This is a genomic window from Sphingomonas sp. Ell38C01, assembly GCF_055231975.1.
In genome coordinates this window covers 1,899,212-2,011,414 of the sequence record NZ_JBUYVA010000001.1, presented here as the reverse complement: position 1 = coordinate 2,011,414, position 112,203 = coordinate 1,899,212, and the positions used below count along the sequence as shown (strand labels likewise).

The following is a 112,203-nucleotide window of genomic DNA, read 5'->3' as shown; positions in this document are numbered from 1 at the left end:
ATGCCGGTTTCCGCGATTTCGCGAAGAAGGCGCTCGCCGAGTTCCTGCCCGACGACCGCAAGGACAAGGACGCGATCGCCGCCTTCCTCGATCGCCTGTCCTACCAGCCCGCCGATCTGTCGGACCCCAGGAGCTTCAAGGCGCTGGCGGACAAGGTCGGCGACGTCTCGGGCGGCCTCGCCATCTACCTGTCGACCGCGCCGTCGCTGTTCGAGCCCGCGGTCGAGGGCCTGCGCTCGGTCGGGCTCGCCGGCGACACCGTCCGCGTCGGCCTTGAAAAGCCGCTCGGCTACGATCTCGCCTCGTCGAAGGAGATCAACGACACCGTCGCTTCCGCCTTCCCCGAGGAGCGGATCTTCCGCATCGATCATTATCTGGGCAAGGAGACGGTCCAGAACATCCTCGCGCTGCGCTTCGGCAACTCGTTCTTCGAGCCGGTCTGGAACGCGCGCGGGATCGACAACGTCCAGATCACGATCAGCGAGACCGTGGGGCTCGAGGAGCGCGCGGGCTATTACGACGGCGCGGGCGCGCTGCGCGACATGGTCGCCAACCACATCCTCCAGCTCGTCGCGCTCATCGCGATGGAGCCGCCCGCGCGCTACGACATGAACTCGGTCCGCGACGAGAAGGCCAAGGTCTTCCGCTCGCTGCGTCACATCACGCCCGAGGACGTGCCCCACTGCACCGTCACCGGCCAGTATAACGGCGGCGCGATCGGCGGCGAGATCGTCAAGGGTTACGACGAGGAACTTGGCAAGGACTCGAACACCGAGACGTTCGTTGCGATCAAGGCGCATGTCGACAACTGGCGCTGGCAGGGCGTGCCCTTCTACCTGCGCACCGGCAAGCGCATGGCCGCGCGCCGCAGCGAGATCGCGATCCAGTTCAAGCCCGTCCCCCACTCGATGTTCTCCGGGCGCGGCGGGCTGCTCCAGCCCAACATGCTCGTCATCCGGTTGCAGCCCGAAGAGTATATTCAGCTCCTCGTGATGGCCAAGGAACCCGGGCTCGACCGCGAGGGCGTCCGCCTGCGCGAGGTGCCGCTGAAGCTCAGCCTCGACGCCGAATTCGCGGGCAAGCGCCGCCGCATCGCGTACGAAAGACTGCTGCTCGACCTGATCGAGGGCGACCAGACGCTGTTCGTCCGCCGCGACGAGGTGGAGGCGCAATGGGCGTGGATCGACGCGATCCGCGAAGGCTGGGCCGCCAACGGCACCAAGCCGAAGCATTACGCTTCGGGAAGCTGGGGGCCCAGCGCCTCGATCGCGCTGACAGAGCGCGACGGCGTCACTTGGCAGGACGATTGATTGTTACCATCCGCCCCCGTCCCCGTTCGTGTCGAGTAGAGACCGAGCGTGGTCGAGGGCTCGTATCGAGACACAGGTCCCTCGATATGCCGTCTCGACTTCGCTCGACGGCTACTCGGGACGAACGGAGTGCAAGCAAGATGACCGAGATCGAATGGTGGGAGTATGACGACGCGGCCGAGATGGCCGAGGCCGTCGCGGGGGATATCCAGTTCGTCATCGAAAGCGCGATCGACGCGCGCGGCGCCGCCGTCATCGCGCTGCCGGGTGGCAAGACGCCGGTGCCGATCTACGCGAAGCTGGCGCAGGCGAAGCTCGACTGGAAGCGCGTGACGATCGTGCCCACCGACGAGCGCGTCGTGCCCTTGGGCGATCCGTTGTCGAACGTCACGATGATCGCCAAGGCCTTCCTGCCCAAGGGCGCGCGCGTGAAGCCGATCGTTCCGGAGGCGAATAAGGACTATAAGGCCGCGGGTCGCTCCGCCGATGCGCTGATGCAGGATCTCCACTGGCCGCTCGACCTGTGCCTGCTCGGCGTCGGCGGCGACGGCCATACCGCGTCGATCTTCCCCGGTGTCGATTTCGACGAGGCGCTCAACGGCCCCAAGGAGCGTCGTGCGCTCGGCGTCCTCCCCGATCCGTTGCCCCCCGAAGCCCCGGTCGCCCGCGTCACGCTCAGCCGCGCAGGGATCGTCTCCGCGCGCGCGCTGATGATCGCGGTGACGGGCAAGGCCAAGAAGACCGTGATCGAGAACGCGATCTCGGAAGGTGCCGGCTCGCCCTACCCGATCGGCCGCGTGCTCGCGGACGTCGAGCTGCCGGTGGATATCCACTGGGCGCCGTGATCTCGTAACCCCCTTGTACCCCCGCGAACGCAGGGGCCAGTCTGGACCCCCGCCTTCGCTGGGGTACATCGGAGACCAGACCATGAACCCCGCCGTCCGCGCCGTCACCGACCGCATCATCGAACGCTCGCGCCCCACCCGCGAAGCGTATCTCGCGCACATCGAGCGCGAGCGAGCGACGTGGATCGGGCGCCCCTCGCTCGGTTGCGCGAACCTCGCGCACGCCTATGCCGGCACCGAGGAGGACCGCGAGGCGATGAAGGCCGATCGCGGCATGAACATCGGCATCGTCACCGCCTATAACGACATGCTCTCCGCGCACGCCGTCTACTACCGCTACCCGGAGCTCATGAAGGTCTGGGCGCGCGAGGTCGGCGCGACCGCGCAGGTCGCGGGCGGCGTCCCTGCGATGTGCGACGGCGTGACGCAGGGCTATCCGGGCATGGAGCTGTCGCTGTTCAGCCGCGACACGATCGCGCTCTCCACCGCGATCGCGCTCAGCCACGCCACGTTCGAGGGCGCCGCGCTGCTCGGCATCTGCGACAAGATCGTGCCGGGCCTGCTGATGGGGGCGCTCCGCTTCGGCCATCTCCCGATGGTACTGATCCCGGGCGGCCCGATGCCCACCGGCATCCCCAACAAGGTGAAGGCGGCGGTGCGCGAGCGTTTCGCGGTCGGCGAGGCGACCCGGGACGAGCTGCTCGACAGCGAGATCCAGGCGTATCACGGCAAGGGCACCTGCACCTTCTTCGGCACCGCCAACACCAACCAGATGATGATGGAGGTCATGGGCCTCCACATGCCCGGCGCAGCCTTCGTCAATCCGGGCACGAAGCTGCGCCAGGAACTCACCCGCGCCGCGACGCACCGCCTCGCGAGGATCGGCTGGCGCGGCGACGACTATCGCCCGCTTGGGGCTTGCGTCGACGAGAAGGCGATCGTCAACGCCGCGGTCGGCCTGCTCGCGACCGGCGGCTCGACCAACCACCTGCTCCACGTTCCCGCGATCGCGCGCGCTGCGGGGATCGTGATCGACTGGGAGGATTTCGACCGCCTGTCCTGCGCCGTCCCGCTGATCGCGCGCGTCTATCCCAATGGCTCCGCCGACGTGAACGCGTTCGAGGCCGCGGGCGGCATGCCCTACGTCATCGGCCAGCTGCTGGACGGAGGGTATCTCCATGGTGACATCCTGACGATCAACGAAGGCGGGCTGGCCGCCTCCGCCAACACCGCGATGATGGACGGCGACACCCTCGCCTGGACGCCCGCGACCGAGAGCGGTGACGACACCATCATCCGCCCCCACGACGCGCCCTTCTCTCCCGATGGCGGCATGCGCATCCTGGCGGGCAATATCGGCCGCGCCTGCATCAAGGTCTCCGCGGTCGAGCGCGACCGCTGGATCGTCGAGGCCCCCGCGCGCGTCTTCCACGACCAGCTCGACGTACTGGCCGCGTTCGAGCGAGGCGAACTGCACCACGACGTCGTCGTCGTCGTCCGCTTCCAGGGTCCCCGCGCCAACGGCATGCCCGAACTCCACAAGCTCACCCCACCCCTGGGCGTCCTCCAGAATCGCGGGTTCAGGGTCGCGCTCGTCACCGACGGCCGCATGTCGGGCGCGTCGGGCAAGGTGCCGTGCGCGATCCATTGTTCGCCAGAGGCGCTCGGGGGCGGCGCGATCGGCCTCATCCGCGACGGCGACCTGATCCGCGTCGATGCGATCAACGGCACGCTCGACGCGCTGGTCGACGCCGCCGAATGGTCCGCCCGCACGCTCGTCGCCACCCCCGCCCCCGCGGTCGGCATGGGCCGCGAGCTGTTCGGCATGTTCCGCGGGCTGGCGGACGAGGCGGAAAAGGGGGCCAGCGCGGTGCTGGCGGGCGCGGGGCTCTGATCGCGCACCACCCCTGACCCGGTCGGGAACTTGCCGGTTCGCGAACAATGACTGGTCGACCGGCGCGGCATGGTAGATGCCGGGACAAGGCTCCCCTGAGCTCCACCGAAGGGGCCGGCATGACGGAGAAGGCATGATGCAGGTCGTAAGCGTAGACATCGGCGGGACCCACGCCCGCTTCGCGATCGCCAAGGTCGCAGGCGGACGGGTCGTCTCGCTCGCCGACCCCGTCACCTTGAAGACCGCCGAACATGCCAGCCTCCAGACCGCCTGGGAGGCCTTCGCCACCCAGCACGGTGCGCCGCTTCCCGACGCGGCCGCGATCTCGGTCGCGTCGCCGATCACCGGCGACGTGATCCGGCTGACCAACAATCCGTGGGTCATTCGCCCGTCGCTGATCCCCGAGCGGCTCGGCGCGCGCACCTACACGATCATCAACGATTTCGGTGCGGTGGGCCACGCGGTCGGCCAGCTCCCGCATGACGATTTCATCCATCTGTGCGGGCCCGATACGCCGATCCCCGCCGAGGGCGTCACCACAGTCTGCGGCCCCGGCACCGGGCTCGGCGTCGCGCAGGTGTTCCGCAAGGGCGGCGCGTACCATGTTCTTCCAACCGAGGGCGGGCATGTCGATTACGCCCCGCTCGACGGAATCGAGGACGCGATCCTCAGGCGCCTTCGCCAGAAGTACACGCGCGTGTCGACCGAGCGCGTCGTCGCCGGCCCCGCGATCGTCGCGATCTACGAGACGCTCGCCGAACTCGAGGGTCGCCCCGTCCCCAGCCGCGACGACAAGACGATCTGGACCGAGGCGCTCGACGGCAGCGATTCGATCGCGCTCGCCGCGCTCGACCGCTTCTGCCTCGCATTGGGTGCGGTCGCGGGTGATCTCGCGCTGGCACACGGCGCGAACGGCGTCGTCATCGCGGGCGGACTCGGCCTGCGCATCAAGGACAAGCTGATCCGCTCCGGCTTCGACCAGCGCTTCGTCGCCAAGGGCCGGTTCCAGACGATGATGGCCGGGATTCCCGTCAAGCTCATCACCCATCCCCAGCCCGGCCTGTTCGGCGCCGCGGCCGCCTTTGCCCAAGAACATACACAGGAGCAGCCCACGTCGTGACCGACATCGCAGAAATCATGCGCACCAGCGCCGTCATCCCCGTCCTCGTCATCGACGACGTCGCCACCGCCCGCCCGCTCGCCGAAGCGCTCGTCGCCGGCGGCCTCAGGGTACTGGAAGTCACGCTGCGCACTCCCGCCGCGCTCGACGCGATCCGCGAGATGAAGCGGGTCTCCGGCGCGATCGTCGGCGCGGGCACCGTCGTCTCGACCGAGCAGTTCGCGCAGGTGATGGACGCGGGCGCGGAGTTCATCGTCTCGCCGGGCCTCACCGAACGGCTCGCCGATCCGATCATCGCCAGCGGTGTCCCCTTCCTCCCCGGAATCGCGACGGCGGGTGACATCATGCGCGGGCTCGATCTCGGCCTCACGCACTTCAAGTTCTTCCCCGCCGAAACCTCGGGCGGGCTGAAGGCGCTCAAGGCCCTCGCCGCCCCGTTCTACCAGTGCCGCTTTTGTCCCACCGGCGGCATCACAGAGGCAAGCGCGACGGATTGGCTCGCGTTCGAAAAGGTGCTGTGCGTCGGCGGAAGCTGGGTGACGCCGGCCGGCGCGTCGATGGCGGATGTCGAGGCGAAGGCGCGGGCCGCGACCGCGCTGCGGTGACGGGTTGTTCATTCCTCCCGTGGCATGAGGGGGGATGTTCGAGTTTCGCTTCGATGCCGATGCGCGGGTGATGCATGTGCGGGCCGAGGGATTCTGGTCCCTCGCCACGCTCGCCAAATTCTCGGTGGCCGCGCTCGCGGTGTTCACCAGGACCCGCCTGTCGTCGGGGCATTTCGCGACCGTCATCGATTGCCGCGCCTTCCCGATTCAGGCGGGCGAGGTCGCCAGCGGCCTCGAGCTCCTGTCGCAGAAGAGCGCCCGGATCACGACAGGCCCGGTCGCGACGGTCGTCGCCGCCAATCTCAACCGGATGCAGGCGAACCGGATCCTGTCCACCGCCCAGTTCCGGACCTTCATCGACTGGGACGAGGCGCTCGCCTGGATCGATCGGGAATGGACGCCGCTGCGCCGCTGCGCCTGACCGCGGACGCGCCTGCGCGCTACATCTCCCCGCGCGCTTTCCGGATCGCATACCATTTCGCGACGTTCGCGTTATGCTGCTCCAGCGTGTTGGCGAACACATGCCCCCCGGTCCCGTCCGCGACGAAGTACAGCGCGTTCGACTGCGCCGGGTCGAGCACGGCATCGATGCTCGCGCGCCCCGGATTGGCGATCGGCCCCACCGGCAACCCCGCCTCCGCATAGGTATTGTACCCGTTCTTCGCCTGAAGTTCGGACCGCAGGATCCGCCGCCCGAGCGGACGCCCCTTGGTGATCGGATAGATCACCGTCGGATCCGCCTGCAACGGCATCCCGCGCTTCAACCGGTTGCCATAGACCGCCGCGACGGTCCGCCGCTCGGACGGCTTGCCCGTTTCCTTCTCGACGATCGAGGCGAGGATGATCGCCTGCCCGGGAGTCGTCACCGCGATCCCCGGCTTGCGCGCCTTCCACGCCTCCGCGAGATAGTCGCGCATCGCCGCCTGCATCCGTGCCAGCACCGCCGCCCGCGTATCGCCACGCTGGAACGCATAGCTGTCGGGCAGCACCGACCCCTCCGCCGGCACCGCGACGTCGCCGACGAGCCCGTCCGCCTTCTCCAGCGCCTCGTGCACCATCACCGATGGATACCCCTCGGGAACCGCGACCAGCCGTTGGAGCGTCTTGCCCGCCTCCAGCATCGCAAGGATGTCCGCGGCGCTGGCGTGCGCGGGCACGGCATATTCACCCGCCTTGATCGGCGCACCCGATCCGAAGATGCGCGCGAACACCCGAAACCGGCGCGCGGAGACGATCGCGCCCGCCTGTTCAAGCTCATTGGCGGCAGCCGCGAGCGACGCACCTTGCGGCACGACGACGCTCACCGGCTTGTCGGCAGGCCCGGTGCCCTTCCACTGCTGCCCGACCACGACGACCGCAAGGATCGCGAGCAGGCCGAGAACGATACCGAGACAACCGACTTTGCGCATCACTTACCTTTTGTACCCCCGCGCAGGCAGGGGTCCAGACTGGATCCCCGCCTTCGCGGGGGTACATTATGCCGCCGTCAAATCGCCTTCATCACCAGCGACGCATTGGTCCCGCCGAACCCGAACGAGTTGTTCAGCACCGCCTTCACCTGCCGCTTCTTCGCGACATGCGGGACGAGGTCGACCCCGGCGCAGCCTTCGTCGGGATTGTCGAGGTTCAGCGTCGGCGGCACGATCTGGTCGCGGATCGCCAGGATGCAGAAGATGCTCTCGACCGCGCCGGCGCCGCCCAGCAGATGCCCGATCGCCGATTTCGTGCTCGACATCGATGCGCCCGACAGGTCGTCGCCGAACACGCGCTTCGCCGCGGCCAGCTCGATCGTATCGGCCATCGTCGAGGTCCCGTGGGCGTTGATATAGTCGATATCGGACGGCTCCATGCCGGCCTTGCGCAGCGCCATGCGCATGGCGATTTCCGCGCCCTTGCCCTCGGGATGCGGGGCGGTGACGTGATAGGCGTCGCCCGACAGGCCATATCCCACCACCTCGGCATAGATCTTGGCCCCGCGCGCCTTGGCGTGCTCATATTCCTCCAGCACGACGACGCCCGCGCCCTCGCCCATCACGAAGCCGTCGCGGTCCCGATCATAGGGCCGGCTCGCCTCGGTCGGACGATCGTTCATGCTCATGTTGAGCGCGCGGGCCTGCGCGAACCCTGCGACGCCCAGCGGGTTGATCGTGCTTTCGGAGCCGCCTGCCAGCATGACGTCGGCATCGTCGTCCTTGATCATCCGCGCCGCGTCGCCGATCGAATGCGCGCCCGTCGAGCAGGCGGTGACGACCGCGTGATTCGGCCCCATCAGGCCGTATTTGATCGAAACCTGACCGCTGATGAGGTTGATGAGCCGACCATGGACGAAGTGCGGGCTAACCCGGCCCGGACCGCGCTCGTGCAGATTGACCGATTCGAGCTCGATCCCCGGCAGCCCCCCGATGCCCGAGCCGATCGATACGCCGGTGCGCAGGCGATCTTCCTCGCTCATCTCGGTCAGGCCAGCGTCTTCGAGCGCCTGCGAGGCCGCGTCGATGCCGTAGATGATGAACGGATCGACCTGGCGCTGCACCTTGTGATCGACGCGCAGATTGGGGTCGAAGCCATATTCGTGCCCCGCCGGCTTCACCTCGCAAGCGATCCGGCACTTCTGGTCGGACGCATCGAAGCGCGTGATCGGACCGGCGCCCGACCTGGCGGCAAGCAGGTTGGCCCACGCCGTCTCCACGTCCGCACCCAGCGGTGTGACAAGGCCCAGTCCGGTTACGACGACACGCCGCATGGCAACTCCAATCTCTAACTCAAAACAAAACGGCCCCCCGCCCTCTAGCCGGGGACGGAGAGCCGTTCAAACGCAGCCCCTGAGGCGACGTTGGGCCTTAGGCCTTGTGCTCGTCGATATAGGTGATCGCGTCCTTCACGGTCGTGATCTTCTCGGCGGCGTCGTCGGGGATCTCGACGCCGAATTCCTCCTCGAACGCCATGACCAGCTCGACGATGTCGAGGCTGTCGGCGCCGAGGTCGTCGATGAAGCTCGCATCCTCGGTCACCTTTTCGGCTTCGACGCCGAGGTGCTCGACGACGATCTTCTTCACGCGGTCGGCGGTCTCGCTCATGGCATTCCCTCTTCAACTTGTGGGGGTTCGTGATTCCTGAACGCAGGTAGAACGCGCATCGGTCCGGCGCAAGCCTTGTGAGGCTACACCATCGCCATCCCGCCGTTCACATGGATCGTCTGGCCGGTGACATAGCCCGCCTCGCGGCTCGCCAGATAGACGACCGCGGCGGCGATGTCCTCGCCCGTTCCCAGGTCGCCCGCCGGAATCCGCGCGGTCAGCGCCGTCTTCTGCGCATCGGGCAGCGTATCGGTCATCGCCGACCGGATGAAGCCCGGCGCGACGCAGTTGACGGTGATGTTGCGCGACGCCAGCTCCTGCGCCAGCGCCTTCGACATGCCGACCAGCCCCGCCTTCGACGCGGCATAGTTCGCCTGTCCCGGATTGCCCGTCTGCCCGACGACCGAGGTGATCGAGACGACCCGCCCGAACCGCGCCTTCATCATCGGCCTGGCCGCCGCGCGGATCAGCCGGAACGCCGCCTCCAGGTTCACGCGGATGACGGTGTCCCACTCATCGTCCTTCATCCGCATCGCCAGGTTGTCGCGCGTGACGCCGGCATTGTTGACGAGGATGTCGAGCCGCCCGCCCAACGCCGCCACCGCCTGCGGCACCAGCGCGTCGACCGCGGCCGCGTCCGACAGGTCGCACGGCACCGCGACGTGCCCCTCGCCGCCGAGCGACGCCCGGAATGCCTCCAGCTTCTCCACATTCGACCCGGACACCGCGATCCGTGCGCCCTGCGCCGCCAGCCCGCGCGCGATCGCCGATCCGATTCCTCCCGAAGCGCCGGTCACCAGCGCAGTCATGCCTGTCAGGTCGAACATCGTGTTTTCCTTCGTCACAGCGTCTTCAGCATCGCTTCGATATCGTCCATCGACACCACGCTCGTCGCGGTCGCGTCCGGGGCGATGCGCTTGACCATCGGGGTCAGCACCTTGCCGCCGAACTCGACGAACTCGGTCACGCCTGCGCCCTGCATTGCGAGCACAGACTCGCGCCACCGCACCATGCCCGTCACCTGCGCCACCAGCGCCACGCGGATCTCGCCCGGCGTCGCGATCGGCGCGGCGTCGACGTTGCACCACACCGGCACGAACGGCGCGGACAGGTCCGCGTCGAGCAGTGCGTTGTCCATCACGTCGGCGGCGTCCTGCATCAGCGCGCAGTGGAACGGCGCGGAGACGGGCAGGATCACCGCGCGCTTCGCGCCCATCTCCTTGGCGAGCGACACCGCCCGCTCGACCGCGACGCGGTGGCCCGAGATCACCACCTGCGACGGGTCGTTGTCGTTGGCGACGGTGCACACCAGCGTGCCGCCTCCCTCCGCCAGGATCGAATCGACCGCCGCGCCCGCGATCGTCGCCGCCATCTCCAGATCCGCGCCCAGCAGCGCCGCCATCGCGCCCTCGCCCACCGGCACCGCCGCCTGCATCGCCGCGCCCCGCGTCCGCAACAGCCGCGCGGTCGTCGCCAGGTCGAGCGCGCCCGCACCGCACAGCGCGCTGTACTCGCCGAGCGAATGTCCCGCGACATAGTCCGCCTTGTCCGACAGCCGGACCCCGCCTTCGGTCTCGAGCACCCTCAGCGTCGCGATCGCGTTCGCCATGATCGCGGGCTGCGCGTTCTCGGTCAGCGTCAACTCCTCGACGGGCCCTTGCGCCATCAGCCGCGACAACGACTGGCCAAGCGCGTCGTCGACCTCTTGGAACACCGCGCGCGCGACCGGGCTGGCCGCCGCGAGCGCCTGCCCCATGCCGACCGCCTGGCTGCCCTGCCCCGGAAAAATGAACGCACGCATGACCGATCCTCTCACCACTTCGTGCTCCGCGCCCTAGAAAGCTGAACGAAGCTCCGCAAGGTGGGACACCCCGCGACACTTTCGCGGGCGGGGTGGGACGGGTCTGATACAACTCCCTCCCATCTTCATTCCAGACGCCGGCCAGCCCGGCGCCTTGGATCACATGGGAGTGAAGATCATGAAGACCTTTCTGATGAGCGCGATCGCCGCCACGCTGGCCTTCGGCCCCGTCATGGCGACCGCAGCCGAGGCGGCACCGCAGCATCGCACCGTGACGACCGTCAAGGAACGCCCGAACGGCCGCACCGTCGTTACCACGCGCACCGTCCAGCCGCGGGGCTGGCGCGCCGGCCAGCGCTTCGATCGCCGTCAGGCGACCAACTACCGCGTCGTCCGCGACTTCCGCACCTATCGCCTCGCCGCGCCGCCGCGCGGGCATTACTGGGCGCGCTCGGGCCGTGACGCCGTCCTGGTCCGCAACAACGGCACCGTGGTGCGCGTGATCGGCGGTCGCTTCTGACTTGCCTTTCCACAAACTTCCACTAATTGGCACAAAGCCGGGGTGGGAAGCACGCGCTTCCTGCCCCGGCGTGCATTTGATGAAGACAGCCGGAGGGGCATGGCGAAGGGCGCCATGTCAGCGATCGGCCAATGAAGGAAGAAGCATGGCTCTTTACGAGCACGTGTTCCTTGCGCGCCAGGATCTGGCACAGGCGCAAGTGGACGCGCTGGCGGAAGCCGCCAGCAAGATCGTCACCGATCACGACGGCAAGGTCATGAAGACCGAGAGCTGGGGCCTGCGCAGCCTGGCGTATCGCATCGCCAAGAACCGCAAGGCGCACTACGTGATGCTCGAGATCGACGCCCCCGGCAACGTGGTCGCCGAGCTGGAGCGCCAGACGCAGATCAACGAGGACGTGATCCGCTACATGACCGTCAAGGTCGACGAGCTGGAAGCCGGCCCGACCGTGATGATGCGCAAGCAGGAGCGCGACCGTGAGCGTCGTGGCGATCGTGAAGGCGGCCGTGACGGCGGCCCGCGCGGCGATCGTGGCGACCGCCCCGATCGTGGCCCCCGTCGTGACCGTGAAGAGGGAGCCGAATAATGGCCCGTCCGTTTTTCCGCCGCCGCAAGTCCTGCCCGTTCTCGGCCAAGGATGCCCCCCGGATCGACTACAAGGACGTCCGGCTGCTCCAGGGCTTCGTGTCCGAGCGTGGCAAGATCGTCCCCTCGCGCATCACTTCGGTGAGCGCGAAGAAGCAGCGCGAGCTGGCTCAGGCCATCAAGCGCGCGCGTCATCTGGGCCTGCTGCCCTACGTCGTTAAGTAAGGAGTCCTGGATATGGACGTCATTCTGCTTGAGCGCGTCGAAAAGCTCGGCGCCATCGGCGACGTGGTGAAGGTCAAGGACGGCTACGCCCGCAACTTCCTGCTGCCGAACAAGAAGGCGCTTCGCTCCAACGAAGCCAACCGCAAGGTGTTCGAGGCGAACCGTGCCCGCATCGAATCAGACAACGCGACCCGTCGCGCCGATGCCGAGAAGGACGCGGGCTCGTTCAAGGACGCGCAGGTCACGCTGATCCGTCAGGCGTCGAACACCGGCCAGCTCTACGGCTCGGTCGCGGTGCGCGATCTGATCGATGCGCTGAACGCCGATGGCCACAAGGTCGCCAAGTCGGCGATCGTCCTCAACAAGCCGATCAAGTCGATCGGCGTGTACGAGGTGAAGGTCGCGCTGCATCCCGAGGTGTCGGTGACCGTCAAGGTCAACGTCGCCCGTTCGCCCGAAGAGGCCGAGATGCAGGCGCAGGGCGTCGACGTCATGTCGGCGATGTTCGAGAAGGACGAGGCCGGCTTCGTCGAGGATTACGATCCCAACGCCGAGCCGGGCGCGACTGCCGAAGTGCAGTCGAACCCGTCCGACGAGGAGCCGGCGCAGGGCTGACGCTCCACGTCGTCCCTGCGGACACGAAAAGGCCTCCGGGAGCGATCCCGGAGGCCTTTTCGTGTCCGATGGAAGCTCACGGTCGACCCGGAAAGCCATCGTCATCCCGGACTTGATCCGGGATCCGGCTTCTTCTCTCCGAAGCGACCAAAAGCCGAGCCGCGGATCGGACGCGAACCGAAGTCTCGAAACACCAGCGACAGACGCCTCAAGGACACGCCACGCACGCCCCGATCACCGCAGCCAGCGGAACCAGCGCGAACAACAAAGGCATGATCGATTTCATCGCTGCACCCGGTAAAGACGGTAGGATTTCAGCCCGCGAAATGCACCATTGCCCCGATTGGTTGCACGAAACCGGCCACGCATCTGTCCCGCTCCGGCACGTTCCGTGCCATAGCGCCCCGATGTCGTCCCCCCTCGCCACCGTTCTCGACGTCGAACGCTCCTTTAGCGGCCAGCCCTGGCGCTGGCGCGCGCTCGCCGACGACCAGCGTGACGGGCTCGTGCCCGACGATCTCGTCACGACGCTCCTCCTCGCCCGCGGCGCGACGCGCGAGGATCTCGATCGCCACCGCACCCCATCGATCCGCGCCTTCATGCCCGATCCCTCGATCTTCCGCGACATGGACGCCGCCGCCGCGCGCCTCGCCGACGCGATCGCGGCGAACGAATCGATCGCGATCTTCGGCGACTACGACGTCGACGGTGCCACCTCCGCCGCGCTCCTGTCGCGCATCCTGCGCGATCTCGGCATCACGCCGCGCGTCTATATCCCGGACCGGATGACCGAGGGCTACGGACCGACCGAGACCGCGATGCGCCGCCTCGCCGCCGACGGCGCCACGCTGATCGTCACCGTCGATTGCGGCGCGCAGGCGTTCGAGGCGCTGGATGCCGCCCGCGACGCCGGCGTCGAGGTCGTCGTCGTCGATCATCACAAATGCGCCAGCGCGCTCCCCTTCGCGCGCGCGGTCGTCAACCCCAACCGCCTCGACGAGGGCGAAGGCGCCGCGCACGGCCACCTCGCCGCGGTCGGCGTCTGTTTCCTGCTCGCGGCGGCACTCGTCCGCACGCTGCGCACGCGCGGCGCCTTCGCCACCCGCGCCGAGCCCAGGCTGCTCGACCTGCTCGATCTCGTCGCGCTCGGCACCGTCGCCGACGTCGCACAGCTCCGCGGGCTCAACCGCGCCTTCGTCGCGCAGGGGCTGAAGGTGATGGCGAACCGCCGCAACATCGGGCTCGCCGCGCTGATCGAGGCCTCGCGCCTCACCCGCGCGCCGACCTGCACGGACCTGGGCTTCGCGCTCGGCCCCCGAATCAATGCCGGTGGCCGTGTCGGCCGCTCCGATCTCGGCGTCCGCCTGCTGACCACCGACGATCCCGCCGAAGCGCGCGCGATCGCGCAGGAGCTCGACCAGCTCAACGAGGAGCGCCGCGCGATCGAGGCCGGCGTGCAGGAGGCCGCCGAGATGATGCTCGGCACCCCCGGCGCGGTCACCGTCGTCGCGGGGCAGGGCTGGCACCCCGGCGTCATCGGCATCGTCGCAGGCCGCCTCAAGGAAAAGCTGTCGCGCCCGGCGGTGGTGATCGCGATCGACGAGCACGGCATCGGCAAGGGCTCCGCGCGCTCGATCCCCGGCGTCGATCTCGGCCAGGCGATCCTTGCCGCGAAAGAGCACGGTATCCTCATCGCTGGCGGCGGACACGCGATGGCCGCGGGCCTGACGATCGACGCCGCGCGCATCCCGGATCTAGCCGCCTTCCTCGAAGACCGCCTTGCGGCCGCGGTCGCGCGGGCAGGCGATTCGCGCGCGCTTTCGATCGACAGCGTCGTCGCACCCGGCGGGGTCACGCCCACGCTGGTCGACGCGCTCGAGGTCGGCGGCCCCTACGGCACCGGCTGGCCGCAGCCGCGCATCATCGCGGGGCCGGTGCGAATCGTGAAGGCCGACATCGTCGGCACCGGCGGGCATATCCGCCTGATCGTGGCGGGCAATGACGGCCGCAGCCTGAAGGCGATGGCCTTCCGCGCCGCCGAAACCCCGCTCGGCCAGGCCCTCCTCGCCGCCCCACCCCACCGCCACCTCTGGATCGCCGGCCGCATCCGCCGCGACGACTGGTCGGGCCGCGACACCGCGGAGATGCATGTCGACGACGCCGCCTGGGCCGACTGAATCCGCCGCGCACATCGCGCTTGACCCCGCCCCCCCATTTCCGTACCCGGCCTCGGCACGCCAACGGCGCGGCCCCTTCGTCTAGCGGTTAGGACGCGGCCCTTTCACGGCTGAAGCACGGGTTCGATTCCCGTAGGGGTCACCAGCCGCGGAAATCAGCGGTTCTTGACGATGCGACTTTTCCCGTTTGCCCCTGCCGGCGCCGCGAGCTTGCCCCCGGCATTGCCCACACGCGCCAGCTTCGCCCGTCGCGCGCGTTTTCCGTACTGATCGCCGGTGGGCGCCGTGCAGCGACCGCCGCCCGGTCAGTCGCCGCGCGCCGCCTTCCAGTCGCGCCGGATCTTCTTGGCGAGGCTCCATTTGTGCACCTCCGTCGGACCGTCATAGATGCGGAATGCGCGGATCTCGCGGAACACCTGCGCGACGATCGTGTCGTCGGTCACGCCCGATCCGCCCATCACCTGCACGCATTTGTCCGCGATGCGCATCAGCGCCTCGCTGACCGAGACCTTCGCCATCGAGCTCTCGACCGTCCCCATCGCACCCGTATCCAGCACGCCCGCGCACCAGTCGATCATCAGCTCGGCCTGTTTCAGGTCGATCAGGTTCTCCGCCAGCATGAAGCCGACGCCCTCGTGATCGACCAGCGGCTTGCCGAATGCGTGGCGCCGGTTCGCATAGTCGGTCGCGATCTCGTTGGCGCGCACGCACGCGCCGTACCAGCGCATGCAGTGCGACAGCCGCGCCGGCGCCAGCCGGATCTGCGCATAGCGAAACCCTTCGCCCGCATGCCCCAGCATCTGGTCCGCCGGGACGCGCAGCCCGTCGATCCGCACGGTCGCGTGGCCGCCGGGCATCGAGCTGTCGATCGTGTTGGGCACGCGCTCGATCGTGATCGCGGGATCGGGCAGGTCGACCAGGAACAGGCACGCGCCTTCCTCCGCCTTCGCCATCACGATACCCACCGTCGCGCCGTCCGCGCCGGTGATGAACGCCTTGCGCCCGTCGATCACCCAGTGGTTGCCGTCGGGGCGGCACGTCGTCTTCATCATCGACGGGTCGCTGCCCGCCCCGCCCTCGCTCGCCGGCTCGGTCATGAAGAACGCCGATCGCGCGCGCCCCTCGACCAGCGGCGCGAGGAAGCGCGCCTTGACGTCGTCGCTGCCGACCTTGCCCAGCAGGTACATGTTGCCCTCGTCGGGCGCCGCCGTGTTGCACGCCAGCGGGCCCAGTGGCGACAGGCCGGTGCGCGCAAGGACGATCGCGGTCTCCCGCTGCGACAGGTGCGCGCCGTCCGCCAGGATGTGCGGCGTCAACACGCCCGCCGCACGCGCCTTTCCGCGCAGTTCGTCGACCAATGCGTCGGTCGGGCAGTCATGATGATCGCGCCGGGGATCGCGCTCGTACGCCACGACGACATCGCGGACGAACGCCTCCACCCGGTCCGCGATCGCCAGCGTCCGCGCCATCCCGACGCCACTCATCGACCCGCAGCCTTGCTCGACGGAATACCCAATGCATCTCTCCCCGGCCGATGTCGCCGGGTGATGGAAACCGGGCTTTCGAATACCTAAGTCCGGGTTGATTGCACCGCACCGTCAGGCCGGTCAATAAGGTGCCGACGCGCCGCAGCGACAGGATTTCCATGATGCCGACCGACAACCCGCTTCTCGACACGCTCGCGTTGCCGCGCTTTCCGGAGATCACCGCAGACGGAATCGCCCCCGCGCTCGACGCCGCACTCGCCGAGCACGAGGCGACGATCGCCGCGATTACCGCATCGCGCCCGACCGCTTTCGAGGCGGCGTGGTTGCCGCTGGAGCGCGCCGACACCGCACTCGACGCGATCTGGTCCACCGTCGCGCACCTCCACGGCGTCGCCGACACGCCCGCACTGCGCGAGGCGCACGCCGCCGGGCAGGCACGGCTGGTCGAGAACGCGATGAAGGTCGGCCAGAACCGCGACCTGTACGACACGCTCGTCGCGCTGTCCGCGTCGCCCGATTTCGCCGGGCTTCCGCAGGCCGACCGGGTCGCGGTCGAGCATGCGATCCGCGACTTCACGCTGTCCGGGGTCGCGCTCGACGCGGCGGATCGCGAACGCTTCGGCGCGATCTCGGTCGAGCTGTCAGCACTCTCGACCGAGTTCGGCAGCGCCGTCCTCGACGCGACCGAGGCGTGGAGCGAACACCTCACCGACGCCGCGCTGCTCGCGGGCATATCGGCGGCCGACCTCGAGATGTTCGCCGCCGCCGCGCAGGCCGCCGGCCTCGACGGCTGGCTGGTCACGCTCCACCAGCCCAGCGTCGCCGCGATCCTCACCTTCGCCGAGAACCGCGACCTGCGCGCGCGCGTCTACGAGGCCTTCGGCACCCGCGCTTCGGATCGCGGCCCGCACGCCGGCCGGTTCGACAATTCCGCCCGGATCGCACGCATCTTCGAACTCCGGCGCGAAGCCGCACAACTGCTCGGCTTCACCGATCCGGTCGAACTGTCGCTTGCGACCAAGATGGCGCCCAACGCGGGCGAGGTCCTCGCCTTCCTGCGCGACCTCGCCCGCCGTGCGAAGCCCGCCGCCGAGCGCGACCTCGCCGAACTCCGCGCGTTCGCGTCCGCCGAACTCGGTATCGACGATCTCCAGCCCTGGGACGCAGGCTTCGCCGCGGACCGCCTCAAGCAGGCGCATCATGCGCTCGACGAGCAGGAGATCCGCGCACATTTCCCGGTCGAGCGCGTGATAGAGGGCTGGCAGGCGCTGCTGACCCGCCTCTTCGGCATTCGCCTGGTCGAGCGCGCGGACGTCGCGACCTGGCACCCCGACGCGCGCTATTTCGACGTCGCCGACGAAGAAGGCAGCGTCTTCGCGGGCCTCTATGTCGATCTCCACGCGCGCGCGGGCAAGCGCGGCGGCGCGTGGATGGCGCAGGCCCGCGCCCGGCTTCGCGACGGCAACGTCGCGACCCGCCCGGTCGCTTACCTCACCTGCAACTTCGCGCCGAAGGGCGCGGAGACGCCGTCGCTGCTCAGCCACAACGACGTCGTTACGCTGCTCCACGAGACGGGCCACTGCCTTCACCACCTCTTCACGCAGGTCGACCGGCCGAGCATCGCGGGGACCAGCGGCGTCGAGTGGGATGCGATCGAGCTTCCCAGCCAGCTGATGGAGGACTTCGCGTGGGACCGCACCGTGCTCACCGGCATGTCGGGCCATCACCGCACCGGCGCGCCGCTCCCCGCGGACCTGTTCGATCGCATGGTCGCCGCGCGCCGCTTCCAGTCGGGAATGTTCATCGTCCGCCAGGTCGAATTCGCGATGTTCGATCTGCTCCTCCACCTCGGCACGATGGGCTCCGACCCGATCGAGGTGATCGAGGCCGTGCGCGACGAAGTGTCGGTGATCCGTCCTCCCGAATGGCACCGCTTCCCGCATGCGTTCAGTCATATCTTCGCGGGCGGCTATGCCGCGGGCTATTACAGCTATCTGTGGGCCGAGGTCCTCGCCGCGGACGGCTTCCTTGCGTTCGCCGAAGCCGGGCTGGTGGATCGTGCGACCGGCGACGGCTTTCGCGACGCGGTCCTGTCGCGCGGCGCCACCCGCCCCGCCGCGGAGAGCTTTCGCGCGTTCCGCGGGCGCGATCCCGATCCCGCCGCGATGCTCGTCCGCCACGGACTGGTATAGCCCGAAGGCGTCGGTCCGGAACAATATCCGCGCCGACGCTGTTCTCCTGCAAGCGTATCGCGTTCCCTCAATCTACCGCGCCTGACCGCCCCTCTCCAGGGTGCGCCGTCGGGCATTTGCAAGGATCAGACCCATCATGAGCGATCACGGCGAATGCGCCATCTCGCGACGAGGCATTCTCGTCGGCAGCGCGGCGACCGCGGCCCTGACCGCCGTGCCGGTCGCGCACGCGCAGACGCCCCCCGCCCCCGCCGCGCCGGTGATGGCGAAGGTGTCGATGCAGGTAAACGGCAAGCGCCGCACGCTCGAGATCGACACCCGTACCACCCTCCTCGATGCGCTGCGCGAGCATCTCCAGCTCACCGGCACCAAGAAGGGCTGCGACCATGGCCAGTGCGGCGCGTGCACCGTCATCGTCGACGGCCAGCGGATCAACGCGTGCCTGTCGCTAGCGGTGATGCACGAGGGCGACGACGTCACAACGATCGAGGGCCTCGGCACGCCCGACAAGCTTCACCCGATGCAGGCCGCGTTCGTCGTGCATGACGGCTACCAGTGCGGCTACTGCACCCCCGGCCAAATCTGCTCGGCGGTGTCCGTGCTCGAAGAGATCCGCAAGGGCATCCCCAGCCACGCCACTGCGGACCTGACCGCGAAGCCGCAGCTCTCCGACGACGAGATGCGCGAGCGGATGAGTGGCAACATCTGCCGCTGCGGCGCTTATTCCAACATCCTCGACGCGATGGCCGACGTCGCCGGGCAGAAGGCGGGAGCCAAGGCATGAAGCCCTTCAGCTACGAACGCGCCACCTCCCCCGCCGCCGCGGCAGCCGCGGTTGCGCGCACGCCGGGCGCGAAGTTCATCGCGGGCGGCACCAACCTGCTCGACCTGATGAAGCTTGAGATCGAGACGCCGCAGCACCTGATCGACGTCGGCGGCCTCGGCCTCGATACGATTGAAAAGACCGCGGACGGCGGCCTGCGCATCGGCGCGCAGGTCACCAACACCGCGCTGGCGTCCGACGCGCGCGTCCGTCGCGACTACGGCGTCCTGTCGCGTGCGATCGTCGCGGGCGCCTCGGGCCAGCTCCGCAACAAGGCGACGACCGCGGGCAACCTGCTCCAGCGCACCCGCTGCCCCTATTTCTACGACACCAACCAGGCATGCAACAAGCGCAAGCCCGGCTCGGGCTGCGCCGCGATCGGCGGGTATAGTCGCCAGCTCGGCGTGGTCGGCACCAGCGAGGCGTGCATCGCCACCTATCCCGGCGACATGGCCGTCGCGATGCGCGTGCTCGACGCCACGGTCGCAACGGTCGACGCCGCCGGCAAGACGCGCGCGATCCCGATCGCGGACTTCCACCGGCTTCCCGGCACCACGCCGCATGTCGAAACCGCGCTGGCCCCGGGCGAGCTCATCACCGCCGTGACGCTGCCCAAGCCGATCGGCGGCACGCACGTCTACCATAAGGTCCGCGACCGCGCGTCCTACGCCTTCGCGCTCGTCTCGGTCGCCGCCATCGTCCATAAGGACGGCTCGGGCCGCGTCGCGATCGGCGGAGTCGCTCCGAAGCCATGGCGGGCCGAAGCTGCCGACGCCGCAATGCCGCAGGGCGCGAAGGCGGTCGCTGCGCGCCTCTTCGCCGGTGCGAAGCCGACACAGTACAACGCATTCAAGGTCACCCTCGCAGAGCGCACGCTCGCAGCCGTGATGGCGGAGACGAAAGCATGAAGTTCGACACCCCCGCCGGCACCAACCCGATCGACCAGATGAAGGTCATCGGCAAGCCGACCGACCGGATCGACGGCCCGCTCAAGACGACCGGCACCGCACCCTACGCCTATGAACGCCACGATGTCGCACCGAACCAGGCGTATGGCTATGTCGTCGGCGCCGCGATCGCCAAGGGCAGGATTGCATCGATGGATACCGCGCAGGCGAAGGCCGCGCCCGGCGTCCTTGCCATCGTCACCGCTGCGAACGCCGGCAAGCTCGGCAAGGGCAAGATGAACACCGCGAAACTGCTCGGCGGCCCGGAGATCGAGCACTATCACCAGGCGATCGCGGTCGTGGTCGCGGAAACGTTCGAACAGGCGCGCGCCGCCGCCAACCTGATCCGCGTCGACTATGTGCGCGCCAAGGGTGCGTACGACCTCGACACCGCGCTGAAGACCGCCCCGCTCAAGGGTGACGAGGGCAAGCCCCCGGTCGACCGCGTCGGCGATTTCGAAACCGCGTTCGCCGCCTCCCCGGTGAAGCTTGACGCGCGCTACACCACTCCCGATCACAGCCATGCTATGATGGAGCCGCACGCCAGCATCGCGGCGTGGGACGGCGACAAGGTCACGCTGTGGACGTCGAACCAGATGATCGCGTGGGGCAAGGGCGAAGTCGCCGCGACACTCGGCATCGCGCCCGAGAATGTCCGCATCGACAGCCCCTATGTCGGCGGCGGGTTCGGCGGGAAGCTGTTCCTGCGATCCGACGCGCTGATGGCCGCGCTCGGCGCGAAGGCGGCGGGTCGCCCGGTCAAGGTCGCGCTGCAACGGCCGCTGATGGTCAACAACACCACCCACCGCCCCGCCACCGCGCAGCGCATCCGCATCGGCGCGACGAAGGACGGCAGGATCACCGCGATCGCGCATGAAAGCGGCTCGGGCGACCTTCCCGGCGGCGGTCCCGAGACGGCTGTCGCCCAGACCAAGCTGCTCTACGCGGGCGCCAACCGGCTGACCTCTATGCGCCTCGCGGTGCTCGACCTGCCCGAGGGCAACGCGATGCGCGCGCCCGGCGAGGCCCCCGGCCTCATGGCGCTCGAGATCGCGATGGACGAGATGGCGGAGAAGCTCGGGATCGATCCGATCCGCTTCCGCGCCATCAACGACACCCAAGTCGATCCCGCCAAGCCCGAGCGTAAATTCTCGCAACGCCAGCTCGTGAAATGTCTCGAGGACGGCGCGGCGAAGTTCGGATGGAGCGCGCGCCAAGTGAAACCGGGGTCGGTCCGCGACGGCCAGTGGCTGGTCGGAATGGGCGTCGCCGCCGCGTTCCGCAACAACATGGTGATGAAGTCCGCCGCGCGCGTGTCGCTGGACGGCAACGGCCGCGTCGTCGTCGAAACCGACATGACCGATATCGGCACCGGCAGCTATACGATCATCGCGCAGACCGCCGCGGAGATGATGGGCGTCCCGCTCGACAAGGTGTCGGTCCGGCTCGGCGACTCGGACTTTCCGGCCTCGTCGGGGTCCGGCGGCCAGTGGGGCGCGAACAGTTCGACCGCGGGCGTCTACGCCGCCTGCGCGAAGCTGCGCGATCAGGTCGCGCAAAAGCTCGGCTTCAACGCCACCGACGTCGCCTTCGCGGATGGCGAGGTGCGCGCGGGCAACCGTCGCGCCAAGCTGGCCGACGCTGGCGCGATGACCGCGGAGGACGCCATGGAGTATGGCGATCTCGACAAGACGTACCAGCAGTCGACCTTCGGCAGCCATTTCGCCGAGGTCGCGGTCAACGCCTATACCGGCGAGACGCGGATCCGCCGCATGCTCGCGGTCTGCGCGGCGGGGCGCATCCTCAACCCCAAGTCGGCGCGCAGCCAGGTGATCGGTGCGATGACGATGGGTGCGGGCGCCGCATTGATGGAGGATCTCGCGGTCGACAAGCGCTTCGGCTTCTTCGTCAACCACGATCTCGCCGGCTATGAGGTGCCCGTCCACGCCGACATCCCGCATCAGGAAGTGATCTTCCTGGACGAGGCCGATGCCATGTCCTCGCCGATGAAGGCCAAGGGCGTCGGCGAACTCGGCATTTGCGGCGTCGGTGCGGCGATCGCCAACGCGATCTACAATGCCACCGGCATCCGCGTGCGCGACTACCCGATCACCCTCGACAAGTATCTCGACAGGCTGGCGATCGCCTGACGCTCCTTCCGTCATCCCGGCCCCGCGCCGGGATGACGGGAATCTTCAGGCGCCGACAGGCCTCCCCCGCCCCACCAGCGCCGCGATTGCCGGCAGCACCAGCAGCGTCAGCACCGTCGCCGTCACCAGCCCCCCGATCACCACGGTCGCGAGCGGCCGCTGCACTTCCGCCCCGGTCCCCGTCGCCAGCGCCATCGGTACGAAGCCCAGGCTCGCGACCAGTGCGGTCATCAGCACCGGCCGCACCCGCTCCATCGCGCCGCCCAGAATCGCATCCGCACTATCCATCCCTTCGCCGCGCCGCTTCGCGATCGCCCCCATCATCACCAGCCCGTTGAGCACCGCCACTCCGGACAGCGCGATGAACCCCACCGCCGCCGTGATCGAGAACGGGATCCCGCGCAGCAACAGCGCGAACACGCCCCCCGCGAGCGCCATCGGCACCGCGCTGAACACGATCGCCGCTGGCGCCGCCCCGCCAAGCGCGAGATACAGCAACGCGAAGATCAGCACGAAGCACAGCGGCACGACGATCATCAGCCGCGTCCGCGCCGATTGCAGGCTTTCGAACGTCCCGCCCCAGTCCGTGTACATTCCCGCGGGCAGCGCCATCGCGCCGACCTTCGCCTGCGCCTCCGCGACGAAGCCGCCAAGGTCGCGCCCGCGCACGTTAGCTTGCACCACCACCATCCGCTTGCCGTTCTCCCGGCTGATCTGGTTCAGCCCCTCGGCATAGGCGAACCGCGCGACGAGCCGCAGCGGGATCGAATCGACATGGCTCCCGTCGCTCGGCAGCACCACCGGCACCGCGCCCAGCGTCTCCAGGTCGTCGCGCTGGACATCGGGCAGCCGCACGACGACGTCGAACCGCCGGTCGCCCTCGTACAAGACCCCCGCCTCGCGCCCGCCGAGTGCGGTCGAGACGGTGTTCGCCACTTCCTCCACGCTCAGCCCGTATCGCCCGGCCGCCTGCCGATCGATGCGGATGTCGAAGGTCGGCGCACCCGCGGTCTGCTCCGCCTGCACGTCCGCTGCTCCCGGAATGCTGCGCAGCATTGCCGCCACCTTCTGCGCCTGCGCGCTCATCACCTCCAGGTCGTCGCCATAGATCTTGACCGCGACGTCGGAGCGCACGCCCGCGATCAGTTCGTTGAAGCGCATCTGGATCGGCTGCTGGATCTCGGTCCGGTTGCCGATCAGCGGCTTCATCCGCGCCTCGATACGGCGCAATATGTCCGCCTTGCTGCGCACCTCGTCGGGCCATTCGCTCTGCGGCTTGGGGATGATATAGGTGTCCGACGCGTTGGGCGGCATCGGATCGGTGCCCAGGTCCGCGTTGCCGTTCTTGGAGAACACCAGCGCCACCTCGGGCAGCGTCTTCAGCGCGTCCTCGATCCGCCGCTGCATCTGCGTCGACTGGTCGATCGAGGTCGACGGAATACGGAAGTTGGTGACGGTGATGTCCTTCTCGTCGAGCTGCGGCATGAACTCCTCTCCCAGCGCGCCGAACCCCAGCACCGCGGCGACGAGCACCGCGACGCCCCCCGCCACGAACGGCACCGGCCGCGCCACCGCCCGCGCCAGCACCGGGGCATAGCGCGCCTTGAACCAGCGGATCGGCCGCACCTCGGTTTCGCTCACCCGCCCGGTCACGACGATCGCGATCATCGCGGGCACGAACGTCAGCGACAGCACGAAGGCGGATGCCAGCGCCAGCATCAGCGTGATCGCCATCGGTGCGAAGGTCTTGCCCTCCACCCCCTGGAACGTCAGCAGCGGCACGAAGACGAGGAAGATGATCGCCTGCCCGTACACCGTCGGGCGGACCATCTCCTGCGCCGCCAGCGTCGTCTCCGCCAGCCGCTCCCCGCGCGTCAGCAGCCGCCCCTCGTGCGCCTGCCGCTCCGCCAGCCGCCGCAGCGCATTCTCGACGATGATGACCGCCCCGTCGACGATCAGTCCGAAGTCGAGCGCGCCGAGGCTCATCAGGTTGCCCGACACGCGTAGCGCGTTCATGCCCGTCGCGGTCATCAGCATCGTGATCGGGATCACCGCCGCGGTGATGAGCGCCGCGCGCACATTGCCGAGCAGCAGGAACAGGACGACGATGACGAGTAGCGCGCCCTCGATCAGGTTCTTCTCCACCGTCGCGATCGTCGCATCGACCAGCTTGGACCGGTTGTAGACCGGCGTCGCGATCACATCGGCGGGCAGCGTCCGGTTCACCGCGACCAGCCTGTCCGCCACGCGATTGGCGACGACGCGGCTGTTCTCGCCGACCAGCATCAGGATCGTCGAGATCACCGCTTCCGACCCCATCAGGCTACCGGAGCCGGTCCGTACGCCCCCGCCGATCACCACGCGCCCGACGTCCTTCACACGCACCGGAACCCCGCCGCGCGTCGCGACCACCGCATCCTCGATGTCGGCGATCGACTTCAGCCGCGCATCGGTGCGCACCAGAAAGCTTTCGCCCGCCCGCCGGACATAGTTTGCCCCCGCCGACAGGTTCGCGCGCTCCAGTCCGTCTGCCAGCGCGGTCACCGACAGGCCATAGCCTGCCAGCGCGCCCAGATTGGGCTCGACGACATATTGCTTCACATAGCCGCCGTTCGAATCGACCCCCGCGACCCCCGCCACGCCGCGCATCTGCGGGCGGATGATCCAGTCCTGCACGGTGCGCAGATACGCCGCCTTCGCCAGTTCGGTGGTCAGCCGCTCGCCCTCGGGCGTCAGGTAGCTGCCGTCGCGCTGCCAGCCGGGCCTGCCCGGCGCCACCGTCGCGCCCTTGCCGCGCGGATGCCGGAACGCGACCGAATACATGAAGATCTCGCCCAGCCCCGTCGCCAGCGGGCTCAGCCGCGGCTGAACGCCCGCGGGCAGGCCGTCGCGCGCCTGCGCCAGTCGCTCGGTCACCTGCTGGCGGGCGAAATAGATGTCGGTCGCATCGGTGAACACCGCGGTCACCTGGCTGAACCCGTTGCGCGAGATCGACCGCGTCATCTCCAGGCCCGGAATCCCCGCCAGCGCGGTCTCGACCGGAAACGTCACCTGCTTTTCGATATCGGTCGGCCCCAGCGCGGGCACGAAGCTGCTGACCTGAACCTGCCGGTTGGTGACGTCGGGCACCGCGTCGATCGGCAGCTTCGTGATTTGCCACGCCCCCAGCCCGACGATCAGCAGCGTCACGAACGCGACGATCCACCGTCCACGGACCGAGGCGGAGAGGATGCGCGCTATCAATGCTCCTCTCCCTCGGACTTGCCGAGTTCGGCCTTCAGCAGGAATGCGTTCGCCGCCGCGATCGGCGTGCCGGCCTTCAGCCCCGCGATCACCGCGACCATCCCTGCGCTGCGCGCGCCCGTCTGGATATCCTGCGCGCGAAACCCTTGCGGCGTCCGCACAAACACCACGCTGCGCGCGCCGAGCGTCTGCACCGCCTCCTCCGGCACCGCGACCCCGCCGCGCGCCGCCTCGCCGCTCGCGAAGATCCGCGCCTGCACCAATTGCCCGGGTGCGAGCACGCTGCCCCCCGCACTTGGCGCGATCACCACCGTGCCGGCACGGCTCTCGGGATCGACGACCCCCGTCGCCGCGCCGACGCGCCCCGCGATCGTCCGCCCGTCGGTCGTTACCAGCTCGACCAGGTCGCCGCTGCGCACCCGTGCCGACTCGCCTACCGGGATGCTCGCCACCACCTGCAACCGCCGCGGATCCGCAACCCGGAACAACGCCGTTTCCGCCGCGACATACTGCCCAAGATTGGCAGGCGCAGCGGTGATCCGCCCCGTGATCGGACTGACTACCGCGACCGACCGGCCGTCGCGCGCCACTCGCACCGCACCCGACGCCGCCGACGCCCGCTGCGCCTCCGCCTGCGCCACCGCGAGCGCGGCCTGCGCGGTTTCGTAGTCCGCCCGCGCCGACACGCCCTGGGCCAGCAGCGTCCGCTCGCGCGCCAGCTGCCGTCCCGCCAGCGTCACCCGCGCCGCCGCCGCCGCGCGATCCGCGACCAGCGCGGACGCGTCGCGGCTCTCGACCAGTGCGATCGTCTCGCCCGCCGCCACGGGATCGCCGATCCGCTTGAGGATGCGCGTCACCGTTCCCGGCGCGCGCGCGGTCAGCACCGCCTCCGCATCGGGCGTCGCCTCCACCGTCGCCGCCGCAGAGACGACCGCATCGACCTCCGCCGACGTCGCAGCGCCGATGCCGATGCCGGACGCCGCGATCCCCTGCGGCGTCATCGCGACGCTGTCGACGGGCGCGTCATGCTCCTCGACCGCGGACGCCTCGACCGGTGGCGGCGCCGCGGTCCAGCGCGCAACACCAAAGCCGGCCGCGGCGGCGAGCGCCAGCGCGACGCCGGCCTGCACATGGATCTTCGATGTCATTGGACCGGGTCTCCGGTGATGGTCAGGCCCTGAAGCCGGGCAAGCATGGCACGCGCCTCGAACCGCGCCGCGGCGGCGTCGAGCACCACCCCACGCGCGACGCCGAGGCCATGGCGCGCGACGAGCAATTCGCTCAGCGGCGATTTTCCCGCCTCGTACGCGATCCGCGACAGCCGGTACGTCTCCTCCGCGGTCGCCATCGTCCGCGCCGCCGCGTCGGCGCGCGCGTCCGCAGCGGCGGCAAGAAACCCCGCGGATCGCGCGCCCGCCTCCGCCTCCAGCCGCGCGGCCGCCGCCCGCGCCTCCGCGCCGCGCAGCTCTGCCAGTGCGGCCGCGATATTCCCCCGATTGCGATCGAACAGCGCCAGCGGCAGCGACACGCCCGCGACCAGCGCAGTCGCGCGATCCGCTTCCAGCCGCCGTACCCCCAGCTGCGCGCTCAGATCGGGCAACGCACGCTTGCGCTCGGCCGTCACCCGCAGGCTCGCCGCATCGCGCTCGGCCGCTGCCGCGCGATACGCCGCCGCCTGCATCGGGTCGACCGGGCCGGTCGCCGTGCGCGCCGCCATCCGGTCGAGCAGCGATTCGTCCAGCCCGGTGAACGGCGTCGACACCCCCGCCAGCGCGGAGAGATGCGCCAGCGCCACCGCATGGTTCGCCCGCGCCGTCGCCAGGTCCGCCGCATTCGCGTTCAGCGCGGTTTCGGCCTGCAACGCGCGCAGCCGCGCCTCCCGGCCGGCCGCGACCATCGCCTTCGCGACGGTCAGGTCCGCGGTCGCTTCCTCGACCTCGTCCTCGGCCAACCCGATCCGGCGGCCCGCCACCTCGACCGCGACATAGGCGCGCGCAAGCTCATAGGCATAGGCCAGACGCCCCTCGACGCCCCGCGCGCGCGCTGCGACGACCCCGGCCGACCCCGCCGCGATCCGGGCGGTGCGCTTGCCGCCGATCTCGAACGGGTGATTATATTGCAGCGTCGTCTCGGCACGCCCGAACCCCGCATAGGGCGACGATCCAGCGACATTTTCCGTGTAGATGCTGAGGCTTGGATTGGGTCTCGCGCGGGCCTGCTCCGCCAGGCCCTCAGCGCGCTCGATCTCCGCCGCCATCGCCGCAAGCCGCGGCGACGCATCCGCGTGCCGCAGCAGTTGCGCGAAGGGGGGCGCCGGATCCGCCACCGCCGGGCCCGCGAGCGCAAGCGCCGCAAGCGGACCGGCCAGCGCCCGTGCGCGCAGCCGGCCGGTAAAGCCTTTTGTCATCGATCGTCCTCGTCATGAGCGGTTCGCGCGTGCCGGCGGCACGCGCGCGCTCATGCTCTGGGCGGTCGCAACAGCGAGACGGAAAGGTCGCCGGGCAGCCCCGACAGGTCGGCCATCGGCCATGCCGTCACGCGCGCGCGCGACAGCCGCGGCGCCGACGCCGCGACCGGCATCGCCAGCCCATGCCCGACGACATGCGCCGCCAGATGCACGCTGTGCTCCAGATCGTCCGCTGCCGACGATAGGGACGACGTGGCCGACGCGACGACATGCGTCGGCTCGTCGTCATGGATCGTCGCCGCATGCACGCCCGCTAGCGACGCCATGCCGATCACCGCCAGCAGAGCCAGCAGCGTCGCGAACAGCGCCGATCGGGAGCGGTGGACCATGATGCAGCGCAGCGTATACGAAGGCGCGCGCGTGGACAAGGACGCCCCGCGCGTCATGCGCCCATCTCGGCCGCCAGCGCGATCCGGGCGCGTCGGATCCGCGTCTCGACCGCCTTGGCGCTGATTCCCAGCGCTTCGGCCGCCTCCGCCTGCGACAGGTCCTCCACCGTGCACAACAGCAATGGCTCCGCGAGCGCGGCGGGTAGCCGTGCGATCGCGGCCAGCGTCTGGGCCAGCCGCTCGCGATCGATCGCGTCGCCCTCGATATCCACGCCCGGATCGGCGACCGCGTCCCCCGCCTCGATCGGCAGCAGCTTCGCCAGCCATCCGCGTACCCGGAGCCGGCGCGCCCGATCACGGCATTTGTTGAGCGCGATCCGGCTCAGCCACGCACGCAGCGAGCGTTCGCGATCGAACCGCGCCAGCGCCCCGTGCGCCGCCACGAACGTCTCCTGCAACAGGTCCAGCGCGGCCTCGCCATCACGCGTCTGCGCGACGATCAGCCGGTACAGCGCGTGCTTGTGCCGGCCCATCAGCATCGCGAACGCCGCCTGCCGCCCGTCCAGATACGACGCGACCAGATCGCCGTCGCCCAAGGTATCGAGGCCATCGTTCACGAGCTCGGCGTCAGCGCCCGAACAACGATCCGATCGAACGCCGTGGTCTGGTCCGCGCGCATCACGCGCCGCATCGCGAAGACATGCGCCAGCGTCGCCTTCTGCAGCGCGCCCATCGTCCGGTGCGTCCGGTCCACCGCGGCGGTCACCGCGGGGCCGTTCGCGTGCTCGCGCTCGATCGCGCCGGCCAGCGCGGCGTTGTCCGCGCGCATCTCCGCCTCCAGCGCACCGCGCGTCACAGCGAACCTGGCCTCCAGCCCGTCAAGCTGCGCCGCCTGCGCCGCATCCAGTGCGATCGATCGGTGCACCAGCGCGTGCAGCTCGGTGCCGGTCGACGCGCGCGGCATCATGATCCAGCACCCGATCGCCGCCCCCGCCAGCGCCGCCAGGAATGCCAGCACCACGATCGTCAGCGTCCGCCGCACCGTCATCGCCCCAGCAACAGCGTCGACGGCGCCAGCGCACCATCCACGCCGATCGGCATCGCCCGTGCCGGCGTCGCCGCGCCGCCCGCAAGTCCCCCGCCGACGACCCCGAGCACCAACGCCGCACCGATCGAGAGCAAACCCGCCCGCCGCGTCGCGGACGCGTCGCGCGCCGCATCCCCGATCGCGGCGAAGACCCCGTCCTCCAGCGTGTCGAGCGCGGCCGGCACCGTCATCTCGCGCAGCCGCATCAGCATCGGATCAAGGGGCTCGTTCATCGTGATCTCCGTTCTCGAGGGACTATACGCAGCGCGGCGCCCCGTCCCTCAGACGCTGTCGTTCACCCGGTCGTCACCGCAAGGCTGGTCCGGTGTCCACGGGGTCGCGAACGCAACGCCCGAAAGCCTCTGCCGAGCGGTGGATCGCGGGGCAGCGCGGCATGACAGGGGTATCCCTGGCCCCGGTTCTCAGCGCGACGAAGGCGCTGCGTCCCCGCCTCGAAACCCCGCGCTACCGCTCCATCCATTCCCCCTCGCCCGCGCCGATCGGCATGCCCGGCGGGATCGAAGGCGCGCTCTTGGACAGCGCAGCCAGTGCCGCCGCCAGCCGATCGTTATCCCCCAGCATCCGCGCCGTGCTCCGCGCCCAGCTTCCCATGCCGCGCGCCAGCCGCGCCGTCGCGCCGACCAGCGCCTCGTCCGCGATCGCCGCCACGCCCGGCGCGGTCTTGGGATCGCGCGACACCCGCGCCAGATCGAGCAGCACCCGCGTCGCCACGCGCTGCGCCAACAGCGTCGTCGCGCCGTCCACCGTCCGCGCCACCAGCGCCCCGATCAGCTCGTCGACCGCCAGCGCGCCCCCATCCGCCTGCCGCTGCAACGCCACCCGCTGCAACCGTCCGCCATCGAGCAGCGCGTCGAGCGTGATCGCCGCAGCGACGTCGGCGGCGACCAGCGGATCGAACACCGGCCCGCCCGCGGTCGCCATCACCTCGATGTCGAACTGACGGTCCGCGGGCCCGCTCCGTCCCGCCGACAGCAGCGGCAGCAGCGCGGGCGGCACCGTCAGCGCCGCAGGCGTCAGCGTCGCGAGCAGCGCATCGAGCGCCGCGCGCTGCTGCGCCCCCGGCACCGCAGTCGCGCGCTCATGCCCGCCGCCCGCGACCGGATAGGCGAAGTCGACCCCGCCGATCATTTTCGCCGCCGCCTCCACCTGATAGCGGTGGAGCAGCCACACCGGCACGAACTTGCGCCGCAAATTCTCCACCGCCTCGCCGGGACGCAGCGCCGCCATGCCGAACCGCGCGACCGCCGCGCGCCGCACCGCCAGCATCCGCACCAGCTCCGCCGCCGGGTCCGCGCCGTCGTCCCACAGGCTCGCCCAGGGCTGCGCCGCGCTCGCGCTGCGCGCATCACCGTCGCTGACGAACCGCAACCCCGCCGCGCGCACCGCCGCCGCCTTCGCCTCCAGCGCCGCCGCCGCGTCGGCCCCCGGCGCGGGCGCACCATAGAGCCGGTCGACCGCCGCCACGTCCCATGCGCCGACACCCACGCCGTAAGCGTCCGACAGGTCGGGCGCGCCGTTCACCAGCCCGATGCGCGGCGCGGGATAATCCATCACCGACGCACGTCCCTGCGTGGAGGCGGCGAAATTATGTTCGAACCCCAGCGCATGCCCCACCTCGTGCGCGCCGAGCTGGCGAATCCTGGCGAGCGCCGCCTGCACCGGGTCGTTCGGCCCGCCCGTGCCCACCTTGTCCGCGCCGACCAGCCCTTCGAAGATCAGCATGTCCTGCCGCACCCGCAGCGAGCCGAGCAGCACCGATCCCTTGACGATCTCGCCCGTGCGCGGGTCCGCGATCACCTGCCCGTACGACCAGCCCCGCGTCGCGCGGTTCACCCAGTTGACGACGTTGTACCGCACGTCGAGCGGGTCCGCGCCCTCCGGCAGGATCGCGACGCGGAACGCATCGATATAGCCCGCCGCGTCGAACGCCTTCGTCCACCACGACACGCCCTCCGCCAGCGCGGTGCGGATCGGCTCGGGCGCGGCGCGGTCGATGTAGAACACGATCGGCGTCTTGACCGCGGAGCGCGCGGCGGCCGGATCGGTCTTCTCCAGCCGGAATCGCATCGCGAGAGCGTAGACCACGTCCTGCCCCAGCGGCGCGCCGTAATCCACCGCCTGCGCCGCGAACCCGCCGAACCGCGGATCGAACCGGATCGGGGTGTAGCCCGGCCCGGGCAGCCGGATTAGCGAGTGCCGCACCGTCAGCGAGATCGATCGCGCGTCGGGCGCGATGTTCTCGATCGCGGCACCGGGCTTGTCGGTGACGAAGGTCTGTCGCGCCTCCATCTCGATATTGTCCGGGAACGCCTTCGTCACCGCCACATCCGCGATGCTCGCGCCCGCATCGAGCCGATACTCCCCGCCCTCGCCGCGCTTCAACGACGCCGCGATCCCCATCGCGTCGCGCGTCAGGAACCCCGCCAGGTCGACCACGATCGATCCGTCGGGCAGCGTCTGCGCGACGTCGCCCACCCACGTCGTCGTCGTCGCGAAGCTGTCGCGCGCCGCCGCCTGCTCCGCCGCAGATCCGCCGGTTGCGCGGAAGCGGGGGTTTTCATACTCGGCGAACACCTTCTTTCCGATCCGGCGGAACGCCAGCACCTGCGCGTCCGAATTCTGCCCGTGATCCAGCCCGACGTCCGACGATCCCACCCCGGTCCTGAGGCTCGCGACGTACAGGAACCGCCCCGAAACCCCGTCCGCCCCCGGCGGCGGCAGCGTCACCAGCACTCGCCCGCCCGCCGCGTCGACGTTCACCGGCACCAGCCCCGCCAGCGCGGTCGTCCCTGCCAGCGGCGCAGCAGGTGCCTCCGCACGCACCGCCGGCGCCGCGATCGCAGTGGTCGAGAGCAGCGCGAGCGACAGGCATGCGAACAGCGTCTTCATCACGGGCATCCTTCGCAGCAGCGAGCGTCTCGCCCGCGACGCTAGAGCGGTTCGTCGGCGGATTGAACCATCTCTTTGCGGACACCCGCGCGCGACGGATCGTCCTCGGCATGCGATAGCGCCCGGCGATGCCCGCCGACTCCGCCCTGCCCGATCCCGATCGCGCGACGACGCGGCTTCTCCTCGCCTACGCGCTCGCCAACATCGCGGTCGTCGTCGCCTATCTGCCGCTGCTGACGCTGCTGCTCCCGCTCAAGATCGCCGCGGTCGCGGGTGCGTCCGCGGTCGACGTCCTCACCGCCGCATCCCTGGCGGGCGCGGTGGCGGCCAGCGTCGCCAACATCGCGTTCGGCAGGCTCAGCGACCGCACGGTCGCGCGCGGACGGACGAGGCGCGGCTGGGTCGCGGCAGGCCTGGTGCTCACGATGCTCGGCTACGCCGCGATCCACGCCGCGCAGCGCCCGCTCGAGATCGTCGTCGCGGTCGCCTTGTGGCAGGTGGCGCTCAACGCGCTCGTCGCGCCGCTGTTCGCGATGATGGCGGACGACGTTCCCGACGTGCGCAAGGGTATCGCGGGCGCACTCCTCACCCTCGCCAACCCGTCCGCCTCCGCGCTGTCCTGGGCGCTCGCGATGCAGCCGTCGCTCGGCGAGGGCGCGCGCTACACGGTGATCGTCGTCGTCGTCGGGGTACTGCTCGCCCCCCTCCTCGCGCTCCGCTCCCGGTCGCCCGGCGCACCGGCCCGGCCGGCGCCCGTCGCCATGCCGCCCCGCCGCGATATCGCGCTCGCCTGGCTCGCGCGGCTCCTCGTCCAGGTCGCGGGGGCGGTTCTGTTCGTGTACCTGCTGTTGTACTTCGCAGCCCTGAACCCCGGCATCCCGGCCGCCACGCTCGCGCCCGCGGTCGGCCGAATGCTCGCGATCGGATACGCCGTCGCCATTCCCCTCGCGATCGTCGCCGGGCGCCTGTCGGACCGCGCCGCGACCCGCCGCCCGATCCTCGGCATCGCCTCGATCGTCGCGGCGATCGGTCTCCTGGTCATGGCCGTCGCAGGATCGGTCACGGTCGCGGCGACGGGTTTCGTGCTCCATATCTGCGGCAGCGCGGTCTTCCTCGCGCTCCAGTCGACCGCGGTGATGCGCATGCTCCCCGCCCCGGCGAGGCGCGGCCGGACGCTCGGCTATCTCAACCTCGCGAACACGCTTCCCGCCGTCATCGGCCCCGCGCTCGCCTGGGGGTTCGGCGCGGCGAGCGGCTTTGCCCCGATCCTGGTCCTCCTCGCGGCGATGACATGCGTCGCCGGCGGGCTCGCGCTCGCGATCGACTACCGCACGCCCCGCTAGGCGAGCAGCGAGCGGATCCGGGCCGCGATCGCGTCGATCGAGAAGGGCTTGGTCATCAGGTGCATCCCCGCCCCCGGCGCGCCGTCGCCCATCACCGCAGCCTCGGCGTAGCCGGTGATGAACAGCACCGTCAGCCCGTCGCGAACGGCCCGCGCGGCGTCGGCCAGTTGCCGCCCGTTCGTCCCGCCGGGCAAGCCGACATCGGTCACCATCAGGTCGATCCGCGCGGGCGAATCGACCACCGCCATCGCCGTGCGCGCGTCCTCCGCCTCGATCACCGCGCACCCCATGTCGACCAGCACGTCGCGCACCAGCATCCGCACCGCCGCCTCGTCGTCGACGACCAGCACCGCGCGTTCCGCGCTCACCGGTGTCACCTCGGCCACGGGCGCCACCGCCTCGGTCGTCACGTGCGCATCCGCCACCCGCGGAAAATACAGCCGCATCGTGGTGCCGACCCCCACCGTGGAGTCGATCCGCACCTGCCCGCCCGACTGGCGGACGAAGCCATAGATCATCGACAGCCCAAGCCCGGTGCCTTCGCCCAGCGGCTTGGTCGTGAAGAACGGATCGAACGCACGCGCGATCGTCTCGGCGTCCATGCCCGCCCCGGTGTCGGAGACGGCGAGCGTGACATAGTCGCCCGCCGCCAGGTCGCGCGCCGCCGCCGCGCCGCGGTCGAGCGTGGCATTGGCAGTCGTGATCGTGATCCGCCCGCCCTCGGCCATCGCGTCGCGCGCGTTGATGCTCAGGTTCAACAGGGCGTTCTCGAACTGGTTGGGATCGACCAGGGCCGTCCACAACGTGCCTGCAGGCGCGTCGATATCGATCTCGATCGTCGGCCCTACCGATCGCTCTAGCAGGTCGCGCATGTTGGCGATCAGCGCGTCGAGGTCGCTCGCGCGCGGATCGAGCGTCTGCCGGCGCGAAAAGGCGAGCAGCCGGTGCGTCAGCGCCGCCGCGCGCTTCGCCGCCTGCGTCGCGGTATCGACATAGCGCGCCACGTCGCCGGTGCGACCCTGCCCCACGCGCAGCTGGATCAGTTCCAGGCTTCCCGAGATCGCGGTCAGCAGATTGTTGAAATCGTGCGCGATCCCCCCGGTCAGCTGGCCCACCGCTTCCATCTTCTGCGCCTGGCGAAGCTGGTCCTGCGTACCTTCCAGCGCAAGTTGCGCTTCTTTCTCCGCCGTGACGTGACGCCCGCTGGCATACACCATGCCCTCGCCCGCGGAGGCGATCCACGCGATCCAACGATAGCTGCCGTCGCGGTGCCGCACCCGGTTTTCACCCGGCGGCATCTGCCCGTCCTGCGCCTGCTCCAGCGCGGCCTCCCTGGCGGGCCGATCGTCGGGATGGTTGAAGTCGAGATGATGGCGCCCGATCACTTCGTGCGCCTGCCATCCGAGCACGGTCGTCCACGCCGGGTTCACCGCGACGAACCGGCCCTCGCCGTCGATCACCGCGAGCAGGTCCTGCGAGTTGCGCCATGTCCGGTCGCGCTCGCGGGTGCGTTCCTCCACCTGCCGCTCCAGCGACCCTGCCAGTTCGGCGAGCGCGGTTTCCGCCTGCCGCCGCTCGATCGCCGCCTGCGTCCGCCCGGCGACGTCGTGGACGAACGCGACGTCGTCCGGCGTCCATGCGCGCGGCTCGCGCTGGTTGACGAACAGCAGCGCGACGAGCGTGCCCGCGCGCACCACCGGCATGTTCAGTATCGCCCGCGACGCGATCGCTTCCAGGGCCCGGACGCGGTCGGCGGTGCGCGGATCGATCCGCGCGTCGGCGATCGCGATCCAGTCGCCGCGCTTCAGGTCGTCGACGAACGATCCATAGGCGCGGAACGATCGCTCCCCTGTCAGCGGCGCGACGCCCGGCGCGGTCCATTCGCAGTCGATCGACACCGTCTCGCGCAGGGCATCGACCGTGCCGTACCCCGCGCGGCTCACCCCCAGCGTCTCGCCAAGGACCCGCACCGCCACGCGGGACATCATGTCGATGTCGTCCGCCTGTCGCAGTCCGTCGCCCAGCGCGATCAGCGCGCGCTGGCGCGCCTCGATACGACGCTGGTCCGTGATGTCGTGCGACACCCCCACCATCCGCGCCACCTGCCCCGCCGCATCGCGTTCGGGCCGCCCGCTGATCCGCAGCCAATGGATTGAGCGATCCGGCCACACCGCGCGATATTCGATGTCGTAGTCGGTCGCGCCCTCGATCGCGGCCAGCACCGTGGCGAGCATGCGCGGGCGATCCTCGTCATGGATCCGCGCCAGCAGGTCCTCGAACGCGAACCGCGCGTCCGCAGCCAGCCCGTAATGCGCGCGGCACTGCGCATCGGTCGTCAGCACCGCGCCCTTCACCTCGTAGATCCACGCGCCCAGTCCCCCCGACGCCAGCGCCAGCGACAGCCGCTCGCGCCCCGCCGCGATCTGCTCCAGCCGCGCGCGCGCCTCGTATTGCCGCAGCCGCGCGCGCCGCGCCGCCTTGGCGAGGCTGATGAGCGTCGTCGGATGGAACGGCCGTTCGAGGAAGGTGACGTTGCCCAGCGTCTCGAGCAGCCGCACCGCGCCCGGATTGCGCTCCAGCCCGCCGCCCCGCGCGGTCAGCATGATGAACGGCAGGTCGGACCATTCGGCCTGCTCCGCCAGCACCGCGGTCAACGCGCGCAGGTCCACGCCGCGCACCGCCTCCTCGGTCAGGATCGCATAGCCCGCCCCGCCGCGAATCATCGCGACCAGCGCCGGAAGATCGCGCGCGATCCGCGACTCGAGGTCGCCGTCGCCCAGAAGCGATGCCGCGATGTCGGCATCGCGGCCAAGCGGCGCATAGATCACCGCGCCTTCGGCAATCGTCCGGTTCATGCGCGCAAGTCCTTCACGCGCAAGGCCCTATCATGCGCCGGTCACATCCCGCCAGCCTCGAGCATGGTGTGATCCTCCCCGCTCAGCACCGGCACGCCGCGCAGCACGCCCTGGAACCTTGTCAGCGGTGCGCCCAGCGTGACGCCGCGCCGGTCGATCACGAACTCGCGGATCGTATCCTCGTGTGCGCCGGTCCGCTTCTTGACCACCGAGATCGCGCGCCGCACGCGCCCCGTCGCCTCGAAATAGCGCAGCAGGATCACCGTATCCGCCAGATAGGTGACGTCGACCGGCGACTTCATGTCGCCGACCAGCCCGTGCTGCGCGACCGTCAGGAAGGTCATCGCGCCCTGCCGGTTCAGATATTGCAACAGCTCGTGCATGTGCAGCACCAGCGCCTGCTCCTCGGGCATCGCCGCCTGAAAGCCGTTGAGGCTGTCGATCACCACGGTGCGCGCATCGTGATGCTCCACAGCGCGGCGCACCCGCTGCGAGAACTCGCCCGGCGTCAGCTCGGCGGCATCGACCTGCTCGATCACAAGCTTGCCCGTATCGACCATCGCCTGCAGGTCGATCCCCAGCCCCAGCGCGCGGTCGAACAGCAGCCCGAGTTCCTCGTCGAACACGAACATCGCCGCGGTTTCACCCCGCCCAATCGCGGACTGGACGAACCCCAGTGTGAGCAGCGACTTGCCGGTGCCCGCCGGCCCCAGGATCAGCGTGCTCGATCCGCGCGCCAGCCCGCCGCCCGCAAGGGCATTCAGCGCCGCGTTGTCGAGTGCGACGATCTCGCGATCGACCATGGTCTTGTGCTCCGCGGACACCAGCCGCGGAAAGACATGGATGCCGCCGGTGTCGATCACGAAATCGTGATAGCCCCCACGATAGCGCCGCCCGCGATATTTCAGCACCCGCATCCGCCGCCGCTCCGCGCCGTAATTGGGGGACAGTTCCTCCAGCCGCACCACCGCGTGCGCCACGCTGTGGACGGTCTTGTCCATCACGTCGGCGGTCAGGTCGTCCAGCATCAGCACGGTCGCGTCGGACTTCGCGAAATAATGCTTCAGCGCCAGGATCTGGCGTCGATACCGGAGCGAACTCTGCGCCAGCAGCCGGATCTCGGACAGGCTGTCGAGCACCACCCGCGTCGGCCGGATGCGCTCGAACGCCTCGAAGATCCGCTTCGTCGTCTCGCCCAGTTCCAGGTCGGACGAATAGAGCAGGCTCTGCTGCTGGTCCTCGTCGAGCAGGCTTTCGGGCGGCACCAGTTCGAACACCTCGAACCCCGCGCCGAAGGTCCAGCCGTGCGACGCCGCGCCGTCGCGCAGTTCCTCCTCGGTTTCGGACAGGGTGATATACAGCACCTGCTCGCCCGCCGCGACGCCTTCCATCAGGAACTGGCTGGCGATCGTCGTCTTACCGGTGCCGGGACTCCCCTCGAGCAGGAACAGCCGCGCCCGCGCGAACCCGCCTGCCAGGATTTCGTCGAGCCCGGGAACTCCCGTCGCACAATCCGCCATGTCACCCCCCCCCAACTCGTATTGTTACGGGCCTAGCAGGTCGTCACATCGTTGTCCTTTGATCTGGATCAACCACGCGGCATGCCCGCCAGCAGCAGCGCGCCGTCCAGCGCATCGCCGTCCGCCTCGCTCAGCCGTTCCACCGTGCGATAGCGCAGCCACGGCCGCAGCCGCGGCGCCAGTCCGCCGACCAGCACGCAGCGTGGCGCGCCGCGCAGGAAGATCGTCTCGATGAACCGCTCGACATGCAGCGCGGCATCCTCGACGATCGATCGCGCGATCTCGTCGCCGCCCTCCGCATGCTCCATCACCAGCGGCGCGAAGCTGCCATAGTCGGACGGCGTCGCGCTGCTCATCCACGCGATGATCCGCGGCGTCTGGTGCCCGAACCGCGCGGTGATCGCCCCGCTCAGCGGCGACCCGCGGCTCCGACCGTCGAGCGCGCGCAGCGCGTGCCGCAGCGCGCTCAACCCCAGCGCCGCGCCGCTGCCCTCGTCCGAAATCGGAAACCCATAGCCCCCGATGCTGAAGCTCGCATCGCCCAGCCGCAGGTGCGCGATGCTCCCCGTCCCCAGCACCAGGATCGCCCCGTCGCGCCCCGAAAGCGCACCCAGGCTCGCGATCGCCGCATCGCTGTCGATCGCGACGCTGGCGAACGGAAAGTCCATCGCCGCCACCGCCTCCGCAACCCCCGGCCGCGACAGCCCCGCGATCCCGAACCCCGCCGCGACGCGCGCCAGGTCCGCCTCGCCCAGCCCCGCCGCTCCGGTCGCCTGCAATGCCGCATCGAGCAGCACGGCACGCAGATTCTCGAGCCCCAGCCCCGCATTGGCCGGGCCGGCGCGTCCCGTCCCGACGATCGCCCCGCCGGCATCGACCAGCCGGGCCCGGCAATTGCTGCCCCCGGCATCGACCCCCAGGAAATAGTCCGGCACGCCGTCCTCCTCAGCCATTGATAGCCCTGCGCCCTATAAGGCTCCGCGCTCGCCGGGATACTGCGATTCCGGGCGTTCCGCGTGCATCGAACCCGGCGGCGCCCCATAACCTGTGGCAATGCCCCGCGCCGGGCGGACGACGGCGACCTTTCCCCTCTCACCCCCACCCCCTATATGCCGCCTCGTGTCCGTCACCGCAAAGATCTGTGGCCTGTCCACCCCCGCGACGCTCGACGCCGCGCTCCGTCACGGCGCCAGCCATGTCGGCTTCGTCGTCTTCCCGCCGTCGCCGCGTCACGTCGGGATGGACCGGATCGCCGAACTCGCCGCGCGCGTCCCCGATCACGTCCACCGGGTCGGCGTCTTCGTGAACCCCGACGACGACACCGTCCGGCAGGCACTCGACGCCGGTCGCCTCGACGTCATCCAGCTCCACAAGACCGCCCCCGCCCGGGTCGCGCACCTCAAGCGCATCACCGGAGCCGAGACCTGGGCCGCGATCCCGGTCAAGGCGCGCGCAGACCTCGCCGCCGCGAACGCGCTCCCGGGTGCCGCCGACCGTATCCTCTACGACGCAAAGACGCCCGACGGCGCGGTGCTGCCCGGCGGCATGGGATTGCGCTTCGACTGGACGCTGCTCGACGGCGTCCGCCATCCGCTCCCATGGGCACTGTCCGGCGGGCTGGACGCGGGCAACGTCGCCGCCGCGGTCCGCCAGACCGGCGCGACGCTCGTCGACATCTCCTCCGGCGTCGAAAGCGCCCCCGGGGTCAAGGATGTGGACAAGATCGCCGCCTTCCTCCAATCGGTCGCCCATCTATGAACGCTCCCAATTCCTTCCGCACGCGCCCGGACGCCAATACCTTTCGGGCGCAGCCCGATGAGCGCGGCCATTTCGGCGATTTCGGCGGCCGCTACGTCGCAGAGACGCTGATGCCGCTGATCCTCGAGCTCGACACCGCCTACAAGGCCGCCAAGGCGGATCCCGCCTTCGCCGCGGAGTTCGAGGACTTGCTCGAACACTATGTCGGGCGCCCGAGCCCACTCTACCACGCCGAGCGACTGTCTGCCGCGCTGCGCGAAGGCGCAGACGAAGGCCCCGACGGACAAAAGATGGGCGCGCAGGTCTGGTTCAAGCGCGACGAACTCAATCACACCGGCGCGCACAAGATCAACAACTGCATCGGCCAGATCCTGCTCGCGATCCGCATGGGCAAGACGCGGATCATCGCGGAAACCGGCGCGGGCCAGCACGGCGTCGCGACCGCCGCGGTCTGCGCGCGCTTCGGTCTGCCCTGCGTCATCTATATGGGCGCGCGCGATATCGAGCGGCAGCAGCCCAACGTGTTCCGCATGAAGCTGCTCGGCGCCGAGGTCCGCCCCGTCACCAGTGGCGCGCAGACGCTGTCGGACGCGATGAATGAAGGCCTGCGCGACTGGGTCGCCAACATCCATGACACCTTCTACATCATCGGCACCGCCGCCGGCCCGCATCCCTACCCGGAGATGGTCCGCGACTTCCAGAGCGTGATCGGCCGCGAGGCGCGCGAGCAGATGCTGGCGCGCACCGGCAAGCTCCCCGATCTGCTCGTCGCCGCGATCGGCGGCGGATCGAACGCGATCGGGCTGTTCCACCCGTTCCTCGACGACGCCGATGTCGGCATGCTCGGCGTCGAGGCGGCGGGCCATGGGCTCGACAAGGAGCACGCCGCCAGTCTCGCGGGCGGGTTCCCGGGCATCCTTCACGGCAACAAGACCTACCTGCTCCAGAACGAGGACGGCCAGATCGATGAGGGCCACTCGATCTCCGCCGGTCTCGACTATCCCGGCATCGGCCCCGAGCATGCCTGGCTGCGCGACATCGGCCGCGTCGACTATACCAGCGCGACCGACACCGACGCGCTCGACGCCTTCCAGTTGCTGTGTCGCACCGAAGGCATCATCCCCGCGCTCGAACCCGCCCACGCGATCGCCGCGGTGACGAAGGTCGCCAGGACGATGCGCAACGACCAGATCATCCTCGCGAACCTGTGCGGCCGCGGAGACAAGGACATCTTTACCGTCGCATCGGCCCTCGGAGTCGAGATGTGACCCGCCTCGCCGCAGCTTTCGCGAAGGACCGTCCCGCGCTCGTCGCGTTCGTCACCGGCGGCGATCCCGCCCCCGCCGCCACGCCCGCGATCCTCGACGCACTCGTCGCGGGCGGAGCGGACGTGATCGAACTGGGCATGCCGTTCACCGATCCGATGGCCGACGGCCCGGCGATCCAGTCCGCCAATATCCGCGCGCTCACCGCGGGCACAACGACTGCGGACATCCTGTCGATCGCCAAGGGCTTCCGGTCACGTCACCCGAACGTGCCACTTGTCCTGATGGGCTATGCCAATCCGATGCTCCGCCGCGGTGCGGACTGGTTCGCATCGGCCGCGAAGGATGCGGGCGTCGACGGCGTGATCTGCGTCGACGTGCCGCCCGAGGAGGACGACGCGCTCGGTCCGCAGCTGCGCGCCGCGGGCATCGCGCTGATCCGCCTCGCCACGCCGACCACCGATGCCGCGCGCCTTCCCGCCGTGCTCGATGGCGCGAGCGGGTTCGTCTACTATGTCTCGGTCGCCGGGATCACCGGGTTGCAGCAGGCCGCGCAGGGCTCGATCGACACCGCCGTCGCCGCGCTCAAGGCCGCGACCGACCTGCCCGTAGCGGTCGGCTTCGGCGTGCGCACTCCCGAACAGGCCGCCGCGATCGGGCGCGTCGCCGACGGCGTCGTCGTCGGCTCCGCGATCGTCGAGATCGTCGCGCAGCATGGTGCCGCCGCGCCCGACGCCGTCCGCGCCTATGTCGCCACGCTGTCGGCCGCGCTCGCCGACGCCAGGAAGGAAGCCGCATGAGCTGGCTCAACAACGTCCGCAACGCGCTGTCGTTCGTCGTCCCGGTCCGCAAGGACACGCCCGACCATCTCTGGCACAAGTGCAAGGGCTGCGGGCAGATGGTGTTCGTGAAGGAGCTGGAGGAGAATCTTCATGTCTGCCCGAAATGCGATCACCACGAGCGTATCGGCCCGCGCGTCCGCTTCCGCCACCTGCTCGACGGGGGCAGCGCCAGCGAGCTGCCCGCGCCCAAGGTCGCGGAGGACCCGCTCAGGTTTCGTGATTCGAAACGCTATGCCGATCGCCTGAAGGCGGCCCGTGCCGATACCGGCGAGGCCGACGCCTTCGTCAACGCCCGCGGCACGATCGATGGCCGCAAGGTCGTCATCGGGGTCCAGGATTTCGCGTTCATGGGCGGATCGATGGGCCAGGCGGTCGGCGAGGCGATCGTCCAGGGGATCGAGGCCGCGATCGCGGACAGGGCCCCCTATATCGTCTTCACCGCCAGCGGCGGCGCGCGGATGCAGGAAGGCATCCTCAGCCTGATGCAGATGCCGCGCAGCACCGTCGCGATCCAAATGCTCCACGATGCCGGGCTGCCCTATATCGTCGTGCTGACCGATCCCACCTCGGGCGGCGTCATGGCCGCCTATGCGATGCTCGGCGACGTCCAGATCGCGGAGCCCAAGGCGACGCTGGCGTTCACCGGCCGCCGCGTGATCGAGAGCACGATCCGCGAGAAGCTGCCCGACGATTTCCAGACCAGCGAATATTATCTGGAGCATGGGCTGATCGACATGGTCGTCCACCGCAAGGACCTGCGAGCGCAGCTCTCTACGGTCATCGCCTACCTGTGCGGCTCGCGGAAGGCGGCATAAGGGCGCTACCGTAACCGGTGAAGGCCGGGGCCCAGCCCCGACAAAAAGTCGCGCGCCAGCGCGATCGACGCTACCGCGTCGAGCTCTTGATTCAGGAATGGGCCCCGGCCTTCGCCGCGGTACAGCCTAACGGGTACAGCGAACCACAATGCCCGACCACGCTCACTCCACCGACCCCGACGTCCAGGCGCAGCTCGATCGCCTCTGGACGCTCTCCCCCGGCGCCGACATCCTCGGTCTCGATCGCATCACGCGCCTGCTCGCGCGCCTCGGCAACCCCCACCTCCGCATGCCCCCCGTCCTCCACGTCGCCGGCACCAACGGCAAGGGATCGACCTGCGCATTCCTGCGCGCCGCGATCGAGGCCGCGGGGTTGACCGCGCACGCCTATACCAGCCCCCACCTCGTCCGCTTCAACGAACGCATCCGCCTCGCCGGCCGGCTGATCGATAACGCTTCGCTCGCCGCCCTCCTCGCCGAAGTCCTCGATGCCGCCGGAGATGGGGCGGACGGCATCGGCGCGAGCTTCTTCGAGATCACCACCGCCGCCGCCTTCCTTGCCTTCGCACGCACCCCCGCCGACGCCTGCGTCGTCGAGGTCGGCCTGGGCGGACGCCTCGACGCGACCAATGTCCTCCCCGCCCCGATCGTCTGCGGCATCGCCGCGCTCGGGATCGATCACCAGGCGTTCCTCGGCGACACGCTGTTCCAGATCGCGGGCGAGAAGGCCGGGATCGCCAAGCCCGGCGTCGCGCTCGTCACGATGGACTATCCGCCCGCGATCGCCGCCCGTATTGCGCAGTTCGCCGATACCGCTGGCGCGCCGCTTTACTCGCGAGGCCGCAACTGGACGAGCCACATGATCGGCGACACCATCCACTACGCCGGCGCCGCCACATCGTTCGAAGGCCCCGCCCCGACGATGTCCGGCGCGTTCCAGTCCGAAAACTTCGCGCTCGCCGTCGCGATGCTCCGCCACCAGTCGACGCTCGCGATCCCCGATGCCGCGCTGCGAACCGCCGCCACGAATACCCGCTGGCCCGCCCGGATGCAGCGCCTGGGCGACGGCCCGCTCGTGGCCCGCCTCGCCCCCGGACAGCGCCGCCACGGCATCTATGTCGACGGCGCACACAACGAATCCGCCGCCGCGCGCGTCGCCGACTTCTACGCCGCGGGCGCTCCCACCAACCTCGTCATCGGCATGCTCGCGAACAAGGATGCCGACGCCGTCGTCCGCCTGCTCACCGCCACCACCGGCCCCTGTCACGTCGTCGCGGTCCCCGTACCCGGCCACGAGCACCACGCGCTCGCCGACCTCGCGGACCTTGCGCTCGCGCATGGCGCGGCAAGCGCCACCGTCGCGATTTCGGTGGAAAAGGCGTTCGACCGGCTGGCCGACCAGCGTACCGGCGAATCGGTCCTCGTCGCCGGATCGCTCTATCTCGCAGGCGAAGCGCTCGCCGCGAACGACGAGTACCCCGACTGACGATTTATTGATATTGACTTGCAATAACGCATCCGCGACCTTGGCGATCGATCACTGGAGTCGCCTCGACATGACCATTGCCCCCGTCGCCGCCAACACGCTGCCGCACCTCTTGCCGACCTGCGCCAACGCGCGGATCGCGCTGTTCGCGATGCGTCGCATGGGCGCCCACGGCCTTGCCGATGCGCGCGCCGCCCATGTCCTGTTCACCAGTTTCGGCGAAGCGTTCCGCCGTCCGCTGACGCTGATGCGCGCCCTGATGGCCGATCTCGCCGCCGCCTCGTCGGACACGATCGCGATCGCGCCATGCTGCTGCCCGCGCGCAACCTCGGCGGAGGCGGCGCTCGTCACGATCCTCGCGCGCGTCGAAACCGCGCCCGACGCCGCCCGCATCCTGATGAGCGACCTGCTTGGCATCCGCCGCGTCGATGGCGTCCTCGCCAGCGCCGCCGCGGTCGCGATGGCGTTCGCCGACGAAGGGCGCCCGATCACCGGCTAGGGCGTCGCGGCCGCCTCCGCCCCCGGCTGCCGCACCCGCTCCACCACGAAGCCCTTGCGCCACAGGATCCACAACAAGATCAGCCCCGGCAGCGCGACCACCATCGTCAACAGCCAGAACCCCGGCCATCCAAGCGCCGTCGCGGCATAGCCCGACGGGGTCGACAGCCACGTCCGGCCCACCACCGCGAACGAGGACAGCAACGCGAACTGCGTCGCGGTATAGGCCAGGTTCGACAGCCCGGACAGATAGGTGACGAACACCGTCAGCCCGATCCCGCTCGTCACCTGCTCGGTCGCCACCGCGATCACCAGCCAGGTGTTCGAATGCCCCTTCATCGCCAGGATCGCGAAGGTCGCGTTCGACAGCATCATCATCACGCCCGACACGAACAGCGCGCGCCCCATCCCCAGCCACGCCATGAACGGCGCGCCCAGCGCCGCGCCGATCATCAGCCCCCACAGCCCGACGACCTTGTTGATCGCGACGAATTCGGTGTCGGTGAAGCCCAGCTCGACGATCATCGGGTTGAGCATCCCCTGCCCCATCGCGTCGCCCAGCTTGTAGAGCAGCACGAACGCGAGGATCAGCACCGCCCCGCGCCGCTGGAAGAATTCGCGGAAGGGCCCGATCACCGTATCCTGCAACCACCGCGCGCCCCGCGCCGCATCCGCGCGCGCGACCAGCCGGTCGTGCAGCCCCGGCCCAACCAACAATGCCGCGATCATTCCAGGCAGGATGCAGAACGCGGTCAGCCCGTATCCGATCGCCCAGCCGAGCCCCAGCCCCTCTGGCGAGGCGATCGCGATCGTGCCCACGCCGGCGATCAGGTTGCCGGTGCGATAGCCGAACTGGTTTGTCGCGGTGCCATAGGCCAGTTCGTCCTCGGGCAGGATCTCGATCCGGTACGCGTCGATCACGATGTCCTGCGTGGCGGACAGGAACGCGGTGACGATCGCCCAGAACGCGAAGACGCCCAGATGCAACTGCGGCTGGCTCGCGCCCAGCATCCACACCGCGCCGAACAGCAGCGCCTGCACCACGAACAGCCACGCGCGACGCTGGCCGAACAGCGCGGTCAGCCCCGGCACCTTCAGCCGGTCGATCAGCGGCGCCCACAGGAATTTGAGCGTATACGGCGTCGTCAGCCCGATCGCGAACCCGATCGTCTTCTTGTCGATCCCCACTTTCGCCAGCCAGAACGTCATCGTCGCCAAGAGGAGCGTCAGCGGAAACCCGCTCGAGATGCCCAGCATGAAGGTCGCGAGCGGACGCGGGCGAAGATAGGGCCGCATCGTAGCGAGGATACCGCCCCGCGCCACCGGTTCGTTCGTCAATGCCACGCTCCCACCCGATCCAGGCGGCGGACCCTAGCCGGAAACGCGCGCAACGTAAGCCCCGGCAACACGGGTGGTCCCGGCACTCTTCGTCATCCCAACGAAAGCCAGTATTTTTGCGAGACTGGGTAGTCCGCCTGACCGTGAGAGATCCCAGCTTTTGCTGGGATGACGAAGGGGGACGTGTCCTCGTCCGAAAGACAGCCCCTGCCGATCAAGGCAGACGTCAGCCCCTTCGCAACGCCCTCAAACTGCCTTGGGCTCGAACAGCGTCATCCCCGAAGGCAGGCGTTTGGGCCGCTTCCCCTCCAGCATCATCTCGATCGCGCCGATCGCGCCGAGCAGGTCGCGCTGCGCATAGGGCTTGGCGAGGCACCCGGCCGCGAACGACTGCGCCTCGACCGGACATGCCCCGGTGACGAACAGCACCGCGATCCCCCGCGCATGCGCCGCGCGCGCGACATCCACGCCGCTGCCGTCCGCAAGGTTGACATCGACCAGCACCAGGTCGATCGACTGCCCGCCATCGATCACCGCGACCGCGTCCGCCACCCGGTCGACCGTCGCCACCACCTCGTAATCGTCGTCCGACAGCAGATGTTCGGTATCGAACGCGATCAGCGGCTCGTCCTCGACGACGAGCAGCCGCGTGATCCGCCGCTTCTTCTTTCCGAACAACATCGCTTACTCCGCGGCCAGAAGGGGCCTGCGCTCGTTACGCATCCGTCCGTAACGCCCCTGTGTCGAAAGCGTCGCAAATAATTTCACCCCGGCACGAGAACGCATGTATCAGCGCGAAATGGCCCCCCCCCCCACCGATCCGCGCGCCGGAGACCGTATCGCCAAGCTGCTCGCACGCGCCGGCATCGCCTCCCGCCGGGAGATCGAGCGCATGATCGAGGAGGGCCGCGTCGCGGTCAACGGCGTCACCGTCTCGACGCCTGCGACGCTGTTGACCTCGCTCGCCGGCGTCACCGTCGATGGCGACCCGGTCGCTGCGCCCGAGCCGACGCGGTTGTTCTTGTTCCACAAGCCCACCGGCGTGCTGACCGCGGAGCGCGATCCCAAGGGTCGCGCGACGATCTACGACCGGATGCCCAAGGACCTGCCCCGCCTCGTCCCCGTCGGCCGCCTCGATCTCGCGACCGAGGGGCTGCTGCTGATGACCACCGACGGCGGGCTCAAGCGCCAGCTCGAACTCCCCGCCACCGGGGTCGAGCGCGCCTATCGCGCCCGCGCCTATGGCGACGTCACCCAGCCCCAGCTCGAGGCGCTGATCGAGGGCGTCGAGATCGAGGGCGTGCGCTACGGTTCGATCGACGCCAATATCGAGCGTCGCACCGGCGCGAACGTGTGGATCGAGATGGTGCTGCGCGAGGGCAAGAACCGCGAGGTCCGCCGCGTCCTCGAATTCCTCGGCCTTCAGGTCAGCCGCCTGATCCGCACCCGCTATGGCCCGTTCGTCCTCGGCGACCTGCCGCCCGGCGCGATCGGGGAGGTGCGCGCGCGCGACCTCGAGACGTTCGTCGCGACGCTCGGCAAGGGGCGCGGCAGCACCGATCAGCTCCCCCCGATCACCGCGGGTGCCAACCAGACGCGCGACCGCCTGTCCTCGGGCACGCCTGCCGAGCCGCGGCCGATGCGCGGCGCGCCGGTCGCCCCCAATGCCCGCCGCGGCGCCGCCCGCACCGGCGCACCCGCCGTCGCCGACACGCGCAAGCCGGTGCGGGCCGCAACCCCGGTCGCAAAACCCGCAACGCGCATCTCGCGCCAGACCGCTGCCGAGCGCGAGCTCGAGACGATCGTCCACACCCCCCGCCCCGACAAGCCCAAGCGCCTCGCCGGCTGGGCGAAGGCCAAGCCCCCCACCGGCCCGAAGCGCGCCGGCGGCAAGAAGCCGGGCCCGCGAAAGACTCCCCGCTGATGAGAATCGTCTCCGGCCAATGGCGCGGCCGCGCCATCGTCGCGCCCAAGGGCGACGCGACGCGCCCCACCGCGGACCGGACGCGGGAGGCGCTGTTCTCGATGCTCGCCAGCCGCGTCGGCAGCTTCGACGGGCTGGCGGTGGCGGACCTGTTCGCGGGCTCGGGCGCGCTTGGGCTCGAGGCGCTGTCGCGCGGCGCCGCCACCTGCCTGTTCGTCGAGCAGGACAAGCCCGCGCTCGATTCGTTGCGCACCAACATCGCGAAGCTCGGCGCGACCGGCACCGACGTTCGCGCCACCTCCGTCCTCGCCCTCGGCCCGGCGCCCGCCGCGCTCGACATCGTGATGATGGACCCGCCCTACGGCACCGGCGCGGGTTCGGTCGCGCTCGACAAGCTCACCCGGCTCGGCTGGATCGGCCCCGCCACCTGGGTCAGCATCGAAACCGCCAAGTCCGAGGAGATCGCCCTCGAAGGGTTCGAGGTCGACGCGACACGCGTCTATGGCAAGGCCCGCCTCACGCTGCTGCGCGTCGCGGGCTGATCGGTCATACGGGCCTGGCCCGCCGCAACAGCGCCAGCCCCACCCCGCTCAATATTCCGGCCGCGACCAGGTACAGCCCGACGATGGCGATTCCCCCACGCTCGACCAGCGCCTGCGCCGCGATCGGTGCAAGCGCCCCGCCGACGATCCCGCCCGCGTTGAAGGTCACCGACACGCCCGTATAGCGCACCCCCGACGGGAACAGGCTCGGCAGCCACCCGCCGAGCGGACCATAGGCGAACCCCATCAAGGACAGCGCCAACGCCAGCCAGAGAAAGACCACAAACAGAGATCCGCTCGCCAGCATCGGCCCCATCAGCACGCCAGCCAGCGCGCAACCGACGAACCCGATACGCAGCATCCCCGCCGCCCCGCGCCGGTCCGCCGCCACACTCGCGACGACGATGCCCCCCGCCAGAAACAGGATCGCGACCAGTTCGACGCCGAGGAACGCCTGCCGCGAATAGCCGAGCACCGTCGTCCCGTATCCCAGCGCGAACGCGGTCGCGAGATAGAAGAGCGAGAAGCACGCGACCACGCCCAGCGTCCCCGCCACCACTTCGCGCGTGTGCCCCGCGAACAGCGTCGCGATCGGCACCTTGGGCAGTGCCTCGGCCTTCGCCGCCGCGGCGAACTCCGGCGTCTCGGTCAGCTTGAGCCGTACCCACAGCCCCAGCGCCACCAGCACCGCGCTCGCAAGGAACGGCACCCGCCATCCCCAGTCCCGGAACTGCGCATCGTCGAGCAGCAGCCCAAGCAACAGGAAGAATCCGTTCGCCGCGATGAACCCCACCGGCGCGCCGAGTGGCGGGAACATCCCCCAGCGGTTCTTCCACCCCTCGGGCGCATTCTCCACCGCCAGCAGCGCCGCCCCGCCCCACTCGCCCCCCAGCCCCAATCCCTGTCCGAATCGCAGAACGCACAGCATCAGCGGCGCCCACCAGCCGACCTGCGAATAGGTCGGCAGGAACGCGATCCCGACGGTCGACCCGCCCATCAGCAACAGCGAGGCGACCAGCGTCGACTTGCGCCCGACGCGGTCGCCGAAATGCCCGAACGCGATCGCCCCTACCGGCCGCGCGACAAAGGCGAGCCCGAACGTGGCATAGCTCAGCAGCAACTGCGCCGATGCGCTGGTCGAGGGAAAGAACAACGGCCCGAACACCAAAGCGGCGGCGGTGGCGTAGATATAGAAGTCATAGAATTCGACCGCGGTGCCGACGAGGCTGGCGGTCAGGATGCGGCGGGGGGAAGCGCTCATGCACGGCGTGTCCACCGCGCATGCTTCAAGGTCAACGGTTCGTCGCATATTTCGCGAATGAGACGCAATTCGCTTTCCCCGACACATTCTGGTTACAGTTCGCCGCCATCAGGGGTCCGTCGCCGCTCTTTCCCCCCTGTGGCGGCGACATCTGGTCGGGTTTCTCCCCTGTTGCCCGGCCACCCCGAACTGCGGGGCGGTCCTTTCCCCTAAGGGCCGCCCCGATTTTTCGTGGCAGTACGCCGGCGCGGAAGTTGCCGAAGTTGCCGCCACATATGGGCGAAAATCCCCGCGCGTGAAAAGCGTGGGACGCCGATGTCGCGTCGGCGGATCGCGCGAGAGCGGTACGGGTCGGCGGCATGGATCGATCCTAGATCAGGGCGGCGTTGTAGGACAGCGCAACGGCGCGACGCGCCCTTGCCCGCAGATCGTTCCGCGATGATTCCAGAAGGGTAAACGGTCGCGGCGAGCGGCGACCCGGACCAGGATGAGACGGCTACGGGTTCGTTTGCGGGACTGCCGGGGCGGCAGGAAGCGTCCAGCCGACGCCGTTGAATCAGGCCGCCACGCCATCTTGGAAGGCCGTCGCTCGATGCGTGCGAGCGTTCGGCTACCTGCACCCTCGGACCATATCGGTAGCCAGCTACCGTCCCGATGATCTGCTGGAGCACCTTCGCGCCGGTATGCGGAAATGCTGGTGCCCGACCCTAAGTCGCGGCCGGTCGCGCCGTTTGCCGTCCGACGAGTGCCGACCAGCCCGCGGCGACGACCGCCACGCCGGCTGCAAGCCCGACCGCCATCAACGCCGGCAACGGCTGCGTCCCCACGCTGATGAAAACCCCGCGCCAGGCCTCGCTGGCAGCAATCGTCTCGAACCCGATGATCTGGACGACGATCACGCCCAGCGCCACGGCCCAGGGCCGACCGACGCGAACGTCGCCGCGCCAGAGCCAAAGCGCGACGATCGCCGCCACGAGATTGGCAAGTTGCACGCCCCATCCGAAGAGCAGGAAATCCTGCGGGCCACGGATGATGATCCCGGGCACCGTCTGGTTGAACACGCGGCCGAAGACGGGGCTGACCAACGGCAGCGCGCTCGACAGCATATATCCCGCGTGCAGCCGTACGTTGCGTCGATGCCGCAGCGCCAGCCCGACGCCGTAGAGCACGGCCCCGAGAGCGAGCAGGTCGATGAATGCGAGTTGCGCTCCCCAGATCGCGTAGAAGGGATCGCCGCCGACCGTCCCGGCGGCCATGGAGTGGATCACACCCATCGACCCGACGGCGAAAAGGGGCAACGCGACGAACGTCGCCTTGCCCAGGGTTCGATGCACGGCGATCTGCGCGCGGTGTGGCGTCCAGCTTTGCGCAAGCAGCAGCAGCATCCACACGCCCGCCGTGACGCCGTGGATATGAAAACCGGCCGAAGCAGCAAATAGCCGGCCGAAGTAACTGCGCCAGAAGGCAAAGATCGTCGCAGCTATCAGCGCGAGAAGGAACAGCCAGGCCTTGCGATACGGCACACATTCCCCCCGGAACTTCGATGACCTTCCCCAAGGTCACGACCGCGCCGATGCTATCATTGCGAACGGGGTGTGTCCATTGGCCACCCGAGGCCCGGATCAGGGACTTCGACGTTGCGACGACCGTACGGATTTTCGTCGGCCAGAACCGCGGCATGTCGTGGGCGACATACTGGTGCGCCCGCGAGACCTACGGCAGTGGCGCCAGCGAGACGGCGCTGAAATCGATCGTCTGCATGGCAGTAGCGGACCGTTCGTCAGATCCCCGCCGCCCGCGTCGCGCTCAGCAACAGCCAGTACAGCCCGCCCGACAGCGCCATCGCGACCGGCAGCGTCAGCAGCCACGCCGCCGCGAGCTGGACCACCGTCCGCGCCTGCAGCCCCATCCCGCTCGCGACCGAGGCGCCGGCGACGCCCGAGGACAGGATGTGCGTCGTCGATACCGGCAACCCGAACCGGTCCGCCGCCAGGATCGTCCCCGCCGCGACCAGTTCCGCGGTGGCGCCCATGCCATAGGTCATGTGCTGCTTGCCGATCCGCTCGCCGACGGTGACGACGATCCGCCGCCAGCCGATCATCGTCCCCAGCCCCAGCGCGATCGCGACCGCGACCTTGACCCAGAGCGGAATGAACCGCGTGCCCCGCTCCAGCCGCGACTGATAGTCCTTGAGCGTCGTCACCTCGGCTTCCGAGAACCGCCCGCCGGGCTTCGCGGTCGCGGCGCGCGACGCGTCGAGGACGAGGTACATGTCGTTGCGGATGTTGGGGGTCGCCGCCGCGGGCACCGCACCCAGCGAGCCATAGCCTGCGACCTGCCGCGCCAGCCCGCCCGACAGCGTGGCGATCGCACCATAGGCCTGCGGCGTGTCCGCGTGCCGCTGTTCCAGCGCGCGCGTCAGCACGGTGCGCGCCTGCGCCACGGGCACCACGACCGACGTCTTGCGCGCGAACACCTGCGCCGCGGCGTCCGCACTGGCGACGAAGGCGGGCGTCTCGCTCGCGGGCAGCGTACGGTTGAGTGCGTAGGCGGTCGGCGCGCAGCCGATCAGGATCAGCATGATGAGGCCCATGCCCTTCTGCCCGTCGTTCGATCCGTGGCTGAACGACACCGCGGTGCAGGTGAAGACCAGCAGCGCGCGGATGCCGCGCGGCGGCGGCGCGTCGCCCTCCGGCGCGCGAAACAGCCTGGGGTTGCGCGCCACCGCCTTGAGCACGAACATCAGCAGCAGCGCCGCACCGAACCCGATCAGCGGCGCCATCCACAGCCCGGTCAGCACCTTGCTCACCTGCGCCCAGTCGACCCCCGAGGTGCCGCCCGCGCCACTGCTCATCAGCTGGTTCGCGAAGCCCACGCCGAGCACCGATCCGATCAGCGTATGGCTCGACGAATTGGGCAGCCCGACGAACCAGGTCGCCAGATTCCAGATCACCGCCGCCAGCAGCAGCGCGAAGATCATCGCATAGCCCGCGCTCGACCCGACGTGGAGGACGAGATCGACCGGCAGCAGCGTGACGATCGAATAGGCCACCGCGCCGCTCGACGCCATCACGCCGAGGAAGTTGAACACGCCGGACCACACCACCGCGACCTGCGCGGGCATCGCATGCGTATAGATCACGGTCGCGACCGCGTTGGCGGTGTCGTGGAACCCGTTCACGAACTCGAACCCCAGCGCGATGACGAGCGCGAGCCCGAGAAACAGGAACGCCCCCAGCGCCAGCCGCTCCCCGACCTGGCTGGTGTCCGCCGCGATGCTGAACCCGGCATAGGCCAGCCCGCCGAGCACGACGCCGAGGAAAACCCAGCGCGCGGCGGGATGATGCGGATGATCGAGCCGCGGACCGCGAGCGAGCGAGGCCGGCGACTCGTCGCCGGGCGAAATGGTGGTTGCCATGATGAAAGCGCTCATCCGCTTCCAGGGTGACAGTTTGATGACGTTACGGCTTCGGCACGATCCCGCCGAGCGCCGCCGCCATCATCGGCACCACGGTGTTGAGCGCCTTCATCGGCCGGATCATCACCTTGAAACGCGTGATTCGCCCGGCGGGGTTCCAGGCGATGATGTCGACGCCGTTGCAATGGATGCCGTCCAGCTCGCATTCGAACTCGAGGACCGCGGAGGCCTGACCGCGCCACTCGTCGACGTAACGGAACGTCGGATTGCCGAGCACCTGCGCCGCCGCGGTCAGGTATGTCATCGTGATCGCCTTGCCCCGCTGCGGCGTATGTACCGCGGGGCTCTGGAACACGACGTCGTCGTCGAGCAGGTCCGCCAGCGCCGCCGCGCTCGGCGCGTGCATATAGGCGTGCCAGCGTGCGATGGGATCGGTCACGCGTCCATACCCGGATAGGTCGCGAACCGGGGCAGCGACGAGAGAGCGCCCGTCCATGCGGCCTCGTCCTTCACCATGATGTGCGCGCCGGGCGGCATCGCGTCATAATCGTCGAGCGTGCCCGAATGGATATCGACGATGCCCGGCAAGGTCTCGGCATTGCGATAGAACAGCCCGGTCCCGCAAACACCGCAAAACGACCGTCGCCCGCTGTCCGACGAGGCGTAGACCGAGGGCTGCCCGGTGACGATTACGTCGACGTCGCGAAACGCGATCCATCCGACCATCGGCGCGCCGGACCAGACGCGGCAGTCGCGGCAATGACACAATGCGTGATGCTGTGGCTCGCCCGTCGCCTCATAACTGATCGCGCCGCAATGGCACCGCCCGGTCACGATCATGACACCCTCCCGTTGCTTTTTTGTTCCAAAGAGGCTCCCACGATTCGTGCCCGAACGCAAGCGGGGCAAGGCCGCGATCGGCCCCGCCCCGCCCATGATACGAAACGATGTGTCAGCGCATCGCGACACCGAGGCTCGCGAGGCGCTGTGGTGCGGCGACCGCGGCGACCGCGGCGAGCTTGGTCGCGGCATCGGCGTGCATCTCGCGACGACAACGCTCCGAATCGCGACGCTCGATCAGTTGCGTCCCGTGCGTCGCGCACGCACGCGACACCGCAAGGCGTAGCCGCGCGTCGAGCACGCGCCGCCCCTCGGCGCTCGCCAGATCGAGCCCGGCATAGGTGACGCGCGCGGTCACCGGCTCGCGGGTTTCCGCTTCGGCGGGGACAGCGAACGGGCATGCGAAGGCGATCGCCGCGATCGCGGCGTTACGGATGGAAAACATCGACAAGGACTCCTGGCTGGATTGGCCCGGCGGATCGGCCGGCGCGACGCCCTGCCTCTGCCGGGCCGGCTGCCGCGTGCCGGCTGGTGCCGACGAGTCGGGCGCTAGCCGCGCCAGATTGCGCCCGCGGGACAGCTTCGCGACGAATCGATGACGCGGCATCGAACTTGCCCCGGTCGTCCGCGTTCCCTACCTGTTCGTCGGTGACCGATATTGCCCGCCAGAACAGCCCGCTCGCCGACCCGCCCTATCTGCGCGGGCTCAACCCGCCGCAGCACGAGGCGGTGACGACCACCGACGGCCCCGTCCTCGTCCTCGCGGGCGCGGGCACGGGCAAGACCGCGGCGCTCACCGCGCGGCTCGCGCACCTGCTGTTCACGCGCAAGGCCTGGCCGTCGGAGATCCTGTCGGTCACCTTCACCAACAAGGCCGCGCGCGAGATGCGCGAGCGCGTCGGCCGGCTTGTCGGTGACGCGGTCGAGGGGATGCCGTGGCTCGGCACCTTCCACGCGATCGGCGCGAAGATGCTGCGGCGGCATGCCGAGCTGGTCGGCTTGCAATCGAACTTCACGATCCTCGACACCGACGACCAGTTGCGGCTGCTGAAACAGCTGATCCTTGCCGCCGACATCGACGAGAAGCGCTTCCCCGCGCGGTCGCTCGCCGGGCTGATCGACGAGTGGAAGAACAAGGGCCTCACCCCGCGCGACGTCGATGCGGGCGAGAGCGAGCGCTACGCCAACGGTCGCGGCGGCGAGCTGTACGAGCGCTACCAGGCGCGGCTGATCGCGGTGAACGCGTGCGACTTCGGCGACCTGCTGCTCCACGTCCTGACGATCCTGAAGATGCACCGCGACGTGCTGGAAACCTACCAGACGCGCTTCAAGTACATCATGGTCGACGAGTATCAGGACACCAACAGCGTCCAGTATCTCTGGCTCCGCCTCCTCGCGCAGGAGCGCCGCAACCTGTGCTGCGTCGGCGACGACGACCAGTCGATCTATTCGTGGCGCGGCGCGCAGGTGGAGAACATCCTGAAGTTCGAGAAGGACTTCCCCGGCGCCAAGGTGATCCGGCTCGAACAGAATTACCGTTCCACCCCGCATATCCTCGGCGCGGCGGGCGGGGTGATCGCGCACAATGGCGGGCGGCTCGGCAAGCAGCTGTGGACCGAGTTGGACGTCGGCGAGAAGGTCCGCGTCATCGGCGTGTGGGACGGCCCCGAGGAAGCGCGCCGCGTCGGCGACGAGATCGAAGCCGCGCGCCGCGGCGGCACTGCGCTCGACGATGTCGCGATCCTCGTGCGCGCACAGCACCAGACGCGCGAGTTCGAGGACCGGTTCATTGCGATCGGCATGCCCTATCGCATCGTCGGCGGTTTCCGCTTCTATGAGCGCGCCGAGATCCGCGACGCGCTCGCCTATCTGCGCGTCGTCAACCAACCCGCGGACGACCTCGCCTTCGAACGCATCGTCAACACCCCCAAGCGCGGGCTGGGCGACAAGGCGGTGGCGAAGATCCACCAGCTCGCGCGCGCCACCCGCTCCTCGCTCACCACCGCCGCCGCGCGCATCCTCGACACCGACGAGCTGACCCCGCAGGCCAGGCGGGCGCTCGGCAACCTCGTCGGCGACATCGCGCGATGGCGCGACATGGCGAGCACGCTGCCTCACCCCGAACTCGCGCGGCAGATGCTCGACGAGAGCGGCTATACCGCGATGCTTCAGGCCGAGAAGTCGGTCGAGGCCGCGGGACGGCTCGAGAATCTCTCCGAACTCGTCCGCGCGATGGAGGAATACGAGACGCTCGGCGCGTTCCTCGAGCATGTGAGCCTCGTCATGGACAAGGAGGGCGGGCGGCAGGATCCGCAGGTGACGATCATGACGATCCACGCCGCCAAGGGGCTCGAATACGATACCGTCTTCCTCGTCGGCTGGGAGGAAGGGCTGTTCCCCTCGCAGCGCGCGATCGACGAGGGCGGCACGCGTTCACTGGAGGAGGAGCGCCGCCTCGCCTATGTCGCGATCACCCGCGCGCGCAGGCGGGCGACGATCCTCCACGCGGCCAACCGCCGCATCTACGGCCAGTGGACGTCGAGCCTCCCCTCGCGCTTCGTCGGCGAATTGCCCGCCGAACATATCGAGAGCGAGACGACGATGTCAGGCGGCGAGTCGCTGTGGCGCGCCAACTGGACCGACCGCGCCGATCCGTTCGCCGACGTCGCCCGCGGCACCGGCCGCGGCCCCGGCTGGCAGCGCGCGGCGGGCGGCGCCTCGACCTTCACCACCGCGCAGTCCCGCGTGGTGGAATCGCGGGCCAGCGCGATCAGCCTCGGCAACAAGGGCCGCGACGACATGAAGGTGGGCCTGCGCGTCTTTCACCAGAAGTTCGGCTATGGCGAGATCGCTGAGATCGAGGGCAACAAGCTGGAAATCGATTTCGAGAGCGCGGGGCGCAAGCGGGTGATGGATTCTTTCGTTACGGTGGGGTGATAGATGGCCGCATGCGAGCGTACGGATGTTAAAATGGTGATGTTTGCAGAGGCTTCAGTTTCAGCCTTCTACGCTCCTGCGCAACGATATCGTTCAACTTGTTCTTGAAGGCGTCAGGATCAGATATAAGCGGCAACAGGGGTGCGGCGTGTGCAATGACCCGTTCATCGGTTAAGCCATGCAAGAAGTCACTCGCCTCTTCGAGCCTGCCGATCAGCGCTGAGGCAATGCCAGCTTCATAACCCCACCAACTCGGCCCCATCCGATCTGGGCTATTTCGCGCACGTGCCGCAGAAAATTCAGCGATGGCGCGAAAAGATGAGAAACGCTCCTCTATCGCCAAGGCGTTGGCGCGAGCGGTCTTTGCGACGTCAATTGTTGCCTGTCTAAACTGATCTTCGGTTTCGAACTCCACATGACAATTGGAGGAAACGGCTTCGTTGAAGCTCATGAAACCAGCACCAGTCCAGAGCCAGTGAGCGGCATTCATCAGGGATACGCTCTTCGACCATCTACTTGGCGTAAACTCCACCACGTTGAGCCACGAGCCGCGATCAGCAAACCACAGGCGAGACCGGCCCTTCCGACGAAAACCGAGCGCCGCCAACTCGGCGCTCGCAGCGTTGGCAATGACCTTGCTATGAATCTCATTCATGGACGCGACGTTAAACCCTGTGCCCGCTTCCAACCAGAGACTGATAGCCGTCCACACCAAATCCCGTTCAGGAACGATACGCCTACGAAACCGTATCGACTCGCGTGCCCGGCACAGGCCGGGTCAGTCGAAAGGCCCGTCCCCCATGTTCACCCGTATCCTCGCCGCCGCCACGCTCGCCGCGATCGCTCCGCTCGCGCTCGCCGCCGCGCCCGCCGCCGCGCAGACCTCCGCCGCCGATGCGCGCTTCCGCACCGCGCAGGAGCGGTTCGATCGCGAATACCAGATCTATCGGCAGGAGGCGGATCGCTACCAGGCGGTGCGCAGCAGCTATGCGGATCCCCGGGCCGATCCGCGCTACCAGAACGTCGATCCCCGCTACGCCCCGCGCGTCGCCGATTCGCGCTATGCCGACAACGGCTATGACGACGAGGCCTATTACGATCCCCGCACCGACTACCGCGCGGGCAGCCAGTATCGCGAGCGCGTGCTGGGCAACGACGAGCGCGTCTATGCGGGCACCGACGGCCGCTATTACTGCAAGCGCAACGACGGCACGACCGGGCTCATCATCGGGGGCGCGGCCGGCGGGATCCTCGGCAACGTGATCGACGGCGGGCGGTCGCGGATCGTGGGGACGCTGCTCGGCGGCGCGGCGGGCGCGCTGGCGGGCAAGTCGATCGACCAGAACGGGACCGGCAACATCCGCTGTCGGTGACGGCGGAGCGCCACCGACCCTCGTCACCCCGGACGTGATCCGGGGTCCAGCTTCTTGCTTCGCGGCTGACACAAGCGGGACCCGGGCTCAAGGCCGGGGTCCCGGCTGGGCGATGATCCGGCGCAGCGTCTCCGCCGACGGACGCTATTCCGGCTCGACCGCCATCAGCGCGACGCCATCGTACTTCGCATCGGTCGCGTCGAACAACTCGCTCGCCCGGAACCGACGCGCGGTCAGCCGCAGCGGGGCGAGGCCCGCCAGCTTGAACGTGCTGATCTTGGCTTCCTTGGGCGGCTTGCCGTCGCGCTCCAGCGTCAGCGCGTCGACATAGAGCTCGTCGTGCCGCGTGTAGAGCACATGCGGCGCCAGCGTCACCGCGCCGCGGTTGTAGGTCGCGGCGACCGCGATCTGCTTGACGATCGCCTCGAGGATGATCGGGGCGGCGCCGGGTGCCGGGGCCGCGCGGGGCGCCTGATCGGTGGAAGTCATGCGCCGTCCTGTACCAAAACACGCTGCATCGCAGCAAGCGCAATACGACGAACGCCTTTTCGCTCGCGCCGTACACCGCGTCCCGGCATGATACCGCGATGACCGCGCTCACGATCCCCCAGGCCGAAACCCTTTCGCGCGACGGGATCGCCGCATTACGCGCCGGCGACGCGCGCACCGCGCTCGCGCGGCTTGCGGCGGTGCGCGACAACGCTCCCGACGGGTTCCCCCGCCCGTGGTTTCTGATCGCGCAGGCCTGCCGCATGCTGGGCGACATGTCGGGCGAGGAAACCGCGCTCGAGGCGCTGCTCGCGGTCGAGACGCGGCACCTGGCGGCGATGCTGATGATGGGCGACGTCAAGGCGCGCACGGGCGACGATCGCGCCGCGACGAACTGGTATCGCGCCGCGCTCAACGTCGCCGCGGTGCCGGGCGCGACCGTCCCGCAACAGCTGCACCCGATGCTGTCGCAGGCGCAGACGTTCCTCGCCGAGGCCACCCGGCGCTTCGCCGCGCATCTCGATGCCGGGATCGCCGCGACCGGGCTCGCCACCGACCTCGACGGCGCGCGGCTCCGCCAGTCGCTCGACCTGCTGCTGGGCCGTAGCGAGCTCTATCTCCAGCAGCCCTCGGTGTTCTACTTCCCCGGCCTGCCCCAGCGCGCCTTCTACGAACGCTCCGAGTTCGCGTGGCTCCCGGCGATCGAAGCCGCGACCGACGCGATCCGCGCCGAGCTCGCGACCGCCGACGCCGCCTTCGCCCCCTATGTCGTCCAGGCCGCGGGTCGCCCCGCTCCCGCCAACCCGCTGCTCGACGACCCGAGCTGGAGCGCGCTCTACCTGTGGCGCGACGGCGCCGAAACCAAGGAGGCCGCGCGTTTCCCGGCGGCGATGGCCGCGCTCGCACACGCGCCGATGCCGCGGGTCGCAATGCGCTCACCCGCCGCGCTGTTCTCGCGGCTGACCCCCGGCACCCATATCCAGCCGCATCACGGGCTACTCAACACCCGGTTGATCTGCCACCTGCCGCTCATCGTCCCGCCCGGCTGCGCGTTGCGCGTCGGCGCGGAGACGCGCGCGTGGCAAGAGGGCGAGACGCTGATCTTCGACGATTCGTTCGAGCACGAGGCGTGGAACCGCGGCGAAGGCACGCGCACCGTCCTGCTCTTCGAAGTCTGGCGCCCCGAGATCACCCAAGCCGAACGCACCGCGCTGGCCCGGATCTTCGAGACGATCGACACCTATCAGGGCGCGGCGACCGACGCGGGGTAAGGCACACTTCCTCGTTCGTGCTCGGCTTGTCGAAGCACTGCCGTTATTCTGCGACATCAAAAAAAGGCAGCCCTTCGACAGGCTCGGGGCGAACGGACATTGGTGATCGTCGCGGTCAGTTTCCGACCGTCGCCGGCCCCATCAGCTTCTGCGCGAAATACGTCGTCTGCAACGCCTGCAGCCGCGCGCCCTGCGCGATGTCCGCATCGCCCGAATGGCCGCCCGCGGTATCCTCGTAGAACAGGTACGGCAGCCCATATTCCTTCAGCCGCGCGGCGAACTTGCGCGCATGCTGCGGGCCGACGCGATCGTCCTTCGTCGTCGTCCAGATATACGGCTCCGGATAGACCACGCCCTTGCGGATGTTGTGATAGGGCGAAATCTTCGCGAGGAAGGCGCGCTCCTCGGGGTTCTTCACCGAGCCATATTCGTCGACCCACGAATAGCCCGCCGCGATTCCCTCGTAGCGCAGCATGTCGAGCAGCGGCACCTGGATCGTCACCGCCTTCCACAGATCGGGATGCTGGTTGAACTCCACGCCCATCAGCAAGCCACCGTTCGATCCGCCATAGATGCCCAGCTTCTGCGCTGACGTGATCTTCCGCGTGAACAGGTCCTTCGCGACGCTCGCGAAATCGTCGTAGATCACCTGCCGCTTCGTCTTGCGCCCGGCGTCGTGCCATTTCGGCCCGAACTCGCCGCCGCCGCGGATGTTGGCGAGGACATAGGCGCCGCCGCGCTCCAGCCACAGCTTGCCGACCGTGCCCAGATAGCTCGGCAGCCGCGACACCTCGAACCCGCCATAGGCGGTCATCAGCGTCGGGATCGTCCCGTCGAGCTTCGCGCCCCGGGGCCGCACGACGAAATACGGCACCTTCGTCCCGTCGTTCGACGTCGCCTCGAACTGCTCGACGACGCTGCCCGACGCATCGAACCGCGCGGGCAGCGACTTGACCGCGACGGGCGCGGCCTTCGCCGCCACGTCGGTGCGATACAGCGTCGTCGGATCGAGGAACCCGTCGACCGTCAGATAGGCGGTGTCGCTCGTCTCGTTGGTCGATCCGATCCCGATCGAGACATTGTCCGGGAACGCGATCCGCGACGACGTCCAGCCACTCTTCGATGGCGCGAACACCATCGCGCGCCCGCGAACATTGTCGTAGATCGCCGCGACCACGCGCGACTTCGTCGTCCGCACCTGCTCGACCGACTGGCGCGGCGTCGGCGCGAAGATCAGCGTCGGGATGAACTTGCCCGTCCTCACCTGCGCCAGCGGCGCGGCGGCGATCGACCCGGTCGGGATCGCGCCCCAGGGGTCGCTCGTCTGGAAGATCACCTGCCCGTCGACCATCCCGACCGGCGCGGCGCGATCGGGGATCTCCAGCTTTACCGTCCCCGAAGGCGTCCACAGCAGCCGGTCCGCGCCGAAGAACGTCTTGGCTCGCGAGATCAGGATCGCGCGATTGCCCTTGTCGTCGGTCAGCACGCCGGTGCCGGTGCTGCCCTGGTCGGTTTCCGCGCCGCGATACACCTCGGTCGCGCTCGCCAGCGGCGCGCCGCGCTTCACCAGCTTCACAACGAAGGGATAGCCGGACTGGGTCAGCGTCCCCGCCCCCCAGTCGCGTGACACGAGCAACGTGTCCGCATCGACCCAGGTCGCGTCCTGCTTGGCGGTCGGCAGCACGAACCCGCCCTCGACGAATCGCGCGGTCGTCAGGTCGAACTCGCGATACGTCACCGCATCCTCGCCGCCCTCGCTCAGCGCGACGAGGCACTTCGTCTCGGCGGGATCGAGGCAGGTCGCCCCCTTCCACACCCACTTCTTGCCCTCCGCCTTCGACAGCGCATCGAGATCGATCAGCGTCGTCCATTCGGGCGTCGCGGTGGCGTAGCTCACCTCGGTCGTCGCGCGCCAGATGCCTTGGGGATGCGACGCGTCGCGCCAGAAATTGACGATCCTTCCCGCGAGCATGGAGGGCATCGGGATGCGATCCTTGGCGGAGGCGATCGCGAACGCCTCGGCCTGGAATTGCTTGTAGCGCGGGTCGTTTTCCAGCCGCGGCAAGGTTCGCGCATTCTCCGCTTCCACCCACGCCAGCGGCTTCGCGCCGTCCTTGTCCTCCAGCCAGATGTACGGATCGGTCGCGGTATCGGCGGCTGGCTTGGTCATCGCCGCGGTCTGCGCGAGCGCGGGTGTGGCGGCAAGCGCGATCATGGAGGCGGCAACGAGGATCGGACGCATCATGGTCTCCTGAAGGAATGTCCCGTCATGCCAAGCGATTGCGCCCCCGGCAATCCGCGCTATCGACGAGTGCCATGCAGGACGGCCTCCCCACCCCCCGCCGCTACGTCGCGATCGCCGCGATGTCGTTCGGCTCCGCGCTCGTCATCATCGACGGCGGCGTCGCCAACGTCGCGCTGCCGACGATCGCGCGGGACCTGCAGGTCGACGAAAGCGCAGTCGTCTCGATCGTCACCGTCTATCAGGTGATGCTCGTCATGCTGCTGCTGCCGTTCGCGGGGCTAGGCGAGCGGATCGGGCTCAAGAAGACGTACCAGGCGGGGCAGGCTATCTTCGCGATCGCGACGTTGCTGTGCTTCTTCGCCAAGAGCTTGCCGTTCCTCCTCATCGTCCGCGCGGTGCAGGCGCTGGGCGCGGCAGGCGTGCTGGCTGTCGCCTCCGCGCTGATCCGCCAGACCTATCCCGCCAACCAGCTCGGCCGCGGGCTCGGGCTCAACTCGCTCGTCGTCAGCAGCTCCGCGGCGATCGCGCCGACGATCGGGGGGCTCGTTTTGTCGATCGCGCCGTGGCCGTGGGTTTTCGCCAGCGCGATCCCGTTCGCGTTGCTCAGCCTGCTGTTCGGGCGCGCGATCCCCGATCCTGCGCCGCGCTCGACGCATTTCGACCTGCCCGGCGCGGTGATGTGCGCGGCGATGTTCGGGCTCATCATCGGCGGCGCGGAAAGCGCGGTCCACGGCGACAGCCCCGTCGTCTCCGCCGCCATCGTGCTCGTCGGGATCGTCATCGGCATCTACTTCGTCCGCCGCGAGCGCGGCGAGGCCGCGCCGATCCTCCCCGTCGACCTTCTCGCCCGCCCGGTGCTGGCGCTGTCGGCATTCGGCGGGTTCGTGGCCTTCACCGCCTCGATGACGTTGCTCATCTCCACCCCGTTCCGCCTCCACGAGCTCGGCTTCTCCGCCGCGCTGATCGGCGCCGCGATCGCGCCGTGGCCGATGACGAACATGATCGTCGCGCCGCTGTCGGGCTATCTGTCGGACCGGATTCCGGCGGGGCTTCTCGGCGGGGTCGGCATGGTCATCTCGATCGCGGCGCTGCTGCTGATCGCATTCCTCCCCGCGCACCCGAGTTATTTCGATGTCGCGTGGCGAATGGCGCTGTGCGGCTCGGGATTCGGCACCTACCTGCCGCCCAATGCGCGCCTAATCGTCGGCTCGGCCCCGCGCGATCGCGCCGCCGCCGCGGGCGGGCTCGTCTCGACCGTCCGCCTCGCGGGGCAGACGACGGGCGCGACGCTGGTCGCCGCGCTGCTCGCCTGGGGGATCGGTGCAGGCAGCGTCCCCCCGCTCGTCGCCGCCGCGCTCGCGCTGGTCGCGGGCCTGTGCAGCGTCGCGCGGCTGCGTCCCTCGATCCGCAACCCGAGCCTCACCGAAACCCGCGACGAGATCCCCACCCTCCGGCAAACGCGCTGACGGCGCCGGAACGTCGCGCCGATCGACGGGTTACTCTTGGCATCCTCACGACGATGCGCAGGAGCGACCATGCCCTATATCAAGACCCGCGACGGCACCGATCTCTACGTCAAGGACTGGGGCAGCGGCCGCCCCGTCATCCTGATCCACGGCTGGCCGCTCTCCGCCGACAGCTGGGACGACCAGGCGGTCGCGCTCGCGGAGGCCGGTTTCCGTGCGATCGCCTATGATCGCCGCGGGTTCGGCCGCTCGGCGCAGCCCTGGACCGGCTACGAGTACGACACGCTGGCGGACGACCTCGCCGACGTCATGAAGGAAACCGGCGCGGACGCCGACGCGACGCTCGTCGGCTTCTCGATGGGCGGCGGAGAGGTTGCGCGCTACATGTCGCGCCACGGTGGCCAGGGCGTGATCGCAGCCGGGCTCATCAGCTCGGTCGTCCCCTATATGCTCAAGGCCGACGACAACCCGCACGGCGTTCCCGAGGACCAGCTCCAGCAGATCGCGGACGGCATCCGCAAGGATCGCCCGGACTTCTTCAAGACGTTCCTCAAGGACTTCTACGGCGTCAGCTACATCACCAGCCCCGTCAGCGAGGCGCGGATCGAATGGGCATGGCGCCTCGCGATGCAGGGCAGCCTGAAGGCCGTCCTCGAATGCGCGAATAGCTTCGGCCACACCGACTTCCGGGGCGACCTCCCCGCCTTCCGCGTCCCCACGCTGATCGTCCACGGCACCGACGACAAGACCGTGCCGATCGACACCAGCGGCCGCGCCGCCGCCAAGGGCATCGCGAACAGCCAGCTCGTCGAATATGACGGCGCGCCGCACGGCCTGACGGTCACCGAGGGCCCGCGGCTCACGAACGATCTGCTGACGTTCCTGGGGCGATAACGCGATACGGGGCGGTTCCCAGCCGGGGTGCCGCCCCCGACGTTCCGTTACCCGGACTTGATCCGGGGTCCGGCGTCTTCCTCGCGGTACATTCGAGGAAAATCGGGCCCCGGATCAAGTCCGGGGTCCCAACCGAAATTAGTCGGGCTCGGCCACCCCTTTTCAATCCAGCGGAACGATAACCTCGTCCGGGTGCGCGACGTTCAGCTTCCGCCGCACCAGTTCGTCCACCATGTCCGGGTTTGCATGCCGCGGATCGAGCAGCGCCACGCGATTGCGCAGCATCTCGCGCTGCTGGTCGAGCTTCACGAAATCCTTCTCGCGCCGGTCGAGCTGGCGCCTGTAATCGCCGAACGCGACCACGCCATTCGCGCCGAACACCGCATTCGCCCCGAAGAACGTCATCACGCTCAGCGCCGCCGCGGGCACGATCGCGCGACGCAGCATCGAGCGCATCTTGGGCGGCCGGTTCGCGCGGGAAGAGGGTTTCTGACGCATTAACCCGATTCTCGCGCGAACCGCGCACCGAATCAAGCGATTTCAGCGCGTTCGAAGAACATCCCGCCCGGCATAGCGCGCCGCATCGCCCAGCTCTTCCTCGATCCGGATCAGCTGGTTGTACTTCGCCAACCGGTCCGATCGCGCGAGGCTGCCCGTCTTGATCTGCCCGCAGTTCGTCGCGACCGCGAGATCGGCGATCGTCGAATCCTCGGTTTCGCCGGACCGGTGGCTCATCACCGCGGTGTAGCGCGCGCGCTCGGCGATGCGGATCGCCTCGAGCGTCTCGCTCAGCGTGCCGATCTGGTTGACCTTCACCAGCAGCGAATTCGCCAGCCCCTGCGCGATCCCGTCCTTCAGCCGCTTCGGATTCGTCACGAACAGGTCGTCGCCGACCAGCTGGCACTTGTCGCCGCACAGGTCGGTCAGCGCCTTCCAGCCCTCGAAATCGTCCTCGGCCATCCCGTCCTCGATCGAGAAGATCGGATAGCGCGCAACGAGATCCGCCAGATACTCGGCCATCGCGCCGGGCTCGAGGATCTTGCCCTCCCCGGAAATGTCGTACTTGCCGCCCTTGAAGAACTCGGTCGCCGCGCAGTCGAGCGCGAGCATCACGTCGTCGCCCGGCGTATACCCCGCCTTCTCGATCGACGTCATGATGAAGTCGAGCGCCTCGGTGGTGCTGCCGATATTGGGCGCGAACCCGCCCTCGTCGCCGACCGACGTCGCCAGCCCCTTCTCGCTCAGCCCCTTCTTGAGCGTGTGGAAGATTTCCGATCCGCAGCGCACCGCCTCGACGATGCTCGACGCGCCCACCGGCACGATCATGAATTCCTGGAAGTCGATCGGGTTGTCGGCATGCTCGCCGCCATTGATGATGTTCATCATCGGCACCGGCAGGACATGCGCCGAGACGCCGCCCACATAGCGGTACAGCGGCAAACCGCGCGAGTCCGCGGCGGCCTTGGCGGCGGCGAGGCTGACGCCAAGGATCGCGTTGGCGCCAAGCCGCGACTTGTTCTCGGTCCCGTCCAGCTTGATGAGCGCCTGGTCGAGCTCGAGCTGGTCCTCGGCTTCCATCCCCAGCACCGCATCCGCGATCTCGTCGTTGACCGCCGCGACCGCCTGGTCGACGCCCTTGCCACCCCAGCGCGCCTTGTCGCCGTCGCGTTTCTCGACCGCCTCGTGCGCGCCGGTCGACGCGCCCGACGGCACCGCCGCGCGTCCGAACCCGCCATCCTCCAGCATCACTTCGACTTCGACCGTCGGGTTGCCCCGGCTGTCGAGGATCATACGGCCATGGACGTCGATGATTGCGGTCACGAAACGATCCTTCTACAGATTTCGAAGCAGGTGTCGGGCATGCCTCTATCGCCCGGCGTCCGCCACGGCAATTCGCGATGGAACCGCGGGGCCCCCGCACCGGTTTTCCGTTTCGATACCGCCCAATTCTGCAAGAGGGATTTTGCCCCATGGCCGACACCAATTCCATCGATGGCCCCGCCGCCGGGCTAACGCCGATGACCGATGCCGACGTGACCGCGTCGGCGTCCGCCCGTCCGGATCCCGCCGGCCGCCTCGACGACGTCAAGGCGACGATCAAGGACAAGGGCGCGGACTTGCGCACCCAGGCGACCGACAAGGCACTCGCCTTCGCGGAAGACGGCAAGGCCAAGGCCACCGGCGCGCTCGACCAGCTGTCGCAGATGCTTACCGACGCCGCCGGCTCGGTCGACGAGAAGCTGGGCGAGCAATACGGCCAGTACGCCCGCACTGCCGCGGAAAGCGTGCAGTCTTTGTCGTCGTCGCTCGGCGACAAGAGCGTCGACGAGCTTGCGGAAACCGTCCGCGACTTCGTCCGAAAGAGCCCGGCAGTCGCGATCGGTGCGGCGGCGGCGGTCGGCTTCGTCGTCGCGCGGCTGCTCTCCTCCGGCCTCGACCAGCGCGACGGGGCCTGATCGCGATGCTCAGGGAGGAGCGTGACGATGCGGGGCTCGCGACGTTGGTGACACAGCTCGCCACCGATGCGCGAGAGGTCGCGAGCGCGGAGATCGCGCTCCAGAAGGCGCGCCTGCTCGACAAGGTCACGCGCTACAAGGCCGCGGGCATGATGTTCGCCGCGGCTGGCATGCTTGCCTTGGCGGCATTGATCGCGCTGCTCGTGGGGCTGATCGCGACGCTCGCGCCGCGCATCGGCCCGGGTTGGGCGACCTTGGTCGTGGTCGGGACGACGGTCGCGATCGTGCTGATCCTCGCGCTGATCGGCAAGGCCCGCCTTAACGCAGAAGTGACGCCATGACCGAACTCCAGGCCGCCGAAGCTCGTGCCGCCGCCGCGCGCGAGCGTCTTCAGTCGACCACCACCGCGCTTCAGGCGAAGCTCGATCCACGGTCGATGGCGCGCGATGCTGTCGACGGCATTACCGATACGAGCGAACGCGCGCTGCGAACTGGTGCCGAGGTCGCGCGCAACAATCCCGGCAAGATCGCCGGTGCGATCGCGATCGTCGGTGCGCTGCTCGCGCGTCGCCATATCACCGACGCGATCCGTCATCGCCGCGACAAGTCCTAGGCAACCCCGCGCGCGCTGGAACGTTCGACCATCCAATCGACTGCGGGCGATCTGCCCGCGAAAGGAAGCACCGATGACCGACGCGAACACCGATCACGACCTGTCCGGGAAAATCCGCGATGGCATCGATTCGGCCAAGGAGCGCGCCACGCACGCTTATGATTCCGCGCGCGAGAAGGCCGAGCATGCCGTCGATGCCTCGCGCGACAAGGCCCGCGAGACCGCGCGCCAGACCGCACAGACGATCGAGACCAACCCGCTTGGCGTGATCGTCGGAGGCCTAGCGCTCGGTGCGCTCGTCGCCGCAGTCCTCCCGCGCAGCCAGCGCGAGAAAGCATTGCTTGCCCCGGTCGGCAGCAAGGTCGCCGCCGCCGCAGCTGCCGCCTTCGCCGCCGCCAAGGAAACCGGGCGCAACGAACTCGCCGACCTGGGCATCAGTCGCGACGCCGCGAAGGGCCAGGCGAAGTCGCTGGTCGACAACCTGCTCAAGGCTGCGACGTCGGCGGGAACAGCCGCCGCGCAAGCGGGCAAGGATCAGGTCAAGGCGCGATAGCGCTTCAAACCTGCTGCACCGCAATGTAAGGCCTCGGGGATCACTCTCCCCGGGGCCTTTTCTTCATGAGCAAACTCCATCTCGTCTTCGGCGGTCGCGTCACCGATCCGCGCACGCTCGAATTCGGCGACCTCTCGTCGATCGACATCGTCGGTGTGTTCGCGGACTATGCGAGCGCTGAAAAGGCATGGCGCGGCGCGGCGCAGCGCACCGTCGACGATGCAGAGATGAAGTATGTCGTCGTCCACCTTCACCGCCTGCTCGAGCCTGATCTGCTATCGCCGCCGGCGGCGGAATAGCGCTCGTCACTCATCACCGTCGTCCCGGCGAAGGCCGGGATCCACCCGTCCCCGATTGCCCGAACCGGCCACTGCCTGGAGACGTGGATCCCGGCCTCCGCCTGGGTGACGAATGGGTCTAGAACAGTTCGTCGAGACAGCGGTGGAACCGCAACCGCCGCGCATCGATCTCCACCCCCATCGCCGCGACGAACATCGCCTGCGCCTCCGGGCCGAACGCCCCCAGATTCTGCCAGAGGATCGCGATGTCCTGATACGGATCCGCGACGCCGACACGGCCGACGTCGATGCACCCGGTCACTTGGCCCTCGGCGAAAAGCAGATTGCCCAGCGAATAGTCGCCATGCGTCACTACCCGCTCCGCCGCGAACGGCTGGAGCGAGGCGAGTTCCGCCCAAACGTTCTCTGCCGACCACCCCGCATGATCGTCGTCGAAATCCTCCTCGTCGACCCGCCCCGCATCGATGTTCGCGCGCGCGGCGGCCAGCCGAAACGCATGCCCCGCCTCGAACGGGCAGGTCGCGACCGGCAGCGCATGGATCTGCTTGAGGAACCCCGCCGCACCCGCGACGATCGTCGGCAGTGCGCGCGGATCTTCCTCCAGGATATCGTCCGCGGTCCGCCCCGCCATCGCGGTCGTCAACAACCAGGCCGCGCCGCGTGTCGCCACGAACTGGACGACCTCGGGAACCGCAATCCGCCCCGCCAGCCAGCGCAACCGCGCCGCCTCGTCCATGACGTCGGAGGCAACCCGCCCGATGCCGTGCTTCAGATAGAGAGTCGCCCGCCCCTCGGTGTCCAGACGAAATACCGCTCCGCCCGACTCGCCCGCCGTGTCGCGTGTCCACCGATAGCCCGCGACCACAACCGCCAATGCCTCGGGCATCGCGATCGGCGCATCAGGCATGGCGGTAGCGCCACAGCAGCAAGGGCTTGGCCATCAGCAGCCCCGCGATGAACCCGCCGATATGCGCGCCGATGGCGATCGTACCGACTCCGCCGCCCATGCCCGCATAACCGATGAGCAACTGGATCCCGATCCACGCCGCTGCCAGCCATGCAACATGCACCACCTCGCCCGGCACCGGCCCCAACGGCTGCGCGCGCCGCTCGCCGAACAGCAGCGCATAGGCGCCGACGACCGCGGAGATCGCACCCGACGCGCCAATCATCGGCGTCATCGAGTCCGTCTCGAACGCGAAATGCCCGAGCGCCGCGGCATAGGCGCCGACCAGATACAGGGAGACGACGCCCAAAGACCCCACCGCCCGCTCCGCGAACAGGCCGCAATAGACCAGCATCACCAGATTGAGCGCCAGATGCGCGATGCCGCCATGGATCAGCGTCGCCGTCAGCGGCGTCAGCAAGGCCGGCATCGGAAACCCCGGATCGTTTGCCACCGCAGAATCGAACCGCAAGGGTATGAACCCGCCACCGACCGCCGCATCCGGCAACCACCCGAGCGCGAGGATCACCCCGGATGCGACCGCGGTCATCGCCGCGATCGCTACCGTGGCCGGCGCCTGCCGCCAGTCCATCCGCGTCAGATGAATTCCACCTTCGACACCGAATACCAGCGGTCTCCCGACGGCACCGTCACCTCGATCTCGTCGTCGAGATTGCGCCCGATCAAAGCCCGGCCCAGCGGCGAGTTGTAGCTGATCCGCCCGGTCTTCGCGTCCGCCTCGGTCTGGCCGACGATCTGGTATTTCACCGGCTTGTCGTCCTCGTCGATCAGCGTCACGGTCGCGCCGAACACGATCTTGTCACCCGACAGGTCGCGCGGATCGATGATCTGCGCACGGCTCAGCTTGTCCTCGATATCGGCGATCGACGCCTCGATCTGGCCCTGCCGCTCCTTGGCGGCATGATATTCGGCGTTTTCCGAAAGGTCGCCGTGTGCGCGCGCTTCCTCGATCGCATCGACGATCGTCGGGCGTTCGGCTTTCAGGCGCTTCAGCTCGGTATGGAGTTTCTCGTACCCCTCCTGGAGCATCGGCATCTTCTCGACGGTCGCCATCGCCTACAGTCCTTCGTCAAAGCCCCGTCCCCGAAGCGGCCTCCCTGTCGGCCGCTTTCGCACAGCACGCGATTGTCTGGGGGATCAATTGTGCGATTGCGAATAATAGGACTGCAGCGGGCGTACTTCAAGGTTTCGCGCCGATTCGGGTCCGGTCGCGGCCGCGATCGCCTTCGCCGCCTCGACCGCGGCGGGCCCCGTCGTGAAGTACGGGATCCGCTGCGCCAGCGCAGACGCGCGGATCGGCTGCGAATCCTTCAGGCTCTGCCACCCCTCGGTGGTGTTGAAGATCAGGTCGATCCGCCCGTCCTTGATCCGGTCGACGATATGCGGCCGGCCCTGCGCGACCTTGTTGACCGTCTCCACCACCAGCCCCGCACGCGCGAGATAGTCCGCGGTCCCGCCGGTCGCGACGATCGTGAACCCGGCCGCGATCAGCGATCGCACCGCGGGCACGATCTGCGGCTTGTCGCCGTCCTTGACGCTGACGAAGACCGCGCCCGCGGTCGGCAGCACCGTCCCCGCACCCAGCTGCGCCTTGGCGAAGGCGGTGGTGAAATCGCTCGCGATCCCCATGACTTCGCCGGTGGACTTCATCTCCGGCGACAACACAGGATCGATCCCGGGGAAGCGATTGAAGGGGAACACCGCCTCCTTCACCGCATAATAGGGGATGTGGCGGTCGATCGACGGCAGGTCGCGCAGCATCTCGCCCGCCATCACCCGCGCCGCGATCTTCGCGATCGGCGCCCCGATCGCCTTGGCGACGAACGGCACCGTCCGCGACGCGCGCGGATTCACCTCGATGAGGTAGACCAGCCCGTCCTTGACCGCGAACTGGATGTTCATCAGCCCCTTCACCGACAGCCCGTGCGCCAGCGCGACCGTCTGCCGCTCGATCTCCGCGATGATCTCCGCCGACAGCGAATAGGGCGGGATCGAGCACGCGCTGTCGCCCGAATGGACGCCCGCCTCCTCGATATGCTGGAGCACGCCCGCGACCACCACGTCCTCACCGTCGCAGATCGCGTCGACGTCAACCTCGATCGCGTCGCGCAGATACTGGTCGATCAGCACCGGCGAGTCGCCCGACACCTGCACCGCGGTCGCGATATAGTCGTCGAGCTGCGCGGGTGTGTCGACGATCTCCATCGCGCGCCCGCCCAGCACATAGCTCGGCCGCATCAGCACCGGATAACCGATCCGCTCCGCCGCCACGATCGCCTCGTCGCGGCTGCGGGCGAGGCCGTTCGACGGCTGCAACAGCTTCAATTTGCTCACCAGCGCCGCGAACCGCTCGCGATCCTCCGCCAGGTCGATCGCGTCGGGCGTCGTCCCCAGGATCGGAATCCCCGCCGCCTCCAGCGAGCGAGCGAGATTCAACGGCGTCTGCCCGCCGAACTGGACGATCACCCCCGCCAGCGTGCCGTTCTGCTGCTCGACATGCAGGATCTCCAGCACGTCCTCCGCGGTCAGCGGTTCGAAATAGAGCCGGTCCGACGTGTCATAGTCGGTGCTGACCGTCTCCGGGTTGCAGTTGACCATGATCGTCTCGTAGCCCGCATCCGCCAGCGCGAAGCACGCATGGCAGCAGCAATAGTCGAACTCGATCCCCTGCCCGATCCGGTTCGGCCCGCCGCCCAGGATCACCACCTTCTTGGCGGACGTCGGCTGCGATTCGCACTCCGGCTCGCCGAACATCGGCGCCTCGTACGTCGAATACATGTACGGCGTCTTCGCATCGAACTCCGCGGCGCAGGTGTCGATCCGCTTGAAGACGGGCCGCACGCCCAGCTTCACACGGTGCGCGCGCACCTCGTCCTCCGTCACCCCGCCGGTCATCGCCTTGACGACCTCGTGGATCAGCCCGGAACCGCGGGCGATCCCCCGCATCATCCCGCGCAGATTGGCCGACTGCAACGCCAGCCACGCGAGCCGCTTGTCGCTGAACCCCATCGCCTTGAGCCGCCGCATGCCCTGCGCCTCGATCGGCAGCCCGTGCTCCATCACCTCGTTCTCGGCCGCGACGATCTCCGCGATCCGCTCGAGGAACCACGGATCGTACTTCGCGATCGCGTGCACCTCGGCGACCGTGAAGCCTTCGCGCAATGCCTGCGCCGCCACCAGCAACCGGTCCGGCGTCGGCGAGGCGAGCGCGGCCTCGATCTCAACACGCGGCGCGCCGATCAGCGCATCGACATGGTTGAACCCGCTCAGCCCGGTTTCGAGCCCGCGCAGCGCCTTCTGCATGCTCTCGTGGATGTTGCGCCCGATCGCCATCACCTCGCCGACCGACTTCATCGCGGTGCCCAGCGTCGCCTCGGCGCCCTTGAACTTCTCGAACGCGAAGCGCGGGATCTTCGTCACGACGTAATCGATGGTCGGCTCGAACGCCGCCGGGGTGGCGCCCGTGATGTCGTTGGTGATCTCGTCGAGCGTATACCCCACCGCCAGCTTCGCCGCGACCTTGGCGATCGGGAAACCCGTCGCCTTCGACGCCAGCGCCGACGAGCGCGACACGCGCGGATTCATCTCGATGACGATCAGCCGGCCATCCTTCGGATTGACCGCGAACTGCACGTTCGAACCGCCTGTTTCCACACCGATTTCGCGAAGCACCGCGATCGATGCATTGCGCATGATCTGGTATTCCTTGTCGGTCAGCGTCAGGGCGGGCGCGACGGTGATCGAGTCGCCGGTATGGACGCCCATCGGATCGACATTCTCGATCGAGCAGATGATGATGCAATTGTCCGCGCGGTCGCGGACCACTTCCATCTCATATTCCTTCCAGCCGAGCAGCGATTCCTCGATCAGCACCTCGGTTGTCGGCGACAGGTCCAGCCCCTTGCGGACGATCTCGACGAACTCCTCGCGGTTGTATGCGATGCCGCCGCCCGATCCGCCCATCGTGAAGCTCGGCCGGATGATCGACGGTAGCCCGGTCCGCTCGAGCGCCGCCAGCGCTTCCTCCAGCGTATGCGCGATCGCCGAGCGCGCAGACTCGAGCCCGATCTTGTCCATCGCGTTGCGGAACTTGAGCCGGTCCTCCGCCTTGTCGATCGCCTCCGCATCCGCACCGATCATCGTCACGCCGAACTTTTCCAGCGTGCCGTCGTGGAACAGCGCCAGCGCGGTGTTGAGCGCGGTCTGCCCGCCCATCGTCGGCAGGACCGCGTCGGGCCGCTCCTTCTCGATGATCCGCGCGACCACTTCCGGCGTGATCGGCTCGACATAGGTCGCGTCCGCCAGCTCCGGATCGGTCATGATCGTCGCCGGGTTCGAATTGACCAGGACGATGCGATAGCCCTCTTCCTTCAAGGCCTTGATCGCCTGCGTGCCCGAATAATCGAACTCGCACGCCTGCCCGATGACGATCGGCCCCGCGCCGATCACGAGGATGGAGGAGATGTCGGTGCGTTTGGGCATTTTACTTAAATCTTTCTCGCGGGATCATCGTGATCCTTCAGCTTTTCAACCAAGCTGGTCCACGCCTCTTGCGGAAGTCCACCTTCGTAGCCTGCCCTATTCATTTCAATTATCAGAAAATGTAAGCTTGGGTATGCGGCCCTGATTTGATTGCTTAAGTCCCTAGCCACAGTATTTGAACGGACTATATAAACTCCTGGAATAAAGTTCCACCAGTCAAACAATCCATTAAAAGTTGTCAATACCCGATGAAAAGGAGGAAGTCCTTCATCAATCATTGATTCATTGATGGCAATTGCAAACACCTTAGCGTTCACTTTGCTTCTCCTGGTATTCTACCAACGTAACCGGCTTTGATGATATTATCGCCACCAAATCATCAGCAGGCAGTGATTTCTGTCCATACATATTAAGAGCGCTTTTAGCTAAGCCATATTCTTCTGAACGAAGTTGATCGGGATCGTTAAGCGAGTGCCGAACAAAAACAGCAAGCAACACCATCACGACAACCATCACTAGTACGAACATCGAGACTGCGGCCCACGTAGGTGCATATACCGCCATTGGAACCAATGTCGCAATCAGTGGCGTCGCTAACCAAACCCCTGGCGAAAAGGCGTTCTTTTTACCACCGTGCTCGCCTCTCGATGCAGGAAACTTCACCGCAACATCCCCACGAACCGCTCGAACAGATAGAAACTATCCTGCGGCCCCGGACTCGCCTCGGGGTGATACTGCACCGAAAACGCACGCCCGTCCTCCAGCTCCAGCCCCGCATTGCTGCCGTCGAACAGCGACACATGCGTCTCGCGCACGCCCTCGGGCAGCGTGTCGCGTTCGACCGCGAAGCCGTGGTTCATGCTGGTGATCTCGACCGCACCGTCGCTCAGCCGCTTGACCGGATGGTTGGCGCCGCGATGCCCCTGGAACATCTTGGTCGTCCGCGCGCCCACCGCGAGCCCGAGCAACTGGTGGCCGAGGCAGATGCCGAACAGCGGCAGCTTCGTCTCCAGCAACCGCCGGATGACGGGCACCGCATACTCCCCCGTCGCGGCGGGATCGCCGGGGCCGTTCGACAGGAAGATCCCGTCGGGGGCGAGCGCCATCACCTCGTCGAACGACGCGGTCGCGGGCACCACCGACACCTTCGCGCCCGCGTGAACGAGGTTGCGGAAGATGTTGTGCTTGCTGCCATAATCGATCGCGACGACATGGGGCTTCTCGTTCCCCTCCCGCTTGCGGGAGGGGTCAGGGGTGGGCTCGCGCTCACCATCAGCGGTATCGGTCGAATTGGCCGCGAGCCCACCCCCGGCCCCTCCCGCAAGCGGGAGGGGAGAAGAATAGCCGAAGCCCAAGCGCCAGACGCCACCTTCCCCACTTTCACCCCAGCCGAAATGCGTCTCCGCCGTCACGGACTTCGCGAGGTCCATCCCCTCGAGCCCGGGCCAGGCCCGCGCCATCGCAAGCAGCGCCGGAATGTCGAACTCGCCCGCCGCCGAATGCGCGATCACGCCGTTGGGCGCGCCGCCGCCCCGGATCCGCCGCGTCAGCGCGCGCGTGTCGATCCCAGACAGCCCGATCCGCGCATGCCGCTTCATCCACCCGTCGAGCCGCTCGACCGCGCGGAACGACGACGGCGCGGTCACGTCCTCGCGCACGATCATGCCCAGCGCGTGCGGCGCGTCCGCCTCGACGTCGTCGGGGTTCGCGCCGACATTGCCGATATGCGGGAAGGTGAAGGTGATGACCTGCCCCGCGAACGACGGGTCGGTCATGATCTCCTGGTATCCGGTCATTGCGGTGTGGAAGCACACCTCGCCCGCCGCCTGCCCCTCGGCGCCGAAGCCGCGCCCCCACGCCACCTCGCCGCTGGCGAGGACGAGGACGCCGGTCGCGCCCGCCGGTTGCGTCATGGCGGGCTGCGGAACGGGCGCGGCAGAAGGTGTGGCGTCGGCCATTTCGGGCAGGCACTCCATGAGATTTGTCGGCGATGTCGCTAAGCCCCGCTCGCTAGAGACAGCCCCCCCCCGCGTCAACCGGTTCACGTATCCCCCACGATCGGCTAGGCTCACGCGCTTGCCGCAACGACGACGAAAGACCCGCATGATTCGCGACGACATCAAGGCCGCCCAGCTCACCGCGATGAAGGCGGGCGACAAGGAGACGCGGAACGCCGTCTCGCTGATCCAGTCCGCGATCAAGAACCGCGACATCGAACTGCGCACCGGCCCCGCGCCCGCCGACGACGACGCGGTCGTGGTCGAGGTGCTCCAGAAGATGGTCAAGCAGCGCCGCGAATCGATCGAGATGTATGAGAAGGGCGGCCGCCAGGAACTCGCCGACGCGGAGAAGGCCGAGGTCGCGGTGATCGAACGCTTTCTCCCCGCGCAGATGAGCGAGGCGGAAACGACCGCCGCGATCCTCGCGATCAAGACGGAACTGGGCGCGACGGGAATGAAGGACATGGGCCGCGTGATGGCGGAGCTGAAGGCGCGCCACGCGGCCTCGCTCGACATGAGCAAGGCGAGCGGGCTGGTGAAGGCGGCTTTGGCGTAGGATGAGCGGAAACACCCTTCTTCCTCCCCTCCCGCCTGCGGGAGGGGATCGAGGGGTGGGCGCCCGGTTCAAACTCGCGCGCCCGACGGACCGGGCACGCGACCTCCGTAACGCCGCCTCCGGCGCGGAACACCTGCTCTGGCGCCAATTGAAGGGCAGCCGCCTGCTCGGCCTCAAATTCAGCCGTCAGATGCCGATCGCCGGGTATTTCTGCGATTTTCTTTGCCGCTCGCACAGACTCGCGATCGAACTCGACGGCAGCCAGCACGTCGACGCGGCGGACTATGACGCGAAGCGGACAAACGCGATCGAGAACGCGGGCCACCGCGTCCTCCGATTCTGGAACAACGACCTGACGACGAACATGGCAGGCGTGCTCGACGCGATCGCAACCGCCGCGCGCGAGACGAGCCGGGCGCCCACCCCCCAGCCCCCTCCCGCATGCGGGAGGGGGAGGACGCAGCCATGACCCTCACCCCGCAATTCCTCGACGAACTCCGCGTCCGCACTTCGCTGTCGACGCTCATCGGCAAGACGACCAAGCTCACCAAGGCCGGCCGCGAGTACAAGGGCTGCTGCCCGTTCCACCAGGAGAAGACGCCCAGCTTCTACGTCAACGACGAGAAGGGCTTCTACCACTGCTTCGGCTGCTCCGCGCACGGCGACGCGATCCGCTGGATGACCGACCAGCGCGGCTTGCCGTTCATGGATGCGGTGAAGGAATTGGCGCAGGCCGCGGGGCTCGACGTTCCCGCCCCCACCGCCCGAGATGCCGAGAAGGCCGAGCGCGCGAAGGGCCTGCACGAGGCGATGGCCGACGCCGCGTCGTGGTTCACCGAGCAGCTGAACGGCATCGCCGGCGCCACCGCGCGCACGGTGCTGGAGAAGCGCGGCGTCTCGGCCAAGACCGCGCGCGACTTCGGCCTCGGCTTCGCCCCCGACACCCGCGGCAAGCTCAAGGCCGCGCTCAAGGACTATGGCGACCCGCTCCTCGTCGAGGCGGGGATGCTCATCAGCGTCGAGGGCAAGGAGCCCTACGACCGGTTCCGCGGGCGGCTGATGATCCCCATCCGCGACCAGCGCGGGCGCACGATCGCGTTCGGCGGGCGCATCATCGGGGAGGGCGAGCCCAAATACCTCAATTCCCCCGACACCCCGCTCTTCGACAAGGGCCGCACGCTCTACAATCTCGATCGCGCCGCACCGGCCGTGCGCAAGACCGCGCGCGTGTTCGTGGTCGAGGGCTATATGGACGTCATCGCGCTCGCGCAGGCCGGGATCGGCGAGGCGGTCGCCCCGCTCGGCACCGCGCTGACCGAGCACCAGCTCGAGCGGCTGTGGAAGATGGTCGACGTTCCCATCCTGTGCTTCGACGGCGACGCAGCGGGGCAGAAGGCCGCGATCCGCGCCGCCCACCGCGCGCTCCCGATGCTGGCACCCGGCCGCAGCCTCGCCTTCGTCACTCTGCCCGAGAGCAAGGATCCCGACGATCTCGTCCGCCAGCAGGGCACGCAGGCGTTCGAGGCGCTGGTCCGCGAGGCGGAGCCACTCGCCGATCGCCTGTGGAAGCACGAACTCGCCGCCGAACCGTTGGCGACCCCCGAGCAGCGCGCTGGGCTCAAGCGCCGCCTGTCCGATCTGGCACAGACGATTGCCGACCCTTCGGTGAAAAGCGAATACCAGTCGGAGTTCCGCAACCGCTTCGACGACGCCTTCGCGCGCAAGCGCCCCGAATGGACGCCGCGACCGCCACGCAAGCCCGGCCAGAAATGGACCCCGCCCCCCGCGCCCGTCACCGAGGATGCCAAGACGTTCCGCAACGCGGGCGGGATCGATCGCGTCCTCGCCAAGGCAGTTCTCGCCGGGCTGATCCGCCATCCGGCCGAGATCGCGCGTCACATGGAGGTGCTCGGCAGCCTAAAGCTGGCCGACGGCGCGCTCGGCCGCCTGTTCGAGGCGGTGGTCGACGTCGCGCTGGAGGACCATCGTCGCGACGGGGCGCTTGATAGCCGGCGACTCGTCACCATATTGGCGAAATCCGGGTTCGAGGCAGTCGCGACGGACCTGCTGAGAGCCGATACGATGCCCTATAGTTTCACGCAGAGATCGGGAGATGCGGCGCAGGCCCGTGACGATCTGGACGAGGCGATCGCCATTCTGGTCGCCCGCCCCGAAGTCGACGCGGCGCTTGCGGATGCGACGTCCGCAATGCAGGCACGCTTCACCGACGAGGCGTTCGAACGACAGGTGTCGCTGGTAAGAGAACAACGTGCGCTCGACGAGCGGCTTGCAAATCTTGTGCAGTCGAACGAAGACGCCCGCGCGCTTGGTACTGAGGACGATTGATGGCGAAGGCGAACATGGCGGAAGCACCCGAGACGAACGACACCGGGGACGCGCCGCTGATCGACTTGAACGATGCGGACGTCAAGAAGCTGATCGCCCGCGCCAAGAAGCGCGGGTACATCACCTATGACCAGCTGAACGCCGCGCTGCCGCAGGACCAGATGTCGTCGGACCAGCTCGAGGACGTGATGTCCGCGCTCAACGAGATGGGCGTCAACATCGTCGAGAACGAGGAAGCCGGCGAGGACGGCGAGACCGAGGAACGCGCCGACGACGACGACGCCGAGCCCGTCGACACCTCGGGCGACGACAGCGCCCCCGTCCCCGAGAAGAAGAAAGAGACGATCGACCGGACCGACGATCCGGTCCGCATGTACCTGCGCGAAATGGGCGCGGTCGAGCTGCTCAGCCGCGAGGGCGAGATCGCGATCGCCAAACGGATCGAGGCCGGCCGCGACACGATGATCCTCGGGCTGTGCGAATCGCCCATCACCTTCAACGCGATCATCGACTGGTCGACCGCACTCAACGAAGGCACGATGCAGCTGCGCGAGATCCTCGATCTCGACGCGATGCTCTCGAAGGGGCCGTCGGCGGAGCAGGTCGAGGCCGCCGAGGACGATACCGGCGAGATCAGCGAGAAGACCGCGGGCACCAGCTTCAAGGAAGAGGAAGAGCCCGAGGAGCCCGCCGCGGCGGACGACGACGACGACATGACCGAGCGCCGCACCCCGCGCCCGTCGGACGACGAGGAGGAGGACAACACCCTCAGCCTCGCGCAGATGGAGGAGACGCTCAAGCCGCAGGCGCTCGAGCGGTTCGCGAACATTACCGCGATCTACAAGAAATTCTCGAAGATGCAGGGCAACCGGCTCGACGCGATGGCGGCGGGCGGGGAATTGTCGGCCGCGGACGAACGCAAGTACCACAAGCTGCGCGAGGAGCTGACCGCCGAGGTCGAGAGCGTCCAGTTCCACAACGCCAAGATCGAATATCTGGTCGACCAGCTCTACGCCTATAACCGCCGGCTGACCGCGCTGGGCGGCCAGATGCTGCGCCTCGCCGAGCGCCACAAGGTGCCGCGCAAGGACTTCCTCGATCGCTATGTCGGGCACGAACTCGACGAGGGCTTCATCGCCTCCGTCAAGGGCGCCGACAAGAAGTGGGCCGCCTTCGCTGCCGCCGAGACCGACGCGGTCGACCGGATCCGCGGCGAGATCGCGGAGATCAGCCAGCAGACGGGCATGGCGCTCGGCGAGTTCCGCCGCATCGTCAACATGGTCCAGAAGGGCGAGCGCGAAGCGCGGATCGCCAAGAAGGAAATGGTCGAGGCGAACCTGCGCCTCGTTATCTCGATCGCGAAGAAATACACGAACCGTGGCTTGCAGTTCCTGGATCTGATCCAGGAAGGCAATATCGGCCTGATGAAGGCGGTGGACAAGTTCGAGTATCGCCGCGGCTACAAGTTCAGCACCTACGCGACGTGGTGGATCCGGCAGGCGATCACGCGGTCGATCGCGGACCAGGCGCGCACGATCCGTATCCCGGTCCACATGATCGAGACGATCAACAAGCTCGTCCGAACCAGCCGCCAGTTCCTTCACGAGCAGGGCCGCGAGCCCACGCCCGAGGAAATGGCGGAGCGCCTCTCGATGCCGCTCGAGAAGGTCCGCAAGGTGATGAAGATCGCCAAGGAGCCGATCAGCCTCGAGACGCCGATCGGCGACGAGGAGGATTCGCATCTCGGCGACTTCATCGAGGACAAGAACGCGATCATCCCGGTCGACGCCGCGATCCAGGCCAACCTAAAGGAGACGGTCACGCGCGTGCTCGCCAGCCTCACCCCGCGCGAGGAGCGTGTGCTGCGCATGCGGTTCGGCATCGGCATGAACACCGATCATACGCTGGAAGAGGTCGGCCAGCAGTTCTCGGTCACCCGCGAACGCATCCGTCAGATCGAGGCCAAGGCGCTGCGCAAGCTCAAGCACCCCAGCCGCAGCCGCAAGATGCGGTCGTTCCTCGACCAATAGGGTGCCGGCACGGGCTCTCGCCGATGCGGAGCCCCCCTCGGTCCCTTGGTCATTCCGGCGAAAGCTCGGATCTCTTGCGTCGAGCCCGGCGCCGGGTCGCAGCGAGACCCCGGCGTTCGCTAGGGTGATGGGATGTGGGCATGCCCCGCTCCCTGCCCAACCAATCCGCGCCTGATCTTTGTAAGAATAACACCGCATAAACCGCGTCTTTACGCGCTTCGGTATAACCCCTTCGTCAGGAGGGATGGGCGCGGCCACGGGGCCGCCACGCCATCCACGGCTTGTCTGAAGGTTTTCGCCACGTGGCATCGGTTTCCAGCGCATGGCCGGCTTCGCCAGCCCGTACGATCGCGACGCTCATCGCGGCCGACGGGTCGCGGGTGCACCATTGGCGGCAGGAACTCGCGAGCGGCTCGCGTCCGCTGCGCGATCTCGCCGACGCGGTGCACGCGCTGTGCATGGTCCATGGCGCGCATCCCGGCGTCCTCGATCATGCCGGCCCCGCGGCGATCGGTCCGGCGGTGGCATGGCTCGCCTCCGCGCTTGACGCCTTCAACACCGAGCGCGCCTATCTCGCCCGCCTCACCGCCGCCGTCGGCCCGATCCCCTCGACTCCCGGCCAGGCCGAATCGGAAGTCGCGATCCTGGCACAGCACCACGCGTTCGACATGCTCGCGCGCTCGGAGCGTCAGGGCTGCGCGATCGGCACCGCGGTCGCGCTCGTGCTCGAGTGGCACGATGTCCGCGCGGTGCTCGACACCGCCGCGATCCGCGCCAGCTTCGATCCGGCGCCCTTGATGCTGCCCGCCGTGGAGGAGACGCTCGCGATGGTCGACGCGCTCGCGGGCGCCCCCGGTCCCGATCGCGCGATGACGTTCGGCGTCCAGCAGGCGCTGGCGCAGCACCGCGGCCTGTGGGACCTGCTCCACTCGCGCGCCGGGGCGCGCGACGCCGGGTGATCCAGCACGTGCTTGCGTGCTCCATCGAAAACCCGCTATCGCCAGACCCGGTTTTCGAACGGGACGGATTGGCGCACATGAATCGCTTCGAGGGAACGCAGAACTACGTCGCGACGGACGATCTGAAGGTCGCGGTCAACGCCGCGGTCCAGCTCCGCCGCCCCCTCCTCGTCAAGGGCGAGCCCGGCACCGGCAAGACCGTGCTGGCCTACGAGATTGCCAAGGCGGTCGGCGCGCCGCTGATCGAGTGGAACGTCAAGTCGACCACCAAGGCGCAGCAGGGCCTGTACGAATATGACGCGGTCGCGCGCCTGCGCGACGGCCAGCTCGGCGACGAGCGCGTCCACGACATCGCCAACTATATCCGCAAGGGCAAGTTGTGGGAGGCGTTCACCCAGCCCGCGCCTCCCGTCCTGCTGATCGACGAGATCGACAAGGCCGATATCGAGTTCCCCAACGACCTGTTGCAGGAACTCGATCGGATGGAATTCCACGTCTACGAGACGAAGGAGACCGTCCGCGCGGTCGAGCGCCCGATCGTGGTCATCACCTCGAACAACGAGAAGGAGCTGCCCGACGCGTTCCTGCGTCGCTGCTTCTTCCACTATATCAAATTCCCCGATCGCGACACGATGCAGGCGATCGTCGATGTCCACTTTCCCGGTATCCAGAAGATCCTCGTCAGCAAGGCGATGGACATCTTCTACGACGTCCGCGACGTTCCCGGCCTCAAGAAGAAACCCTCGACCAGCGAGCTGCTCGACTGGCTCAAGCTGATCCTCCACGAGGACATGCCGCTCGAAGTGTTGCAGAACCGTGACCCGACCAAGGCGATCCCCCCGCTCCACGGCGCGTTGCTCAAGAACGAGCAGGACGTGATGCTCTTCGAGCGGCTGGCGTTCATGGCCAAGCGACAGGCTAACAAGTCGTAACGGCACGGCAACGATCTGGTTCCGTGGGTTTTTTTGCACGGTAACCATTCGCTAACCACGCTGCGAAACCCGGCAATTACCGGCGGCAGGATATTGCCGTCGTCATGTACCGCGTTCTCTCCGCGCTGGCTCTCTCGTTCGCAGGTATCGCGGGCGCGGCACCGGCCCCCGCCGCCTCGCTGCTCGATTATGTCGGGCAATGCGTCCCCTTCGCGCGCGCCGCCTCTGGGGTGCAGATCTATGGCGACGCCTGGACCTGGTGGAGCCAGGCCGACGGCCGCTACGATCGCGGCCACCGCCCGCGCGTCGGCTCGGTGATCGCCTTCGCCCGGCAGGGTCGCCTTCCGCTCGGCCATGTCGCGGTCGTCAGCCGGATCGTCGAGAAGCGCGTCCTGATGCTCACCCATGCCAACTGGTCGCGCCTCAACGGCGAGCGCGGGCATGCCGAACAGGACGTGACGCTGTTCGACGTGTCGGAGGACAACGACTGGAGCGAGGTGAAGGTCTGGTTCCGCGACTCGAAGGGGCTCGGCAGCAGCGTCTACAAGGTCCACGGATTCATCTACGGCAACGCCCGCCCCGTCGCGGAACTGACGAGCCGCAATCCGGATTATGTCGGCGCGCTGATCGACGCCTACGTTCCCGGCGCCGCCGCCGCGACGCGTTAGATCGCACGACCGTCATGCCGGGCGCGTCCCGGCATCCACCGTCGCCCCAGGCGCAGTCCTACAAGATGCGGGACGCCTGACATCCCACGTCACCCCGGACTTGATCCGGGGTCCCGCTTCCTCTTCAGCGACGGCAAAAAAGCGGGACCCCGGCTCGAGGCCGCGGTGACGGCATCTCCTGGCCCCTGTCCTCCACGCCCCCGATCTGCCACACTGCGCACGACCCCATCATACCCGCTCCTCGAATCCCCCTCGGGCGCGGGTATGATGGTGTGACCTTTGTGACTGTCCGGGGCCGACCTTCATGTTCCTGAACTTCCTCGACGAGCTGCGCGCCGCGGGCATCCCCGCCAGCCTGAAGGAGCATCTGATCCTGCTCGAGGCGCTCGACCGCGAGGTGATCGATCGCACGCCCGAGGATTTCTACTATCTCAGCCGCGCGGTGTACGTGAAGGACGAGGGGCTGCTCGACAAGTTCGATCAGGTCTTCGCCAAAGTCTTCCGCGGCATCGCCACCAGCTTCGCGACGCAGGGCGCCGAGGTCCCCGCCGACTGGCTCAAGTCGGTCGCGGAGAAGTATCTGACGCCCGAAGAGATGGAGGCGATCAAGTCGCTCGGGTCGTGGGACGAGATCATGGAGACGCTCAAGAAGCGGCTCGAGGAACAGCAAAAGCGCCATCAGGGCGGCAGCAAGTGGATCGGCACCGGCGGGACCTCGCCCTATGGCAACGACGGCTACAACCCGGAAGGCGTCCGCATCGGCGGCGAATCGAAACACAAGCGCGCGCTCAAGGTATGGGACCAGCGCGAGTTCAAGAATCTCGACAATACCAAGGAGCTCGGCACCCGCAACATCAAGGTCGCGCTGCGTCGCCTGCGCCGCTTCGCGCGCGAGGGCGCGGCGGACGAGCTCGATATCGACGGCACGATCGCGGGCACCGCGCGGCAGGGCTATCTCGACATCGTCATGCGCGCGGAACGACGCAACGCGGTCAAGCTGCTGCTCTTCCTCGACGTCGGCGGCTCGATGGATCCGTGGGTAAAGCTGTGCGAGGAGCTGTTCTCGGCCGCCACCACCGAGTTCAAGAACCTCGAATTCTTCTACTTCCACAATTGCCCGTATGAGGGCGTGTGGAAGGACAATACGCGCCGCTTTTCGGAACGGACGCCGATGTGGGACGTGCTCCACAAATACGGCCACGACTACAAGCTGGTGTTCGTCGGCGACGCCTCGATGAGCCCCTACGAGATCACGCATCCCGGCGGCTCGGTCGAGCATTTCAACGAGGAATCGGGCGCGGTCTGGATGCACCGGCTGGCGACGACCTACCCCGCCGCGGTGTGGCTCAACCCGGTGCCGCAGCCGCAATGGGGCTATTCGCAGTCCGTGAAGATCATCCGCGAGCTGATGACCGACCGGATGTACCCGCTGACGCTCGCCGGGCTCGACGATGCGATGCGCGAGCTGACCCGCAAACGCTGATGGAGGCGACGATGACGATCCGGCTGACGATCCTTGCTTCAGCGGCGATGGCCGCCGCTAACACCGCGATCGCACAGATTCCCGCCAGGACCCCGGTTCCCGACGCGTGCCGAACCGGCCCCCGGCCCGTCGCGAAGCCCGGCGCGCCGCTCCGCACGCGCCCGCTGGCGAAGGACCCCAACGCCGCGCAACTCGCCGCGGTCTGGCGCCGCGATCACCGCGGCTGCCCGATGCCGGTCGTGCTGAAGGACGATGTCGGGGCGCGGCGGTAGGAAAGGTCCGCTACCGAAGCGCAGACGCAAATGCACCAGCCCATTTTCCGTTTGTTTCGAGCGAAGTCGAGAAACGTGGCGTAGTGCTGGTGGCTCGTTTCTCGACGTCGCTCGAAACAAACGGATCGGGACGCTATGGATCGGCCCTGAAGCGCGCTCACGCCCCCAGCGCGGCGATCTTCTGCGAATAGCTCTCGACCAGCCGCAACCGCCGGTCGCGCGCCTCGGTCGTCAGCGCACGCGCAGCGGCTGCGCGCTCCATGTTCAGGCGTCGAACGTAGTAACGAAGATCGGATTCCAATGGACGCTCCCTCCCCGGATCGTCTCGAGTCCCCATGGAACCGGTCCTACTCCAACTCCGTTACGAGTCCATTGCACCGCAGCGACACTCGCGCCCGGGCGAGTATCACGCGCGGTGAACGACACCGCCCGCCAGCGGCGCCGGCACGCCCGTCGTCCCTGGAAAGCTGATCGGCAGCCCGGCGAGGGTCCGGACCGCCATATAGGCGAATCCTTCCGCCTCCAGCGCATCGCCATTCCACCCGAGCGTATCGGCCGATTCGGGGGTCAGCCCGGTCCGCGCCGCGATCATCGCCAGCATCACCGGGTTATGCCGCCCGCCGCCCGCGACGATCAGCCGCCCGGGTCGTCCAGGCAGCAGCCGCAGCGCCTGCGCCACCGTCGCGGCGGTGAACGCGGTCAGCGTCGCCGCCCCGTCTGCCGCGGATAGCCCGCGCGCAGACTGGATCGTGAAATCGTTGCGGTCGAGCGACTTGGGCGGGGCCGCATCGAACCAGGGATTGTCGAGCATCGCCCCCAGCACGGTCTCGTCGACCCGCCCCGCGGCAGCCAGCGCGCCCCCTGCATCGAACCGCGCGCCCGTCTCCGCCTCCACCCACGCATCGATCAAGCCATTCGCGGGCCCGGTGTCGAACGCCACCAGCCCACCGTCCGCGCCGATCCACGTCACGTTCGCGACGCCACCGAGATTGAGCACCACCACCGGCCGCTCCAGCCTCTCCGCGAGCGCGGCGTGATAGACCGGCAGCAGCGGCGCGCCCTGCCCCCCCGCCGCGACGTCCGCGCTGCGGAAGTCGGACACCGTCGTGATCCCGGTCGCCGCCGCCAGCGCCGCGCCGTCGCCGATCTGCCACGTCCACCCGCGATCGGGCCGGTGCGCGACGGTCTGTCCGTGGAAGCCGATCACTCCCACGTCCGCTGCGGCGACCCCCGCGTCGCGCAACAGCTTCTGCACCGCGAAGACGTGCGTCCGCGTGACGAGATCGCCCGCCTCGACAATCGCCGGGCTCGCGCGCGGCCGGTCGTAGGTCAGCGCGACCCGCGTCGCCTCCGCCAGTTCGGCGCGCGCCGCGTCCGAAAACGCCTCGCCGCGAAACGCGATCCGGCGCACCAGCGCTTCGCCGTCGGTCTCGATCAACGCGGCGTCGATTCCGTCGAGCGAGGTCCCGGACATCAAACCGATCGCAAGCATCGCATTTCCCCCAAGCCGCTCCCATGCGCCGATTCGCGTCGCGCTGGCAAATCGGCCCGTCGCGCATTATGTGCGCATAACCTCATGGCAACGAAACTTCCCCTTCCGCCCCGCGTGGGCATGGTCTCGCTCGGCTGTCCCAAGAACCTGGTCGACAGCGAACGCATCCTGACGCAGCTGCGCGCCGACGGTTATCAGATGTCGCCCGACTATGCCGGTGCGGACGTCGTGCTGGTCAACACGTGCGGCTTCCTCGATTCGGCGAAGGAGGAATCGCTCGAGGCGATCGGCGAGGCGATCGCAGAGAACGGCCGCGTCATCGTCACCGGCTGCATGGGCAAGGAAGCCGAGGTCATCCGCGCGCGCTTTCCTCAGGTCCTCGCGGTCACCGGCGCGCATCAGTACGAACAGGTCGTAGAGGCGGTCCACGCCGCCGCACCCGCGAACCTGTCGCCCTATCTCGACCTGATCCCGGACGCGGGGCTCAAGCTCACCCCGCGCCACTACAGCTATCTGAAGATTTCCGAGGGCTGCAATCACCGCTGCTCCTTCTGCATCATCCCGTCCTTGCGGGGCGACCTCGTCAGCCGCCGCCCCGACGCGATCCTGCGCGAGGCGGAGAAGCTGGTCGCGGCGGGCACGAAGGAACTGCTGGTCATCAGCCAGGACACCTCCGCCTACGGCATCGACATCCGCCGCGAGCCGCGCGCGTGGAAGGGCCGCGAGGTCGTGCCCCACATGACCGATCTGGCGCGCGAGCTCGGCCGCATCGCCCCGTGGGTGCGCCTCCACTACGTCTATCCCTATCCGCACGTCGACCAGGTGATCCCGCTGATGGCGGAGGGCCTCGTCCTCCCCTATCTCGACATTCCGTTTCAGCATGCCGCGCCCGAGGTGCTGCGCCGGATGAAGCGCCCCGGCAACGACGCGAAAGTCCTCCAGCGCATCCATGCATGGCGTGCGCTGGTGCCGGACATCGCGATCCGCTCCACCTTCGTCGTCGGCTTCCCCGGGGAGACCGAGGCGGACTTCCAGTATCTCCTCGACTGGCTCGACGAGGCGCAGCTCGACCGCGTCGGCGCGTTCCGCTTCGAACCCGTCGAGGGCGCCGCCGCCAACGCGCTCCCCGATCCGGTTCCCGAGGCGCTCAAGGAGGAGCGCTACGCCCGGATCATGGAGAAGACCGCCGCGATCTCCGCCGCCAAGCTCGCCGCCAAGGTCGGTCGCACCTTCGACGTCATCATCGACGCGGTGGGAGAGGACGGCGCGACCGGCCGAAGCTATGCCGACGCGCCCGAGATCGACGGCGAGGTCCACCTGCGCGACGCGGGCCACCTGACGGAAGGGGACATCGTCGCCTGCGTGATCGAGGATGCGGACGAGCACGACCTGTTCGGGGTCCCGGTCGCGTCGAGGTTACACCCCCCCCCCGTTCGGGCTGAGCCTGTCGAAGTTCTGCCCTTCTCTTCGAACGGAGGACAGGAAGGGCGCTCCTTTAGAGCCGGATGAGGTGAGAGTGACCCGTCGGTTTGCGAGCGAAGTCGAGAAACGTGCCACAAGCGTCGCACTCCGTTTCTCGACTTCGTTCGAAACCAACGGAAAGCGGGTGCCGGGTCGGCCCGCTATTGCCTCGCTCCGATAAGCTCAGGGCAAATCCAAATGCGAAGCCGTAACCGCTTGACCCCTCCCACCGCGCTGCTAATAGCCGCGCTCGCCTGAGCGCAGGTGCCTTTCGGGGCGGAGTAGCTCAGCTGGTTAGAGCACGGGAATCATAATCCTGGGGTCGGGGGTTCAAGTCCCTCCTCCGCTACCAAGCTCAGGCGAACATGTGCCGCGACAGCGGCTCCCACGGCCCACCGCGATACCACCACGCCGCCAGGCCCGCGACACGCACCGGTCGTGCGACGAACCCGGCCTTCAGATCTGCCAGCAGCGCCTTCGCCACCGCCGGCTCCACCTTGTTCTGCACCGTCACATGCCCGCGCCACCCGGCCTGGTCCTGCGGCGTCAGCAGCCCCGCGAACGCGTCCGCCAGCCGCCCGCGCACCGCCGCCAGGTTCGCGCTCTCGATCCGGTACGCGACGCCGCGCCCCAGCGAATACACGTCCGCCACGCGCGCCGCCGGCGCCGGCACCCCGCGCGTTTCCGCCACCAGCCGCTGCTTCAGTTCCGCCGCCATCGACGGCGGCAGATGATGGAACAGCGTCAGATGCGCGTCGAGATGGTTGCGCTCGGGCGGGAAATGCGCACGCCGCAACCCGTCGAACCACGCCTGGTCCTCCGCACACAACAGCGCGGTCACGATGATCGGAGCGGGTGCGGGCTCGCTCAAATCTCGATCTGGCTGCCCAGCTCCACCACGCGGTTCGTCGGCAGGCGGAAGAACTCCATCGCGCTTTCGGCGTTGCGCAGCATCCACGCGAACAGCTTCTCGCGCCAGATCGCCATCCCCGGCTTCTCCGACGCCAGCAGCGTCTGCCGCGACAGGAAGAAGCTGGTGTCCATCATCCGGAAGTCCGCGCCGCATTCGTGGAAAGTCTTCAGGCACGCGGGCACGTCGGGCTCCTCCATGAAGCCATAGCGCAGCACCACGCGGTGGAAGCCCTGCCCCAGATTCTCGTGCACGAACCGGTCCGCATCGGGAAAATACGGCATGTCCGTCACCTTGACGGTCAGCAGGATGACGCGCTCATGCAACACCCGGTTGTGCTTCAGATTGTGGAGCAGCGCGTGCGGAACGCCGTCAGGCGTCGAGGTCATGAACACCGCGGTTCCCGGCACCCGCGTCGCGGACGTCGCGGCGGATCCGATGAAGATCTTGATCGGCATCGCCCCGTCGCGCATCCGCTCCATCATCAGCTTGCGCCCCTTCGACCACGTCGTCAGGAAGGTGAAGATGATGAGCCCGACGAGCAGCGGGAACCAGCCTCCCGCAGGCACCTTCGTCAGGTTCGCGCCCAGGTACAGCCCGTCCACGATGAAGAACAGCGACAGCAATGGGATCGCGGCCCATTTCGGCCAGTGCCACAGCCGGAACAGCAGCACGCCCAGCAGGCACGTGTCGATCGTCATCGCCCCCGTCACCGCGATGCCATAGGCCGACGTCAGGTTCGACGAGGTGCGGAAGAACAGCACCAGGATGATGACCATCACCATCAGCGCACCGTTGACGATCGGGATATAGATCTGCCCCGCGGTCGACGCGCTGGTATGCTCGATCCTGAGACGCGGCACGAACCCCAGCTGGATCGCCTGGTGCGTAACGGAGAACGCGCCGGAGATCACCGCCTGGCTCGCGATCACCGCCGCCATCGTCGCGAGGATGACGAGCGGCAGCCGCAGCGATTCGTGCGCGAGCAGGTAGAACGGGCTGGTCAGCGCCGCGTCCCCCATCCGCATCAGCAGCGCGCCCTGCCCCATATAGTTCATCATCAGCGCGGGCAGCACGAACCACAGCCACGACAGGCGGATCGGCTTGCGGCCGAAATGCCCCATGTCTGCGTACAGCGCCTCCGCCCCCGTCACCGCGAGCACCACCGAGCCCAGCGCCAGGAACGCCTTGAGCGGATCGAGTGCGAAGAACGCCACCGCGTAATGCGGCGAGAACGCCCACAGCACCGTCGGCGTCCTGGCGATGCTCAGCACCCCCAGCACCGCGATCGTCGCAAAATAGGCCAGCATGATGGGGCCGAAGAACAGCCCCACCTTGTTCGTCCCGTATTTCTGGATCGCGAACAGCCCGATCAGGATGACGACCGCGATCGGCAGGACCAGCCCCGCGAACGCCGGCGCCGCCACCGCCAGCCCCTCGACCGCGGACAGCACCGACACCGCGGGCGTAATCATGCTGTCGCCATAGAACAGCGCCGTCGCGAACACGCCCAGCACGATGATCCCGTTCGACCAGCGCCGCGTCTTCGTCTTGCCGGAGACGAGCGCGAGCAGCGCCAGGCTTCCGCCCTCGCCCTTGTTGTCCGCGCGCATGATGATCGACACGTATTTCAGCGTCACCACGATCATCATCGACCAGAACATCAGGCTGATGACGCCCATGATGTGCGCGGTGTCGACCGCCAGCGGGTGATGCCCCCCGAACGTCTCGCGGAACGCGTAGAGCGGGCTCGTCCCGATGTCGCCGAACACCACGCCGATCGCGCCGACCGCCAGCTTCAGGACGCCGTCATGCCCGTGATGCCCGTGATCGGGCGCGGGCGACGATTCGCCGCCCCCGGCTTGCGGAAGGGACGACGCGTCGCCCCGCTCATAGATGCTCACGGACGCGCCGGCCGATGCGGATTGGAAATCATGGTCATGGCAGCTGTCCGCAATCGCCCCTCATTGCAGTCGCTTCCCTAGCATGTCCGCCAGCCGCCGCAAACGGCGAGGAGGGGGCAGGCTCACCATCCCCGGACGCTTCCTAGAAGAACGAAAGACTGTGAGATGTGCCACGACCCGAGATGGATCCCCGCCTCCGCGGGGATGACGCCCACTCCTACGGCGACGACCTACCCGCGCCTTACCACCTCGCGGATCACGAAGTGCGACGCCAGCCGCGTCACCCCCGGCAGCCGCGACAGCGTCTCGCGGTGGATCCGCTCGTACGTGTCGTCGCGGCGCACCTCGACGTGGATCATATAGTCCGCCTCCCCGCTCATCAGGAAGCAGGTCGTGATCTCCGGGCACGACGCGATCTCGCGTTCGAACGCCGCCATCGTGTCCTGCCGCTGGTCCTTCAGCGTCACATTGACCAGCACCGTCGCCGGATCACCCCGCGCCGCACGCGACAGCACCGCGCGATATCCGGTGATGACGCCCGATTCGCGCAACTGCGTCACCCGCCGGTGCGCCGCGCTCGCCGACAGGCCCACCGCCTCGCCCAGCTCCGCGTTGGTCAGCCCGGAATCGGTCGTCAGTTGGGCCAGGATCCGGCGTTCGATCGCGTCTGACACGAAATCCTCCTCTGTCGCTCAAATACGCACTATCATCCCGTATCGTCGTTTACAGTGCGATTTCTTTGCACGCCTTTCTCGTCGGACACTCGCTATGACGGCATATCCCAGCACGGAGAGACAGATCATGCGCGTCGGCGTCCCCAAGGAAATCAAGAACCACGAATACCGCGTCGGCCTCACCCCGCCGTCGGTCGTCGAACTCGTCGCCGCTGGCCATCAGGTCGTCGTCCAGACCGGCGCGGGCATGGGCATCGATTTCGACGATTCGGACTATATCGCCGCCGGCGCGACGATCGTCGCCGATGCGCCGGCGGTCTTCGCGGGCGCCGACATGATCGTGAAGGTCAAGGAGCCGCAGGCGAGCGAGATCGCGCTGCTCGAGCCGCGCCACCTGCTCTTCACCTATCTCCACCTCGCCGCCGACAAGCCGCAGGCCGAAGGGCTGATACGGTCCGGCGCCACCTGCATCGCCTACGAGACGGTCACCGCCGCGAAGGGCGGCCTCCCGCTCCTGAAGCCGATGAGCGAGGTCGCGGGCCGCATGTCGGTGCAGGTCGGCGCACATTATCTCGAGAAGGAACAGGGTGGCCGCGGCATCCTGTTGGGCGGCGTGCCCGGCGTCGCGCCCGCGAAGGTCGCGATCCTCGGCGGCGGCGTCTCGGGCGTCAACGCCGCGCAGATGGCGGTCGGCATGCGCGCCGACGTGACCATCTACGATGTCAGCAACGATCGCCTCGCCGAACTCGACATGTTCTTCTCGTCGCAGATCAAGACCGCCTACGCCTCGAAGGCCGCGATCGCCGCCGCCGTCCGCCAAGCGCACCTCGTCATCGGCGCGGTTCTCGTCCCCGGCGCCGCCGCGCCCAAGCTCGTGACGCGGGAGATGGTCGGCACGATGAAGCGCGGCGCGGTCCTCGTCGATATCGCGATCGACCAGGGCGGCTGCTTCGAGACGTCGCACGCCACCACGCACGAAGATCCGGTGTTCGAGGTCGACGGCGTGATCCATTACTGCGTCGCCAACATGCCCGGCGCAGTCGCGCGCACCTCCACCTTCGCGCTCAACAACGCGACGCTGCCGTTCGCGATCAAGCTCGCGAACCTCGGCGCCGAGGGCGCGATGCAGGCGGATGCGCACCTCGCCAACGGCCTCAACGTCTACAAGGGCAAGATCACGCACGCCGCGGTCGCCGAGGCGCTGGATCTCCCTTGCGAGGCGTGGAACGGATAAGGAACGTCAGGGGTTGGTGCGATCGAAAGGATCATGCTCATGAGCGACACCAACCCCAAGGCCGAACCCTTCTCGAACGCCGAGAAGGATCCCGACGACTGGACCACCGGCGACGAAAAGATGACCGGCGCACAGGCAAGCTATCTCAAGACGCTGAGCGAGGAAGCCGGCGAACCGTTCGACGATTCCCTCACCAAGGCGGATGCCTCGAAGGCGATCGACGCCCTTCAGGAAAAGACCGGCCGCGGGAAAGACTGACGGCCCTCCCTCCGTCATCCCCGCCTGTGCGGGAATGACGGAAGGGTCCTGCCCTCTACCGCAGCGTGCCAGCCTGCAATGCCAGGAACCGATCCAGCAACGCCAGCCGCTCGGCGATATCACGCCGATACCCTGCCCCGGCCGGCGAAAGCGCCACCGCCCGCGCCCAATACGGCCGCGCTTCGACGAACGCCCCTGCGCGCACATACGCCATCCCGCGATAGAAGGGCGGCGCGGGATGCTCGGGCGCGAGCCGTGCCGCCTGGTCGAACGCGAACCGCGCCGCTGGAGACATCGCCCCGTCCCGCGCGGCCAGCGTCGTCCCCAGCCATGTCCACAGGATGAAGCTCCGCGGGATCGCCCGCACGCCGCCCAGCACCACTGCCGCCGCCGAATCGGTATCGCCCGCGCGTGTCATCGCATCCGCCGCGACCAGATAGGCGGTGTCCGCGGTGAACCGCCCCATCAACCGCTCGCGCAGCTCGACCTGCCCCGGATCGAACGGCACCCCGTCCGCCGCGATCACCGCCGTTCGTCCGGCAAGGCTCGGTCGCCCCTGCCACGCATACCCCGCCGCGCCGAGCATCAGCGCCGCACCGACGATCGACCACAGCGCCCGCCCGACCCCGAGCGCCCACAATCCGGCAAAGGCCCCGACGCCAAGCACCGCCAGCCACACGAACCCCATCAGCGCCTCCGCCGGAACGACGCCCGCGCGACGACCGCGCCGATCGCCAGTAGCAGCAGCGGCGCGAGCCACAACGGCGCGGTCACCGCGGTCAGCGGCGGATCGTACGTCACGTAATCCCCATACCGATCGATCAGCCAGCGACGGATCGACGCCGGCGCCTCGCCCTTCGCGATCCGCTCGCGGACCAGCGCGCGCATCTCGCCCGCCATGTCCGCATCGCTGTCCGCGATCGACTGGCCCTGGCAGACGAGGCAACGCAGCTCCGCCATCAGCGCACGCGCCTGTGCCTCCTTCGCCGGGTCGCGCAGCTGGGTATGCGCCAGCCGCGACGGCGCGAGCGTCGTGTCCGCCAGCACGGGTGCCGCGACCAGCGCGAGCAGGATGGCCGCCCGCCTCATCGCGCGGCGCGCACCGCGGCCAGGATCGCGGGCACGTCGTCCGTGCGGATGTCGCCCAGATGCTGCAGCACGATTCGCCCGCGCCCGTCGACGACGAAGCTCTCGGGCACCCCCGACGATCCCAGCGCCAGCTGCACCCGCGCCTGTCGGTCGTCGCCGATCGCCGCATAGGGGTCGCCATAGGTCCTGAGGAACCGCGCGACGTCCGCAGGCGCATCGCGGATCGCGACGCCCTCGACGCGCACGCCCGCCTGCTTCAGCGCCATCAGTTGCGGCGCCTCCGCCGCGCACGGCACGCACCAGCTCGCGAAGATGTTGACCAGGCGCGGCGTGCCCGTCGCGGTCGCGGCGACGCCGGGCTTCCCCGCCACCGCGGGCGCCAGCGCGAAGTCGGGCACTGGCTGTCCCACCATCTTCGATCGCACCGTGCGGTCGGCGGGTGCGAACAGCCCCGTCGCGATCACCGCGAGCAGGATCGCGAACGCCACCAGCGGCGCCCAGAGCAGCGCGCGCCTCACGCCGCCGCGCTCCGCCGCCGCGTCCGCCACACCCGCCCGACCAGCGACAGAAGCCCGCCCAGCGCGATCAGCGCGCCGCCGAACCAGATCAGCGTCACGAACGGCTTCCACCACAGCCGCAGCTGCCACCGCCCGTTCGCATCCGCCGCGCCCAGCACGGTGTAGAGCTGCCCGTCGAACAGCGTCGCGATCGCGCTCTCGCTCGTCGTCACCGCCGGTGTCGCGAAGGTCCGGGACTGTGGCCTGAGCACCAGCGTCTCGCCGTCGCGCGTCGCGCGCAGGGTCGCCTGCAACGCGCTCCAGTTATCCCCCAGCACCGGCGAGATCCCCTGCAAGGTCACCGTCCACGGCCCGACCCGTTTCGGCTCGCCCACGCCCGCGGACACCAAAGTCTCCTGCGTGAACGCGCTGTCGCACGCCATCCCCGCCAAACTCACCGCGATCCCCAGATGCGCGACCACCATTCCCCAGGTGAACAGCGGCGTCCGTCGCAGGTTGCGCTTCCACAACGGCGCGACGCTCGCCACCGCCAGCCCCGCCGCGCAGGCGAGCCCCGCCAGCGGCAGCCACCCGATAGGCCCCGCCAGCGCGAACGCCCCCGCGCCGGTGAACAGCCCGGCCGCGAGAGGGATCATCACCCGCCCCAGCATCTCCTGCACATCGTCGCGCCGCCACCGCAGCAACGGCCCCACCGCCATCACGATCACCAGCAGCAACGCGATCGGCCCCGCGGTCCGGTCGAAGAACGGCGGCCCCACCGACAGCTGCACCCCGAACCCCGCCGCGACGATCGGGTACAGCGTGCCGATCAGCACGATCCCCAGGATCACCGACAGCAGCAGGTTGTTCGCCACCAGCGCGCCCTCGCGGCTCACCAGCTCGAACGTCGTCCCCGCACGCACCGTACCCACGCGCGCAGCGAACAGCGCCAGCGCCCCGCCGATATAGAGCGCCAGCAGCGCCAGGATGAAGCTGCCCCGCGTCGGATCGACCGCAAAGGCATGCACGCTCGTCAGGATCCCCGATCGGACGAGGAACGTGCCCACCATCGACATCGAGAAGGCGACCACCGCCAGCATCACAGTCCACGCGCGCAGCCCGTCGCGCGTCGCCAGCACGCTCACCGAATGGAGCAGCGCGGTCGCCGCCAGCCACGGCATCAGCGACGCGTTCTCGACCGGGTCCCAGAACCACCAGCCGCCCCAGCCCAGCTCGTAATAGGCCCAATAGCTCCCCGCGGTGATCCCCAGCGTCAGGAACACCCACGCCCCCAGCACCCATGGCCGCATCGCCCGCGCGAACCCCGGTCCCACGTCGCGCGTCACCAGCGCGCCGACCGCGAACGAGAACGCCACGGACAGCCCGACATAGCCGATGTAGAGCGTCGGCGGGTGGAACGCCAAACCCGGGTCCTGCAACAGCGGGTTCAGCCCCATCCCGTTGGGCGGTGCCGGATCGACGCGCGCGAACGGGTTCGATGCGAACAGCAGGAACGCATAGAATCCCAGCGCGATGAACGCCTGCGCGCCCAGCGTCGCGACCAGCGTCCGCCGCTCCAGCGTCCGCTCGAACCACGCCACCGCCCCGCCCGCGATCCCGAGGATGGTCACCCACAGCAGCATCGAGCCCTCGTGGTTCCCCCACGCGCCAGCGAACCGATACAGCAGCGGCTTGGCCGAATGGCTGTTCTCGACGACCAGCTTCACGCTCATGTCGGAGTTCACGAACACAGCCACCAGCGCCGCCATCGCGCCTGCGACCAGCGCACCCTGCACGATCGCGACCGGCCGCGTCGCATCGAGCAACTGCCCGCCGACCATACCGCGATGGCGCAACCCCAGCGTCGCCAGCACCAGCTGCAACGCCGCCAGCGCGGCGGCGAACCACAGCGCGGCAAGGCCGAATTCGGCGGTCACTGGGCCAGCGTCTTCGTCTCGTGGCGCGCGCCCGCCACCTGCGGCGGCATGTATTTCTCGTCATGCTTGGCGAGCAGGTTGGTCGCGACGAAGCTGCCGTCGCGCTGGAACTGCCCTTCCGCGACCACCCCCGATCGCTCGCGGAACAGGTCGGGCACGATGCCTGCGAACGTCACCGGCACCGTCGCGGTCCCGTCGGTTACCACGAACCGCACCGTCACGCCGTCCGCCGCGCGCTTCACCGATCCCGCCTCGACCATCCCGCCCAGCCGAACCGCGCGCCCCAGCGGCAGTCCGTCGCGCTTCGCATCGCCCGGCGCATAGAAGAACGCCGCCTGGTCCGTGAGCGCGGACAGCGCCAGCAGCGCGGCCGCGATCACCGCCGCCAGCGCCAGCAGCGCCAGCGTCAACCGCTGATGCTTGGCCTTCATTTCTCCGCGCGCCGCATCGCGATCCAGCTGGCGACCGCGAGCCCGCCCGCCGCGACGAGCGTCACGCCATAGGCGGCGATCACGAACGGCCACGGGTTCATGCGGCCGCCATCCGACGCATCCGCGCCTCGGCCTTCTGAACCGCCAGCATCGTCCGCATCCGCATCAGCACGATCCCGCCGAACAGCGCTGAGAAGCCCAGGATCATGATGGGCAGCGGCCACAGGATCGCGCCGTCGATCGCCGATTTCGTCAGCCCGATCGACGGCCCCTGGTGCAGCGTGTTCCACCACACGACCGAATAGCGGATGATCGGCAGCAACACCGTCCCGGCCACGCCGAACACCGCGGGCACCCGTCCGTCGCCGCCGCGCTCGGCATCCGCCTTCGCGAGCGCCATGTACGCGCAATAGACGAAGAACAGCAGCAGCATCGACGTCAGCCGCCCGTCCCACTGCCACCACGTCCCCCAGGTCGGCCGTCCCCAGATCGATCCGGTAACGAGGCAGACGAGCGCGAACATCGCGCCGGGCAAGGCGATCGCGCGCGCCGCCACCTGCGCGAGCGGATGCCGCCACACGAGGTAACCGATGCTGGCGATCGCGATTCCGCTCCACCCGCCCATCCCCAGCCAAGCGGCCGGCACATGGATATACAGGATTCGCACCGTTTCGCCCTGCAGGTAATCGGGCGGCGTCTGCGTCAGCCCCGCCCAGCAGCCCACCGCGATCAGCGCGACGCCGATCCGCACCAGCCACCCGGTCAACGGTCTGGCGATCTTCAGGAAACGCGCGGGATTGGCGAGGGCGTGGAGCACGGGCACCTTTTTCCCAATACGGGTAAATTCGCCGCGCGTAAGCCGGTTTCGCTGAAATGCAGCTCGACCCGCCGAGGAAAAAACCCGTCACCCCGGCCTTGAGCCGGGGTCCCGCTTCGTCTCGAACCAGGTAGAAAGCGGGACCCCGGATCAAGTCCGGGGTGACGGTCACGCAGCAATCAGCCCCGCCCGATCAACCGCCGCGCGATCGTGTCCGCCACGTCGCTCGCCGGCGCGCCGGTCCGCGCGCTCTCGTCCCACACCTGCTCGAGCCGCCCGGGGATCGTCGCGATCCGCGCCATCACCTCGGCCTCGTCGCCATGCCCCAGATATTCGAGGCCCACATTGATGATCCCGCCCGCATTGATGACGTAATCGGGCGCGTACAGGATGCCGCGCTCATGCACGCGGGTGCCGTCCTCCCGGGTCGCCAGTTGGTTGTTCGCGCCGCCCGCGATCACCTTCGCCTTCAGCGCCGCGATCGTGCCCTCGGTCAGGATCGCGCCCAGCGCGTTGGGGCTGACGAGGTCGACGTCCTGCGACAGGATCGCCTCCGACGCGACGACGCTGGCACCCAGCTCGCCGGCCAGCGCCTGCGCACGCCCCTCGTCGACGTCCGCCAGCGTCAGCACCGCGCCGTCCTTCGCCAGCAGCCGCGCGACGCCACCGCCGACCGAGCCGACGCCCTGGATCGCAACGCGCACGCCCTTCATGTCGGTCGCGCCCAGCCCGCGCGCCGCCGCCGCCTTGACGCCCAGATACACGCCGTGCGCGGTGTACGGCCCGGGATCGCCCCCCGCCGCGCCGCTCGCGACCGGCAGGCCGGAGACGTATTTCGTCTGCCCCGCGATCACCTTCATCCGCGCCTCGGACATGCCGACGTCCTCGGCCGTCACGTAGCGCCCGCCGAGCGATTCGACGACGCGTCCGAACGCCTCCAGCTGCGCGGTCGCGATGACCGCCCCGGGCGCATCCGCAAGCACCACGCCCTTGCCGCCGCCCAGCTCCAGCCCCGCCATCGCGTTCTTGAAGCTCATGCCGCGCGACAGCCGCAGCGCGTCGGTGATCGCGCGCTCGTTCGACGCATAGTGCCAGAAGCGCACCCCGCCCGCCGCGGGACCCAGCTTCGTCGAGTGGATCGCGATGATCGTGCGCAGCCCCGATTCGGGATCGGTGAAGGCGTGGACGCCCTCGTGCTCGTCGAAATCGGGAAGATCCCACACCGCGGTCATGACGCGCTCCTGGCTCAGCTATAAAATTGCGAGGGCGTGAAATATTATTTTCCCCGCTGGTTTACCAGCCCAATCTCGTCGCTGGTTTACCAGCCCAAAGAACGGGGGAACTTCGCGCAGGGAAAATGGGGCGACCGACGGGACTTGAACCCGCAACTTCCGGCATCACAAGCCGACGCTCTAACCAATTGAACTACGGTCGCCGCGAAGGCTGCGCCCCTAGCGGGCACCGGCCCGCCTCGTCAAGAGCGCCGACATGGTAACGACATGCGAACGCCGCAAAAAACCATCGTCACCCGGGACCCGATCGGGGCTTTCGCTTCGACTGGCCGCGTTTCGAAACGCGGCCAGTCCGCTCGAACCTATCGGAAATTATCCGCGTAGCTCTGCAATTTCAGCGCCTTCGCCGGCGCCGGCACCACGACATAGGCCAGCCCCTCGCGATCGGCATAGGCCGTCGCCGCCTCCAGCGTCGGGAATGTCAGCCGCAGCTGTTCGCGCGTGTCGCCGCTCCCCGCCCAGCCGGTCAGCGGATCGGCGTGCTTGGCCTCGGCAGGCTCGAACTCGAGCGACCAGAGATCGGTGCGCGCCTTGCCGGACTGCATGGCGTTCTTGGGGCGCTGGAAGATACGGGCGGTAGGCATGGACTGTCCTTACCGCGATCCGCCCCTGCGTGCATCAGCATTTTTCGTGCGCAGCGTCGCCGCCGCCCCCGCCGGATCCTCGGGCCAGGGATGCCGCGGATAGCGCCCGCGCATCTCCTTCGCCACCGCCGCCCAGCTTCCCGCCCAGAAGCCGGGCAGGTCGCGCGTGGTCTGGATCGGCCGCCCAGCGGGCGAGGTCAGCGACAGCACCAGCGGCACCCGTCCTGCCCCCACCACCGGGTGCTCGGCGAGGCCGAACAGCGCCTGCACCCTCAGCGTCACCGTCGGCCCGGCGTCCGCGCCGTAATCGATCGCGTGCGTACTTCCCGCGGGCGAGGCGAAGTCCGCCGGCGCCACCCGGTCGATCTCGCGCATCGCGTCCCACCCCGCGAGCGTCCGTAGCGCATCCGCCAGCCCCCCCGCCGGAATCGAATCGAGCCGCCGTTTCCCTGCGACCAGCGCCGGCAGCCATTCGTCGAGGCGCGCGAGCAGCGTCGCATCGTCCAGCGCCACCCCAGCGAACGCCGCGCGCCGCCGCAGCGCCACCGCGCCTTCGCCCCACGGCAGCTGGTCGAGGCCATGCGCGCGCACCCCCTCGACCAGCGCCGCCGCGATCGCGTCGCCGTCCGCCTGCGCATCCGCCCCGCTCGACAGCCGGAGCGAACCCAGCCGCCGCTCGCGCAGCGCCTTCACCCCGCCCGCCGCCGCGTCGAACGTCACCGTCCGGTGCGTTGCGATCCGGTCTCCAAACAGAGACTCGATCTCCTCCAGCGTCACCGCCGCCGCCGAGATCACCCGCGCGCCGGAGGCCATCCCCTGCGTCTCCGCCACCGCCAGCCACTCGCCGCGCGCCAGCGACGATGTCGGATCGAGCCGGAACCCCCGCCCGCCGACCGACGCCCACTGCTCCCCGCTCGCATCCCGTCGTCGCGCCACCCGATCGGGAAACGCCAGCGCCAGCGTCGCCCCGACGCTCGCGCTCCCGCGTCCGCCCGGCACCATCCGCCCCCACCGCTCCGCCAGTTTCCGCGCCGCATCCGCCCGAGGCCCCCGCTCCCCCCGCCACCGCCGCAACCGCGTCTCCAGGTCCGGGTCGTTCCCCCCGATCCCTCGTTCGCCCAGCAGCACCGCGATCTGCGCCGCCAGCCGCGCATCGTCCGCCTCCAGCAGCATGTGCGCGATCCGCGGCGCCATCGGCATCGCCGCGATCGCGCGCCCGTGCGCGGTCGGCCGCGCATCCTCGCCCAGCGCCCCCAGCGCCGTCAGCCGCGCCCGCGCCTCCGCCACCGCCGCCGCGGGCGGCGCGTCGATCCACGCCAGATCGCGCGGATCCGCCACCCCCCAGATCGCGCACGCCAGCACCAGTGCGGACAGGTCCGCCTCCAGGATCGCCGGCGGATCGAACCGCGGCAGTCCTGCGGTCGCCGCCTCCTCCCACAACCGGTACGCCACCCCCGGCCCCTGCCGCGCCGCCCGCCCCGCGCGCTGCGTCGCCGCCGCCTGGCTCGCGCGCTCGGTCACCAGCCGCGTCATTCCCGCCGCCCTGTCGTAGCGCGGGCGTCTCGCCAGCCCCGAATCGACCACCACCCGGATGCCGTCGAGCGTCAGGCTCGTCTCCGCGATAGACGTCGCCAGCACCACCTTGCGCGCGCCGTCGGGCTCGCCCCGGATCGCCGCGCGCTGCGCCGCGGGGTCGAGGCTCCCGTGCAGCCGGTGGACCGCCACGCCCGGCATGTCGCCCAGCCGCTCCGCCACCCGCTCGATCTCCGCCACCCCCGGCAGGAAAGCGAGCACCCCGCCCTCCGCCTCCGCCAGCGCGCGCCGCACCGCCGCCGCCACCGAATCCTCGATCCGCGCCTCCGCCGCGCGCCCGATATGCCGGAGCGCCAGCGGAAAGCTCCGCCCCGCGCTCTCCACCACCGGCGCGTCCCCCATCAGCGCGGCGAACCGCGCCCCGTCGAGCGTCGCCGACATCGCCACCAGCCGCAGGTCCGCGCGCAGACCACCTTGCGCATCCAGCGCCAGCGCCAGCCCGAAATCCCCGTCGAGGCTGCGCTCATGCACCTCGTCGAACAGGACCGCGGACACCCCCGCCAGTTCGGGATCGCCCTGGATCCGCGCGACGAAGATGCCCTCCGTCACCACCGTCACCCGCGTCTTCGCGGATCGCTTGCTGTCGAGCCGCGTCGCATAGCCGAACGTCGCCCCCACCGGCTCGCCCGCGAGCGCCGCCATCCGCTCCGCCGCCGCGCGCGCCGCCAGCCGCCGCGGCGACAGCAGCAGCACCTCGCCCGTGCACCACGCCTCGCCCAGCAGCGCCGGCGCCACCGCGGTCGTCTTGCCCGCCCCCGGCGGCGCGACCAGCACCGCGTTCGGCGCCGCGCGCAACGCCGCGAGCAGCTCCGGCAGCACGGCATGGATCGGCAGCGTCGTCATCCCGGCCCCATGCCACGCGCAACCCGCGCTCGCCAGCGCCGCCGCGACGCGGTAGGGGCGGGGCCCGGGAGCACTCTTTCGAAGGAACGATATGATGGGCATGCTGGACGGACTGCTGGGCCAACTCGGATCCAACGTCGACGTCGCGAACCTCGCCGCCAAGGTCGGCCTCTCGCAGGAGCAGGTCGAACAGGCGATCGCCGCGCTCGGCGCCGCGCACACCGCCCCCGGCGACACCGTCGGCGAGGCCGCCTCCAGCACCGGCCTGTCCGCGGACACGCTCCAGCAGATCGTCGCGCACATCGGCGGCGAAGGCGCGCTCGGCCGCTTCGCTGCGATGCTCGGCGAGCAAGGCGGCGGCGGCATTGGCGGCTTGCTCGGCGGACTGTTCGGCAAGTCGTAGTCCGCCGTTCCGGCGCAGGCCGGGGTAGCGGGCAAACTCACCCCCCTCACCCCGGACTTGATCCGGGGTCCCGCTTCTTTTCAAGCGACGGCAGAAAGCGGGACCCCGGCTCAAGGTCGGGGTGACGACGTATTTCGACCTGGCGAACGCAATCCGCGCCCGGTCCTAGTATATCCCGCCCCGCCCCTGCTAACGGCGCTGTCGAATCGACCGGGAGCAGGGTCGGAGCGACGGACATGAGCGGACAGCATCACCACGACGGCCACGATCACGGCCATGAGGACCACCACGGTCATTCCCACGCGCACGGCCATCATGGCCACAGCCACGCCCCCACCGCGTTCGACCGCGCCTTCGCGATCGGCATCGCGCTCAACATCGCGTTCGTCGTCGTCGAGGCGGGGTTCGGCTTCTGGGCCGATTCGGTCGCGCTGCTCGCGGATGCCGGACACAATCTCTCCGACGTGCTCGGTCTCGCCGTCGCCTGGGCCGGCGCGACGCTGGCCAAGGCCGCACCGTCGAAGCGCTTCACATACGGGCTGAAGGGCTCGTCGATCCTCGCCGCGCTGCTCAACGCGCTACTGCTGCTCGTCGCGCTCGGTGCGATCCTGCTCGAATCGATCCAGCGGCTCGCCGAACCCGCACCGGTCGCGGGCGCCACCGTCTCGGTCGTCGCGGCGGTCGGCATCGCGGTCAATGGCATCACCGCCTGGCTGTTCGCGCGCGGGCGCAAGGGCGATCTCAACATCCGCGGCGCCTATCTCCACATGCTGTCGGACGCGCTCGTCTCCGCGGGCGTCGTCGTCGCCGGGCTCGTGATCCTCGCGACCGGCGCGGGGTGGATCGATCCGCTCGTCAGCATCGTCATCGCGATCCTGATCTTCTGGCAGACCTGGGGCCTGCTCCGCGAGACCGTCGAGATGTCGCTCTCCGCCGTCCCCCGTGCGGTCGACTACGACGCGGTCGAGTCGGCGCTCGGCGCGCTTCCCGGTGTCGCCGCGACGCACGATCTCCACATCTGGCCGATCGGCACGACCGAAACCGTCCTCACCGCGCACCTCGTCGTCCCGGCCGGCCACCCCGGCGACGCGTTCCTCACCGAAACCCGCACGATGCTCAAGGCCCGCTTCGCGATCGGCCACGCGACGCTCCAGATCGAAACCGGCAACGACGACTGCGCTGGCTGCAGCTGACTGAAGAGGCCGTCACCCCGGATCAGGTCGGGGGTGACGTAAAGGGCAGATGCCTGCCACCGAACCCCCGCAACTCAGTCAAGCCCCGCCAGCAGCACAACCCGCTCAAGATCCTTCGCCCGCCCGAACGACGCGATCATCGCCGACAATTCTGCGCGGTCGGGTACGAACACCGTCGCGCCCGCAAGCGCCACCGGCCGCCGCGTCCGCGGTCGCACCGGATGCCACGCGCCCGCACGCCGGACATGGAACCCCGCCATCACCTCCACCTCGAGCGGCGGCGCGGTCCACCGGCCGAACACGGTCGAGCGGAACAGCCCGGTCCCCGATCCGACGACCGGCGCGGTTCCCATCGCCGCCAACACGCGCGGCGCGTCCTCTAGGCTCGTCAGTATGTCGACATCGCCCACCACCAACGGCCCCGCGCCGTGCAGTGCCACCGCCGCGCTCGAGATGATCCACCAGTCCTCGCGCGAAACCGCCATCACGGCGGCGACGCGGCGAAGCGTTTCGGTCAGGTCGTCAGGCAGCATCGGGATGTCGCGTCCTCCGTTACCTCACGCGCGCTCGGGACGCCGGCAAAGCCGTCGTCGGACGGGTTCGCCCTGCGGTCGACCCGCCGGCCGTGCCGGGCGCTGCCCGGACGCCACGAGCGCCCGCGCACCGGCGCCGTCGCTGCGCCGACGAGCCCGCGCCCGTCAGTACGCCCGCGCCACCGCGAACTCGACCGCCTCGATCATCGCGTCCTTCGCGGCCCCGCTCGCGAACGGCGCGATCGAATCGATCGCGCGCTGTCCGTAATGCCGCGCCCGCGCCAGAGTATCGTCGACCGCGCGCGACGACTGGACCAGCGCCACCGCCTGCGCGAAATCCTCGTCCGAATCGCGTCGCCCCTCGATCGCGTCCTTCCAGAACTTGCGCTCCTCGGCGGAGCCGCGCGCATAGGCCAGGATCACCGGCAGCGTCATCTTGCCCTCGCGGAAATCGTCGCCCGCATCCTTGCCCATCGTGCCCGCGTCGGAGACATAATCGATCGCATCGTCGACCAGCTGGAACGCGATGCCCAGGTTGCGGCCATAGGCGTCGAGCGCCGCCTCCTCGCTCTCGCTGCGCTCCGCCACCACCGCGGAGATCCGGCAGGCGGCGGCGAACAGCGCCGCGGTCTTGGCGTTGATGATGTCGAGATAGCGGTCCTCGCCCAGATCGACGCGCCGCGCCGCGGTCAACTGGTTCACCTCGCCCTCCGCGATGATCGCCGACGTCCCCGACAGGATCTTGAGCACCTTCAGGCTGCCGTCCTCGACCATCAGCTCGAAGCTGCGGCTGAACAGGAAATCGCCCACCAGCACGCTCGCCGGGTTCCCCCAGATCAGGTTGGCGGTGCGCTTCCCGCGGCGCAGGTCGCTGCCGTCGACCACGTCGTCGTGGAGCAAAGTCGCAGTGTGGATGAACTCCACCGCCGCGGCCAGCCGGTGGTGGCGCGTCCCCGAATAGCCGATCAGCCGCGCGCTCGCGAGCGTCAGCATCGGGCGCATCCGCTTGCCGCCCCCCGCGATCAGATGCCCGGCAAGCTCGGGGATCAGCGGGATCTGCGATTGCATCCGGTCCAGGATCACGGCGTTCACCGCGTTCATGTCGCCGGTCACGAGCTGGACCATGGGGTCGAGCGAGGGCTGGGCCTTGCCGAGGCGGTGGACGGTCGCTGTCATCGCGTGCGGCTGTGGCGAACGGGGTTGGCAAAGGCAACCCTTTCGCCGCATGGGGCGATGGACGAAGAGGGGTTCGTGATGACCGACGACAGGCTGCAACGCTACCGCAAGAGCATCGACAATATCGACGCCGCGCTGGTCCATCTCCTCGCCGAGCGGTTCAAGGTCACGCAGGCGGTCGGCGAGTACAAGGCCACCTCGGGCCTCCCGCCTGCCGATCCCGGCCGCGAGGAACGTCAGATCGCGCGCCTGCGCTCGCTCGCCGAGGACGCCGATCTCGATCCCGAGTTCAGCGAGAAGTTCCTCCGCTTCATCATCGACGAAGTCATCCGCCACCACGAAAAGCTGCGCGGCTGATCCACAAATCACCCCAGCGAAAGCTGGGGTCGCGCGCCTATGAGAACGCCCTCTAGATAGAAACGGGTCTACATTCGCCCGTTTTGATACCGCGCCGATCAAAACCCGCTTCGTCACCCCGGACTGGTTCCGGGGTCTACCGCTCTGCCAAGCCGATCCTCTCGATGTCGCGGCACGCTGGATGCCGGAACAAGTCCGGCATGACGGTGCGATCCATCGGTCCGGCTGATCGTCGATCGGTCCTACTCTCCCATCAGATGCAGCACCACCTCCCGCCGGTGCGGCCGCCGCCGATGCTCGAACAGATACACCCCCTGCCACGTCCCGAGCGCCGGCACGCCGCCCAGCACCGGGATCGACAGCGACGTCTGAGTAAGCGCCGCACGCAGATGCGCCGGCATGTCGTCCGACCCCTCGTCATCGTGCTCGTAGGCGTGCGACTCGGGCGCAATGCTGGCGAAATAGCGCTCCAGATCGCGCCGTGCCGCGGGCGCCGCGTTCTCCTGGATCAGCAGCGAACACGAGGTATGGCGGCAGAACAGCGTCAACAGCCCCGTCTCCACCTCGCCATTGCTCACCAAGGCGACCAGGTCGCGGGTAAACTCGTGCAACCCCGATCCCGGGGTGGCGATCGTCAGGATATGCGTGTGCTGGATCATCCCCCCGCAACGCCCGGCCCGGCCCAACGGTCCCGCCTAACGGCTCCGCCGCAGCACCCGCCCGAACGGCGCCAGCACGACGGCGGCGTTCCAAGACAGCGCCAGCACCACCGCCACCCCCGCGATCGACGCGCCCCCGAGAAACCGCACGATGCGCTCCCCGGTCACATCCCCGCCCGCAGCCAGATACGCCAGCACCAGCAACGCCGCGCCCAGCACGCGAAACGCCCGCGCCCTGCCGGTGCCATCGACCCCGGCCTCGCGTCGGAACCGGTACGCCGCCGCCGCCAGCGCCAGCCACGCCAGCGTCGAACACGCGATCGCCTCAAGCATCCACCAGCTCCCGCACCCGCACCCGCTCGCGCCGGGCGCGTGCCGGCTTCGGTCGAATCGTCGCCACGCGCCAGCTCGCGAGCGCCAGCACCGCGGCGATCGCAATCATCGCCAGGTCGAACGCGACGAACACGCCGTCGCCTCGGGCGACCGACTCGATCAGCCCGCGATCGGTGGTCAACGCGTTCACCACCGGCACCGCCGCGAACGCCACTGCGCCCAGCGCCAGCCCCTCGATCCACGCCCGCTTCACCGGCCGTGCGCACTGCACCAGCGCCACGCCGCCCCAGATCCAGAACATCGCCGCCACCTCCGCATCGACCCGCCCCGCCATGCCCGCCGGGATCAGGCGGTTGGCGAGCAGGTATCCCGCCATCGCCACCGGCAGCGCGACGATCGCCGCGACGTTCAGCCGGTCGACCAGCGCGAGCCCGAAGAAGGCGTCCGCCCCCGGCTTGCGCCGCTTGACGCTCCAGAGCAACAGCCCGGTCGCGACCATTACCGCCCCCGTCAGCCCCAGCACGAAATACGCCCAGCGCAGTCCCGGCCCCGCGAATTGCGCGATATGCAGCCCCAGCATCACCCCCGCGGTCGCGATCGCCGGGCTGTTGGCACGCGATACCGACAGCAGTCGCCCGTCCGCCCCCGAATAGACCGCCGACGGCGCGCGCGCGTCGATCGAGGCGCGGCCGTCGCGATACATCGCCACCGTCGCCGCCGCGTCGTTCGGGTTGCGCACCACGATCCGCCCGACGTTCGCGCCGCCCCACCGCGCCTCCGCATCGCGGACCAGCGGCGCGATCGGCACCAGCGGCGCCCTGACGCCGCTCGCCTCGCGCTCAGCGGGAATGTCGTAGGCGGCGGCCAGGAAGTCCGCAGGCTTGGCGTAGTTCGCCGCGACCGGCCACGGCATGTACATCGCCACCAGCGTCACCAGACCGGTATAGGTAATCATCGCATGATAGGGCAGCGCCAGCACCGCGCTGACATTGTGCGCATCGAGCCAGCTGCGCTGCCCCTTCTTCCACCGGAGCGTGAACAGGTCCGCGAAGATCCGCTTGTGCGTGATGATCCCGGACACGATCGCCGCGAGCATGAACATCGCACACACCCCGGCCAGCCAGCGCCCCCAGGGGTGCGGCAGCTGGAGCTGGAAGTGGAAGCGGTAGAAATGCTCGCCCCCCCGCGTCTCACGCGCCTGAACGGGTTCGCCCGTCGCGGGATCGAGGTTGATCTCGCCCGCGCGCTTCTTCGGCACGCCGGGATCGGGCTTACGCTGCTCGAAGATACGGGTGGCCGCGGTCCGCGCGTCGGGCAGGTAGAGGAACCACTGGACGTCGTCCGCCCCCACCTGCTGCATGTGCGCGACCGCGGTTTCCGCCGCGCGCGCCGCCGATACCGGCTTCGCGTGGAACTCGGGCTCCATCCACTGCGTGATCTCGGGGCGGAAATAGCTGGCCGTGCCCGTCAGGAACATCGCGAACAGGATCCAACCCGCGACCAGCCCCAGCCAGCCATGGATCCACGCCATCGACCGTCGCAGCCCCGGGGCCTCGGCGGTCACGACATCTCCACTCACGATCGCACCCCGAGCAGCCACAACACCACCCCGCCAATCGCCGCGATACCCCAGATCACCGCCGCCACGCGTGTCACCCGCGGTTCGTGGAACGCCCACAACCCCAGCCCTGCATAGACCGCGAACGACAGCAGCATCGGCCATGCCGACGCCTCCACCCGGTCGACCGGCAACAGCCGCGCGACCAGCGTCGCGGACACCGCGGCGGCGGCATACCCCCCCAACAGCGCGGTCGCGCACCGCGCGGTCATCCGCGCCGCATTCGCGCGTCGTCGCCGGCTCGGCGCCGTGATTGGCTTCATCATCATCGCGTCGACAAACCCTCTTGCGCCGTCCCGATCACATCCCTAGCAGCACTTGCGAATTGTTATCAATAGCAAAGGGACTCGATCATGCGCGCCATTTCGACGCGGGTACGGACGCTGCGGACCATCTGGCTCGCCACCGCCATCAGCGGCCTCGCCACCCCCGCACTCGCCGCGCCCGTCGCCGATGCCGCTCCCGCCGCCACGACGACCGACGAGCCCCAGCGTGCGGAGGACATCGTCATCACCGGCGAGCGCGAGAAGCGCTCGGGCAAGTCGGGCACCAAGACCGACACCCCGCTGATCGAGACCCCGCAGACGATCACCGTCATCGACCAGGAGGAGCTGACGCGTCGCAACGCGCTGTCGATCAACCAGGCGCTTGGCTATGTCGCGGGCATCGCGCCCAACCAGCGCGGCAACGTCGCGACCCGCTACGACCAGCTCTTCATCCGCGGGTTCACCCCCGCCTTCTTCATGGACGGCATGCGGCTCCAGGGCGGCGTCTACGCAAGCGCGCAGATCGACTTCCACTTCGTCGAGTCGGTCGACGTCATCAAGGGTCCCGCCTCGGTCCTCTACGGCAATGCGGCGCCCGGCGGGCTGGTCAATCTGACGAGCAAGCTGCCTTACGCGGGCACCGGCGGAAAGATCGAGATGGCGGCGGGCAATTACGGCCTCGTCCGCTCGGTCGTCGATCTCAACACCTCGCTCGATACCGACGATCGCTGGCGCTTCCGCGTCGTCGCGGGCGCGGAGGAGTCGGACGGTTTCATCGCCCGCACTTTCAACAAGCGTTACTATGTCCGCCCGATGCTGACGTTCGCGCCCGACGACCGCACCAGCCTGACGCTGATCCTCAACTATCAGCGCGATCCCGAGGCGGCGTCGTACAGCGGCGTCCCCGTCTACGGCTCGGCGCTGCCCAACCCGAACGGGCAGTTCCCGATCGACCTCAACGTGTCCGAACCCGCCTATGAGCAGTTCGACCGCACGCAGAAATCGGTCACCGCGCTGTTCCGCCACGATTTCAGCGACACGCTGTCCTTCTCGTCGAGCGCGCGGCTGCTCGACATCGACCTGAACTATCGCCAGATCTACCTCAGCGCCTTCGCGACGACCGGCACCGGCGCCGCACGCCAGACCGATTTCCGCCGCATCATCCGCGGCGGCGGCGGCGCGGACGAGGCGTTCACGACGATCACGATCGACAACCATGCGCAGGCGAAATTCGTGACCGGCCCGCTGCGCCACACCGTCCTCGCCGGCCTCGACTATCTCCACAATCAGGGGCTGAACGACCAGCAGTTCAACACCGGCCAGACGAGCAATCCGGCGACGAGCATCCCGGACCTGAACCTGTTCGCCCCGGTCTACGGCGCCGGCGTTCCCAGTTTCCCGCTCACCCAGACGCGCGCGTTCCGCAAGATCGACCAGGTCGGCGTCTACCTTCAGGATCAGGTCGCGATCGGCGATCTCCAGCTGATCGCGAGCGGGCGGTGGGACTGGTACGACCAGACCTCGCGCAACCGCACCCTGCCCGTAGGCTCGACCGCGGCGGTGACGCGCTTCAGCCAGACCGCGTTCACCACCCGCCTCGGCGCGCTCTACGAGACGAAGGTCGGTCTCGCCCCCTTCGCCAGCTATTCGGAGAGCTTCGAGCCGCAATCGGGCTTCACGCTGGGCGGCGCGGGCGTCCCGTTCGTGCCGGTCACCGGCCGCCAGTACGAGGCGGGCGTCAAGTTCCAGCCGCCGGGCACCAAGGCGCTGTTCAACCTCTCCGTGTTCGATCTGCGTCGCCAGAACGTGCCTGTCGCCGATCCCGCCTCGGGCACCGGCACGATCCCCGCGGGCTCGCAGATCCAGGTCGGCGAGGTCGCGATCCGCGGCATCGAACTCGACGGCCGCGGTTCGATCGCGCCCGGTCTCGATGTCGTCGTCGCGGGCACCTATACCGATCCGCTGGTGACGCAGGGCACCCCCGTCGTCGTCGGCGCACTCGGCCAGCTGAGCGGCGTCACCGGCACGAAGCCGCTCGGCGTCCCGACCTGGAGCGCGTCGGCCTTCCTGTCCTACGATCTCGCCAGGACCTCGGCGACCGGCCCCGCCTCCGGGTTCAGCATCGGCGGCGGCGTCCGCTATGTCGGCAAGTCGGACGGCACCGCGCAGACGATCGCGGCGAACCAGACGGTGGTGACCCGCTTCCAGTCCCCCGGCTTCGTCCTGTTCGACGCGCTCATCGGCTACGATCTCGGCAAGCTCACCCCCATCGCGCAGGGGCTGACACTCGCGGTCAACGCGCAGAACCTGTTCGACAAGCGCCACATCGCCAGCTGTTTCTTCAACAACAGCTGCTATTTCGGCGCCTCGCGCACCGTGGTGGGAACGCTGCGGATGGCGTTCTGACCCCTCTATCTCTCCGTTCGTGCTGAGCTTGTCGAAGCACCGCCCTTCTTCTGCGCATTCGTGGACAAAAAAGGGCAGTGCTTCGACAAGCTCAGCACGAACGGGGAAACGGAGCGTTCAAGCCACCAGATCCACCACCTCCGCCCCCGCGCCCACCGCCTCCAGCAGCAGCGTGCGGTGGCAATGCCGCGGGTCGCGCTCGTAGCACAGCAGCGCGCTCGGCATCTCCGCCGCCAGCCCCAGCATCACCGCCGCCTGCGCCTGTGCCTCGGGCAGCTCGAGCTGCTCTTCGTAAACCGCGGTCAGCGTCGCGACGTCGCCCTTCTTCGCCGCATCGCGCCCGCGCTTGGGCGTCCCCAGCGCCTTCAGGTGGACATAGCCGATTCCCGCCTCCGCCAGCGAAGCGGCGAGCGTCGATTTCGAAAACCCCGGCCGCCGCGACAGCGGAAGCGCGCGCACGTCGATCACCCGCCGCACCCCTGCACCCGTCAGCGCGGCAAGGAACTCCGCCATCGTCACGCCCTCATACCCGATCGTGAATATCGTCATGCCGGCCGAGATGGCGATCACCCGCTGACTTGCCAACCGTACCGGGCTATCGCACGCCCATGACCCACGACATCCACATCGTCGGCGGCGGGCTCGCCGGCTCCGAGGCCGCATGGCAGCTCGCCGAGGCGGGCCACCGCGTCCGCCTCTCCGAAATGCGCGGCAGCGGAGATACGACCCCAGCGCATCATACCGACGGCCTCGCCGAACTCGTCTGTTCGAACAGCTTCCGCTCCGACGACGCCACCTCGAACGCGGTCGGGCTGATCCACCAGGAGATGCGCACGCT

At 68.8% G+C, this 112,203-nt stretch carries 109 protein-coding genes and 3 tRNA genes (2 of these 112 only partly in view); 53 read left to right on the top strand and 59 right to left on the bottom strand.

Annotated elements, in window-relative coordinates:
• The 6 genes from zwf to ACV7NO_RS09505 form a co-directional block, all read left to right on the top strand.
• Positions 1-1,310: the 3' portion of a glucose-6-phosphate dehydrogenase gene (gene zwf, locus ACV7NO_RS09530; RefSeq protein WP_463405765.1), read on the top strand. 154 nt of this gene lie to the left of the window's left edge; the window shows 1,310 of its 1,464 coding nt (coding positions 155-1,464); its start codon lies off the left edge, out of view; the stop codon is at positions 1,308-1,310.
• Positions 1,311-1,450: 140 nt separating this feature from the next.
• Positions 1,451-2,155 carry a 6-phosphogluconolactonase gene (pgl, locus tag ACV7NO_RS09525; protein ID WP_463405764.1) on the top strand — a complete coding sequence of 235 codons (705 nt, stop codon included), beginning with the start codon at positions 1,451-1,453 and terminating at the stop codon, positions 2,153-2,155.
• An 82-nt stretch (positions 2,156-2,237) separates the two neighbouring features.
• Complete coding sequence (gene edd, locus ACV7NO_RS09520; RefSeq protein ID WP_463405763.1) at positions 2,238-4,049, top strand: phosphogluconate dehydratase; 1,812 nt, start codon at positions 2,238-2,240, stop codon at positions 4,047-4,049.
• A 136-nt stretch (positions 4,050-4,185) separates the two neighbouring features.
• On the top strand, positions 4,186-5,169 hold the full coding sequence (gene glk, locus ACV7NO_RS09515) for a glucokinase (RefSeq protein ID WP_463407311.1): 984 nt from the start codon (positions 4,186-4,188) through the stop codon (positions 5,167-5,169).
• A 17-nt stretch (positions 5,170-5,186) separates the two neighbouring features.
• On the top strand, positions 5,187-5,774 hold the full coding sequence (gene eda / locus ACV7NO_RS09510; RefSeq protein ID WP_463407310.1) for a bifunctional 4-hydroxy-2-oxoglutarate aldolase/2-dehydro-3-deoxy-phosphogluconate aldolase: 588 nt from the start codon (positions 5,187-5,189) through the stop codon (positions 5,772-5,774).
• A gap of 34 nt (positions 5,775-5,808) precedes the next feature.
• Complete coding sequence (locus ACV7NO_RS09505; protein ID WP_463405762.1) at positions 5,809-6,195, top strand: hypothetical protein; 387 nt, start codon at positions 5,809-5,811, stop codon at positions 6,193-6,195.
• Between the two features lie 19 nt (positions 6,196-6,214).
• Here ACV7NO_RS09505 and mltG read toward each other — a convergent pair whose 3' ends face one another.
• The 5 genes from mltG to fabD all read right to left on the bottom strand — a co-directional run bounded on the left by mltG (position 6,215) and on the right by fabD (position 10,652).
• A complete protein-coding gene (gene mltG, locus ACV7NO_RS09500; RefSeq protein ID WP_463405761.1) occupies positions 6,215-7,183 on the bottom strand; it encodes an endolytic transglycosylase MltG in 969 nt (322 codons plus the stop codon).
• Positions 7,184-7,260: 77 nt separating this feature from the next.
• Positions 7,261-8,517, bottom strand: a complete 1,257-nt coding sequence (gene fabF / locus ACV7NO_RS09495; RefSeq protein ID WP_463405760.1) for a beta-ketoacyl-ACP synthase II — start codon at positions 8,515-8,517, stop codon at positions 7,261-7,263.
• A gap of 97 nt (positions 8,518-8,614) precedes the next feature.
• A complete protein-coding gene (locus ACV7NO_RS09490; protein WP_055930301.1) occupies positions 8,615-8,851 on the bottom strand; it encodes an acyl carrier protein in 237 nt (78 codons plus the stop codon).
• 83 nt (positions 8,852-8,934) lie between these two features.
• The gene (gene fabG / locus ACV7NO_RS09485; RefSeq protein ID WP_463405759.1) at positions 8,935-9,678 is read right to left on the bottom strand and encodes a 3-oxoacyl-[acyl-carrier-protein] reductase; all 744 of its coding nucleotides are present in this window, start codon (positions 9,676-9,678) and stop codon (positions 8,935-8,937) included.
• Between the two features lie 14 nt (positions 9,679-9,692).
• Positions 9,693-10,652 (bottom strand): ACP S-malonyltransferase, encoded by a 960-nt coding sequence (fabD, locus tag ACV7NO_RS09480; protein WP_463405758.1) that lies wholly within the window; start codon positions 10,650-10,652, stop codon positions 9,693-9,695.
• Between the two features lie 178 nt (positions 10,653-10,830).
• Between fabD and ACV7NO_RS09475 the strand changes: the two genes are divergently transcribed.
• From ACV7NO_RS09475 to ACV7NO_RS09450, 6 genes are all read left to right on the top strand, one after another.
• Positions 10,831-11,172 carry an RcnB family protein gene (locus ACV7NO_RS09475; protein WP_463405757.1) on the top strand — a complete coding sequence of 114 codons (342 nt, stop codon included), beginning with the start codon at positions 10,831-10,833 and terminating at the stop codon, positions 11,170-11,172.
• Between the two features lie 145 nt (positions 11,173-11,317).
• On the top strand, positions 11,318-11,758 hold the full coding sequence (gene rpsF / locus ACV7NO_RS09470) for a 30S ribosomal protein S6 (protein WP_463405756.1): 441 nt from the start codon (positions 11,318-11,320) through the stop codon (positions 11,756-11,758).
• Positions 11,758-11,982, top strand: a complete 225-nt coding sequence (rpsR, locus tag ACV7NO_RS09465) for a 30S ribosomal protein S18 (protein WP_007403456.1) — start codon at positions 11,758-11,760, stop codon at positions 11,980-11,982. The genes rpsF and rpsR overlap by 1 nt, the downstream gene beginning before the upstream one ends.
• 12 nt (positions 11,983-11,994) lie before the next feature.
• Complete coding sequence (rplI, locus tag ACV7NO_RS09460) at positions 11,995-12,597, top strand: 50S ribosomal protein L9 (protein WP_463405755.1); 603 nt, start codon at positions 11,995-11,997, stop codon at positions 12,595-12,597.
• A gap of 407 nt (positions 12,598-13,004) precedes the next feature.
• A complete protein-coding gene (recJ, locus tag ACV7NO_RS09455; RefSeq protein ID WP_463405754.1) occupies positions 13,005-14,774 on the top strand; it encodes a single-stranded-DNA-specific exonuclease RecJ in 1,770 nt (589 codons plus the stop codon).
• 70 nt (positions 14,775-14,844) lie between these two features.
• Positions 14,845-14,919 (top strand) — tRNA-Glu (locus ACV7NO_RS09450).
• 160 nt (positions 14,920-15,079) lie between these two features.
• On the opposite strand, the gene ACV7NO_RS09445 is transcribed toward ACV7NO_RS09450, so the two are convergent.
• On the bottom strand, positions 15,080-16,258 hold the full coding sequence (locus ACV7NO_RS09445) for an acyl-CoA dehydrogenase family protein (protein ID WP_463405753.1): 1,179 nt from the start codon (positions 16,256-16,258) through the stop codon (positions 15,080-15,082).
• A 164-nt stretch (positions 16,259-16,422) separates the two neighbouring features.
• On the opposite strand from ACV7NO_RS09445, the gene ACV7NO_RS09440 reads away from it, so the two are divergent.
• The 4 genes from ACV7NO_RS09440 to paoC all read left to right on the top strand — a co-directional run bounded on the left by ACV7NO_RS09440 (position 16,423) and on the right by paoC (position 22,373).
• Positions 16,423-18,453 (top strand): M3 family metallopeptidase, encoded by a 2,031-nt coding sequence (locus ACV7NO_RS09440; protein ID WP_463405752.1) that lies wholly within the window; start codon positions 16,423-16,425, stop codon positions 18,451-18,453.
• A 136-nt stretch (positions 18,454-18,589) separates the two neighbouring features.
• Positions 18,590-19,237, top strand: coding sequence for an aldehyde dehydrogenase iron-sulfur subunit PaoA (gene paoA / locus ACV7NO_RS09435; protein WP_463405751.1), 648 nt, complete (start codon positions 18,590-18,592; stop codon positions 19,235-19,237).
• On the top strand, positions 19,234-20,184 hold the full coding sequence (locus ACV7NO_RS09430) for an FAD binding domain-containing protein (protein WP_463405750.1): 951 nt from the start codon (positions 19,234-19,236) through the stop codon (positions 20,182-20,184). Before paoA ends, ACV7NO_RS09430 begins: the two co-directional genes overlap by 4 nt.
• Complete coding sequence (paoC, locus tag ACV7NO_RS09425; protein ID WP_463405749.1) at positions 20,181-22,373, top strand: aldehyde oxidoreductase molybdenum-binding subunit PaoC; 2,193 nt, start codon at positions 20,181-20,183, stop codon at positions 22,371-22,373. The genes ACV7NO_RS09430 and paoC overlap by 4 nt, the downstream gene beginning before the upstream one ends.
• Before the next feature lie 45 nt (positions 22,374-22,418).
• Here paoC and ACV7NO_RS09420 read toward each other — a convergent pair whose 3' ends face one another.
• The 8 genes from ACV7NO_RS09420 to ACV7NO_RS09385 form a co-directional block, all read right to left on the bottom strand.
• Positions 22,419-25,616: an efflux RND transporter permease subunit gene (locus ACV7NO_RS09420; protein ID WP_463405748.1), complete on the bottom strand. Its 3,198-nt coding sequence runs from the start codon at positions 25,614-25,616 to the stop codon at positions 22,419-22,421.
• A complete protein-coding gene (locus tag ACV7NO_RS09415; RefSeq protein ID WP_463405747.1) occupies positions 25,613-26,764 on the bottom strand; it encodes an efflux RND transporter periplasmic adaptor subunit in 1,152 nt (383 codons plus the stop codon). The genes ACV7NO_RS09420 and ACV7NO_RS09415 overlap by 4 nt, the downstream gene beginning before the upstream one ends.
• A complete protein-coding gene (locus ACV7NO_RS09410; RefSeq protein WP_463405746.1) occupies positions 26,761-28,023 on the bottom strand; it encodes a TolC family protein in 1,263 nt (420 codons plus the stop codon). Before ACV7NO_RS09410 ends, ACV7NO_RS09415 begins: the two co-directional genes overlap by 4 nt.
• Positions 28,024-28,073: 50 nt before the next feature.
• Positions 28,074-28,412: a hypothetical protein gene (locus ACV7NO_RS09405; RefSeq protein ID WP_463405745.1), complete on the bottom strand. Its 339-nt coding sequence runs from the start codon at positions 28,410-28,412 to the stop codon at positions 28,074-28,076.
• Positions 28,413-28,465: 53 nt separating this feature from the next.
• Positions 28,466-29,029 carry an RNA polymerase sigma factor gene (locus ACV7NO_RS09400; protein ID WP_463405744.1) on the bottom strand — a complete coding sequence of 188 codons (564 nt, stop codon included), beginning with the start codon at positions 29,027-29,029 and terminating at the stop codon, positions 28,466-28,468.
• Positions 29,026-29,460 (bottom strand): periplasmic heavy metal sensor, encoded by a 435-nt coding sequence (locus ACV7NO_RS09395; protein ID WP_463405743.1) that lies wholly within the window; start codon positions 29,458-29,460, stop codon positions 29,026-29,028. Before ACV7NO_RS09395 ends, ACV7NO_RS09400 begins: the two co-directional genes overlap by 4 nt.
• Positions 29,457-29,732 carry a hypothetical protein gene (locus ACV7NO_RS09390; protein ID WP_463405742.1) on the bottom strand — a complete coding sequence of 92 codons (276 nt, stop codon included), beginning with the start codon at positions 29,730-29,732 and terminating at the stop codon, positions 29,457-29,459. The genes ACV7NO_RS09395 and ACV7NO_RS09390 overlap by 4 nt, the downstream gene beginning before the upstream one ends.
• Before the next feature lie 232 nt (positions 29,733-29,964).
• On the bottom strand, positions 29,965-32,409 hold the full coding sequence (locus tag ACV7NO_RS09385; protein WP_463405741.1) for a zinc-dependent metalloprotease: 2,445 nt from the start codon (positions 32,407-32,409) through the stop codon (positions 29,965-29,967).
• A gap of 128 nt (positions 32,410-32,537) precedes the next feature.
• On the opposite strand from ACV7NO_RS09385, the gene ACV7NO_RS09380 reads away from it, so the two are divergent.
• Positions 32,538-33,752, top strand: coding sequence for an MFS transporter (locus ACV7NO_RS09380; protein WP_463405740.1), 1,215 nt, complete (start codon positions 32,538-32,540; stop codon positions 33,750-33,752).
• Here ACV7NO_RS09380 and ACV7NO_RS09375 read toward each other — a convergent pair.
• The 3 genes from ACV7NO_RS09375 to ACV7NO_RS09365 all read right to left on the bottom strand — a co-directional run bounded on the left by ACV7NO_RS09375 (position 33,749) and on the right by ACV7NO_RS09365 (position 39,080).
• The gene (locus ACV7NO_RS09375) at positions 33,749-36,607 is read right to left on the bottom strand and encodes a PAS domain-containing protein (RefSeq protein ID WP_463405739.1); all 2,859 of its coding nucleotides are present in this window, start codon (positions 36,605-36,607) and stop codon (positions 33,749-33,751) included. The genes ACV7NO_RS09380 and ACV7NO_RS09375 overlap by 4 nt on opposite strands.
• 41 nt (positions 36,608-36,648) lie before the next feature.
• Positions 36,649-38,127: an ATPase domain-containing protein gene (locus ACV7NO_RS09370; protein WP_463405738.1), complete on the bottom strand. Its 1,479-nt coding sequence runs from the start codon at positions 38,125-38,127 to the stop codon at positions 36,649-36,651.
• A 68-nt stretch (positions 38,128-38,195) separates the two neighbouring features.
• Positions 38,196-39,080: a glucosamine kinase nucleotide-binding domain-containing protein gene (locus ACV7NO_RS09365; RefSeq protein WP_463405737.1), complete on the bottom strand. Its 885-nt coding sequence runs from the start codon at positions 39,078-39,080 to the stop codon at positions 38,196-38,198.
• A gap of 166 nt (positions 39,081-39,246) precedes the next feature.
• Between ACV7NO_RS09365 and ACV7NO_RS09360 the strand changes: the two genes are divergently transcribed.
• The 6 genes from ACV7NO_RS09360 (at position 39,247) to ACV7NO_RS09335 (ending at position 44,792) form a co-directional block, all read left to right on the top strand.
• Positions 39,247-39,885 carry a phosphoribosylanthranilate isomerase gene (locus tag ACV7NO_RS09360; RefSeq protein ID WP_463405736.1) on the top strand — a complete coding sequence of 213 codons (639 nt, stop codon included), beginning with the start codon at positions 39,247-39,249 and terminating at the stop codon, positions 39,883-39,885.
• Entirely contained in the window at positions 39,882-41,153 is a 1,272-nt protein-coding gene (gene trpB, locus ACV7NO_RS09355; RefSeq protein WP_463405735.1) for a tryptophan synthase subunit beta, read from the top strand. The genes ACV7NO_RS09360 and trpB overlap by 4 nt, the downstream gene beginning before the upstream one ends.
• Positions 41,150-41,950 carry a tryptophan synthase subunit alpha gene (trpA, locus tag ACV7NO_RS09350; RefSeq protein ID WP_463405734.1) on the top strand — a complete coding sequence of 267 codons (801 nt, stop codon included), beginning with the start codon at positions 41,150-41,152 and terminating at the stop codon, positions 41,948-41,950. The genes trpB and trpA overlap by 4 nt, the downstream gene beginning before the upstream one ends.
• Positions 41,947-42,807, top strand: coding sequence for an acetyl-CoA carboxylase, carboxyltransferase subunit beta (gene accD / locus ACV7NO_RS09345; protein ID WP_463405733.1), 861 nt, complete (start codon positions 41,947-41,949; stop codon positions 42,805-42,807). Before trpA ends, accD begins: the two co-directional genes overlap by 4 nt.
• Positions 42,808-42,955: 148 nt before the next feature.
• Positions 42,956-44,293, top strand: coding sequence for a bifunctional folylpolyglutamate synthase/dihydrofolate synthase (locus ACV7NO_RS09340; protein ID WP_463405732.1), 1,338 nt, complete (start codon positions 42,956-42,958; stop codon positions 44,291-44,293).
• Positions 44,294-44,363: 70 nt separating this feature from the next.
• Positions 44,364-44,792: a DUF6628 family protein gene (locus tag ACV7NO_RS09335; RefSeq protein ID WP_463405731.1), complete on the top strand. Its 429-nt coding sequence runs from the start codon at positions 44,364-44,366 to the stop codon at positions 44,790-44,792.
• Here the strand turns inward: ACV7NO_RS09335 and ACV7NO_RS09330 are convergent.
• Complete coding sequence (locus ACV7NO_RS09330; protein WP_463405730.1) at positions 44,789-46,129, bottom strand: AmpG family muropeptide MFS transporter; 1,341 nt, start codon at positions 46,127-46,129, stop codon at positions 44,789-44,791. The genes ACV7NO_RS09335 and ACV7NO_RS09330 overlap by 4 nt on opposite strands.
• A gap of 246 nt (positions 46,130-46,375) precedes the next feature.
• Positions 46,376-46,810, bottom strand: a complete 435-nt coding sequence (locus ACV7NO_RS09325; RefSeq protein ID WP_463405729.1) for a response regulator — start codon at positions 46,808-46,810, stop codon at positions 46,376-46,378.
• 118 nt (positions 46,811-46,928) lie between these two features.
• Between ACV7NO_RS09325 and ACV7NO_RS09320 the strand changes: the two genes are divergently transcribed.
• Positions 46,929-48,053 (top strand): pseudouridine synthase, encoded by a 1,125-nt coding sequence (locus tag ACV7NO_RS09320; RefSeq protein WP_463405728.1) that lies wholly within the window; start codon positions 46,929-46,931, stop codon positions 48,051-48,053.
• The gene (rsmD, locus tag ACV7NO_RS09315) at positions 48,053-48,595 is read left to right on the top strand and encodes a 16S rRNA (guanine(966)-N(2))-methyltransferase RsmD (protein ID WP_463405727.1); all 543 of its coding nucleotides are present in this window, start codon (positions 48,053-48,055) and stop codon (positions 48,593-48,595) included. Before ACV7NO_RS09320 ends, rsmD begins: the two co-directional genes overlap by 1 nt.
• A gap of 4 nt (positions 48,596-48,599) precedes the next feature.
• On the opposite strand, the gene ACV7NO_RS09310 is transcribed toward rsmD, so the two are convergent.
• From ACV7NO_RS09310 to ACV7NO_RS09285, 6 genes are all read right to left on the bottom strand, one after another.
• Complete coding sequence (locus ACV7NO_RS09310) at positions 48,600-49,856, bottom strand: MFS transporter (RefSeq protein ID WP_463405726.1); 1,257 nt, start codon at positions 49,854-49,856, stop codon at positions 48,600-48,602.
• Between the two features lie 707 nt (positions 49,857-50,563).
• Positions 50,564-51,379, bottom strand: coding sequence for a hypothetical protein (locus ACV7NO_RS09305; RefSeq protein WP_463405725.1), 816 nt, complete (start codon positions 51,377-51,379; stop codon positions 50,564-50,566).
• Between the two features lie 257 nt (positions 51,380-51,636).
• Positions 51,637-53,274 (bottom strand): inorganic phosphate transporter, encoded by a 1,638-nt coding sequence (locus ACV7NO_RS09300; RefSeq protein ID WP_463405724.1) that lies wholly within the window; start codon positions 53,272-53,274, stop codon positions 51,637-51,639.
• 43 nt (positions 53,275-53,317) lie between these two features.
• Complete coding sequence (locus ACV7NO_RS09295) at positions 53,318-53,713, bottom strand: nuclear transport factor 2 family protein (protein WP_463405723.1); 396 nt, start codon at positions 53,711-53,713, stop codon at positions 53,318-53,320.
• A complete protein-coding gene (locus ACV7NO_RS09290) occupies positions 53,710-54,114 on the bottom strand; it encodes a GFA family protein (RefSeq protein WP_463405722.1) in 405 nt (134 codons plus the stop codon). Before ACV7NO_RS09290 ends, ACV7NO_RS09295 begins: the two co-directional genes overlap by 4 nt.
• A 112-nt stretch (positions 54,115-54,226) precedes the next feature.
• Entirely contained in the window at positions 54,227-54,559 is a 333-nt protein-coding gene (locus ACV7NO_RS09285) for a UrcA family protein (protein ID WP_463405721.1), read from the bottom strand.
• A 203-nt stretch (positions 54,560-54,762) separates the two neighbouring features.
• Between ACV7NO_RS09285 and ACV7NO_RS09280 the strand changes: the two genes are divergently transcribed.
• The gene (locus ACV7NO_RS09280; protein ID WP_463405720.1) at positions 54,763-57,051 is read left to right on the top strand and encodes an ATP-dependent helicase; all 2,289 of its coding nucleotides are present in this window, start codon (positions 54,763-54,765) and stop codon (positions 57,049-57,051) included.
• A 28-nt stretch (positions 57,052-57,079) separates the two neighbouring features.
• Here ACV7NO_RS09280 and ACV7NO_RS09275 read toward each other — a convergent pair whose 3' ends face one another.
• The gene (locus ACV7NO_RS09275) at positions 57,080-57,706 is read right to left on the bottom strand and encodes a hypothetical protein (RefSeq protein WP_463405719.1); all 627 of its coding nucleotides are present in this window, start codon (positions 57,704-57,706) and stop codon (positions 57,080-57,082) included.
• 145 nt (positions 57,707-57,851) lie between these two features.
• Here ACV7NO_RS09275 and ACV7NO_RS09270 point away from each other — a divergent pair, with 145 nt between their 5' ends.
• Entirely contained in the window at positions 57,852-58,424 is a 573-nt protein-coding gene (locus tag ACV7NO_RS09270) for a glycine zipper 2TM domain-containing protein (RefSeq protein ID WP_463405718.1), read from the top strand.
• Positions 58,425-58,568: 144 nt separating this feature from the next.
• Here ACV7NO_RS09270 and ACV7NO_RS09265 read toward each other — a convergent pair whose 3' ends face one another.
• On the bottom strand, positions 58,569-58,913 hold the full coding sequence (locus ACV7NO_RS09265; RefSeq protein WP_463405717.1) for a hypothetical protein: 345 nt from the start codon (positions 58,911-58,913) through the stop codon (positions 58,569-58,571).
• A gap of 98 nt (positions 58,914-59,011) precedes the next feature.
• On the opposite strand from ACV7NO_RS09265, the gene ACV7NO_RS09260 reads away from it, so the two are divergent.
• Complete coding sequence (locus ACV7NO_RS09260) at positions 59,012-60,184, top strand: aspartyl/asparaginyl beta-hydroxylase domain-containing protein (RefSeq protein WP_463405716.1); 1,173 nt, start codon at positions 59,012-59,014, stop codon at positions 60,182-60,184.
• 115 nt (positions 60,185-60,299) lie between these two features.
• Here the strand turns inward: ACV7NO_RS09260 and ACV7NO_RS09255 are convergent, their stop codons facing one another.
• A complete protein-coding gene (locus ACV7NO_RS09255; RefSeq protein WP_463405715.1) occupies positions 60,300-62,426 on the bottom strand; it encodes a prolyl oligopeptidase family serine peptidase in 2,127 nt (708 codons plus the stop codon).
• Between the two features lie 74 nt (positions 62,427-62,500).
• Here ACV7NO_RS09255 and ACV7NO_RS09250 point away from each other — a divergent pair, with 74 nt between their 5' ends.
• Both ACV7NO_RS09250 and ACV7NO_RS09245 read left to right on the top strand, forming a co-directional pair.
• The gene (locus ACV7NO_RS09250) at positions 62,501-63,895 is read left to right on the top strand and encodes an MFS transporter (RefSeq protein ID WP_463405714.1); all 1,395 of its coding nucleotides are present in this window, start codon (positions 62,501-62,503) and stop codon (positions 63,893-63,895) included.
• A 69-nt stretch (positions 63,896-63,964) separates the two neighbouring features.
• Positions 63,965-64,789 (top strand): alpha/beta fold hydrolase, encoded by an 825-nt coding sequence (locus ACV7NO_RS09245; protein ID WP_463405713.1) that lies wholly within the window; start codon positions 63,965-63,967, stop codon positions 64,787-64,789.
• 162 nt (positions 64,790-64,951) lie between these two features.
• Here ACV7NO_RS09245 and ACV7NO_RS09240 read toward each other — a convergent pair whose 3' ends face one another.
• Positions 64,952-65,287 (bottom strand): FtsB family cell division protein, encoded by a 336-nt coding sequence (locus tag ACV7NO_RS09240; protein ID WP_463405712.1) that lies wholly within the window; start codon positions 65,285-65,287, stop codon positions 64,952-64,954.
• Positions 65,288-65,329: 42 nt separating this feature from the next.
• A complete protein-coding gene (gene eno, locus ACV7NO_RS09235) occupies positions 65,330-66,610 on the bottom strand; it encodes a phosphopyruvate hydratase (RefSeq protein ID WP_463405711.1) in 1,281 nt (426 codons plus the stop codon).
• Between the two features lie 149 nt (positions 66,611-66,759).
• On the opposite strand from eno, the gene ACV7NO_RS09230 reads away from it, so the two are divergent.
• The 5 genes from ACV7NO_RS09230 to ACV7NO_RS09210 all read left to right on the top strand — a co-directional run bounded on the left by ACV7NO_RS09230 (position 66,760) and on the right by ACV7NO_RS09210 (position 68,710).
• Positions 66,760-67,245, top strand: a complete 486-nt coding sequence (locus ACV7NO_RS09230) for a hypothetical protein (protein WP_463405710.1) — start codon at positions 66,760-66,762, stop codon at positions 67,243-67,245.
• A 5-nt stretch (positions 67,246-67,250) separates the two neighbouring features.
• Complete coding sequence (locus ACV7NO_RS09225; RefSeq protein WP_463405709.1) at positions 67,251-67,586, top strand: phage holin family protein; 336 nt, start codon at positions 67,251-67,253, stop codon at positions 67,584-67,586.
• Positions 67,583-67,858 carry a DUF3618 domain-containing protein gene (locus ACV7NO_RS09220; RefSeq protein WP_463405708.1) on the top strand — a complete coding sequence of 92 codons (276 nt, stop codon included), beginning with the start codon at positions 67,583-67,585 and terminating at the stop codon, positions 67,856-67,858. The genes ACV7NO_RS09225 and ACV7NO_RS09220 overlap by 4 nt, the downstream gene beginning before the upstream one ends.
• 73 nt (positions 67,859-67,931) lie before the next feature.
• Positions 67,932-68,411 carry a hypothetical protein gene (locus ACV7NO_RS09215; protein WP_463405707.1) on the top strand — a complete coding sequence of 160 codons (480 nt, stop codon included), beginning with the start codon at positions 67,932-67,934 and terminating at the stop codon, positions 68,409-68,411.
• Positions 68,412-68,476: 65 nt separating this feature from the next.
• Positions 68,477-68,710: a DUF4170 domain-containing protein gene (locus tag ACV7NO_RS09210; protein WP_463405706.1), complete on the top strand. Its 234-nt coding sequence runs from the start codon at positions 68,477-68,479 to the stop codon at positions 68,708-68,710.
• A gap of 118 nt (positions 68,711-68,828) precedes the next feature.
• Here the strand turns inward: ACV7NO_RS09210 and ACV7NO_RS09205 are convergent, their stop codons facing one another.
• The 7 genes from ACV7NO_RS09205 to carA all read right to left on the bottom strand — a co-directional run bounded on the left by ACV7NO_RS09205 (position 68,829) and on the right by carA (position 76,117).
• Positions 68,829-69,617: an APH(3') family aminoglycoside O-phosphotransferase gene (locus ACV7NO_RS09205; RefSeq protein WP_463405705.1), complete on the bottom strand. Its 789-nt coding sequence runs from the start codon at positions 69,615-69,617 to the stop codon at positions 68,829-68,831.
• Positions 69,610-70,206: a rhomboid family intramembrane serine protease gene (locus ACV7NO_RS09200; protein ID WP_463405704.1), complete on the bottom strand. Its 597-nt coding sequence runs from the start codon at positions 70,204-70,206 to the stop codon at positions 69,610-69,612. The genes ACV7NO_RS09205 and ACV7NO_RS09200 overlap by 8 nt, the downstream gene beginning before the upstream one ends.
• Before the next feature lie 47 nt (positions 70,207-70,253).
• Positions 70,254-70,730, bottom strand: a complete 477-nt coding sequence (gene greA / locus ACV7NO_RS09195; protein ID WP_463405703.1) for a transcription elongation factor GreA — start codon at positions 70,728-70,730, stop codon at positions 70,254-70,256.
• A gap of 84 nt (positions 70,731-70,814) precedes the next feature.
• Positions 70,815-74,159: a carbamoyl-phosphate synthase large subunit gene (gene carB, locus ACV7NO_RS09190; RefSeq protein ID WP_463405702.1), complete on the bottom strand. Its 3,345-nt coding sequence runs from the start codon at positions 74,157-74,159 to the stop codon at positions 70,815-70,817.
• A 5-nt stretch (positions 74,160-74,164) separates the two neighbouring features.
• Positions 74,165-74,476 carry a hypothetical protein gene (locus ACV7NO_RS09185; protein WP_463405701.1) on the bottom strand — a complete coding sequence of 104 codons (312 nt, stop codon included), beginning with the start codon at positions 74,474-74,476 and terminating at the stop codon, positions 74,165-74,167.
• Positions 74,466-74,822 (bottom strand): hypothetical protein, encoded by a 357-nt coding sequence (locus ACV7NO_RS09180; protein ID WP_463405700.1) that lies wholly within the window; start codon positions 74,820-74,822, stop codon positions 74,466-74,468. The genes ACV7NO_RS09185 and ACV7NO_RS09180 overlap by 11 nt, the downstream gene beginning before the upstream one ends.
• A complete protein-coding gene (gene carA / locus ACV7NO_RS09175; protein ID WP_463405699.1) occupies positions 74,819-76,117 on the bottom strand; it encodes a glutamine-hydrolyzing carbamoyl-phosphate synthase small subunit in 1,299 nt (432 codons plus the stop codon). The genes ACV7NO_RS09180 and carA overlap by 4 nt, the downstream gene beginning before the upstream one ends.
• Before the next feature lie 145 nt (positions 76,118-76,262).
• On the opposite strand from carA, the gene ACV7NO_RS09170 reads away from it, so the two are divergent.
• From ACV7NO_RS09170 to ACV7NO_RS09130, 9 genes are all read left to right on the top strand, one after another.
• Entirely contained in the window at positions 76,263-76,715 is a 453-nt protein-coding gene (locus ACV7NO_RS09170; RefSeq protein ID WP_463405698.1) for a GatB/YqeY domain-containing protein, read from the top strand.
• Positions 76,716-76,770: 55 nt separating this feature from the next.
• Positions 76,771-77,184, top strand: a complete 414-nt coding sequence (locus tag ACV7NO_RS09165; RefSeq protein WP_463405697.1) for an endonuclease domain-containing protein — start codon at positions 76,771-76,773, stop codon at positions 77,182-77,184.
• Positions 77,181-79,061 (top strand): DNA primase, encoded by a 1,881-nt coding sequence (dnaG, locus tag ACV7NO_RS09160; protein WP_463405696.1) that lies wholly within the window; start codon positions 77,181-77,183, stop codon positions 79,059-79,061. Before ACV7NO_RS09165 ends, dnaG begins: the two co-directional genes overlap by 4 nt.
• Complete coding sequence (gene rpoD, locus ACV7NO_RS09155) at positions 79,061-81,091, top strand: RNA polymerase sigma factor RpoD (protein WP_463405695.1); 2,031 nt, start codon at positions 79,061-79,063, stop codon at positions 81,089-81,091. Before dnaG ends, rpoD begins: the two co-directional genes overlap by 1 nt.
• A gap of 302 nt (positions 81,092-81,393) precedes the next feature.
• Positions 81,394-82,050 carry a DUF6975 family protein gene (locus ACV7NO_RS09150; protein ID WP_463405694.1) on the top strand — a complete coding sequence of 219 codons (657 nt, stop codon included), beginning with the start codon at positions 81,394-81,396 and terminating at the stop codon, positions 82,048-82,050.
• Positions 82,051-82,127: 77 nt separating this feature from the next.
• A complete protein-coding gene (locus tag ACV7NO_RS09145; RefSeq protein ID WP_463405693.1) occupies positions 82,128-82,982 on the top strand; it encodes an AAA family ATPase in 855 nt (284 codons plus the stop codon).
• Positions 82,983-83,086: 104 nt separating this feature from the next.
• Positions 83,087-83,650: a CHAP domain-containing protein gene (locus ACV7NO_RS09140; RefSeq protein WP_463405692.1), complete on the top strand. Its 564-nt coding sequence runs from the start codon at positions 83,087-83,089 to the stop codon at positions 83,648-83,650.
• A 304-nt stretch (positions 83,651-83,954) separates the two neighbouring features.
• Positions 83,955-85,133, top strand: coding sequence for a vWA domain-containing protein (locus ACV7NO_RS09135; RefSeq protein WP_463405691.1), 1,179 nt, complete (start codon positions 83,955-83,957; stop codon positions 85,131-85,133).
• Positions 85,134-85,144: 11 nt separating this feature from the next.
• On the top strand, positions 85,145-85,405 hold the full coding sequence (locus ACV7NO_RS09130; protein ID WP_463405690.1) for a hypothetical protein: 261 nt from the start codon (positions 85,145-85,147) through the stop codon (positions 85,403-85,405).
• A gap of 406 nt (positions 85,406-85,811) precedes the next feature.
• Here the strand turns inward: ACV7NO_RS09130 and ACV7NO_RS09125 are convergent, their stop codons facing one another.
• On the bottom strand, positions 85,812-86,897 hold the full coding sequence (locus ACV7NO_RS09125; protein WP_463405689.1) for an anhydro-N-acetylmuramic acid kinase: 1,086 nt from the start codon (positions 86,895-86,897) through the stop codon (positions 85,812-85,814).
• A gap of 84 nt (positions 86,898-86,981) precedes the next feature.
• Here ACV7NO_RS09125 and rimO point away from each other — a divergent pair, with 84 nt between their 5' ends.
• Entirely contained in the window at positions 86,982-88,406 is a 1,425-nt protein-coding gene (gene rimO / locus ACV7NO_RS09120; protein WP_463405688.1) for a 30S ribosomal protein S12 methylthiotransferase RimO, read from the top strand.
• Between the two features lie 227 nt (positions 88,407-88,633).
• Positions 88,634-88,710 (top strand) — tRNA-Met (locus ACV7NO_RS09115).
• Positions 88,711-88,713: 3 nt separating this feature from the next.
• Here ACV7NO_RS09115 and ACV7NO_RS09110 read toward each other — a convergent pair.
• The 3 genes from ACV7NO_RS09110 to ACV7NO_RS09100 form a co-directional block, all read right to left on the bottom strand.
• Positions 88,714-89,229: a 2'-5' RNA ligase family protein gene (locus ACV7NO_RS09110; RefSeq protein ID WP_463405687.1), complete on the bottom strand. Its 516-nt coding sequence runs from the start codon at positions 89,227-89,229 to the stop codon at positions 88,714-88,716.
• Entirely contained in the window at positions 89,226-91,172 is a 1,947-nt protein-coding gene (locus tag ACV7NO_RS09105) for a potassium transporter Kup (RefSeq protein WP_463405686.1), read from the bottom strand. Before ACV7NO_RS09105 ends, ACV7NO_RS09110 begins: the two co-directional genes overlap by 4 nt.
• A 230-nt stretch (positions 91,173-91,402) precedes the next feature.
• On the bottom strand, positions 91,403-91,846 hold the full coding sequence (locus tag ACV7NO_RS09100) for an Lrp/AsnC family transcriptional regulator (RefSeq protein ID WP_463405685.1): 444 nt from the start codon (positions 91,844-91,846) through the stop codon (positions 91,403-91,405).
• A gap of 127 nt (positions 91,847-91,973) precedes the next feature.
• Between ACV7NO_RS09100 and ald the strand changes: the two genes are divergently transcribed.
• Together ald and ACV7NO_RS09090 are read left to right on the top strand one after the other, a co-directional pair.
• Positions 91,974-93,080: an alanine dehydrogenase gene (gene ald, locus ACV7NO_RS09095; RefSeq protein WP_463405684.1), complete on the top strand. Its 1,107-nt coding sequence runs from the start codon at positions 91,974-91,976 to the stop codon at positions 93,078-93,080.
• 39 nt (positions 93,081-93,119) lie between these two features.
• Entirely contained in the window at positions 93,120-93,338 is a 219-nt protein-coding gene (locus ACV7NO_RS09090; protein ID WP_463405683.1) for a DUF3072 domain-containing protein, read from the top strand.
• A gap of 55 nt (positions 93,339-93,393) precedes the next feature.
• On the opposite strand, the gene ACV7NO_RS09085 is transcribed toward ACV7NO_RS09090, so the two are convergent.
• From ACV7NO_RS09085 to hrpB, 11 genes are all read right to left on the bottom strand, one after another.
• A complete protein-coding gene (locus ACV7NO_RS09085; RefSeq protein ID WP_463405682.1) occupies positions 93,394-94,026 on the bottom strand; it encodes a tetratricopeptide repeat protein in 633 nt (210 codons plus the stop codon).
• Positions 94,026-94,427, bottom strand: a complete 402-nt coding sequence (locus ACV7NO_RS09080) for a cytochrome c-type biogenesis protein (RefSeq protein ID WP_463405681.1) — start codon at positions 94,425-94,427, stop codon at positions 94,026-94,028. The genes ACV7NO_RS09085 and ACV7NO_RS09080 overlap by 1 nt, the downstream gene beginning before the upstream one ends.
• The gene (locus tag ACV7NO_RS09075; RefSeq protein ID WP_463405680.1) at positions 94,424-94,945 is read right to left on the bottom strand and encodes a redoxin family protein; all 522 of its coding nucleotides are present in this window, start codon (positions 94,943-94,945) and stop codon (positions 94,424-94,426) included. Before ACV7NO_RS09075 ends, ACV7NO_RS09080 begins: the two co-directional genes overlap by 4 nt.
• Positions 94,942-96,861 (bottom strand): heme lyase CcmF/NrfE family subunit, encoded by a 1,920-nt coding sequence (locus tag ACV7NO_RS09070; RefSeq protein WP_463405679.1) that lies wholly within the window; start codon positions 96,859-96,861, stop codon positions 94,942-94,944. The genes ACV7NO_RS09075 and ACV7NO_RS09070 overlap by 4 nt, the downstream gene beginning before the upstream one ends.
• The gene (gene ccmE / locus ACV7NO_RS09065; RefSeq protein WP_463405678.1) at positions 96,858-97,292 is read right to left on the bottom strand and encodes a cytochrome c maturation protein CcmE; all 435 of its coding nucleotides are present in this window, start codon (positions 97,290-97,292) and stop codon (positions 96,858-96,860) included. Before ccmE ends, ACV7NO_RS09070 begins: the two co-directional genes overlap by 4 nt.
• Positions 97,289-97,393 carry a heme exporter protein CcmD gene (gene ccmD, locus ACV7NO_RS09060; protein WP_463405677.1) on the bottom strand — a complete coding sequence of 35 codons (105 nt, stop codon included), beginning with the start codon at positions 97,391-97,393 and terminating at the stop codon, positions 97,289-97,291. The genes ccmE and ccmD overlap by 4 nt, the downstream gene beginning before the upstream one ends.
• Positions 97,390-98,115 carry a heme ABC transporter permease CcmC gene (gene ccmC / locus ACV7NO_RS09055; protein WP_463405676.1) on the bottom strand — a complete coding sequence of 242 codons (726 nt, stop codon included), beginning with the start codon at positions 98,113-98,115 and terminating at the stop codon, positions 97,390-97,392. Before ccmC ends, ccmD begins: the two co-directional genes overlap by 4 nt.
• 173 nt (positions 98,116-98,288) lie before the next feature.
• Complete coding sequence (locus ACV7NO_RS09050) at positions 98,289-99,341, bottom strand: Leu/Phe/Val dehydrogenase (protein WP_463405675.1); 1,053 nt, start codon at positions 99,339-99,341, stop codon at positions 98,289-98,291.
• A 126-nt stretch (positions 99,342-99,467) separates the two neighbouring features.
• A tRNA-His gene (locus tag ACV7NO_RS09045) sits at positions 99,468-99,544 on the bottom strand.
• Positions 99,545-99,703: 159 nt separating this feature from the next.
• Positions 99,704-99,985, bottom strand: a complete 282-nt coding sequence (locus tag ACV7NO_RS09040) for an ETC complex I subunit (protein ID WP_463405674.1) — start codon at positions 99,983-99,985, stop codon at positions 99,704-99,706.
• A gap of 9 nt (positions 99,986-99,994) precedes the next feature.
• Entirely contained in the window at positions 99,995-102,421 is a 2,427-nt protein-coding gene (gene hrpB / locus ACV7NO_RS09035; protein ID WP_463405673.1) for an ATP-dependent helicase HrpB, read from the bottom strand.
• Between the two features lie 94 nt (positions 102,422-102,515).
• Between hrpB and ACV7NO_RS09030 the strand changes: the two genes are divergently transcribed.
• Together ACV7NO_RS09030 and ACV7NO_RS09025 are read left to right on the top strand one after the other, a co-directional pair.
• Positions 102,516-102,824, top strand: a complete 309-nt coding sequence (locus ACV7NO_RS09030; protein ID WP_463405672.1) for a hypothetical protein — start codon at positions 102,516-102,518, stop codon at positions 102,822-102,824.
• A gap of 236 nt (positions 102,825-103,060) precedes the next feature.
• Positions 103,061-104,017 (top strand): cation diffusion facilitator family transporter, encoded by a 957-nt coding sequence (locus tag ACV7NO_RS09025; protein ID WP_463405671.1) that lies wholly within the window; start codon positions 103,061-103,063, stop codon positions 104,015-104,017.
• Positions 104,018-104,091: 74 nt separating this feature from the next.
• Here ACV7NO_RS09025 and ACV7NO_RS09020 read toward each other — a convergent pair whose 3' ends face one another.
• On the bottom strand, positions 104,092-104,550 hold the full coding sequence (locus ACV7NO_RS09020) for a hypothetical protein (protein ID WP_463405670.1): 459 nt from the start codon (positions 104,548-104,550) through the stop codon (positions 104,092-104,094).
• Positions 104,551-104,715: 165 nt separating this feature from the next.
• Positions 104,716-105,726: a polyprenyl synthetase family protein gene (locus ACV7NO_RS09015; RefSeq protein WP_463405669.1), complete on the bottom strand. Its 1,011-nt coding sequence runs from the start codon at positions 105,724-105,726 to the stop codon at positions 104,716-104,718.
• 78 nt (positions 105,727-105,804) lie between these two features.
• Here ACV7NO_RS09015 and ACV7NO_RS09010 point away from each other — a divergent pair, with 78 nt between their 5' ends.
• Positions 105,805-106,083 carry a chorismate mutase gene (locus ACV7NO_RS09010; RefSeq protein ID WP_463405668.1) on the top strand — a complete coding sequence of 93 codons (279 nt, stop codon included), beginning with the start codon at positions 105,805-105,807 and terminating at the stop codon, positions 106,081-106,083.
• Between the two features lie 242 nt (positions 106,084-106,325).
• Here the strand turns inward: ACV7NO_RS09010 and ACV7NO_RS09005 are convergent, their stop codons facing one another.
• Genes ACV7NO_RS09005 through ACV7NO_RS08990 form a run of 4 tightly spaced genes read right to left on the bottom strand, consistent with a single transcriptional unit; the run spans position 106,326 to position 108,956 of the window.
• Complete coding sequence (locus tag ACV7NO_RS09005; RefSeq protein ID WP_463405667.1) at positions 106,326-106,742, bottom strand: secondary thiamine-phosphate synthase enzyme YjbQ; 417 nt, start codon at positions 106,740-106,742, stop codon at positions 106,326-106,328.
• 36 nt (positions 106,743-106,778) lie between these two features.
• Positions 106,779-107,075, bottom strand: coding sequence for a hypothetical protein (locus tag ACV7NO_RS09000; protein ID WP_463405666.1), 297 nt, complete (start codon positions 107,073-107,075; stop codon positions 106,779-106,781).
• The gene (locus ACV7NO_RS08995) at positions 107,068-108,639 is read right to left on the bottom strand and encodes a PepSY-associated TM helix domain-containing protein (protein WP_463405665.1); all 1,572 of its coding nucleotides are present in this window, start codon (positions 108,637-108,639) and stop codon (positions 107,068-107,070) included. The genes ACV7NO_RS09000 and ACV7NO_RS08995 overlap by 8 nt, the downstream gene beginning before the upstream one ends.
• 11 nt (positions 108,640-108,650) lie before the next feature.
• Positions 108,651-108,956, bottom strand: a complete 306-nt coding sequence (locus ACV7NO_RS08990) for a hypothetical protein (RefSeq protein WP_463405664.1) — start codon at positions 108,954-108,956, stop codon at positions 108,651-108,653.
• A gap of 90 nt (positions 108,957-109,046) precedes the next feature.
• Here ACV7NO_RS08990 and ACV7NO_RS08985 point away from each other — a divergent pair, with 90 nt between their 5' ends.
• Positions 109,047-111,365, top strand: a complete 2,319-nt coding sequence (locus ACV7NO_RS08985) for a TonB-dependent siderophore receptor (RefSeq protein WP_463405663.1) — start codon at positions 109,047-109,049, stop codon at positions 111,363-111,365.
• A gap of 117 nt (positions 111,366-111,482) precedes the next feature.
• Here ACV7NO_RS08985 and ACV7NO_RS08980 read toward each other — a convergent pair whose 3' ends face one another.
• Positions 111,483-111,914: a DUF488 domain-containing protein gene (locus tag ACV7NO_RS08980; RefSeq protein ID WP_463405662.1), complete on the bottom strand. Its 432-nt coding sequence runs from the start codon at positions 111,912-111,914 to the stop codon at positions 111,483-111,485.
• Positions 111,915-111,973: 59 nt separating this feature from the next.
• Between ACV7NO_RS08980 and trmFO the strand changes: the two genes are divergently transcribed.
• Positions 111,974-112,203, top strand: partial view of a methylenetetrahydrofolate--tRNA-(uracil(54)-C(5))-methyltransferase (FADH(2)-oxidizing) TrmFO gene (gene trmFO / locus ACV7NO_RS08975; protein ID WP_463405661.1) — the 5' end (the start) only. It continues 1,081 nt past the right edge of the window; 230 of the gene's 1,311 nt are visible here — the first part of the coding sequence; its start codon is at positions 111,974-111,976; the stop codon falls past the right edge of the window.

Bases quoted from the DNA above. Each gene is read 5' to 3' on its own strand.
- ACV7NO_RS09440 (WP_463405752.1), top strand. From the start codon at position 16,423: ATGCCGACCGACAACCCGCTTCTCGACACGCTCGCGTTGCCGCGCTTT.
- ACV7NO_RS09255 (WP_463405715.1), bottom strand. From the start codon at position 62,426: ATGCGTCCGATCCTCGTTGCCGCCTCCATGATCGCGCTTGCCGCCACA.
- ACV7NO_RS09085 (WP_463405682.1), bottom strand. From the start codon at position 94,026: ATGGGGTTCGTGTGGCTGGCGGTGCTTGGCGTCGGGGCCTTTGCCGGA.
- ACV7NO_RS09340 (WP_463405732.1), top strand. From the start codon at position 42,956: ATGCCCGACCACGCTCACTCCACCGACCCCGACGTCCAGGCGCAGCTC.
- carB (WP_463405702.1), bottom strand. From the start codon at position 74,159: ATGCCCAAACGCACCGACATCTCCTCCATCCTCGTGATCGGCGCGGGG.
- rplI (WP_463405755.1), top strand. From the start codon at position 11,995: ATGGACGTCATTCTGCTTGAGCGCGTCGAAAAGCTCGGCGCCATCGGC.
- ACV7NO_RS08985 (WP_463405663.1), top strand. From the start codon at position 109,047: ATGCGCGCCATTTCGACGCGGGTACGGACGCTGCGGACCATCTGGCTC.
- rpsR (WP_007403456.1), top strand. From the start codon at position 11,758: ATGGCCCGTCCGTTTTTCCGCCGCCGCAAGTCCTGCCCGTTCTCGGCC.
- ACV7NO_RS09020 (WP_463405670.1), bottom strand. From the start codon at position 104,550: ATGCTGCCTGACGACCTGACCGAAACGCTTCGCCGCGTCGCCGCCGTG.
- dnaG (WP_463405696.1), top strand. From the start codon at position 77,181: ATGACCCTCACCCCGCAATTCCTCGACGAACTCCGCGTCCGCACTTCG.
- paoA (WP_463405751.1), top strand. From the start codon at position 18,590: ATGAGCGATCACGGCGAATGCGCCATCTCGCGACGAGGCATTCTCGTC.
- ACV7NO_RS09015 (WP_463405669.1), bottom strand. From the start codon at position 105,726: ATGACAGCGACCGTCCACCGCCTCGGCAAGGCCCAGCCCTCGCTCGAC.
- ACV7NO_RS09335 (WP_463405731.1), top strand. From the start codon at position 44,364: ATGACCATTGCCCCCGTCGCCGCCAACACGCTGCCGCACCTCTTGCCG.
- ACV7NO_RS09375 (WP_463405739.1), bottom strand. From the start codon at position 36,607: ATGAACCGGACGATTGCCGAAGGCGCGGTGATCTATGCGCCGCTTGGC.
- fabG (WP_463405759.1), bottom strand. From the start codon at position 9,678: ATGTTCGACCTGACAGGCATGACTGCGCTGGTGACCGGCGCTTCGGGA.
- rpoD (WP_463405695.1), top strand. From the start codon at position 79,061: ATGGCGAAGGCGAACATGGCGGAAGCACCCGAGACGAACGACACCGGG.
- ACV7NO_RS09300 (WP_463405724.1), bottom strand. From the start codon at position 53,274: ATGGCAACCACCATTTCGCCCGGCGACGAGTCGCCGGCCTCGCTCGCT.
- paoC (WP_463405749.1), top strand. From the start codon at position 20,181: ATGAAGTTCGACACCCCCGCCGGCACCAACCCGATCGACCAGATGAAG.
- ACV7NO_RS09505 (WP_463405762.1), top strand. From the start codon at position 5,809: ATGTTCGAGTTTCGCTTCGATGCCGATGCGCGGGTGATGCATGTGCGG.
- mltG (WP_463405761.1), bottom strand. From the start codon at position 7,183: ATGCGCAAAGTCGGTTGTCTCGGTATCGTTCTCGGCCTGCTCGCGATC.
- ACV7NO_RS09310 (WP_463405726.1), bottom strand. From the start codon at position 49,856: ATGAGCGCTTCCCCCCGCCGCATCCTGACCGCCAGCCTCGTCGGCACC.
- ccmE (WP_463405678.1), bottom strand. From the start codon at position 97,292: ATGAAGGCCAAGCATCAGCGGTTGACGCTGGCGCTGCTGGCGCTGGCG.
- ACV7NO_RS09080 (WP_463405681.1), bottom strand. From the start codon at position 94,427: ATGAGGCGGGCGGCCATCCTGCTCGCGCTGGTCGCGGCACCCGTGCTG.
- ACV7NO_RS09415 (WP_463405747.1), bottom strand. From the start codon at position 26,764: ATGACATCGAAGATCCATGTGCAGGCCGGCGTCGCGCTGGCGCTCGCC.
- ACV7NO_RS09220 (WP_463405708.1), top strand. From the start codon at position 67,583: ATGACCGAACTCCAGGCCGCCGAAGCTCGTGCCGCCGCCGCGCGCGAG.
- ACV7NO_RS09130 (WP_463405690.1), top strand. From the start codon at position 85,145: ATGACGATCCGGCTGACGATCCTTGCTTCAGCGGCGATGGCCGCCGCT.
- ACV7NO_RS09125 (WP_463405689.1), bottom strand. From the start codon at position 86,897: ATGCTTGCGATCGGTTTGATGTCCGGGACCTCGCTCGACGGAATCGAC.
- ACV7NO_RS09490 (WP_055930301.1), bottom strand. From the start codon at position 8,851: ATGAGCGAGACCGCCGACCGCGTGAAGAAGATCGTCGTCGAGCACCTC.
- pgl (WP_463405764.1), top strand. From the start codon at position 1,451: ATGACCGAGATCGAATGGTGGGAGTATGACGACGCGGCCGAGATGGCC.
- ACV7NO_RS09325 (WP_463405729.1), bottom strand. From the start codon at position 46,810: ATGTTGTTCGGAAAGAAGAAGCGGCGGATCACGCGGCTGCTCGTCGTC.
- ACV7NO_RS09215 (WP_463405707.1), top strand. From the start codon at position 67,932: ATGACCGACGCGAACACCGATCACGACCTGTCCGGGAAAATCCGCGAT.
- ACV7NO_RS09200 (WP_463405704.1), bottom strand. From the start codon at position 70,206: ATGACCGCGGTCGCATCCGGGGTGATCCTCGCGCTCGGGTGGTTGCCG.
- edd (WP_463405763.1), top strand. From the start codon at position 2,238: ATGAACCCCGCCGTCCGCGCCGTCACCGACCGCATCATCGAACGCTCG.
- ACV7NO_RS09240 (WP_463405712.1), bottom strand. From the start codon at position 65,287: ATGCGTCAGAAACCCTCTTCCCGCGCGAACCGGCCGCCCAAGATGCGC.
- accD (WP_463405733.1), top strand. From the start codon at position 41,947: ATGAGCTGGCTCAACAACGTCCGCAACGCGCTGTCGTTCGTCGTCCCG.
- ACV7NO_RS09370 (WP_463405738.1), bottom strand. From the start codon at position 38,127: ATGGCGGATTGTGCGACGGGAGTTCCCGGGCTCGACGAAATCCTGGCA.
- ald (WP_463405684.1), top strand. From the start codon at position 91,974: ATGCGCGTCGGCGTCCCCAAGGAAATCAAGAACCACGAATACCGCGTC.
- ACV7NO_RS09030 (WP_463405672.1), top strand. From the start codon at position 102,516: ATGGGCATGCTGGACGGACTGCTGGGCCAACTCGGATCCAACGTCGAC.
- ACV7NO_RS09000 (WP_463405666.1), bottom strand. From the start codon at position 107,075: ATGCTTGAGGCGATCGCGTGTTCGACGCTGGCGTGGCTGGCGCTGGCG.
- ACV7NO_RS09025 (WP_463405671.1), top strand. From the start codon at position 103,061: ATGAGCGGACAGCATCACCACGACGGCCACGATCACGGCCATGAGGAC.
- ACV7NO_RS09290 (WP_463405722.1), bottom strand. From the start codon at position 54,114: ATGATCGTGACCGGGCGGTGCCATTGCGGCGCGATCAGTTATGAGGCG.
- ACV7NO_RS09475 (WP_463405757.1), top strand. From the start codon at position 10,831: ATGAAGACCTTTCTGATGAGCGCGATCGCCGCCACGCTGGCCTTCGGC.
- rimO (WP_463405688.1), top strand. From the start codon at position 86,982: ATGGCAACGAAACTTCCCCTTCCGCCCCGCGTGGGCATGGTCTCGCTC.
- ACV7NO_RS09140 (WP_463405692.1), top strand. From the start codon at position 83,087: ATGTACCGCGTTCTCTCCGCGCTGGCTCTCTCGTTCGCAGGTATCGCG.
- ACV7NO_RS09250 (WP_463405714.1), top strand. From the start codon at position 62,501: ATGCAGGACGGCCTCCCCACCCCCCGCCGCTACGTCGCGATCGCCGCG.
- rsmD (WP_463405727.1), top strand. From the start codon at position 48,053: ATGAGAATCGTCTCCGGCCAATGGCGCGGCCGCGCCATCGTCGCGCCC.
- ACV7NO_RS09170 (WP_463405698.1), top strand. From the start codon at position 76,263: ATGATTCGCGACGACATCAAGGCCGCCCAGCTCACCGCGATGAAGGCG.
- hrpB (WP_463405673.1), bottom strand. From the start codon at position 102,421: ATGACGACGCTGCCGATCCATGCCGTGCTGCCGGAGCTGCTCGCGGCG.
- ACV7NO_RS09245 (WP_463405713.1), top strand. From the start codon at position 63,965: ATGCCCTATATCAAGACCCGCGACGGCACCGATCTCTACGTCAAGGAC.
- recJ (WP_463405754.1), top strand. From the start codon at position 13,005: ATGTCGTCCCCCCTCGCCACCGTTCTCGACGTCGAACGCTCCTTTAGC.
- greA (WP_463405703.1), bottom strand. From the start codon at position 70,730: ATGGCGACCGTCGAGAAGATGCCGATGCTCCAGGAGGGGTACGAGAAA.
- ACV7NO_RS09225 (WP_463405709.1), top strand. From the start codon at position 67,251: ATGCTCAGGGAGGAGCGTGACGATGCGGGGCTCGCGACGTTGGTGACA.
- fabD (WP_463405758.1), bottom strand. From the start codon at position 10,652: ATGCGTGCGTTCATTTTTCCGGGGCAGGGCAGCCAGGCGGTCGGCATG.
- ACV7NO_RS09145 (WP_463405693.1), top strand. From the start codon at position 82,128: ATGAATCGCTTCGAGGGAACGCAGAACTACGTCGCGACGGACGATCTG.
- ACV7NO_RS09365 (WP_463405737.1), bottom strand. From the start codon at position 39,080: ATGGCTGAGGAGGACGGCGTGCCGGACTATTTCCTGGGGGTCGATGCC.
- fabF (WP_463405760.1), bottom strand. From the start codon at position 8,517: ATGCGGCGTGTCGTCGTAACCGGACTGGGCCTTGTCACACCGCTGGGT.
- ACV7NO_RS09430 (WP_463405750.1), top strand. From the start codon at position 19,234: ATGAAGCCCTTCAGCTACGAACGCGCCACCTCCCCCGCCGCCGCGGCA.
- ACV7NO_RS09320 (WP_463405728.1), top strand. From the start codon at position 46,929: ATGGCCCCCCCCCCCACCGATCCGCGCGCCGGAGACCGTATCGCCAAG.
- ACV7NO_RS09380 (WP_463405740.1), top strand. From the start codon at position 32,538: ATGCCCGCCGACTCCGCCCTGCCCGATCCCGATCGCGCGACGACGCGG.
- ACV7NO_RS08990 (WP_463405664.1), bottom strand. From the start codon at position 108,956: ATGAAGCCAATCACGGCGCCGAGCCGGCGACGACGCGCGAATGCGGCG.
- ACV7NO_RS09390 (WP_463405742.1), bottom strand. From the start codon at position 29,732: ATGAACGAGCCCCTTGATCCGATGCTGATGCGGCTGCGCGAGATGACG.
- ACV7NO_RS09210 (WP_463405706.1), top strand. From the start codon at position 68,477: ATGAGCAAACTCCATCTCGTCTTCGGCGGTCGCGTCACCGATCCGCGC.
- ACV7NO_RS09230 (WP_463405710.1), top strand. From the start codon at position 66,760: ATGGCCGACACCAATTCCATCGATGGCCCCGCCGCCGGGCTAACGCCG.
- ACV7NO_RS09270 (WP_463405718.1), top strand. From the start codon at position 57,852: ATGTTCACCCGTATCCTCGCCGCCGCCACGCTCGCCGCGATCGCTCCG.
- ccmD (WP_463405677.1), bottom strand. From the start codon at position 97,393: ATGAACCCGTGGCCGTTCGTGATCGCCGCCTATGGCGTGACGCTCGTC.
- ACV7NO_RS09265 (WP_463405717.1), bottom strand. From the start codon at position 58,913: ATGACTTCCACCGATCAGGCGCCCCGCGCGGCCCCGGCACCCGGCGCC.
- ACV7NO_RS09050 (WP_463405675.1), bottom strand. From the start codon at position 99,341: ATGACCGCGGTGTGGGATCTTCCCGATTTCGACGAGCACGAGGGCGTC.
- ACV7NO_RS09395 (WP_463405743.1), bottom strand. From the start codon at position 29,460: ATGACGGTGCGGCGGACGCTGACGATCGTGGTGCTGGCATTCCTGGCG.
- trpB (WP_463405735.1), top strand. From the start codon at position 39,882: ATGAACGCTCCCAATTCCTTCCGCACGCGCCCGGACGCCAATACCTTT.
- ACV7NO_RS09010 (WP_463405668.1), top strand. From the start codon at position 105,805: ATGACCGACGACAGGCTGCAACGCTACCGCAAGAGCATCGACAATATC.
- ACV7NO_RS09135 (WP_463405691.1), top strand. From the start codon at position 83,955: ATGTTCCTGAACTTCCTCGACGAGCTGCGCGCCGCGGGCATCCCCGCC.
- carA (WP_463405699.1), bottom strand. From the start codon at position 76,117: ATGGCCGACGCCACACCTTCTGCCGCGCCCGTTCCGCAGCCCGCCATG.
- ACV7NO_RS09405 (WP_463405745.1), bottom strand. From the start codon at position 28,412: ATGGTCCACCGCTCCCGATCGGCGCTGTTCGCGACGCTGCTGGCTCTG.
- ACV7NO_RS09385 (WP_463405741.1), bottom strand. From the start codon at position 32,409: ATGAAGACGCTGTTCGCATGCCTGTCGCTCGCGCTGCTCTCGACCACT.
- ACV7NO_RS09005 (WP_463405667.1), bottom strand. From the start codon at position 106,742: ATGATCCAGCACACGCATATCCTGACGATCGCCACCCCGGGATCGGGG.
- glk (WP_463407311.1), top strand. From the start codon at position 4,186: ATGCAGGTCGTAAGCGTAGACATCGGCGGGACCCACGCCCGCTTCGCG.
- rpsF (WP_463405756.1), top strand. From the start codon at position 11,318: ATGGCTCTTTACGAGCACGTGTTCCTTGCGCGCCAGGATCTGGCACAG.
- ACV7NO_RS09205 (WP_463405705.1), bottom strand. From the start codon at position 69,617: ATGCCTGATGCGCCGATCGCGATGCCCGAGGCATTGGCGGTTGTGGTC.
- ACV7NO_RS09040 (WP_463405674.1), bottom strand. From the start codon at position 99,985: ATGCCTACCGCCCGTATCTTCCAGCGCCCCAAGAACGCCATGCAGTCC.
- ACV7NO_RS09090 (WP_463405683.1), top strand. From the start codon at position 93,120: ATGAGCGACACCAACCCCAAGGCCGAACCCTTCTCGAACGCCGAGAAG.
- ACV7NO_RS08980 (WP_463405662.1), bottom strand. From the start codon at position 111,914: ATGACGATATTCACGATCGGGTATGAGGGCGTGACGATGGCGGAGTTC.
- ACV7NO_RS09260 (WP_463405716.1), top strand. From the start codon at position 59,012: ATGACCGCGCTCACGATCCCCCAGGCCGAAACCCTTTCGCGCGACGGG.
- ACV7NO_RS09285 (WP_463405721.1), bottom strand. From the start codon at position 54,559: ATGTTTTCCATCCGTAACGCCGCGATCGCGGCGATCGCCTTCGCATGC.
- ACV7NO_RS09445 (WP_463405753.1), bottom strand. From the start codon at position 16,258: ATGAGTGGCGTCGGGATGGCGCGGACGCTGGCGATCGCGGACCGGGTG.
- ACV7NO_RS09275 (WP_463405719.1), bottom strand. From the start codon at position 57,706: ATGAATGAGATTCATAGCAAGGTCATTGCCAACGCTGCGAGCGCCGAG.
- eda (WP_463407310.1), top strand. From the start codon at position 5,187: ATGCGCACCAGCGCCGTCATCCCCGTCCTCGTCATCGACGACGTCGCC.
- ACV7NO_RS09410 (WP_463405746.1), bottom strand. From the start codon at position 28,023: ATGACAAAAGGCTTTACCGGCCGGCTGCGCGCACGGGCGCTGGCCGGT.